At 69.7% G+C, this 112,082-nt stretch carries 101 protein-coding genes and 4 pseudogenes (2 of these 105 cut by a window edge); 53 read left to right on the top strand and 52 right to left on the bottom strand.

Translation table 11 applies throughout. From position 1 onward, the window contains the following. A protein-coding gene (locus ACIBG8_RS09365; RefSeq protein WP_397342147.1) for a BTAD domain-containing putative transcriptional regulator crosses the window boundary here: on the bottom strand, nt 1-1,645 show its 5' portion. The gene continues 1,367 nt to the left of window position 1, outside the view; 1,645 of the gene's 3,012 nt are visible here — the first part of the coding sequence; the start codon lies at nt 1,643-1,645; its stop codon lies off the left edge, out of view. 270 nt (nt 1,646-1,915) lie between these two features. Here ACIBG8_RS09365 and ACIBG8_RS09360 point away from each other — a divergent pair, with 270 nt between their 5' ends. Beyond that, entirely contained in the window at nt 1,916-2,755 is an 840-nt protein-coding gene (locus ACIBG8_RS09360; RefSeq protein ID WP_397342146.1) for an alpha/beta fold hydrolase, read from the top strand. Between the two features lie 86 nt (nt 2,756-2,841). Here ACIBG8_RS09360 and ACIBG8_RS09355 read toward each other — a convergent pair whose 3' ends face one another. Further along, nucleotides 2,842-3,939, bottom strand: a complete 1,098-nt coding sequence (locus tag ACIBG8_RS09355) for an epoxide hydrolase family protein (RefSeq protein WP_397342144.1) — start codon at nt 3,937-3,939, stop codon at nt 2,842-2,844. Nucleotides 3,940-4,528: 589 nt separating this feature from the next. Between ACIBG8_RS09355 and ACIBG8_RS09350 the strand changes: the two genes are divergently transcribed. Both ACIBG8_RS09350 and ACIBG8_RS09345 read left to right on the top strand, forming a co-directional pair. Beyond that, complete coding sequence (locus ACIBG8_RS09350; protein ID WP_397342143.1) at nt 4,529-5,053, top strand: pyridoxamine 5'-phosphate oxidase family protein; 525 nt, start codon at nt 4,529-4,531, stop codon at nt 5,051-5,053. Nucleotides 5,054-5,327: 274 nt separating this feature from the next. Beyond that, a complete protein-coding gene (locus ACIBG8_RS09345) occupies nt 5,328-5,822 on the top strand; it encodes a heme-binding protein (RefSeq protein ID WP_397342142.1) in 495 nt (164 codons plus the stop codon). A 576-nt stretch (nt 5,823-6,398) separates the two neighbouring features. On the opposite strand, the gene ACIBG8_RS09340 is transcribed toward ACIBG8_RS09345, so the two are convergent. Further along, on the bottom strand, nt 6,399-6,818 hold the full coding sequence (locus tag ACIBG8_RS09340) for a DUF3592 domain-containing protein (protein WP_397342141.1): 420 nt from the start codon (nt 6,816-6,818) through the stop codon (nt 6,399-6,401). 586 nt (nt 6,819-7,404) lie between these two features. Here ACIBG8_RS09340 and ACIBG8_RS09335 point away from each other — a divergent pair. Genes ACIBG8_RS09335 through ACIBG8_RS09325 form a run of 3 tightly spaced genes read left to right on the top strand, consistent with a single transcriptional unit; the run spans nt 7,405 to nt 11,517 of the window. Then, entirely contained in the window at nt 7,405-7,959 is a 555-nt protein-coding gene (locus tag ACIBG8_RS09335; protein WP_397342140.1) for a hypothetical protein, read from the top strand. Then, entirely contained in the window at nt 7,943-8,491 is a 549-nt protein-coding gene (locus ACIBG8_RS09330; protein WP_397342139.1) for an OmpA family protein, read from the top strand. Before ACIBG8_RS09335 ends, ACIBG8_RS09330 begins: the two co-directional genes overlap by 17 nt. A 44-nt stretch (nt 8,492-8,535) precedes the next feature. Beyond that, on the top strand, nt 8,536-11,517 hold the full coding sequence (locus tag ACIBG8_RS09325) for a S8 family serine peptidase (RefSeq protein WP_397342138.1): 2,982 nt from the start codon (nt 8,536-8,538) through the stop codon (nt 11,515-11,517). Between the two features lie 12 nt (nt 11,518-11,529). On the opposite strand, the gene ACIBG8_RS09320 is transcribed toward ACIBG8_RS09325, so the two are convergent. After that, nucleotides 11,530-12,765, bottom strand: coding sequence for an HD-GYP domain-containing protein (locus ACIBG8_RS09320; protein ID WP_397342137.1), 1,236 nt, complete (start codon nt 12,763-12,765; stop codon nt 11,530-11,532). Between the two features lie 212 nt (nt 12,766-12,977). Here ACIBG8_RS09320 and ACIBG8_RS09315 point away from each other — a divergent pair, with 212 nt between their 5' ends. After that, the gene (locus tag ACIBG8_RS09315; RefSeq protein ID WP_397342136.1) at nt 12,978-13,340 is read left to right on the top strand and encodes a nuclear transport factor 2 family protein; all 363 of its coding nucleotides are present in this window, start codon (nt 12,978-12,980) and stop codon (nt 13,338-13,340) included. 556 nt (nt 13,341-13,896) lie between these two features. Here the strand turns inward: ACIBG8_RS09315 and ACIBG8_RS09310 are convergent. Both ACIBG8_RS09310 and ACIBG8_RS09305 read right to left on the bottom strand, forming a co-directional pair. Further along, nucleotides 13,897-14,379, bottom strand: a complete 483-nt coding sequence (locus tag ACIBG8_RS09310; RefSeq protein ID WP_397342135.1) for a DUF1877 family protein — start codon at nt 14,377-14,379, stop codon at nt 13,897-13,899. 445 nt (nt 14,380-14,824) lie between these two features. Next, complete coding sequence (locus tag ACIBG8_RS09305) at nt 14,825-15,790, bottom strand: AraC family transcriptional regulator (protein ID WP_397342134.1); 966 nt, start codon at nt 15,788-15,790, stop codon at nt 14,825-14,827. Nucleotides 15,791-15,866: 76 nt separating this feature from the next. On the opposite strand from ACIBG8_RS09305, the gene ACIBG8_RS09300 reads away from it, so the two are divergent. Together ACIBG8_RS09300 and ACIBG8_RS09295 are read left to right on the top strand one after the other, a co-directional pair. Beyond that, nucleotides 15,867-16,439 (top strand): NADPH-dependent FMN reductase, encoded by a 573-nt coding sequence (locus tag ACIBG8_RS09300; protein ID WP_397342132.1) that lies wholly within the window; start codon nt 15,867-15,869, stop codon nt 16,437-16,439. After that, a complete protein-coding gene (locus ACIBG8_RS09295; RefSeq protein WP_397342131.1) occupies nt 16,436-17,737 on the top strand; it encodes a S28 family serine protease in 1,302 nt (433 codons plus the stop codon). The genes ACIBG8_RS09300 and ACIBG8_RS09295 overlap by 4 nt, the downstream gene beginning before the upstream one ends. Nucleotides 17,738-17,962: 225 nt before the next feature. Here ACIBG8_RS09295 and ACIBG8_RS09290 read toward each other — a convergent pair whose 3' ends face one another. After that, entirely contained in the window at nt 17,963-18,298 is a 336-nt protein-coding gene (locus tag ACIBG8_RS09290; RefSeq protein ID WP_397342130.1) for a hypothetical protein, read from the bottom strand. A gap of 280 nt (nt 18,299-18,578) precedes the next feature. Here ACIBG8_RS09290 and ACIBG8_RS09285 point away from each other — a divergent pair, with 280 nt between their 5' ends. Further along, nucleotides 18,579-19,190 carry an AAA family ATPase gene (locus tag ACIBG8_RS09285; RefSeq protein WP_397342129.1) on the top strand — a complete coding sequence of 204 codons (612 nt, stop codon included), beginning with the start codon at nt 18,579-18,581 and terminating at the stop codon, nt 19,188-19,190. Nucleotides 19,191-19,533: 343 nt separating this feature from the next. Here the strand turns inward: ACIBG8_RS09285 and ACIBG8_RS09280 are convergent. After that, a pseudogene (locus ACIBG8_RS09280) lies at nt 19,534-19,677 on the bottom strand (DUF6183 family protein); the annotation flags it as partial. A gap of 13 nt (nt 19,678-19,690) precedes the next feature. After that, nucleotides 19,691-20,671, bottom strand: coding sequence for a DUF6183 family protein (locus ACIBG8_RS09275; protein ID WP_397342128.1), 981 nt, complete (start codon nt 20,669-20,671; stop codon nt 19,691-19,693). A gap of 186 nt (nt 20,672-20,857) precedes the next feature. On the opposite strand from ACIBG8_RS09275, the gene ACIBG8_RS09270 reads away from it, so the two are divergent. Further along, nucleotides 20,858-21,529 carry a class I SAM-dependent methyltransferase gene (locus tag ACIBG8_RS09270; protein WP_397342127.1) on the top strand — a complete coding sequence of 224 codons (672 nt, stop codon included), beginning with the start codon at nt 20,858-20,860 and terminating at the stop codon, nt 21,527-21,529. 227 nt (nt 21,530-21,756) lie between these two features. Beyond that, on the top strand, nt 21,757-22,359 hold the full coding sequence (locus ACIBG8_RS09265; RefSeq protein ID WP_397342126.1) for a hypothetical protein: 603 nt from the start codon (nt 21,757-21,759) through the stop codon (nt 22,357-22,359). Nucleotides 22,360-22,511: 152 nt separating this feature from the next. On the opposite strand, the gene ACIBG8_RS09260 is transcribed toward ACIBG8_RS09265, so the two are convergent. From ACIBG8_RS09260 to ACIBG8_RS09250, 3 genes are read right to left on the bottom strand one after another with little or no spacing between them, the layout of a single operon-like run. Continuing rightward, a complete protein-coding gene (locus ACIBG8_RS09260; protein ID WP_397342125.1) occupies nt 22,512-23,099 on the bottom strand; it encodes a hypothetical protein in 588 nt (195 codons plus the stop codon). Then, complete coding sequence (locus ACIBG8_RS09255; protein ID WP_397342124.1) at nt 23,096-23,476, bottom strand: hypothetical protein; 381 nt, start codon at nt 23,474-23,476, stop codon at nt 23,096-23,098. Before ACIBG8_RS09255 ends, ACIBG8_RS09260 begins: the two co-directional genes overlap by 4 nt. A 17-nt stretch (nt 23,477-23,493) precedes the next feature. After that, on the bottom strand, nt 23,494-23,787 hold the full coding sequence (locus ACIBG8_RS09250) for a hypothetical protein (protein ID WP_397342123.1): 294 nt from the start codon (nt 23,785-23,787) through the stop codon (nt 23,494-23,496). 395 nt (nt 23,788-24,182) lie between these two features. Between ACIBG8_RS09250 and ACIBG8_RS09245 the strand changes: the two genes are divergently transcribed. Continuing rightward, the gene (locus tag ACIBG8_RS09245; protein ID WP_397342122.1) at nt 24,183-25,307 is read left to right on the top strand and encodes a serine hydrolase domain-containing protein; all 1,125 of its coding nucleotides are present in this window, start codon (nt 24,183-24,185) and stop codon (nt 25,305-25,307) included. Nucleotides 25,308-25,684: 377 nt separating this feature from the next. Here ACIBG8_RS09245 and ACIBG8_RS09240 read toward each other — a convergent pair whose 3' ends face one another. The 5 genes from ACIBG8_RS09240 to ACIBG8_RS09220 all read right to left on the bottom strand — a co-directional run bounded on the left by ACIBG8_RS09240 (nt 25,685) and on the right by ACIBG8_RS09220 (nt 31,841). Beyond that, nucleotides 25,685-28,261, bottom strand: coding sequence for a CHAP domain-containing protein (locus ACIBG8_RS09240; protein ID WP_397342121.1), 2,577 nt, complete (start codon nt 28,259-28,261; stop codon nt 25,685-25,687). An 81-nt stretch (nt 28,262-28,342) separates the two neighbouring features. Continuing rightward, nucleotides 28,343-28,474 carry a hypothetical protein gene (locus ACIBG8_RS09235; RefSeq protein ID WP_397342120.1) on the bottom strand — a complete coding sequence of 44 codons (132 nt, stop codon included), beginning with the start codon at nt 28,472-28,474 and terminating at the stop codon, nt 28,343-28,345. Between the two features lie 380 nt (nt 28,475-28,854). After that, nucleotides 28,855-30,144 carry a hypothetical protein gene (locus ACIBG8_RS09230; RefSeq protein ID WP_397342119.1) on the bottom strand — a complete coding sequence of 430 codons (1,290 nt, stop codon included), beginning with the start codon at nt 30,142-30,144 and terminating at the stop codon, nt 28,855-28,857. 97 nt (nt 30,145-30,241) lie between these two features. Beyond that, entirely contained in the window at nt 30,242-31,081 is an 840-nt protein-coding gene (locus tag ACIBG8_RS09225; protein WP_397342118.1) for an aminoglycoside phosphotransferase family protein, read from the bottom strand. Between the two features lie 454 nt (nt 31,082-31,535). Next, on the bottom strand, nt 31,536-31,841 hold the full coding sequence (locus ACIBG8_RS09220) for a hypothetical protein (RefSeq protein WP_397342117.1): 306 nt from the start codon (nt 31,839-31,841) through the stop codon (nt 31,536-31,538). A 535-nt stretch (nt 31,842-32,376) separates the two neighbouring features. On the opposite strand from ACIBG8_RS09220, the gene ACIBG8_RS09215 reads away from it, so the two are divergent. Further along, on the top strand, nt 32,377-32,931 hold the full coding sequence (locus ACIBG8_RS09215; protein WP_397343912.1) for a CGNR zinc finger domain-containing protein: 555 nt from the start codon (nt 32,377-32,379) through the stop codon (nt 32,929-32,931). Further along, nucleotides 32,931-33,479 (top strand): GNAT family N-acetyltransferase, encoded by a 549-nt coding sequence (locus ACIBG8_RS09210; protein WP_397342116.1) that lies wholly within the window; start codon nt 32,931-32,933, stop codon nt 33,477-33,479. The genes ACIBG8_RS09215 and ACIBG8_RS09210 overlap by 1 nt, the downstream gene beginning before the upstream one ends. Nucleotides 33,480-33,956: 477 nt before the next feature. On the opposite strand, the gene ACIBG8_RS09205 is transcribed toward ACIBG8_RS09210, so the two are convergent. Next, entirely contained in the window at nt 33,957-34,163 is a 207-nt protein-coding gene (locus ACIBG8_RS09205) for a TetR family transcriptional regulator (protein WP_397342115.1), read from the bottom strand. 64 nt (nt 34,164-34,227) lie between these two features. Between ACIBG8_RS09205 and ACIBG8_RS09200 the strand changes: the two genes are divergently transcribed. The 3 genes and pseudogenes from ACIBG8_RS09200 to ACIBG8_RS09190 all read left to right on the top strand — a co-directional run bounded on the left by ACIBG8_RS09200 (nt 34,228) and on the right by ACIBG8_RS09190 (nt 35,940). Further along, nucleotides 34,228-35,016 carry an alpha/beta fold hydrolase gene (locus tag ACIBG8_RS09200; RefSeq protein ID WP_397342114.1) on the top strand — a complete coding sequence of 263 codons (789 nt, stop codon included), beginning with the start codon at nt 34,228-34,230 and terminating at the stop codon, nt 35,014-35,016. 220 nt (nt 35,017-35,236) lie between these two features. After that, nucleotides 35,237-35,659, top strand: a pseudogene (locus ACIBG8_RS09195) (dihydrofolate reductase family protein); the annotation flags it as partial. Continuing rightward, nucleotides 35,656-35,940: a hypothetical protein gene (locus tag ACIBG8_RS09190; RefSeq protein ID WP_397342113.1), complete on the top strand. Its 285-nt coding sequence runs from the start codon at nt 35,656-35,658 to the stop codon at nt 35,938-35,940. The pseudogene ACIBG8_RS09195 and the gene ACIBG8_RS09190, both read left to right, overlap by 4 nt. 207 nt (nt 35,941-36,147) lie before the next feature. Here the strand turns inward: ACIBG8_RS09190 and ACIBG8_RS09185 are convergent, their stop codons facing one another. After that, on the bottom strand, nt 36,148-36,876 hold the full coding sequence (locus ACIBG8_RS09185) for a TetR/AcrR family transcriptional regulator (RefSeq protein WP_397342112.1): 729 nt from the start codon (nt 36,874-36,876) through the stop codon (nt 36,148-36,150). 131 nt (nt 36,877-37,007) lie between these two features. Between ACIBG8_RS09185 and ACIBG8_RS09180 the strand changes: the two genes are divergently transcribed. Then, a complete protein-coding gene (locus tag ACIBG8_RS09180; RefSeq protein WP_397342111.1) occupies nt 37,008-37,565 on the top strand; it encodes a dihydrofolate reductase family protein in 558 nt (185 codons plus the stop codon). A 167-nt stretch (nt 37,566-37,732) separates the two neighbouring features. Here ACIBG8_RS09180 and ACIBG8_RS09175 read toward each other — a convergent pair whose 3' ends face one another. Continuing rightward, a complete protein-coding gene (locus ACIBG8_RS09175; protein WP_397342110.1) occupies nt 37,733-38,689 on the bottom strand; it encodes an NAD-dependent epimerase/dehydratase family protein in 957 nt (318 codons plus the stop codon). A 287-nt stretch (nt 38,690-38,976) separates the two neighbouring features. On the opposite strand from ACIBG8_RS09175, the gene ACIBG8_RS09170 reads away from it, so the two are divergent. Continuing rightward, the gene (locus ACIBG8_RS09170; protein ID WP_397342108.1) at nt 38,977-39,165 is read left to right on the top strand and encodes a hypothetical protein; all 189 of its coding nucleotides are present in this window, start codon (nt 38,977-38,979) and stop codon (nt 39,163-39,165) included. Nucleotides 39,166-39,355: 190 nt separating this feature from the next. Here the strand turns inward: ACIBG8_RS09170 and ACIBG8_RS09165 are convergent, their stop codons facing one another. Then, complete coding sequence (locus tag ACIBG8_RS09165) at nt 39,356-40,567, bottom strand: serine hydrolase domain-containing protein (protein ID WP_397342106.1); 1,212 nt, start codon at nt 40,565-40,567, stop codon at nt 39,356-39,358. Between the two features lie 238 nt (nt 40,568-40,805). Here ACIBG8_RS09165 and ACIBG8_RS09160 point away from each other — a divergent pair, with 238 nt between their 5' ends. Next, the gene (locus ACIBG8_RS09160; RefSeq protein ID WP_397342105.1) at nt 40,806-41,555 is read left to right on the top strand and encodes a MarR family transcriptional regulator; all 750 of its coding nucleotides are present in this window, start codon (nt 40,806-40,808) and stop codon (nt 41,553-41,555) included. Nucleotides 41,556-43,075: 1,520 nt separating this feature from the next. Here ACIBG8_RS09160 and ACIBG8_RS09155 read toward each other — a convergent pair. Continuing rightward, complete coding sequence (locus ACIBG8_RS09155) at nt 43,076-43,861, bottom strand: hypothetical protein (protein ID WP_397342104.1); 786 nt, start codon at nt 43,859-43,861, stop codon at nt 43,076-43,078. A 145-nt stretch (nt 43,862-44,006) separates the two neighbouring features. Between ACIBG8_RS09155 and ACIBG8_RS09150 the strand changes: the two genes are divergently transcribed. Beyond that, nucleotides 44,007-46,997, top strand: coding sequence for a tetratricopeptide repeat protein (locus ACIBG8_RS09150; RefSeq protein WP_397342102.1), 2,991 nt, complete (start codon nt 44,007-44,009; stop codon nt 46,995-46,997). A gap of 92 nt (nt 46,998-47,089) precedes the next feature. On the opposite strand, the gene ACIBG8_RS09145 is transcribed toward ACIBG8_RS09150, so the two are convergent. Beyond that, entirely contained in the window at nt 47,090-48,028 is a 939-nt protein-coding gene (locus tag ACIBG8_RS09145) for a zinc-binding alcohol dehydrogenase family protein (RefSeq protein ID WP_397342100.1), read from the bottom strand. Between the two features lie 96 nt (nt 48,029-48,124). Here ACIBG8_RS09145 and ACIBG8_RS09140 point away from each other — a divergent pair, with 96 nt between their 5' ends. Then, the gene (locus tag ACIBG8_RS09140; RefSeq protein ID WP_397342099.1) at nt 48,125-48,985 is read left to right on the top strand and encodes a LysR family transcriptional regulator; all 861 of its coding nucleotides are present in this window, start codon (nt 48,125-48,127) and stop codon (nt 48,983-48,985) included. Between the two features lie 115 nt (nt 48,986-49,100). On the opposite strand, the gene ACIBG8_RS09135 is transcribed toward ACIBG8_RS09140, so the two are convergent. After that, nucleotides 49,101-50,558 (bottom strand): alpha/beta hydrolase, encoded by a 1,458-nt coding sequence (locus tag ACIBG8_RS09135; protein ID WP_397342098.1) that lies wholly within the window; start codon nt 50,556-50,558, stop codon nt 49,101-49,103. Between the two features lie 154 nt (nt 50,559-50,712). Between ACIBG8_RS09135 and ACIBG8_RS09130 the strand changes: the two genes are divergently transcribed. From ACIBG8_RS09130 to ACIBG8_RS09095, 8 genes are all read left to right on the top strand, one after another. After that, complete coding sequence (locus ACIBG8_RS09130; protein ID WP_397342097.1) at nt 50,713-51,888, top strand: sensor histidine kinase; 1,176 nt, start codon at nt 50,713-50,715, stop codon at nt 51,886-51,888. Continuing rightward, nucleotides 51,885-52,565, top strand: a complete 681-nt coding sequence (locus tag ACIBG8_RS09125; RefSeq protein WP_397342096.1) for a response regulator — start codon at nt 51,885-51,887, stop codon at nt 52,563-52,565. Before ACIBG8_RS09130 ends, ACIBG8_RS09125 begins: the two co-directional genes overlap by 4 nt. Before the next feature lie 156 nt (nt 52,566-52,721). Further along, nucleotides 52,722-55,502, top strand: a complete 2,781-nt coding sequence (locus ACIBG8_RS09120; RefSeq protein WP_397342095.1) for a BTAD domain-containing putative transcriptional regulator — start codon at nt 52,722-52,724, stop codon at nt 55,500-55,502. 506 nt (nt 55,503-56,008) lie between these two features. Next, nucleotides 56,009-59,053, top strand: a complete 3,045-nt coding sequence (locus ACIBG8_RS09115; RefSeq protein WP_397342094.1) for a CHAT domain-containing protein — start codon at nt 56,009-56,011, stop codon at nt 59,051-59,053. Further along, on the top strand, nt 59,040-59,453 hold the full coding sequence (locus ACIBG8_RS09110; protein ID WP_397342093.1) for a hypothetical protein: 414 nt from the start codon (nt 59,040-59,042) through the stop codon (nt 59,451-59,453). Before ACIBG8_RS09115 ends, ACIBG8_RS09110 begins: the two co-directional genes overlap by 14 nt. Next, nucleotides 59,450-60,385, top strand: a complete 936-nt coding sequence (locus ACIBG8_RS09105; protein WP_397342092.1) for a hypothetical protein — start codon at nt 59,450-59,452, stop codon at nt 60,383-60,385. Before ACIBG8_RS09110 ends, ACIBG8_RS09105 begins: the two co-directional genes overlap by 4 nt. Before the next feature lie 609 nt (nt 60,386-60,994). Beyond that, nucleotides 60,995-61,633, top strand: a complete 639-nt coding sequence (locus ACIBG8_RS09100; protein WP_397342090.1) for a hypothetical protein — start codon at nt 60,995-60,997, stop codon at nt 61,631-61,633. A 686-nt stretch (nt 61,634-62,319) separates the two neighbouring features. Next, nucleotides 62,320-62,457: a hypothetical protein gene (locus ACIBG8_RS09095; RefSeq protein WP_397342089.1), complete on the top strand. Its 138-nt coding sequence runs from the start codon at nt 62,320-62,322 to the stop codon at nt 62,455-62,457. 300 nt (nt 62,458-62,757) lie between these two features. Here the strand turns inward: ACIBG8_RS09095 and ACIBG8_RS09090 are convergent, their stop codons facing one another. The 3 genes from ACIBG8_RS09090 to ACIBG8_RS09080 form a co-directional block, all read right to left on the bottom strand. Beyond that, entirely contained in the window at nt 62,758-63,294 is a 537-nt protein-coding gene (locus tag ACIBG8_RS09090; RefSeq protein WP_397342088.1) for a TetR/AcrR family transcriptional regulator, read from the bottom strand. A gap of 25 nt (nt 63,295-63,319) precedes the next feature. Then, nucleotides 63,320-63,793, bottom strand: a complete 474-nt coding sequence (locus tag ACIBG8_RS09085) for a nuclear transport factor 2 family protein (RefSeq protein ID WP_397342087.1) — start codon at nt 63,791-63,793, stop codon at nt 63,320-63,322. Between the two features lie 702 nt (nt 63,794-64,495). Continuing rightward, nucleotides 64,496-64,636 (bottom strand): hypothetical protein, encoded by a 141-nt coding sequence (locus ACIBG8_RS09080; protein WP_397342086.1) that lies wholly within the window; start codon nt 64,634-64,636, stop codon nt 64,496-64,498. 722 nt (nt 64,637-65,358) lie between these two features. Between ACIBG8_RS09080 and ACIBG8_RS09075 the strand changes: the two genes are divergently transcribed. The 3 genes from ACIBG8_RS09075 to ACIBG8_RS09065 all read left to right on the top strand — a co-directional run bounded on the left by ACIBG8_RS09075 (nt 65,359) and on the right by ACIBG8_RS09065 (nt 67,217). Beyond that, nucleotides 65,359-65,775, top strand: a complete 417-nt coding sequence (locus ACIBG8_RS09075; protein WP_397342085.1) for a hypothetical protein — start codon at nt 65,359-65,361, stop codon at nt 65,773-65,775. Continuing rightward, entirely contained in the window at nt 65,748-65,900 is a 153-nt protein-coding gene (locus tag ACIBG8_RS09070) for a hypothetical protein (protein WP_397342084.1), read from the top strand. Before ACIBG8_RS09075 ends, ACIBG8_RS09070 begins: the two co-directional genes overlap by 28 nt. A 969-nt stretch (nt 65,901-66,869) precedes the next feature. Then, nucleotides 66,870-67,217 (top strand): hypothetical protein, encoded by a 348-nt coding sequence (locus ACIBG8_RS09065; protein WP_397342082.1) that lies wholly within the window; start codon nt 66,870-66,872, stop codon nt 67,215-67,217. 181 nt (nt 67,218-67,398) lie between these two features. Here ACIBG8_RS09065 and ACIBG8_RS09060 read toward each other — a convergent pair whose 3' ends face one another. The 4 genes from ACIBG8_RS09060 to ACIBG8_RS09045 all read right to left on the bottom strand — a co-directional run bounded on the left by ACIBG8_RS09060 (nt 67,399) and on the right by ACIBG8_RS09045 (nt 74,131). Further along, a complete protein-coding gene (locus ACIBG8_RS09060) occupies nt 67,399-70,728 on the bottom strand; it encodes an AAA family ATPase (protein ID WP_397342081.1) in 3,330 nt (1,109 codons plus the stop codon). A 528-nt stretch (nt 70,729-71,256) separates the two neighbouring features. After that, entirely contained in the window at nt 71,257-71,763 is a 507-nt protein-coding gene (locus ACIBG8_RS09055; protein WP_397342079.1) for a monooxygenase family protein, read from the bottom strand. A gap of 365 nt (nt 71,764-72,128) precedes the next feature. After that, a complete protein-coding gene (locus ACIBG8_RS09050; protein ID WP_397342078.1) occupies nt 72,129-73,322 on the bottom strand; it encodes an MFS transporter in 1,194 nt (397 codons plus the stop codon). An 11-nt stretch (nt 73,323-73,333) separates the two neighbouring features. Then, nucleotides 73,334-74,131, bottom strand: a complete 798-nt coding sequence (locus ACIBG8_RS09045) for an alpha/beta fold hydrolase (RefSeq protein ID WP_397342077.1) — start codon at nt 74,129-74,131, stop codon at nt 73,334-73,336. Between the two features lie 129 nt (nt 74,132-74,260). On the opposite strand from ACIBG8_RS09045, the gene ACIBG8_RS09040 reads away from it, so the two are divergent. The 3 genes from ACIBG8_RS09040 (at nt 74,261) to ACIBG8_RS09030 (ending at nt 76,181) form a co-directional block, all read left to right on the top strand. After that, a complete protein-coding gene (locus ACIBG8_RS09040) occupies nt 74,261-74,437 on the top strand; it encodes a 2TM domain-containing protein (protein WP_397342076.1) in 177 nt (58 codons plus the stop codon). 3 nt (nt 74,438-74,440) lie between these two features. Continuing rightward, nucleotides 74,441-75,025: a class I SAM-dependent methyltransferase gene (locus ACIBG8_RS09035; protein ID WP_397342074.1), complete on the top strand. Its 585-nt coding sequence runs from the start codon at nt 74,441-74,443 to the stop codon at nt 75,023-75,025. 442 nt (nt 75,026-75,467) lie between these two features. Continuing rightward, nucleotides 75,468-76,181: an alpha/beta fold hydrolase gene (locus tag ACIBG8_RS09030; RefSeq protein ID WP_397342073.1), complete on the top strand. Its 714-nt coding sequence runs from the start codon at nt 75,468-75,470 to the stop codon at nt 76,179-76,181. Between the two features lie 729 nt (nt 76,182-76,910). Here the strand turns inward: ACIBG8_RS09030 and ACIBG8_RS09025 are convergent. Together ACIBG8_RS09025 and ACIBG8_RS09020 are read right to left on the bottom strand one after the other, a co-directional pair. Further along, nucleotides 76,911-77,225, bottom strand: coding sequence for a hypothetical protein (locus tag ACIBG8_RS09025; protein ID WP_397342071.1), 315 nt, complete (start codon nt 77,223-77,225; stop codon nt 76,911-76,913). 31 nt (nt 77,226-77,256) lie between these two features. Then, nucleotides 77,257-77,661: a hypothetical protein gene (locus ACIBG8_RS09020; protein ID WP_397342069.1), complete on the bottom strand. Its 405-nt coding sequence runs from the start codon at nt 77,659-77,661 to the stop codon at nt 77,257-77,259. A gap of 248 nt (nt 77,662-77,909) precedes the next feature. Here ACIBG8_RS09020 and ACIBG8_RS09015 point away from each other — a divergent pair, with 248 nt between their 5' ends. Both ACIBG8_RS09015 and ACIBG8_RS09010 read left to right on the top strand, forming a co-directional pair. Continuing rightward, nucleotides 77,910-78,896 carry an ArsR/SmtB family transcription factor gene (locus ACIBG8_RS09015; RefSeq protein ID WP_397342068.1) on the top strand — a complete coding sequence of 329 codons (987 nt, stop codon included), beginning with the start codon at nt 77,910-77,912 and terminating at the stop codon, nt 78,894-78,896. A 182-nt stretch (nt 78,897-79,078) separates the two neighbouring features. Next, a complete protein-coding gene (locus ACIBG8_RS09010) occupies nt 79,079-79,867 on the top strand; it encodes a UvrB/UvrC motif-containing protein (protein ID WP_397342067.1) in 789 nt (262 codons plus the stop codon). A gap of 409 nt (nt 79,868-80,276) precedes the next feature. Here the strand turns inward: ACIBG8_RS09010 and ACIBG8_RS09005 are convergent, their stop codons facing one another. From ACIBG8_RS09005 to ACIBG8_RS08995, 3 genes are read right to left on the bottom strand one after another with little or no spacing between them, the layout of a single operon-like run. Continuing rightward, complete coding sequence (locus ACIBG8_RS09005) at nt 80,277-80,429, bottom strand: hypothetical protein (protein ID WP_397342064.1); 153 nt, start codon at nt 80,427-80,429, stop codon at nt 80,277-80,279. Next, nucleotides 80,426-80,869 carry a flavodoxin gene (locus ACIBG8_RS09000; RefSeq protein ID WP_397342062.1) on the bottom strand — a complete coding sequence of 148 codons (444 nt, stop codon included), beginning with the start codon at nt 80,867-80,869 and terminating at the stop codon, nt 80,426-80,428. Before ACIBG8_RS09000 ends, ACIBG8_RS09005 begins: the two co-directional genes overlap by 4 nt. Further along, nucleotides 80,866-81,546, bottom strand: a complete 681-nt coding sequence (locus ACIBG8_RS08995; RefSeq protein WP_397342060.1) for an aldo/keto reductase — start codon at nt 81,544-81,546, stop codon at nt 80,866-80,868. The genes ACIBG8_RS09000 and ACIBG8_RS08995 overlap by 4 nt, the downstream gene beginning before the upstream one ends. 173 nt (nt 81,547-81,719) lie before the next feature. On the opposite strand from ACIBG8_RS08995, the gene ACIBG8_RS08990 reads away from it, so the two are divergent. Both ACIBG8_RS08990 and ACIBG8_RS08985 read left to right on the top strand, forming a co-directional pair. After that, on the top strand, nt 81,720-82,601 hold the full coding sequence (locus ACIBG8_RS08990; protein ID WP_397342058.1) for a helix-turn-helix transcriptional regulator: 882 nt from the start codon (nt 81,720-81,722) through the stop codon (nt 82,599-82,601). 27 nt (nt 82,602-82,628) lie between these two features. Beyond that, nucleotides 82,629-83,615: an aldo/keto reductase gene (locus ACIBG8_RS08985; protein ID WP_397342057.1), complete on the top strand. Its 987-nt coding sequence runs from the start codon at nt 82,629-82,631 to the stop codon at nt 83,613-83,615. A 5-nt stretch (nt 83,616-83,620) separates the two neighbouring features. Here the strand turns inward: ACIBG8_RS08985 and ACIBG8_RS08980 are convergent, their stop codons facing one another. Beyond that, nucleotides 83,621-84,457, bottom strand: a complete 837-nt coding sequence (locus tag ACIBG8_RS08980) for a helix-turn-helix transcriptional regulator (RefSeq protein WP_397342056.1) — start codon at nt 84,455-84,457, stop codon at nt 83,621-83,623. Between the two features lie 79 nt (nt 84,458-84,536). Between ACIBG8_RS08980 and ACIBG8_RS08975 the strand changes: the two genes are divergently transcribed. Next, on the top strand, nt 84,537-85,427 hold the full coding sequence (locus ACIBG8_RS08975; protein ID WP_397342055.1) for an NmrA/HSCARG family protein: 891 nt from the start codon (nt 84,537-84,539) through the stop codon (nt 85,425-85,427). 108 nt (nt 85,428-85,535) lie between these two features. On the opposite strand, the gene ACIBG8_RS08970 is transcribed toward ACIBG8_RS08975, so the two are convergent. The 6 genes and pseudogenes from ACIBG8_RS08970 to ACIBG8_RS08945 all read right to left on the bottom strand — a co-directional run bounded on the left by ACIBG8_RS08970 (nt 85,536) and on the right by ACIBG8_RS08945 (nt 91,088). Beyond that, nucleotides 85,536-86,324, bottom strand: a complete 789-nt coding sequence (locus ACIBG8_RS08970) for an MBL fold metallo-hydrolase (RefSeq protein ID WP_397342054.1) — start codon at nt 86,322-86,324, stop codon at nt 85,536-85,538. A 23-nt stretch (nt 86,325-86,347) separates the two neighbouring features. Next, nucleotides 86,348-87,142, bottom strand: a complete 795-nt coding sequence (locus ACIBG8_RS08965; protein ID WP_397342053.1) for an alpha/beta hydrolase — start codon at nt 87,140-87,142, stop codon at nt 86,348-86,350. A gap of 10 nt (nt 87,143-87,152) precedes the next feature. Next, nucleotides 87,153-87,827, bottom strand: a pseudogene (locus ACIBG8_RS08960) (alpha/beta hydrolase); the annotation flags it as partial. A gap of 163 nt (nt 87,828-87,990) precedes the next feature. Continuing rightward, nucleotides 87,991-88,812, bottom strand: coding sequence for an alpha/beta fold hydrolase (locus ACIBG8_RS08955; protein ID WP_397342052.1), 822 nt, complete (start codon nt 88,810-88,812; stop codon nt 87,991-87,993). A 66-nt stretch (nt 88,813-88,878) separates the two neighbouring features. Further along, complete coding sequence (locus tag ACIBG8_RS08950; protein ID WP_397342051.1) at nt 88,879-90,171, bottom strand: MFS transporter; 1,293 nt, start codon at nt 90,169-90,171, stop codon at nt 88,879-88,881. Beyond that, nucleotides 90,168-91,088 (bottom strand): alpha/beta hydrolase, encoded by a 921-nt coding sequence (locus tag ACIBG8_RS08945; RefSeq protein WP_397342050.1) that lies wholly within the window; start codon nt 91,086-91,088, stop codon nt 90,168-90,170. Before ACIBG8_RS08945 ends, ACIBG8_RS08950 begins: the two co-directional genes overlap by 4 nt. 121 nt (nt 91,089-91,209) lie before the next feature. Here ACIBG8_RS08945 and ACIBG8_RS08940 point away from each other — a divergent pair, with 121 nt between their 5' ends. Then, nucleotides 91,210-93,930 carry an AAA family ATPase gene (locus ACIBG8_RS08940; RefSeq protein ID WP_397342049.1) on the top strand — a complete coding sequence of 907 codons (2,721 nt, stop codon included), beginning with the start codon at nt 91,210-91,212 and terminating at the stop codon, nt 93,928-93,930. 41 nt (nt 93,931-93,971) lie between these two features. Here ACIBG8_RS08940 and ACIBG8_RS08935 read toward each other — a convergent pair whose 3' ends face one another. Then, entirely contained in the window at nt 93,972-94,721 is a 750-nt protein-coding gene (locus ACIBG8_RS08935; RefSeq protein WP_397342048.1) for an alpha/beta fold hydrolase, read from the bottom strand. A gap of 94 nt (nt 94,722-94,815) precedes the next feature. Here ACIBG8_RS08935 and ACIBG8_RS08930 point away from each other — a divergent pair, with 94 nt between their 5' ends. The 5 genes from ACIBG8_RS08930 to ACIBG8_RS08910 all read left to right on the top strand — a co-directional run bounded on the left by ACIBG8_RS08930 (nt 94,816) and on the right by ACIBG8_RS08910 (nt 102,112). Continuing rightward, nucleotides 94,816-97,440, top strand: coding sequence for an AAA family ATPase (locus tag ACIBG8_RS08930; protein WP_397342046.1), 2,625 nt, complete (start codon nt 94,816-94,818; stop codon nt 97,438-97,440). A gap of 132 nt (nt 97,441-97,572) precedes the next feature. Next, nucleotides 97,573-97,974 (top strand): hypothetical protein, encoded by a 402-nt coding sequence (locus tag ACIBG8_RS08925; RefSeq protein ID WP_397342045.1) that lies wholly within the window; start codon nt 97,573-97,575, stop codon nt 97,972-97,974. 91 nt (nt 97,975-98,065) lie between these two features. After that, nucleotides 98,066-100,528, top strand: coding sequence for a cation-translocating P-type ATPase (locus tag ACIBG8_RS08920; RefSeq protein ID WP_397342044.1), 2,463 nt, complete (start codon nt 98,066-98,068; stop codon nt 100,526-100,528). 1 nt (nt 100,529) lies between these two features. Further along, nucleotides 100,530-101,381, top strand: a complete 852-nt coding sequence (locus ACIBG8_RS08915) for a universal stress protein (protein WP_397342043.1) — start codon at nt 100,530-100,532, stop codon at nt 101,379-101,381. Next, nucleotides 101,378-102,112: a DUF6544 family protein gene (locus ACIBG8_RS08910; protein ID WP_397342042.1), complete on the top strand. Its 735-nt coding sequence runs from the start codon at nt 101,378-101,380 to the stop codon at nt 102,110-102,112. Before ACIBG8_RS08915 ends, ACIBG8_RS08910 begins: the two co-directional genes overlap by 4 nt. Before the next feature lie 16 nt (nt 102,113-102,128). Here ACIBG8_RS08910 and ACIBG8_RS08905 read toward each other — a convergent pair whose 3' ends face one another. From ACIBG8_RS08905 to ACIBG8_RS08890, 4 genes are all read right to left on the bottom strand, one after another. Further along, nucleotides 102,129-103,340: an acetyl-CoA C-acyltransferase gene (locus ACIBG8_RS08905; protein ID WP_397342040.1), complete on the bottom strand. Its 1,212-nt coding sequence runs from the start codon at nt 103,338-103,340 to the stop codon at nt 102,129-102,131. Nucleotides 103,341-103,360: 20 nt separating this feature from the next. Next, nucleotides 103,361-105,172, bottom strand: coding sequence for an asparagine synthase (glutamine-hydrolyzing) (gene asnB / locus ACIBG8_RS08900; RefSeq protein ID WP_397342039.1), 1,812 nt, complete (start codon nt 105,170-105,172; stop codon nt 103,361-103,363). A gap of 270 nt (nt 105,173-105,442) precedes the next feature. After that, complete coding sequence (locus tag ACIBG8_RS08895; RefSeq protein WP_397342038.1) at nt 105,443-105,805, bottom strand: DUF5655 domain-containing protein; 363 nt, start codon at nt 105,803-105,805, stop codon at nt 105,443-105,445. Nucleotides 105,806-105,962: 157 nt separating this feature from the next. Next, on the bottom strand, nt 105,963-106,322 hold the full coding sequence (locus tag ACIBG8_RS08890) for an NAD(P)H-dependent glycerol-3-phosphate dehydrogenase (RefSeq protein ID WP_397342037.1): 360 nt from the start codon (nt 106,320-106,322) through the stop codon (nt 105,963-105,965). A gap of 20 nt (nt 106,323-106,342) precedes the next feature. Here ACIBG8_RS08890 and ACIBG8_RS08885 point away from each other — a divergent pair, with 20 nt between their 5' ends. The 3 genes from ACIBG8_RS08885 to ACIBG8_RS08875 are packed head-to-tail and all read left to right on the top strand — an operon-like array spanning nt 106,343 to nt 107,637. After that, nucleotides 106,343-107,245 carry a hypothetical protein gene (locus ACIBG8_RS08885; protein ID WP_397342036.1) on the top strand — a complete coding sequence of 301 codons (903 nt, stop codon included), beginning with the start codon at nt 106,343-106,345 and terminating at the stop codon, nt 107,243-107,245. Next, the gene (locus ACIBG8_RS08880; protein WP_397342035.1) at nt 107,161-107,385 is read left to right on the top strand and encodes a hypothetical protein; all 225 of its coding nucleotides are present in this window, start codon (nt 107,161-107,163) and stop codon (nt 107,383-107,385) included. The genes ACIBG8_RS08885 and ACIBG8_RS08880 overlap by 85 nt, the downstream gene beginning before the upstream one ends. Continuing rightward, nucleotides 107,386-107,637, top strand: coding sequence for a hypothetical protein (locus ACIBG8_RS08875; protein ID WP_397342034.1), 252 nt, complete (start codon nt 107,386-107,388; stop codon nt 107,635-107,637). Nucleotides 107,638-107,688: 51 nt separating this feature from the next. Here the strand turns inward: ACIBG8_RS08875 and ACIBG8_RS08870 are convergent, their stop codons facing one another. From ACIBG8_RS08870 to ACIBG8_RS08860, 3 genes are all read right to left on the bottom strand, one after another. Further along, nucleotides 107,689-109,443 carry a PxKF domain-containing protein gene (locus ACIBG8_RS08870; RefSeq protein ID WP_397342033.1) on the bottom strand — a complete coding sequence of 585 codons (1,755 nt, stop codon included), beginning with the start codon at nt 109,441-109,443 and terminating at the stop codon, nt 107,689-107,691. 37 nt (nt 109,444-109,480) lie between these two features. Further along, entirely contained in the window at nt 109,481-109,822 is a 342-nt protein-coding gene (locus tag ACIBG8_RS08865) for an STAS domain-containing protein (RefSeq protein WP_397342032.1), read from the bottom strand. A 156-nt stretch (nt 109,823-109,978) separates the two neighbouring features. Further along, the gene (locus ACIBG8_RS08860; protein ID WP_397342031.1) at nt 109,979-110,212 is read right to left on the bottom strand and encodes a DUF3040 domain-containing protein; all 234 of its coding nucleotides are present in this window, start codon (nt 110,210-110,212) and stop codon (nt 109,979-109,981) included. A gap of 590 nt (nt 110,213-110,802) precedes the next feature. Between ACIBG8_RS08860 and ACIBG8_RS08855 the strand changes: the two are divergent. Then, a pseudogene (locus ACIBG8_RS08855) lies at nt 110,803-110,868 on the top strand (hypothetical protein); the annotation flags it as partial. Nucleotides 110,869-110,982: 114 nt separating this feature from the next. On the opposite strand, the gene ACIBG8_RS08850 reads toward ACIBG8_RS08855, so the two are convergent. Further along, nucleotides 110,983-111,414 carry a pyridoxamine 5'-phosphate oxidase family protein gene (locus ACIBG8_RS08850; protein WP_397342030.1) on the bottom strand — a complete coding sequence of 144 codons (432 nt, stop codon included), beginning with the start codon at nt 111,412-111,414 and terminating at the stop codon, nt 110,983-110,985. Nucleotides 111,415-111,565: 151 nt separating this feature from the next. On the opposite strand from ACIBG8_RS08850, the gene ACIBG8_RS08845 reads away from it, so the two are divergent. After that, nucleotides 111,566-112,082 carry the 5' portion of a universal stress protein gene (locus tag ACIBG8_RS08845; RefSeq protein WP_397342029.1) on the top strand. 326 nt of this gene lie beyond the right edge of the window, so 517 of the gene's 843 nt are visible here — the first part of the coding sequence; its start codon is at nt 111,566-111,568; its stop codon lies beyond the right edge, outside the window.

Genomic DNA, 112,082 nt, shown 5'->3' with positions numbered 1-112,082 from the left:
TCTCCAACGCGGCCGCCATGATCCGGGCGGGGAAGTCCGGCAGGCCGAGCAGGCCGGCGCGGCGCAGCGCCACCTTGCCACGCGGGTCGAGCCCGCGATAACTGAGCTCGATGCTGGCCCGCACCTCCTGGTCGCCGACCTTGAGCTCGTCCAGCCTGCGCCGCTCGTCGGCGAGGCGGTCGGCCAGCAACCGCAGCGGCCACCTGCGTCGCGTGGCCAGCCTGGCCCCCGCGATCCGGATGGCCAGCGGCAGGTGACCGCACTGTTCGATGAGCATGCGGGCGGCTTCTGGATCGTCCTCGACCCGCTCCGTTCCCGTGATGCGCCCCAGCATGGTCAGCGCCTCGTCGGGGGAGAGGAGGGCGAGCTCGACCACTGCGGCGCCGGCGAGCCCGGCGAGCCGGTTGCGGGAAGTGATCACCACCGCGGACCGGGGGTCCGCGGGAAGCAGGGGACGGATCTGCGTCTCGGCAGCGGCGTTGTCCAGGACGATCAGCATGCGGCGCCCCACCAGGAGCGAGCGGTACAGCGCTGTCCGCTCCTCCATCGCCGACGGCAGCTCGGCCGGTGCCGTCCCCAGGGCGCGGAGGAACTGCCCCAGCACCTCCTCCGGCTGGGCCGGATTCGCCGTCATGCCCCGCAGATCGACATAGAGCCTGCCGTCCGGGTACCGCTCCGCCAGGCGGTGCGCGATCTGCACCGCCAGGGTCGACTTCCCCATCCCGCCGGGCCCGGTGATGACGCAGGCCCGGCTCTCGTCGGCATCGGCGGACAGCAGGGCTTCGAGTTCGCTGCACTCGCTGCCGCGCCCGGCGAAACCGGCCAGCGCGGGCGGCAACTGCGCCGGGACGATCCGGGGCACCTGCGCCGTCGTGACCGTCACGCTCTCCTTGGGCAGGAGCCTGGAGTCGTCCGAGCGGAGGATCGACTCGTGCACCCCGGCCAGCTCGGGACCCGGCTCGACGCCGAACTCCTCGATCAGCACCTGCCGCGCCTCCCGGTAGGCGGCCAGCGCCTCCGCCTGCCGCCCGGTCCGGTAGAGGGTGACCATCAGGTGGCAGCGGAGCCGTTCCCTGGTCGGGTAGTGGCCGATGAGGGAGGTCAGCTCGCCGACGAGCTGGTCCGCGCCGCCGAGCGCGAGCTCCACGGCGATCCGATCCTCGATCACGGCGACGCGCGACTCCTCCAGTTGCGCGGCCTCCGAGCGGAGGAAGGACTCTCCGATGCCGCCCAGCGCGGGCCCGTGCCAGAGGGCGAGCCCGTCGCGGAACTCCTGGAGCCCCTGGCGGTGCAGTCCCGCGGCGACGGCCCGGCGCCCTTCGGCCACGAGCCGGTCGAAGACGTTGCGGTCGACCGCGGCCGGCGAGACGTTCATGACGTAGCCGGTGGCGTTCGAGGTGATCAGGCCGGGCAGCCCTGCCTGGGCGAGAGTACGGCGGAGCCCCGAGACGTAGGTCTGGATCACCGCGCGGGCGGTCTCCGGGGGGTCCTCGCCCCAGACCGCGTCCACGAGCTTGGCGGCGGTCACCACCCGGCCCTCGCCGAGCAGGAGGGCGGCAAGGACCGCGCGCGGCTTGTGGCCGCCCAGGGACACCTGCCGGTCGTCGGCCCACACCTGCACCGGGCCGAGAAGCCTGAACTCCATCGCTTCCTCCACGACGAAGACCGGTGAAGATCATATCCGGCATGTCGACGTTCGGGGGGCTTGGCGTGAAATCTCGCCCCTGCCCTCGGCGCTGTATATTCGAGATCGGATACTCGAATTCGGGGAGTGCTGATGGCGAACCGCCGGAAGGTCGGCAATCTGATGGCGCTCGCCGTACTGGCCGCGACGAGATCGCCGAGCTGCTGACCAGCCAGACCTTTCCCGACCTCGGCATGTGGCACGACCACCACGTACTGGAGCGAGGACACGATGAGCAACGCCCAGGTGACGTCCGCCGACGGCACCACCATCGGCTACCTGACGCTCGGACACGGTCCGGGTCTGGTGATCTCCCACGGCGGCATGGGATCGAGCCACAACCATCTCGAGCAGGCCAGGGCACTGGCCGACGCTTTCACCGTGCACCTGCCTGACCGGCGGGGGCACGGCATGAGCGGACCCTGGCGCGAGGACGATCATCTTCTGCAGGACGTGCAGGACCTCGACGCCGTTCTCGCGGCGACCGGCGCCACCAACCTGTTCGGGCTGAGCACCGGCGGCCTCATCGCCCTCCAGGCGGCACTCACCTTGCCCGCCGTACGCAAGCTCGCGGTCTACGAGCCCGGCCTGTCGACCGCGCCGACCGGGTGGGTGCCGCGGTTCGAGCGCGAACTCGCCCAGGGCAGGACCTCAGCTGCGCTCACCACCGCCATGCTGGGCGCCCAGATGGGCCCGAGCTTCTTCTCGTACGTTCCCAGACGGCTGCTCGAGCTCCTCACCGACCGGGTGATGCGCAAGGAGGACCGGGACGGTGCGGGCGGCTACATACCTTTGCGCGACCTGGCCCCCACCCTGCGCCACGACGCACGGCTGCTCATCGAGACCCACGACCTGCTGGACGACTTCCGCGGCCTGCGGACCGAGGTGCTCCTGCTCGGCGGTTCCAAGAGCCCCGCCTTCCAGAGGGCCGCCCTCGACGCGCTGGAACGCGTGCTGCCGCGCTCCCGCCGTACGGAACTCGCCGGCCTCGGCCACGCAGGACCCTGGAACGCCGACAAGGGCGGCGACCCGGAACGGGTCGCCGCCGAACTTCGAGGCTTCTTCACCTGACACCGGTGGCGAGCTCGAGTCCTCTCCTGGTTTGGGCCGCCGGACCCCATCCCACCTGCGGATCTGGCCAGGTGCCGGCCCTGGGATCAGGTCAGTGGTCGGAAGAAGGTCTGGAGCTGTTCTGCCAGGTAGTCCGGTTCCTCGTGGGACATGAAGTGTCCGCCGCGCTCCGGGCGGGCGAAGTGCCGCAGGTTGGGGAAGGCGCGTTGGGCCAGGCTTTGGGGGAAGCCCGCCATCAGGGGTTCGTGGCTCAGGGTGATGGCGGTCGGGACCGTGATCGGCGGACGGGGGCCGGAGTGGGGGTGGTCGTAATACGGGCGGAAGGAGGAGCCGATGCTGTCGGTGGTCCAGTAGAGGGTGGCCACGGTGAGGAGGTCGTCGGCCTCCCACCGGGTATTGAGGTTGCCGCCGCAGTCGCTCCAGTCGCGGTACTTGTCGGCGATCCAGGCCAGCAGTCCCGCCGGTGAGTCGGTCAGCGCCGCGGCGATCGTGTCCGGGCGGGTGCTCATGATCGCGCTGTAGCCGCCGTCCCGGGCGTCATAGGCGCGTTCGGCGTCCAGGTAGGCCAGCTCGTCCGGGTTCAGTGCCGAAGGGTCGATGCCGGCGGTGAGGCTGCCGGAGGTCATGTGGATTCCGGCCACGCTGGCCGGATACAGGGCGCCGAGCCACTGGGTGACGCTGCCGCCGATGTCGCCGCCGAACGCACCGTACCGCTGGTAGCCGAGGGTCGTGGTCATCAGGTGCTGCCAGGTCTCAGCGATCCGGCGCCCGGTGAAGGGTTCGTCGGGCGCCTGGGAGTAGGCGAAGCCCGGCAGTGAGGGGATGACCACGTCGAAGTCGGCGGCCAGCCGGTCGGCCACCGCCAGCATCTCCACGAAGCAGCTCGGCCACCCGTGGGTGAGCACCAACGGCAACGCGCCGCGTCGCGCGGACTTGATGTGGACGAAGTGCACGCGCTGGCCGTCGATGTCGGCCAGGTAGTGCGGGTACGCGTTCAACCTGGCCTCGACCCGGCGCCAGTCGAAGCCGTCCGCCCAGTGCTCCACCAGGGCGCGCAGGTCTGTCGGGTCGGTTCCGGCGTTCCACCGGGTGCGGTCCGAGGGCGTGGCGAACCGGGTGCGGGACAGGCGGGCCCGCAGGTCGGCGAGTACGTGCTCCGGCACGTCGATCTGAAAGGGGCGCATGCTCGGCAATCGTCGATGGGGGTGGGCGACTCCACAGCGGAGCCTCCACCTCAGCAGGGTACGCGCTGTGCCCAGTCCAAGATCCGCCCTGCCCTTGGAGGTCCTCGCGTGGAGGTGGGTCACGACGTCGAAGGCCCGGTCTGATGTCCACGAGCCGCCGCTGAGCAAGCGGGCGGTGGCGGGAGTGTCGGGACACCGTACAGGTCATTGTTGTCAGGCGGGCTGCGAGGCGGGCGCTGGGATGGCGGCCTTGAGCCTTGTGCGCCCTGCTGGTCTCGCGGAGGGTCAGCAACCCCGTGACCGCGATCAGCGCCGAGGTCAGGCCGTGAATGCCGAACGCCGCGGCCGCGCCCCCATCGTGGGCAAGGACGCTGACCATGTCGCCGAACGGCCGAGGGGATCTACGCGACGCTGCTCGCGCGCCGCCAGGGTACGGACGCCACGAGCGTCCGTACCCTGGGCGAGCTGGCCGCCTTCCTCTGTCACGACGACGAGGCCGCCGCCCACTTCACCCATGCCGCCGACATCGCCGCCCGGTGGAACGCCGGATTGCGCTTCCCGGGAGGGTCCGGGCAGCTAGGTTCGGAGCATGGAGACCATCAATCTGGGTGAGGCGGAGGGCCTGCCACCGGTGGATTGGGCCGCCGTTGTCGAGAAGCTCGATGCCGGATCGGCGCCGCGACCGGAGGCGCACAACTCCAGGACGACGTGGCTGTGCACCCTCAACGAGGACGGCAGCCCGCATGTGACCGCGGTCGGTGCTCTGTGGGTGGACGGCGCTTTCTGGTTCCAGACGGGCGCGGACACCCGCAAGGGACGCAACGTCGCCCGCGATCCGCGGTGCTCGGTCGCGGTGTCGATCAGCGACGCGGACGTGGTGATCGAGGGTGACGCGGCGCGGGTAACCGAGCCGGGCGCGGTGGCGCGCCTCGCCAAGGCGTGGGCGGACCAGGGATGGCCTGCGGAGCCCGACGAGACCGGCTCAGGCATCACGGCCCCGTTCAACGCACCGGCGCTAGGCCCGCCGCCGTGGAACGTGTACCGCATCGAGCCCCGCTCGGCGACAGTGGCCTGGGCGGCGGAGCCGGGCGGCCTGACCCGCTTCCGCTTCTGACCCGAGGAGCGCATGCTCGGCCTGGGCAGCGCTGAGGACGACACGCGGCCCGCCGTCCCCGTTCCGGGCGACGGTGGGTTGCGTTGCTTCGCCCGCGGTTGGCTGATGCCTAAGGATGCTGCCGACGTGGTCCGGGGCGTCTCGCATCAACCGATCGGTTGACCCGGCGCTCAACCCTTTCTCTCCACGGAGTCGATCGCTCTCCCGATGGCGTGGCCGTTCCCAGACGGCATTGTTGAGGACGTAAGCAACGCCACTGACCTGGAGAAACATCATGAAGCTCCGCCTTGCTACCGCTACCGCCGCCATCGCCGGACTCGCCCTCGTCGGCGGCTTCACCGCCCAGGCCGCTCAGGCCGCCGCCGCTCCCGCCAACACCGTTCAGGCCAACGTGCTGTCGGCCGAGGCCCTGCTGAAGGTCGCCGACGGGGCCCAGAAGGAAGCCGTCAAGCAGAAGCAGCGCGTCACCATCGCCATCGTGGATCGCTCCGGCGCCACCCGCCTGATCGTCAAGGGTGACGGCGCGGGCCCGCAGACGGAGGAGTCGGCCAAGCGCAAGGCGTTCACCGCCGTGTCCTTCGGCCAGGCCACCAGCGCCCTGGCCAAGAACCAGGCCCTGGCCGCCATCCCCGGCACCCTGCTGCTGGCCGGCGGAGTCCCGGTCACCGACGGCACCTCGCCCATCGCCGGCATCGGCGTCGGCGGCGCCTCCAGCGGCGACATCGACGAGGCCATCGCCAACGCCGGCCTCAAGGCCATCGAAGGCTGATCCAGGGATCAGCGTGGCCCGGCTACCGCTGATTCGCGATGAGGCCGGACGCCTCCCGGTTCGATGGGATGAACGTGCTGGTAGGTGATCAGCCCCAGCTCGTGCCGGATGCCCTGTCAGGCGTCGCCCTTCCCCTTCCCCAGCGCGGAGCCCCCAGCACAGCTCGGCTGTCGCCGAGCCCGATGGGCGGCAGAGCATGCCGTACGGCTCGCGCGTGATGTTCCCCTCCCTGCACAGCTCGTTCCCGGGCGAACAATCTCCCTGGAACGTCTGACTCGGCGAGCTGGTTGTCGACCTGCTCGCCGAGCAGCCCCGCCGTCCGCTTCGCTGGAAGGTCAGCTGGCGCGGCGGCGGCGGGGACCTCGACATCCAGCAGGTGGAACACACCGGTCGCTCCGATCGCCGAAACTGACCAAGAAACGACGCACACCGCCTGATCGTCCGCAGCCAGCGGGGCGGAGGCGAGAGCAGCGACAACCGCCTCTGGCTGAGCACGAGCGCCAGGGATGCGACCGCAGCGCGCGTCTGACGCGGACCAATGCCGGGGCGGAGCTTCGCGATCTGAAGAGATCCCTACTAGCCCAAGAGAATCACAAGGGCGCCGACCAGCGCGACGATCGTCAGCGTGACGCCGAGCAAGTAGACGAACTGGCCGCCGCCGATGCCGAGCCCCGGCCAGGAGGCGATGCGCACGTTGCGCGGGTCGGCCCGGTCGTAGATGACCGTAATCTCCACGCCCAGCCGTACGTGCTCGGCCCGCATCAGCACAGGGGACCGTGTCACCCACGCCTGCCCGTCGCGCGTGACGAACTTCAGGGTGACATGGTGGTTGGGTTTGCGTGTGTCGTCCGCAGAGGCCAGGGTCAGGTCGATCGCCGTTCCCAGGACCCGGATCCCGCTCCGCAGCAGGTGCAGCCCGCCCCGAGTCCGCCGCCGCCCCAACACCGCAGCGAACACGCCGAGAACCAGGACAAGGCCGCAATAGACGTAGCCCATAGTGGCGAACGTACAACGGAAAGCACCGAGGTCAACGGTGCTCGAGGCCGCTACGGTCCGGGGCTCGAGGTCGGTACCGGCGCGTCCGCGGCCCCGATCAGCGATGCGGATGTTGGGCCCAATTTGTCGGATGCCACCCTGCTGGGACCATTGGGCGACAACACGGTGATCCGGTTGCCCGAGAAGCGGTTGGTTGCGCGCGCGGCCAGGGGACTGGCCGCTCTCCCTCAGGTCCGGCGCGAGCCGCGGGTCGCTCAATGGCTCGCGAATCAAGGCGTTCCCGCGGTACGGCCCGCCTCGGCCATCGCGCAGCGTCGACGACTACGGCGATTCCGTGCAGCCGGCCCATGTCCTCCGTACTGCGCCACCACCCGAACCCAGGCCATCGACCAGATCCTGGCCAACCCTGCCCGATCATCCACAGCCTCGGGGGTTGAGGACTCGGGCCACCGCCAACTGTGCGCGGTTCCAGTCTTGCCGCTGGCCTGTACAGCGATGGCCAGCAGCGTCATTGCCACGAGTGCGACGTCAGCCAGAAACCGCTAATTCTGGACTAATTGCGCCGTCTAGCTATAATTCCGGACCCATGAGCCCGATGAAGATCGTCGTCGCGGGGGCGGCTCTCCTTCTGGCCACTGGATGCCAGCTCGGCCCATCCCCGGACCCAGTATCCAAGCCCGCCACCACCCAGCCCGCCTCCCAGCCAGCGCCCACGCCGCTGCCCTCGGACCAGATCCTCGCCAGTCGGACGGCGGCTGCCGACCAGTACTACAAGCTCAAGATCGACCTGCTCGCCGCCGACCGTGAGGGGAAGCTGGTGACGGTCAACTACGCGGTCACCGTCACCGAGCACGACCGCGCCTTCGGCTGGACCGTCGGTGACGCCTTCTCCGCCGTGCCCAGCGACACCCCGGACGCCGACGGCGTCTACCTGATCGACCGGAAGAACGCCAAGAAGCACCTGGTCGCCAAGGACAGCCAAGGCGCCTGCGTGTGCACGGGCAACACCGAGAGCATCGCGATCAACACCGGCCAGAAGATCGTCTTCACCGCGTCGTTCGCCGCGCCGCCGGAAGACGTCACGACGGTCGACGTCCACATCCCCCTCGCTGGGACGTTCGCCGGTGTTCCGCTCACTTAGCCTGGCGGCGGTCCTGACCGCCGGACTGCTCGACCCGACGCCGACGCCGCCCGATCCTGCGTCCGTGGCCGGCGCGCCGATCGTCGACCTGGTGGCGCCGATCGTTGATCTCGAACTGCCGGTCGCGGCGCTGGACCTGTCGCTGATCGACGCCGACCGGCGCATCACGCTGGCCGCCGACGTGCTGTTCGCCTTCGACAAGGCGGACCTGACGGCCAAGGCGCGCACCCGCATCGAGCAGGCCGCCGTGCTGCTGAAGGAAAGGGCGGCGGGCAAGCAGGTAGCCATCGACGGCCACACCGACGCCAAGGGCGGCGACGCCTACAACGCCGCACTGTCGCGGCGCCGGGCCGAGGCCGTACGGACCGCGCTGGAACCGTTGCTGGCCGGTAGCGGGATCACGCTCGTGGCGGCCGGGCACGGCGCGGCCAAGCCGGTCGCGCCGAACACGGTGACCCGCGAGGGCAAGGTGGTGGACAACCCCAAGGGCCGGGCACGCAACCGCCGCGTGGAGATCACCATCGCCCGATGACATAACGGTGGGAACCGGATCGCGGTCATCTGCGAATAGAACGTATGCAGACTTTGATCACCGCGCTCTTGGTGGCGGGAACCCTGGCCGTGCCGCAGGGCGCACCGCCGGTGTCCGGCCGCAGCGTCACCCTGATCACCGGCGACACCGTCACCGTCACCTCGGGCGGAGCCGTCGTCAAGGCAGGACCGGGCAGGCAGGACGTCTTCTTCAGCACCGACGAGGGGAGAGGCAGGCTGCGGGTGATCCCCAGCGACGCCTTCCCGCTGCTGCGGGCCGGGCGGCTCGACCCCCGGCTGTTCGACGTCACGACGCTGCTGGAGTTCGGTTACGACGACGCTCACCGCGACACCCTGCCGCTGCTGGTCACCGGGAGCGCCGGGTTCGCGAAGGGTACGGCGCTGCCGGCCATGGGCGGCTCCGCCGTACGGGAGGAAAAGAAGGACGCTGCTGCGTTCTGGAAGGGGATTCAGGCGGGCGGCGGCAAGATCTGGCTGGACGGCTTGCGCAAGCCCCAGCTCGACCGCAGCACCAAGCAGATCGGCGCCCCCGCCGCCTGGCAGCGCGGGCAGACGGGGGCCGGGGTCAAGGTGGCGGTGCTGGACTCCGGCATCGACGCCACCCACCCCGACCTGACCGGCAAGGTCGCGGCCAAGGCCGTCTTCACCGAGGGCGGCGACGGCCGCGACGTCGCGGGACACGGTACGCACGTCGCCGCCACCATCGCGGGCGCGCACGGCGTCGCGCCCGGGGCGACCCTCCTGGACGGCAAGGTCTGCGCGGGCTGGTGCCCGGAGTCCGCCCTGCTGGCCGGGATGCAGTGGGCCGTCGACCAAGGCGCGCGGGTGGTGAACATGAGCGTCAGCGGACCGGACAGTCCCGGGCTCGACCCGCTGGAGCAGGCGATCCAGACCCTCACCGAGCGCCACGGCACGCTCTTCGTGGTGGCCGCGGGCAACATGGGCGAGGAGCGCACCGTCGGCTCGCCCGCCAGCGCCGACGCGGCGCTCGCCGTGGGGGCCGTGGACCGGCAGGACCGCCCCGCAGCCTTCTCCAGCCGTGGCCCCAGGGTCGGCGACTCGGGACTCAAGCCCGAGATCACCGCGCCGGGCGTGCAGATCGTCGCCGCCAGGAGCAAGGACAGCCCTGGCACGGGCACGCACGTGGCCTTCAGCGGCACCTCCATGGCCACCCCGCACGTGGCCGGCGTCGCGGCGCTCGTCGCGGGGATGCACCAGGACTGGACGGCCGAGCGGCTCAAGGCCGTGCTCATGGGCTCGGCCGCGCCCGCCGCCGACGTCAACGTGTTCACCCAGGGCGCCGGGCGCGTGGACGCCGACCGCGCGACCACGCAGCAGCTCACCGCCCAGCCGCCGGTGCTCAGCTTCGGCATGCGCTCGTGGCCGCACCAGGACGACAAGCCGGAGACCAAGACGATCGTCTACACCAACCCGCTGGCCGAGCCGGTCACGCTGGAGCTGACCGGGCCCTTCGAGATCAGCCCGCGCACGCTGCGCGTGCCGGCGGGCGGCCAGGCCGGGGCGAGCGTCACCGTCGACACGCGGACGGGGCCGGACGGCCTGCTCGGCGGCCAGGTCGTCGCCACCGGCCCCGGCGTCCGGGTGGTCACGCCGGTCGGCGTCGACAAGGAGCGGGAAAGCTACGACTTGACCCTCGACCTCGTCGGCCGCGACGGCAAGAAGGCCTCGATGTACTTCTTCTCGCTGTTCCGGCTGGACGCCCACGAGCCGGAGATCTGGTGGGAGGACGCCGAGGGCACCGGCTCGCTCACGCTGCGCCTGCCCAAGGGCCGGTGGATGGTCAGGGCCCACATCGTCGGCGACGACGGGGTCGCGCAGCTGCTGCACCCCGGCCTCGACCTCGACCGCGCGCAGACCCTCACTCTCGACGCTCGTACGGCCAAGCCGATCGACCTCAGACCGCCGCGCGCGGACGCCGTGCAGCTCGCCGGTGAGGTCGCCTTCCGGTTCAAGGCGTCCGACGGGCTCCTCTACAGCTCGGGCTTCGTCGGGTACGCGTTCGAGCGCATGTTCACCGCGCAGGCCGGTCCCGACCGCGCCTATCCCGACACGCTCACCAAGGTCGCGGGGGACTGGTCTGCGCCCGGCGCGGTCTACCGGCTTGCCTACCTGCGGCCGGGCGGCATGGTCACCGGTTTCAGCAGGAACGTGAAGCAGCGGGAGCTGGCCGAGGTACGCGGCGACTACGCGCAGGCCACGCCCGGCCACGAGCTGAAGGCCGCCGCCCACGCCCAGCCGAAGGACGGCTACATGTTCTCGTCGCTGGAGCCCTACACGTTCGCCGCGCCGTACGAGATGAAGGAGTACCTCAACGTCGACGACGGCATCCGCTGGCAACACGTGTTGTGGGACGAGGACATCATGTACACCTCCGGCTACGCCACCTACCGCGCCGGGCGCACCGTCACCGAGCGCTGGAACCGCGGCGTCTTCGCGCCCTCGGGCGCCGGCCTCGAACGTGACGGCGATGTGCTGAGCGCCGACCTGCCGCTCTACACCGACGGCGCGGGCAGGACCGGCTACCCCAGGACCGCGGACGTGCGGATGACGCTGTACCGCGACGGCGGGCAGGTCGGCGAGGCCACGACGCCCCGCGCGGACTTCCTCGTGCCGCAGCAGGGCGCTGACTACCGGCTCGTGGTCGACGCGCGGCGGCCGGGGCCGCTGTCCACCCGGACGCACACGGTCTGGACGTTCCGCTCCGAGCAGGGGCAGGGCGCGGTACGGCTGGCGGACGTGCGCTTCTCGCCCGCGCTGGACGCCACCAACACCGCTCCGGCGGGGCGGCTCTTCCCAGTGCCGGTTTCCGCGTCGAGGCTGGAGAGCGTCGAGGTGTCCTTCGACGACGGCGTGACCTGGCGCAGGGTGCTGGTCGCGGGCGGGAAGGCGCTGGTCGACCATCCCAAGGGCGAGGGGTGGGTCTCGCTGCGCGCCACTGCCGACGGGGTGGAGCAGACGGTGATCCGCGCCTACCGGATCGCCTGATCCGGACTGGGGCTAGCTTGGCCTCGTCTCCAGCCTCTCCAGGAACGCCGCTACGATCCTGGGCTCGAAGTCGGTACCGGCGCGTTTTTGGAGCTCGTTGACGGCCTTCTCTCGTGACCACGCCTGTCGGTAGACGCGATCCGAGGTGACGGCGTCGAAGAAGTCGGCCACGGCTATGATGCGGGCGAACTCGGGGATCTCTTCACCCACCAGGCCGGATGGATAGCCGGTGCCGTCGAGGCGTTCGTGGTGGTGCGTGACGCCGCCCAGGGCCTCCTGCAGGAAGGTGATGTCCTGGATGAGCTGGCGGCCGTGCAGCGGGTGGAGTTGGAGGGCGGTCCACTCTTCGTCGGTGGGAGGGCCGGGCTTCTGGAGCACGGCGGTGGGTACGGCCGTCTTGCCGATGTCGTGCACGAGGCCGGCGTAGCGCAGGGCGTTGACGCGGCTGGGTGCCAGTGCCAGCTGTTCGGCGATCATCACCACGCCGTGGCTGACGCGGACGCAGTGGCCGCGGGTCGAGGGGTCCTTGGTCTCGACGGCCTGGCAGAGGGCCGCGAGGGCGGCTTCGTATGCCGTGCTCTCCGCATGTGCCACGCCCAGAACCCAGTGGGCTGTGATCAAGGGGATGAGTACCAGCAGGGCCGTGTACGGTCCGATGCTGGGCCAGAGGCCGATGAGGAGCAGGCCGAAGGAGCCGTTGCCGAGGGTGGGCAGGGCCAGGTGCCGGACCTCCCGTCGTAGCTGGCGCACCGTGGCCTGGCGGCTGAGGAGGAGGATGCCGCTGACCAGGGCGAGATTGACGGCCACGAAGGCTGCCAGTGCCACGCCGAAGGCCAGATACGTGCGGAGGGTCATGGCCCCGGTCCACCCTGGGTCCAGCTTGTCGAACGCCAGACCGGCGGCGAAGCCCGATAGGGCGAACTGGGTGCCGTTGAATACACGTTTGGTGGGTGGCAGGTCCGGCTGGAGCGATGCCACGGCGCTGAGCCCGATGAGCACCGCGACGCCGGGCCCGAACAGGGCAGCCGCAGCCACGCAGACGGCGTAGCTCATGGAGGTACGGGTGTGCTGGACGGTCAACTGGGCCGAGTTGACCTCGCAGTAGTGGAAGAGCAGGACCCAGATCGTGACGTAACCCCAGTTCACGGCGATGATTTCACCGGAGAGCCAGGCCCAGCCGAGCACGGTCAGCGCGGCGGTGACCACGACGGCCAGATAGAGCCGGGCGGCTACGGACAGGTCGGCCACGGTGCTCCTGAAGAGAGGGAGAGACGGGGCTGGCGGGGTGCCACCACTTCATCACAGGCAGTGAGGCGGTGGGGGCGGTTGGTGCTTTGGGTATGGGAGATCAGTGCTCGGTGGGGTCCACCGAGCACTGATCTCCCACGATCGGGGTGCCAAGATCAGCCGAGCGTGAACGTCCTGGCGCGGCTTCGGCGCCGGCTGGGAGGGTGGGCATCATGATGGAAGACTTGCGGGACGCCGAGCACCGACTCCAGGCCGCGCAGCTGGCCGGGGATGTCGAGGCGCTGGATCGGCTGCTGGACGATCGGCTGATCTTCACCTTCGGCGCGAACGTCGCGACCAAGGCGGACGACCTGGAGTTGCACCGCACCCGGGCGCAGGTGGTGACGAAGGTGGCCGAGGAGGAGTTGACCGTGCTCGCCGATGGGCGCACGGGGGTGACGTGGTTTCTCGGCACCGTCGAAGGGACCATCTCAGGTGCGCCGTTCGCGGCCAGGATGCGCTACACCCGTACGTGGCTGTACGGCGAGGAGTACGGCTGGCGCATCATCGCCGTACACGCCAGCACAACCGATTGACGTAACCGACACGTCGTCCGCTGACCGGCCAGCCGGATGGTCGCCGGAAGCCAGGCTGTCCAAGGACTGGATCTTGCGATCCCAGCTCCGGCCTCAGCCACGTTCCAGGTCCAGTAGCAGAAGAGCCCTTGATCTGCTCATCGGGCCCTGACCTGCGGGCCGTCACCTGCGACGGTGGCCCAAGAAGCCGCCCCTCCCGCGCTGGCGGCCCCTGACCCCCAACGTGCCAGGGTCGCCCTTGGCCACTCGCACGCCGTGGCGCCGATCAGCGATGCGGACGCCGTGGTGGCGCTCGGCGACGGCGGCTTCGACGACTGCATCGGATGCGATGGTTATGGAGGTCGAGGACCCTCGGGGCGTGCTGATCGAAGCGGCGACAGCCGTACCCGAGGCTTGTGGGGTTCTTGGCCACCCTCGCACGCCCACGCGGGTCGCATCCGCCGACGATCAACGCCCGGCTATCGGCAGCACTGCCGCTGTGGCGCGGGCTTGCCGTACGTGCTCGGCTGGCTCGCCCAAACTCGAGCACAATTGGCAGCGGACCCATCCTGACCCCTCAATCCCACCACACGACGACCGCGAGCCCGCGTAGCGCTGCCCCCTCATAGAAGTCCCGAAGAGCGCTGAAATGACCAGCCAGATACTCGCCTGGATCACCGTCGAACCCTGACCCGATCAGTCCACTCGCATCCGCCAGATCATCAGCCAACGCTGCCTGCAACGCCCGCACATCCACGACGCGCAGTCCCCGCACGACATCCGCGACGGCTGTTGCGCTCAGGGCCATCACCGGCTCGTACTCCCCGATACCGATCTGCACCTCACCATCCAGCGCCCGTCTCACCGCGTCCAAGGCGGCGGAGCCAGGATCGAGGTGTTCGCACACCCGCAGCAGCGGCGGCCCCGCCCAGTCCAGATCCAAGTAATCGCCCGGCGCACCCGCCTCGAACGACAGGATCCGCTCCAGCCAATCGGGCAGCGGATGAACCTCGACGAGTTCCCCAGCTGAGACTCGGGCGAGCTGTTGCGTGACGGCCATAACCGGAGTCTGCCGATCCGACCTCCCTATCCCCAAACCAACCGGCCAGGGTGGGGCCAATATCGCCAAGCGTCATACCAGCGACCTCGTGGAACACTCGGCTCAGGTGATCGGGGGAGTAGCCGACCAGCCGGGCCAGGGCGTCGAGCGCGAGGGGGAGCCCGCCGTCCACGAGTGCGGCTCTGGCCTGCGCGACCATCCGCCAGTGGAGCGCTCGAGTCGCCGTGCGATGCAGGACGGCGAAACGGCTGTCGGGCACCAGCCGGAGCAGGGCGTGCAGGCGGTCGGCGACCTCGAACTCGTCGATGCCGCGACGGCACTCCGCCGGCAGCAGGCGGCGGGACTCTGGCAGTTCCACATGGGCGCCGGTGTCGCAGAGCTCTCGGTACGGTGGCCTGTTGCGGGTCGCTCGACAAGTTCGCCGCCTGATCCCGTCAGGCCGTGGCTAGACGGTACGGCTGGCGCGGTTGTGTTGGGTGGCGGTCTCTTCGCAGGTTTGGCGGCGGTATCTGCCTGGGGCTATGCCGTACTCGCGTTTGAAGGCGTTGCCGAAGGCGAACTCGGAGCCGTACCCGATCTTGGAGGCCACCTCGCCCACCGAGGCGTCGGTCTCGCGCAGCATGCGGGCCGCGGTCATCAGGCGCCACCAGGTCACGTAGGCCAGGGGTGGGCGGCCGACGAGGGTGGTGAAGCGGCGGGCGAATCCGGCGCGGGAGAGCCCTGCTGTGGAGGCGAGCGATTCGAGGGTCCAGTGGTCGGCGGGGGCGCGGTGGATGACGTCGAGGGCCCGGCTGATGGCGGGGTCGGCCAGGGCGGCCGCCCATCCGGTCTTGGTGACGGCCGCGGCCTGCTCGGCGTACCAGGCGCGCAGGATGTAGAGCTGGACCATGTCCAGCAGGGATGTGACGAGGGTGTCTGCGCCCAGGCGCGGGTTGTCGATCTCGCCCGCGAGCAGTTCCAGGGTGGCCCTGAGCTCTGGATGGCGGCCGAGTGTGGTGGGCAGGTGGATCACCTCGGGCAGCTGGGCGAGGGTGGGGTGGGTCCTGCCGGGGGCGAGGTAGTAGCCGCAGCACAGGGTGACCGTCTCGGCGCCCGTGCCGCCAAGGGTGGCCGTGGTGAACAGGCCGGGGTCCTCGTGCGGGCCGCAGTCCGATGCCGCGAGGGGTCCGTCGGGGTCGTCGGTCAGGCCGTAGCCGTCGCCGTGCGGGAGGAAGACCACGTCGCCCACGCTCAGGGGGATGGGGGCGCCGCCGGGCGGGATGAGCCAGCAGGATCCGCGAAGCACCACCTGGAAGGTCGCCGACCCGGGCGATGCGGGGAAGACGCGGCCCCACGGGGAGCGCCAGGAGATGCGGGCGGAGATCGGCCGGCCGGTACGCATGAGGGCGACCACATCGCTCAGGACATCCATGGTCGTAGATTCTCGCGTATAAAGACAAGCATTGGGCGCATTGGTTTACTCATATATGGCTTCTACGGTTATTCGCATGAGAACAGAAATGACCAAGGTTGGCATCATTGTCGGCAGCGTCCGCCCGGGGCGTAATGGAGCGGCCGTGGCCCAGTGGGTCCACGACCTGGCGGCCAAGCGCGGGGACGCGGACTACGAACTGGTCGACCTCCAGGACTACGACCTGAGGTACCTGGACGAGCCTCAGCACCCGGCGATGGGCAGCTATGCGCACGCGCACACCAAGCGCTGGTCGGCGAAGATCGGCTCGCTCGACGCGATCATTTTCGTGACGCCCGAGTACAACCGCTCGATCCCGGGCGCGCTCAAGGACGCCATCGACTTCCTGTACGCCGAGTGGAACAACAAGCCGGTCGGGTTCGTGAGCTACGGCATCGACGGCGGGGTGCGGGCGGTCGAGCACCTGCGGCAGATCCTCGCCTCGGTCAGTGCGCTCACCGTGGCCCCCCAGGTCGCACTCTCGATCCACAGCGACTTCGACAACGGCATCACGTTCAGCCCGCAGGACATCCACGAAGGCAAGCTGACGTTCGTCCTGGACCAGGTTCTGGCCTGGAGCGAGGCCACGCGAGAGCTGAGGCAGGCGTGAAGCGCGCCCTGGCAGCGGTGGCGGTCATCGTCCTGCTGGTGACGGGGCAAGCCGCGCAGGCCAGCACACCTGACATCCTTGATCAGCTCAAGGCGGTGCCGGGCATGCACGTGGAGGAGAAGGAGTCGGCCCTCGCCGGGCAGCGGTGGTTCTGGCTCACCTTCCGCCAGCCGATCGATCACCGCGATCCCCGGCAGGGATGGTTCGAGCAGCGCCTGATGGTGCAGCATCGCTCGACCGACCTGCCCATGGTCTTCCACACGACCGGTCACAACGTGCCTGAGACGATGTTCGAAGTGGAACCCACGAAGATCCTGGGCGCCAACCAGATCTCCATGGAGTACCGCTACTACTTCGCCTCCACGCCGGTGCCCACCGACTGGAGCAAGGACACGCTCTGGCAGGGAGCCGCCGACCAGCACCGGATCGTCGAGGCGCTCAAGCGGATCTACGTACGCAAGTGGATCGGGACCGGTGCGAGCAAGGGCGGTCAGGCCGCTGTCGTGCACCGCCGCTACTTCCCGCAGGACGTGGCCGGGACGGTCGCCTACGTTGCCCCGAACAATCTCGACGACAACGAGGACAGCGCCTTCGACCGCTTTCTCGACCACGTCGGGAGCCAATCCCAGCGCGAGCACCTCAGGGCACTGGCCAGACAGTTCCTGGAACGGCGCCCCGCCATGCTGCGATTCCTGCGAGCCGACGCGGCCAGGGAAGGCTGGACCTTCCAGACCGTGGGGAGCATGGACCGTGGCTTCGAGAACGCGGTGATGGAGTACGAGATCCGGTTCTGGATGCACACGCCCGGGGCCGACCAGGTGACGCTGCCACCGGTGGACGCCTCAGACGAGGTGCTCTACCGGCATCTCAGGAGCATCCCCGGGTTCGGGTTCTTCACCGACCAGACGCTGGTGCCGTACGCGCCCGCCTTCTACCAGGCCGAGAGGGAGATCGGCTGGCCCAGCCTGACCTTCCCGCACCTGCGGCCGCTGCTGCGCTACGAGGACAGCTACGACCCCAGGTCGTACCTGTCCCGAGACATCCAGGTCACGCAGGACCAACGGGTGGTGCGGGAGGTCGACGAGTGGGTACGGCGGGGCGGCAACCGACTGATGTTCGTCAACGGGGGCGACGATCCCGCTACGGCTGAGCCGTACAGGCTGGGATCGGGCAGCCGTGACTCGGCCGTCTACACCGCGCCCGGCATCCACCACGACATCCTCGGCGAGATCATCGACAAACTGCCGGAGTGGCAGAAGGGCAAGGCCATCGCCGACCTGAGGCGTTGGGCCCGATGAGGCACCGAGGTGTCAACGGCAGCGGTTTGATCAAGGGCATGACGCTCTGTTTCCGCATCTGGGCTGGAACCACGGTGTCCGAAGAAGACATTCGTTGAACGGGTGCCTGGTCTGACCAGCCCATATGGCCGTCACAGCTCAAGTCTTCCGTCCCCGATGCCCGCCAGCGGGAACGGCCCCGGACCTTGCGGGCCGGGGCCGTTCCGTCTCACGTGGTGCCAGGTGTCACTCGCCGGTGGTCGAGGCGAAGGAGCCCGGGCCCAGGTCCTCGTAGGTGATGTTGTTGGTGTCGACCCAGAGGCTGGAGGTGTAGGAGGACGCGCCGCCGCCCTCGTAGTACTTCTTCGGGCCGTAGCGCCACTCGCAGCCGCTGCCCGAGCAGAACAGCGCCTTGAGGCGGAACATGCCCGTCGTGTGGCCCGCGTCGCAGTCGATCCACGCGGTGTGCAGATCGGCCGACCAGCCCTTGCTGCAGGTGGCCGCCTGGGCTGGGCTGGCCGGCAGGGTGAGCGCGACGCTACACAAGAGCGCTGCTGCGATGGATGCGGTTCTGAACTTCATGCAGGGGTGTTCCCTTCGCCAGATGTCTACTCGCCCCCGTGTTGATCTTGGCGAGTCGAGGCAAGTTTCACCGGAAACAGATCATCCTGACAACCCGTTGACGTGATCTGTCCACATTTGGACAGAACGCGGTTCTATTGCCTTCCTTTGTCGGCGCTCGTCATAGGGGTGGCGGCCGCGAGCGGTCGTCGCGCCGACGATTGAAGCGAGAGTGCGATGCTGACGGACATCGCGTAGGTGACGGTCCAGGACCGGGCTCTGGAGATCTAGCGCAAGGCGGGTGACTGGATTCCTGGCTGGCCACTGGGCCGATGCTCAGGAAGCCAAGATTGGCAAGCAGGCGGGAGACCCTGCAGATGAGTCGCTGGGTGACCATCGTTATGCTGCGGGTGTGGCGGTGATCTTCATAACCGGTATGTCCGGCACCGGGAAGTCGACGGTTCTCGGTGAGCTGGCGCGGCTTGGCTATCGGACTGTGGACACCGACTACGGCGATTGGATGGAAGAGGTGCCAGAGCCTGGTGGGGCTGGCACTGAGCTGCAGTGGTGCGAGGCGCGCATCGCCGAACTGATCGCCCGACACGAGGTCTCAGGCGCTCCACTCTTCATCGCCGGAACGGTCCGGAACCAGGGCAGGTTCTATCCCAGGTTCGACCAGGTCGTCTTGTTCAGCGCGCCCGTTGAGGTGATGCTCGAACGCATCGCCATCCGTGAAGGCAACCCGTTTGGTAAGGCCCGTGACGAACGCGAGCAGATCATCAAAGATACGGCAGAGGTCGAGCCGCTGCTCCGCGCGTCAGCGACGCTGGAAATCGACACACGTCAGCCACTCGCCGACACGGTGAGGCAACTGAGGGATCTCATCAGCCCGGCCAAGACCGGCAAGCCTTAATCGGAGCGCTGAGGTCTCGAAATGGAGCTCGACCTCACCGGCGCCACCCTGCTCAACCTCAATCTGACCCATCGCCAGGCCAGGAACGCCGATTTCGACGGGGCCACCCATCACTGGACAGCTTGATTTTCAGGGGATTTCCTCAGAAGGGCTGAATCGAATTGATTCTGCAGTGCAAGGCTCGCGGGTGGAGCGTCGGCGAACTGCTGGCCGCCTGAGTGGTACGTCGTGGACGACGGCTCCGTCTTCACCCTCGTGTACCGAACATGAACAGGAGCCCGGGACTGTCGATTTCTGAGGTCCTGTGCGCGGATAGGCGAGGGCTCGGATGTCCTGCGCCAGATCAGTCCGTGTCGGTGGCAGCGAGCAAGCGCAAGCGTTGGTCGGGATCCAGGGCTGCGATGCCGATGTCCCAGGCGACCTGCTCGAACCATTTCGTGGTTGCCCCGAAGGTGTACCAGCGGGATTCTTGGACTCGTTGCTCGGCTTCGGCAAAGGTCTCAAGGCCCGACGTTTCCGGTCAGGCCACTGAGCGACCGCCATGCGGCCAGCCGGCCGTACGCGCCGTGAAGGCCTTGGTTGTAGGCGCCTCCCGTGGATGCGGCGGCGAACAACACCTGCCAGGCCCGAGACGGCGCACAGGAAGAAGTCGACAGCGTTTTCTTCCGGCCGAGGCCGACGAGGCAGTTGAGGTTCAGCGCTGCCAGCAGGTCGGTGATCGAACCTGCCGGGCCGTCGAGCTCGAATGACCTGGACTCGATCCGGCCGTTCGATTCCTGAGCCCAATTCGCCACGGCGCTCTCGATGGTCTCGGACGTCTCGGATGTGCTGATCTCCCGGACCGAGGGTGGGGTGGCCGCTCGGTCTGAGACGACTGCCGGCCCGTCGTCCGACGGCCCGAAGGGCAGTGAGTGACTGGAGCCGCGAACGCTGTAGCCGGGAAATTCGTGCCCTTCTTCTACTGGTGAGCGTCTCAGGGGAAGCCACCGCAAAGGGTGGTGGCTCCAGTGCGGAGACGTGGCCCATTTCGCGATGGCCGGCCATTCTTCGAGTACGGTGTCCCGGAGGATCAGCTCGTGAACGAGGCAGGCACGGATTTCCTCTGAGCCGACCTCACTCCGCAGCCCCCCGGCGAAGACCCGTGTCAGATCCTCCGCAGAGTGGTTGGAGGCAAGGAGCGACGCCAGGTATCGCGCGCTCTTACGGTCGCCTTCGCCGACCACCGACACCAGGCGGAGCGTCTGTCCCATGTGCTCAGGCCCGGCTGCGACGGTCAGCAGGCGCAGAACGGAGTCGAACACGCTCCGGTACTGCCAGATCGGATCGGCGGATGCCCCGAACCGCTTGAAGAGGGCGATTCCAAGATCTGCGACGAACGTGGCATCGCCCTGGGTCAGCTTCTGCTCCGCCAGGTCGCGCACGCTGTTCACGTCGTCCATGCCCGACAGGGCTTCAACGGTCTGCTTGATCGAACCGGACATGATCTGAGCGTACGCGGTTCGCGATCAAGCTCAGTAATCCCTCGCAGAGGCCCAGCCCGACGCCGAGCCTGGCCCAGGGGTGTCCGTCCTCGGCGAACGTTGTTGGCCTGCCGATGTAGATCGGCGACTGTGAGGAGATGGGAGCCACCCTCGGCTCCGTGTGCCTGCCGGGAGGTTCGTGTGGGAGTGGCATCCTTCGCTCGGTATGACGGGCTGGCTGACTGGTATGAGGAGTACAACGCGCCTGCGGCTGCGGCCAACGAGGCGGAGATTCGCGAGCTGCTGGGGCCGGGCGAGGGCTTGTGCCTGGACCTGGGTTGCGGCGGCGGCCAGTACTTCGACACGATCCGGTCAACGGGCCGCAGCGTCATCGGATTGGACTACTCTGCCGATCAGTTACGGATCGCCCAGGGCAGAGACGCCGACCTGTTGGTGAGAGCGGACGCCGCCGCGCTGCCGTTCGATGATGCGGTCTTCCCGACCGTCACAGCGCTGTGGGTCTCCAGCGACGTCGACGACTTCACTGCCGTCGTGAAGGAAGCGGCTCGGGTGCTGGCCCCCGGTGGCCTGCTGGCCTACTACGGTGTCCACCCGTGTTTCAACGGTCCTCACACCCAGGCCCGCGACGACGGCGCCCGGATCGTCCATTCCACCTACCGTGCTGTCGGCTGGCATCAGGAAGCGCCGTGGTGGGGCAACAACATCAGACGCCGGGTCGGCATGCGCCACCTGACCCTGCCCGACCTGCTGAACGCCTTCCTCGATGCCGGTCTGGCCATCAGTCGCGTCACCGAGCCCAGAACCGAACCCGTCCCCTGGATCTTGGCCATCAGAGCCCACAGGCCGCGCACGGCCTAAGCGCTTCGGCTACCGGCTGCTTGATTGGCGTCTCAGGCGGGCCAAGTCCAAGTGGGCTGAAAGGGACGGCTGACCCTCAGCTGGTCTTCCTGCCGGTCAAAGGTACGGTCACCGGGCACGCAGGATTTCACGGGGCGGTGATATAGCTGCCGTATAGCCAGCGGCACCACAATGGCCGGCACGAGGAGCATCTCGCTCCGCCACCGCACAGCCTCGAGGGGATCTGCGTGCCAGCCGAGATCGTCGAGCCGGATCCCGACTCGCTCTTCCACCCCGGTCGCGCCCGCGAGGTGGCGCTCCTGCAACACAAACGGCTCAAGGCCTTCGGGTACGCCAAGCTGGCCACGCTGGTCATCCTCGCGATCAGGGGCATGGTGCTTTGGGGATGGTTCGGCCTGGTGTGCCTCGCGGCCATCTGGGCGACTGTCGGCGGCACCGCCGTGGTGTGGGAGAAGCTCCTTGTCGTCCGGCTGCGCGCCGCCCGCGGCGATGCAGGGGCTTTCGTGATCGCGTTCGCTCCGCTCGATCCCTCCGTCTTCAAACGGCTCCGCTACAAGGAGATACGCCGGTACTCCTTCCAGGCGACCCTCCAGATCCACTTCGGCCGGTTGGACATCCGGCCCTGGAAGCGGGATCGGCCGGATCTTTCCGTGCCGGTGGACGACATCCGCGCCGTCGTCATACATCGCTATCGGGCCTTCCCCCGGCGCGTGATGGTCTTCATCGAGGTGGAGGGCGAAGGGGTCCTCCGATTCCAGCTCCTCAGCCGGGACGCCGACCTCGCCACCGCCCTGCGCGCGGCGGGCGTGCCGGGCGTCGAGGACCTCTGACCCTCGCGACAGTTGCTCCAGCGGTAGACCTTGGCCGAGCACGCGCCGCCACAGTGCCGGCCAAGCCAGATGGCGGCGGACGCCGGAACACTATGTGGTGTACGCGCGCCGTGAAGGTCGGCCGGGCCGAGCCACGACCTGAGGATCGGCTCTCACACGCAGACGGCGCGCAGGTCATCGAAGTATGTGGAACCCTGATCCCCGAGGTCGCTGAACCGTTTCTGGGCCGCCTGGGCCTTGTCCATCTCTGCCTGGGAGGACTGCTGCTCGGCCGGAGTCAGGGGTCTGCCCAGCCTCGTGTAGAAGTCGACCTCCCCAAGAGCGTCGAGCAGCTCGGCCTGGGCGTCGGCCCGGTCGCGGAAATGCTTGGCGAAGTTCCGCGCCCAGTCCGCCAGCGGACCCGGAGCATCGACCGCCTCGTCGACAAGGTCGGAGGCGAGCTCGCGATAGAAGGCGGGAAGTTGCTGGGAGTCCTGAGGAGCGATGTCGATCTTGTCAAGGATCTTCAGCATATGAGTGCAGGCGGCCACGAGCGGGTCGGCCGACGCCGTGGCCGGAGTGGAAGGCGCCGGGTTGAAGACGCAGCTCGCGGAAGAGTCGCCGATCGCGTTGCAGTCGCCCTCCACGGCGACCTCCCTGCCGCTGCCTCTCGTGGGCGTGGCCTCCTGCGCAGAGGACTTGCAGGCTGTGACGGTCTTGCATAACAGGGCGAGCACGGCGAGGGGCCGCGGCCACCTCATTCTCCGGCCCTGCCCGCGCAGTCGGAGGTGGAGTTCCCGACCGCGTTGCAGTCACCGATCACGGTGGTGACGCTCTGCTGGGCTGGCGGGGGCTCGTCCCCGGTCGTATAGAGGGTGACCACGATCGCGACCACGGCTAGCAGGGCCGTGCAGCCACGCTTGACGGTTTTGCCCACGTCATATCGGGAGCCGGGTGGGGCGGGTTTGGGTGCTCTGGGCGGTTGAGCCAGCGCGGTGCGGAGGTTCTGGAGCCCGAGGGCGGGGCTTCTCCCAGGGTGGTGCGGGTCTTGGGCGAGGACGCGGGCCAGGCCCAACTGGGAGCGGTCGGCGATGAGTAGCCGGGGGAGCAGTTGGTCGCCGATGAGAATCAGCCTCATCTAAGGGTGTTGTCTGATCAGCCAGTTTCATGTTGGTGAACGGAGCGCGAGCCCCTTGTTTGGTGATCACGTATCCACAGGCATCCGATCACCACGATCACTACGCACCAGGTGATCGCTGTGACGACGGTGCCTGCTGACGGTGTGCCGGTCACCAGGCTGCGCACCGTGTCGATGATCGAGGGAAGCGGCTGGTTCTGAACCAGATGCCGCGCACCGGCGCCCATCTTGCCGGTCGGCGTGGATACGCTGCTCAGCAGGATCGTCTGCGCCTTCCGCCGCCCCGAGGCTGCAATCGCTGATCTGTTCATGTCGGCAACCTTCGCCAACCGCCCTGATGTCAGGCCGTCACTGGCCTGATGCAGCCCCTGACACGACGCAGCGGCAGGGTCGTGTCGCAACTCCTGCGCTTTGGCTCACCGGGCCAGCACGCCATCATGTGCTCGTCCACCATGGGTGTCACAGCGAGGAGACAGCCTGTTTACGTTCTAAGGTGACCGATCCACCAAGGTCTTCAGGACATTCTCGAGGGCATGCCCGGTGGGTCGTGAGCCGATAAGAGCACCCCTAGAAATCAGGGTTTCGGGCAGGCCGTTTCTCGGGGGTGCATCAGGGGTCAGGTCGGGATGATCACGGATGGGCAACGGCGACCGCCCCCCGGCAGGGTTGAGCTTGTCACTAACAACGCTGCTCTGGAGGAGCTCTTTTGCGTACCCACCAAACCCTCACCACCCTCGCCCTGGCCGCCGCTGTCACCGCAGGCGTGATGGCACCGGCGAGCGCCGCCACCAAGCCGGACCCCGTGCGACAGGGACTGCAGACGCTGCTGCGTTCCGACGGCGCGCCAGCCGCGCTGGCCAGTGTGCGTAGCCGTGACGGGCGCGTCCGCACCTATGTCGCGGGTGAAGGAGACCGGGACACGCACACGAAGGTGCCCCGCGACGGGCAGGTGCGCATCGGCAGCATCACCAAGACGTTCACCGCGGTGGTCGTGCTGCAGTTGGTCGGCGAGGGCAAGATCCGGCTCGATGAGCCCGTCGAGACGTACCTGCCGAAACTCGTGCGCGGAAAGGGGATCGACGGGCGCCGTATCACGGTGCGTCAGCTCCTGCAGCACACCAGCGGACTGGCCGACTACGAAGACGCCGTCACCGGCGACATCCTCAAAAGTCGTTACCTGTCCCCGCGCGATGCCCTGCGCGTCGCCCTCGCGCAGAAGACCCTCTTCGCCCCCGGCGCGAAATGGGGATACAGCAGCACCAACTACCTGCTGGCCGGGCTGATCGTCGAGAAGATCACCGGACGGCCCATCGCCCAGGAGATCGACAAGCGCATCGCGAAGCGCATCGGGCTGCGTCACACCTACTTCCCGGCACCCGGCGAGACGACCATCCGGCGGCCCCACCCTCAGGGCTACCGCCAGGAGTCCCCGGGCGCGCCGCTGCGCAACCTCACGAAGATCGATCCCTCCGCGTCCTGGGCGGCAGGCGCGATGGTCTCCACCAACTCCGACCTCAACCGCTTCTTCTCCGCGCTGCTCAGGGCCGACGGCAACCCGCTCCTCAAGAAGGCCCAGTACAAGCAGATGCGCACCACCGTCCCGATGATGAAGGGCAACTCCCGCTACACCATGGGACTGGGGATCATGAGGGTTCAGCAGTCGGACAAGTGCGCCTTCTGGGGCCACAGCGGTGGCATCCCCGGCTTCGGGACCTGGGCTGCGGCCACCGACGGCGGCCGCGCCGCCAGCGTCACGATGACCCTCGAACCGAGGACCGGCCCAGCCGTCCAGCACCTGGAGAAGACCATCGACGCGGCCCTGTGCCGCTGAAGCACACCTCCAGGCCGACAAGGCCTCGCGTTGAAGGTTGCCCGTCCAGGTGTCGTGACATGGGTATCGGCGAGGAGGGGTACGGCAGGCCCTGATCGCGGCGATCCTGCCCTTCATGGAGATCACCGACGACAACCCCGGCGCTGCTGGTGGAGCTGCTCGACCGGGTCCGCACCGACCGGCCCAGGTGGCTGGCGCGGCCTGTCGGCCTCGCCGTACGTCAGCCACGCGACCCAGCTCAATGCCTGACCAGCGCGTCTCTGGTTCAGGATGGCGAGCTCACCAGACCCGCCATCCACGCTGTCGTGAGGGTCTCGCGGCGGGTGCGCACCGCACACCCGGACCGGCCATCGGGGGATGGCCGGTCCGGGCCGGGGTCAGAGGTCTTCGCGGGGCATGACGAAGTGGCGCAGGTCGGGGGCGATGATGGAGCCCGCCTGCCCGGCCGTCATCACCTCGTTGACCGACATGAAGTGGAACTCCGCCGTCTGCGGGTCCCAGACCCGGAAGCGGAGGGTTCCGCCCTGGGTGGCGTAGCCGTGGATGGGCAGCCAGTGCCGCAGAAGGCTGTTGATGTTGCCCACCCACGGCAGGTTCGCCGACTTGGCCAGCAGCATCGTCGGCTGGCCGCGGTCGATGAAGCGCCTGATGCGGTCCATCGTCCTGGCGATGAGGGCGGGGTCGTTGTCGTTGATGTTCACGAGTTCGTTGTTGTTGTACTGATAGCCCGCGATCTTGACGGGGAAGGCCGCCATCTTGTCGGGCAGCGTGCCGTACATGCTCGTGCCGATCAGGCCGTCGAGCGTGCCCTGGGTCGGGACGGGGTCGGCGCCCGTGCTGGCCAGCACCGCCTGCAGGGCCGACGGCCCGCAGTACGTCGCGAAGGCCTGCGCCCATCCGCGGAAGGGCAGGTCGCCCAGGTTGCGCACGACGGTGGCGCCGTCGAAGTTGTAGACCACCTGGGCGGTGGTGCCGCCGATGCCCCGCAACTGCCAGGGCGTCACGCACTTGCGGTAGGTGGACAGGGTCAGCGCCGACTCGCATCGATACCGGTAGGTGGTCGGGGGATCGGGCAGGCCGGCGGTTCTCAGGGTGATGTCGGCCCGGTTGGCGCCGCCCACCGACCTGATCATGGCCACGACCCGGACCCACGCTCCCGGCTCTGCGGACGGGCTGCCGGACGTGCGGCTGTTTTCCAGGCAGGTCTTGAACTCGGGGACGAGCCCGTTGCTCCATTCGGTCTGCGAGCAGATCATCGCGTTCGCGTCCTCGGGGAAGCCGGTCGAGGAGGCCCAGGCCGTGGAGGAGTCCGCGATGGGCGAGACGACGCCGTAGATCGGGTAGTTGTGGCCGCCCGGCCGGCTGAGGGTGGGGTCGAACGGGCCGACGAGGCGGACCTCGTCGTGGAAGTTGCCCTCGATGGTGGTGATCCTGCCGTCGGGGTAGACGTCGACGACCACGCCCACGTGCTCGCTGGAGGAGGCGCCGTAGCCGTACAGGACAACGTCGCCCGGCCTGGCGTCGGACAGGGCACGTACGGTGCCCCGGCTGCGGCCCCAGGAGTAGAACGTCCCGCTGTACGGCAGGAAGACGTCGATGCCCGCCTGCCGCCAGGTCCAGCTCGCGAACATGCTGCACCACGCCCAGCCGCACTTGATCGTGCCGCCCGCGCCGTAAGGATTGCAGTTGTCGCCCCATTCGGACACGCCGAGCTGGCTGTAGGCGGCTTGGACGATCCTGTACCGCATGTCGCCCTGCCCGACCGAGCCCGCGCCGGGCGGCAGCGGGGTGGCCGGGTTGTCGTTGCCACCACCGGCGGGTTTGGGGTCGCTGTCGCAGCGGTTCATGACGATGTCGCTGGAGCCGGTCTTCACGTAGTAGTCGGCCACCCACAGGTCGTCGGTGGTGAGGTCCCAGACCGCCGATCCGCCGTAGTTGAACTGGCCGTAGGCCTGGCACTTGATCGTGACGTAGGTGCCGCCGCGGTACTTGTCCTCTTCCCTGCTGGCGGTGAGGCTCTTGGCGTGGTAGCCGTTCAGGGTGGTGCGTACCAGGTAGCGGTTGCCGCCGCCGGAGCTGGGGCCGTCGCTGTCGCAGCGGTTCATGACCAGGCCGGTCGAGCCGGTGCGCACGTAGTAGTCGGCCACCCACAGGTTGTCGGTCGTGAGGTCCCAGATGGTGGAGCCGCCGTAGTTGGCCTCGCCGTACGCCTGGCACTTGATCGTGACATACGACCCGTCCGCGTACTTGTCCTCCTCCCTGGCGGCCGACAGGCTCTTGGCGCGATAGCCGTTCAGCGTCGTACGCACCAGGAACTGACGGCCGCCCGCGGTGTTCGTGCCGCCGGTCGCGATGCCCAGCGAGGAGCAGGACGGCATGCCCGGGATCCAGCCGTTCGTGCCGGTGGTGATGTAGGCGTCGGGGATCCAGTAGCCCTCGCCGCTGTAGTCCCACAGCGTGCTGCCGCCCGCGGCCAGGCCGTACTCCTGGCACTTGATGAACACCTGGCTGCCGCCCAGGTAGGCGTCGGTGCGCACGCGGTCGTCGGGGTTGGGGCTGCCGCGGCCGTCCACGTCGATCTTGACGGTGTACGGGCCGTGCGGCGAGCCCTTGGGCGCGTTCCCGTCGATACCGATGGACAGGCAGCGCGGCACGCCGGGCAGGAAACCGGTGGTGCCGGTACGGACGTAGACGTCGGGGACCCACAGCAGGTCGGCGGTGTAGTCCCAGATGGTGCTGCCGCCGACGGAGGGGCCGGTGTCCTGGCAGCGGATCATGATGGTGGCGTCGGTGAGGTAGGCGTCGGTGCGGATCCGGTCGTTGGGATCCATGCTGCCGCGACCGTCGATGGCGGTCTTGGCTTTGTAGGGGCCGACGTCGGCGAGCGCGGCTGTGCCGCCGACGGCGACCATGGCTAAACAAAGCAGGACGGTGAGCAGGACCTTGAGTCGCATGGCGGACTCCGGGGGAGGGGGGTGTGAGGAGGACTCATGAACGTTAAGTGCTGTTGTACGGCTGGCAAGCCGCACACCGCCTCAGACGCCGACGGGCATCAACCGGGCGACGAAGGCGTCGACCAGTACGCCGACGGCCAGGGCGAAGCCACCGAACACCGCCGCTGTGATCAGCGCGGCCGCCGTAGAGGTTACGCCCCGACCCAGGGCCATGGCGGCGGGAATGACCCCCGGCGAACCAGAGCTGACAACATGACCACCTCGAATGCTGAAGGGGTGCGTTGCGACCGATGGCCTTTGGAGTGAGGTGGATGGCGCGAGCCAGACGCACACGCGTTCTGGCTGCTTCTTGGGAAGATCTACGCTCTCAGGATGAGAGCGTCCGCGAGTTGACGCTTGTACGAACGTGTCGAACCTGGTGCGGGGGAGGGGGCTTTGACAGAGCCAGGGCGTCACATGGACGGGGATAGGCAACCCAGGCTGACGACCCCGTGACTATGCCAAGTGGGCTCGTACGGCGTCGCGGCACGAAGACTCTTTGGAATCTCCTGCTGCTCGGTCGAGCACGCTGAGGACAGACGACCACGCCCACGTCAGCCCTCCCGGTTCCTGTAGGTGGCGCGCAGGTCGATCAGCTTCTCCCTGGCCACCTCGTCCAAGGCCCGGCGATGATCCTGGTCCTCCTCCCAGGTGGCCTCCGCGCACAGGACCCTGGCCGCCTCGTGCTGCTCGGCGTCGCGCACCACGTACCAGACCGTGTCGCCACAGCCGCGCCTGTCATGGTCGCGGCGCAGCACCGTCACGATGCCGGAGACGAGAATCTGCCTGGTCCACGGATTCCTGGCCAGGACCTGCCGCTCCACCGCCAGCCCCTCGTCCATGAGCTCGCCGCCGAGCAGGTCGTCCTCCCACCGCCACACCCGGCGGCTGACACCCGCCGGTACATAGTGCGCACCGCGCCCTTCAACGGGCACCGAGAACGTCCGCGCGCCACCGCGGCACAACTCCTTGGCGATGCGCTCGCCGTCGGCGCGCTCGCCCATCCCCTCTTTGCCCAGATCCTGCCCGGAGAACGAGCCCCGCCGCGCCTGCTCGGCGTAGTAGCGGTCGATCAGCGGATCCTTGAACCGCCCCGCCCGCGGCGAGCTGCAGGTGGCCGGGGTGAGGTCCACGCCATCCTCGATGTCGAACCCGCGTGCGCGCAGCGCCTCGTGAACGCTGACGCCTGCGCTCTCCGCCCTGCTGCGTACCCTGCGCAGCCAGCCGTCGAAGGTGTCCAGGTCCGGGTCCGCGCGCAGTGACGCCCAGTCCGCCACCGCCGAGACCGGCACCGGTACCTCCCGCCGCGCCGGAGGTTGCACGAGCTGCTCGGGCTCCAGGTCGATCGAGTAGTACAGAACCCCGCGCGCGATGTAGGAGAACGGCGCCGCGTGCGCGATCGGGTCGAACACATCCCGGATCGGCCAGAACCTCAGCAGCCACGCCTCATCGCACTCACCCGTGGCAAATCCGTCGCCCGGCTCGGGCTCGCGCAGATACATGGCCACGCCGTACTCGAAACGCGGCGGCCCGATCAGGAAGTCATGCCCCCGACCATCCATCATCGCCACGATCGCGACCACACCGCTCTCCGCCACGAACGTCGCCGAACTCACTGGAGTCCACGAGGCGTCCGCGGCCTCCGGCTCCGCGTCCCAGGACTCCAGGCGCACGCCTGCGACGAAGTGGTAGATCTCGTCGGTCGGCGAGCCCCACTCCGGCAGGTCGGTGCCGTCCAGCCCGAACGTGTTGTACTCGACGTAGATCTCGTCGTCGAGCCTCCGCAGCAACTGAGCCATGTCGCGCCTCGCCGTGTTGGTGATCATCTTGGTTCGGCGCAGCATGACCCACCGCACTGACAATCCTGCACGCCGCGTTGGCCCTCGCTTCATCAAGGACTACGCGAAATGCCAGTGCCTCGCACGGACCTACTGGAGGGCGCTAACCGCGTTCCTCCAGCCAAGCGAGAACCGAGCTGACGAAACCGTCGACGCGCGGCAGGGGTTCGCCAGTGAACACCGCATGGAGGTGCCCGACCCCCACCGCGCCATTCCAGGCCAAGGCTCGTCGGCGGGTTTCCTCGTCGGTGGCACGCAGGACGTCCCAGCCGTGCCAGGTCGCGATGAGTGCCGCGTCGATCGCCGGGTCGGACAGGATCGCCATGTCCCAGTCCAGGACGCCGATCAGCTTGCCGTCCTCGCCGAAGTGGACGTTGCCGCCGCCGAGGTCGCCGTGAACGAGCCTCGCCGGGACCTCCTCAAGCGCCAGCATCGTGTCCAGCCGCTCCCGGACTCCGTCACGCCACTTCGACGGCAGGCGTGGAATGATCTCCTCGCTCAGGATGTCCGCCCATCCCAGGCCATCGGCGTACCGGCGCGGCGTGTGGAGAACGGCTTTCAGCTGCGGGGAGATCTCCACCTCGCGCAGCGCCTCCAAGAGCGGCCCGAACGCCGCCGGATCCCCGACGCCTTCCGGCATCGGTTTGCCGTCGATCCACGAGAGCGCGACGGCTGCGCGTTCCCCGAACGTGACCACCGCGGTCAACGGTTCCGGCACGGCGAAAGGCAGACCCGCCGCGGCGACGGCCCGAAGAATCTCGACCCGGCGCGGCAACGTGGCGGCGTGACTGGGGCGCTTGCTGATGCGTACCGCGGCAACGCCGGGAAACAGCACGACGTGGTGCATATTTCCGTGCTCGGCAAGGCGTGCGGCGTCGGGTGGAGCGTGGGGGACAAGTGCTTCAGCGATTTCCAGCAGGTCGGCGGGGACGGGTTGAGGCATCTGGCCATCCTGCCGCACGATCGCACAGGGCGATGACCAGGCGTGGCGGCCCGAAAGGACCAACCAGAACGGCGGTGCCCGGCCATAACACTGGGCACGCGTCGTATTCGCTCGCCGGTGAACCCGCGGGGCGCGTCGAGCAAGATATTCCCCGGGGCCTCATGACCCTGAGTGCGGCGGGGGCACAGTGCGGGCAACAGTCGTGTTCGAACGTCGCTGATGACCGTAGCGTCGTTGTCCAGCCGGTCAACGACTCGCCTGGAAGCGTGCATCCTCATCGCATACGAGATCGCGATCATCGCCGTGGGCGGGAACTTCGGCTATGCCCGATAGGTCAGCACCTATCGTGATCGATGACCAGCTCGGCGAACCGGACTGATCGAGACGCTGATGGCCGACACCGACTTCCGACCGCCAAGAGCAGCGCCTGTCGACGGATCGCCGAGGCCGCCACCTAAGAAAGCCCACAGAGGTTGTCGATGCGATGGTGCGTCTCGCGCGGACACCGTGGGAGGAAAGAGCGTTCGATGAGGCGTGGCGGCTGGCAGATGGCCGCTTCCCCCGGCAATTCTGTGACCGCGTTCGCGAGAAAGCCGGAACCTGATGAGGATCCCGTGCCGGTGGGCAAGATCGAGCCGTTTCGGCGGTCGACGAGAATCGGTGCATCGCCCGCCAGTGCCGTGCTCAAGCCCCGCATCTCGTGGCGGATCCTTTTGACCTCTGCCTCGGCGAGCAGTCGGGCTTCTGATTCGGCCAGCATCCATCCATCATGCTGAGTTGCGCTGCGGCGTGCATGTTCCGGCGCATCGCGTCCACATGACCTGCACGCACCTCAGACCTGGCCAAGCACCAGTGGCAACCCGGCAGGCCCAGGCGCTGGGCGAGGCGGGCAAGGTTCAGGTAGACACCGACGAGCATGACCGGTGTGCCAACACCATCACCCTGACCCCGCTCGGCCGCGCCGAACTCGCCAAGCGAGAAGCCGTCGGCCCTCAGTGGTGGATGTTGTTCACCGGCGTCTGGGAGGCCGAGGAAGTTCACACCCTGCACCGCCTGCTGGCCAAACTCCGCACCTCCATCGCCGCCGCCAACCCGGCAGCCCCGCACAGGCCCCCGCAGTCCCACCCGAAGCCCGAACATCCCCGAAGTCTGGTTGTGGCGGGCATGGAGCGGCGCAGATCGTCAAGGAGCGACGTTGTCGGAACTCTTGGATCGTCCGGTTCGAGACCCGCTTCTGCCTGGCGCCGAAAATCAGATGCTGACGGTTAGAGCGATGGGTTACCGTCAGCATTGTGATGGATGTGGAGTTCCCGATCCTGGGGACAGAGCCTCTCGTGGTGGAGTTCGCCAACACCCTGTACGGCCTCGGCGACCAGATGGACTACCTGCACGACCCCCAGTGGATCGATCTGTGGTTCGCGCGCGTCGCCCCCGAGCACACCGCCATGGGCGCGTACGGCGAGCAGGTCCGCACCCTGCGGGACACGATTCACGCTGTCCTGTCAGCCGCGACCGAGGGCCGCGACCCGGACGCCGAGACCGTGCGGCGGCTCAACGCATTCGCGGCCGCGGCCCCCACCTGCCTGCAACTGGACTGGTCGAGCCGGCCCACCGCCCGCTGGCTGGACACCGTCCACGGGCCGGACGCGGCACTCGGACGCATCGCCACCTGCTGCATCGAACTGCTGACCGGCACCCAGGCAGAAAACCTGCGCCGCTGCCAGGGACCGGGCTGCTCACTGTTCTTCGTCAAAAACCATCCACGCCGACGCTGGTGCGACCCCTCCTGCGGTCACCGCGACCGCCAGGCCCGCTACTACCGTCGCCATCTCCCCCGAGGAGGGTACTGATGATCACCTTTCGCCAGCTCGGCGAGGAAGACTTCCCGCTGCTGAAGACCTGGCTGGAGCAGCCGCACGTGGCCCGCTGGTGGAACCACGAAACCTCGATGGAGGCGGTGATCCGCGACTTCGGTCCCGGCACCCGTGGCGAGGAACCCGGCGAGGACCTGCTGGCCTTCCTTGACGGCAAGCCGTTCGGCCTGGTCCAGCGGGCGTGGCTGGCCGACTACCCCGAGGACCTGATCCCGTTGAGCGAAATCGTTCAGGTCCCCGAGGGAGCGGTGGAGATCGACTACCTGATCGGCGACCCCGGGCAGGTGGGCAAGGGCCTGGGGACCTCGATGATCCGCTCCATGCTGGAGCTGACCTGGCAGGAACGACCTCAGGCCACGTGCGTCATCGTGCCGGTCTCGGCGGCCAACATCGCCTCCTGGCGGGCGCTGGAGAAGGCCGGTTTGCAGCGCATCGGCGAGGGCGACCTGTCGCCCGACAACCCGATCGACAACCCCCGCCACTACATCTACCGCCTCGACCGCCCGAACCCCGCGATTGCGTGAGAGCCAGGAACCGATCCACATCCACGCTGTGGTGGTTCGAGCGCCACGCGCCCTTCATCGTCGGATCTCGCTCTCGACCGGCAGGTGACTGCTGGAGGACTGCGGCTCCCGCGGGCCCCGCCCTCGGTGTCGGCGGCATATGGCGGACCTGAGCACCAACAGGCGAGAGGCCCGGCGCTCTTGAGAACGGGTGCCAAATTCCTTCGCCGAACTGATCTCGTACTGGTGCCGAACTTCCCGCAGAAGGTGGCCGGCGGGTGTACTCCCATCAGGGGGCGCTCACCCTCCGGTGCGGGAAGTGCCGGCTATGAGGGTGTGGAGGCCGTGGTCCAAGGCTGCGTGGAGGGCCGTGGTAAGGGGGGCCTGTTCCTGCAGGACGAACCCGGTGCGTAGCGCGAGCACCGAGGTGAAGCCACAGGCGGCCATGGCAGGGCTGAGGGCTGCGGCACCGGCGACGATGCGGGCGCGGTGGGTCAGTCACTCCTGCCAGGTTTCGCCCGCCTGGGGTGGTCCCATGCCTGCGGACTGGACGATGGCGTCGGCCGTACCGTCCAGAAGCTCCTGTTTGGTGCGGATATGCCAGTAGAGCGCGGGGGACTGGACGCCCAGTCCGGTGGCAAGCCTGTGGACCGTAAGGCCGTCCAGCAGGCGAAGGGCGGTGTCGATCAATGTCTTCCGAGTCAATCTCGCCCTTGTCTCCTTAGCATCGCTAAGTTAGATTGGCCCTTAGCGCTGCTAAGGAGACGCCATGCTGACGACAACGGCATCTGACGGGACCGAGGTCCGAGCCATCGACGAAGGAGAGGGGGCAGCCGTACTGATCCTTCATCCGGGGCTGGACGACGGCCGCTCGTGGGCCAAGGTGGCGGCGCTGCTGACGCCGAACCATCGGGTGGTGCGGTTGCATCGACGCCAGTACCGCCAGGACCTGCCCAGCCCGGCGACGATCGCGCAGGAGGTTGAGCATGTGCTCGCTACGGCGCGGAAGATCGGCACGCCGGTGCTGCTGGTGGGCCATTCGTCCGGCGCGGTGGTCGCGCTGGAAGCGCTGGTCGCCGCGCCACAAGCCTTTACCGGGGCCGTCCTCTACGAGCCGCCGGTGGTGATCGGGGCGCCGCTCGGGGGGCCGAACGGCGAGATCAATGCTCGGGCGCGGCAGGCTATCGCTGCCGGCCGACCGGGTAAGGCGCTGCGGATCTTCATCAGGGAGACCGTACGGCTGCCGCAATGGGTGGCCATCCTGAGCGGGGTGTTCGTCGGTCTCAGCCCGCGGCTGCGGGCGCTCGTCTCCCACCAGATCGACGACAACGAGGCGCTGGACCTGCTCGGCGTCCGACTTGACGCCTATGCGGGGATCGAGGCTCCGGTGCTGTTGATCGGGGGTGACCGTAGTCCCGCTCACCTGAAAGAACGGTTGGATGCGCTGGCTCGCGTGCTGCCCAGAGCCACAAGCATGGTCTTGTCCGGGCAGGGGCACAGCGCACATGCCGCCGCCCCGGCCACACTCGCCGACGCCATCAAGTCCTTCGAGGCCTGAACCGGATCGCTGGGATCTGTCGAATGCTTCATTCCCGGCCCGCTTGGGCGCCACCGGGTTCGAAGCGGGCGAGGAAGCCTGGGTTCGGGTCGTTGCCCAGCGACCGGGGTGCTGGGCATGGATCCGGCGGACGGTTTCCCGTTCGGCACGCCGTACGGGATGCCCGCCACGGTGAGCTGGCACGGCACGAGATGGCCGCAGCGGTCATCGCCGCGCAGACACCCTGCTGCTCGGCCGGACCACCTACAAGTCCTTCGCCTCCACCTGGCCCCATCAGAGCGGCGTGATGGCCGACAATCTCAACAACATCCGCAAGATCGTCGTCTCCAGCACGCTGGAGAAGGCCGAGTGGAACAACTCCACCCTCATCAGCGGCGACGTCGCGGCCCAGCTCGCCGAGCTCAAGGAGGAACCGGGCAAGGACATCAGCCTCACCGGCAGTATCACCCTGACCAGGCACCTGCTGCGCGCCGGTCTGGTCGACGAGCTCCACCTGCACGTCCACCCCATCGTCCTGGGGGCGGGCATGCGCCTGTTCGACGAGTCGGTCGGGCGGCTGCCGCTCACCCTCGTGGAGTCCACCACCTTCGCCACCGGCGCCGTTCACCTTCACTACCAGCCCGCGCAGGGAGACCCCCGATGACCGTCACCGAGTACGCAGCAGCCCTGCCCACCCCGCTCCGCGAGATCGGCGAGACCCTCACCACCCTGGTCGACCAGGCGGGACGGCTGCGGCCCGCCTCCCGGCAGATGGCAGCCGTCAAGCTGAGTAGCCTGGACGACATCGACGCCGAGCTGTCCACCACCTGGGTACGGATGACCACGCCGATCAGCCCCGCCACCACGGGCGGCGCACCCGACGCTGGACTCAACCGCAAGGCGTTCATCCGATCCCGGCAGGTCTGCGACATGAGCGGTCGGTAACAGCATCCTTAAGGGATCGTCAGCCCTCTCGTGGATGGACAGAACCCACCGATCGCTCTCCCGCGGGAATCGGCTGTCGCCCCGCTGCCCGCGCCCGCATCGTCGAGACCGGAACTGACTCCTACCGCCGTGCCCAGAGCCGCGCACGCACCGAACACAACGCCAGCTGACCCCGTGCTGTGCGGCCGTGGTGCCGCGCACCTGCACTCATCCGTCGCCGTCGCCGTTGCCGCGGGTGCGTTGGGTGATGGTGTGTTCGAGACCGTCGAGGAGGGCGTGCAGGCCGAACTCCTGGGTGGTGGTGGCCGAGGGGGTGGCCACAGTGGTGGCCAGCAGCGGGAAACGGTCGGCGTGGAGGAGCAGCAGGTCGCGCATGATGGGGGCGGCGCTGCCGTTCGTCCAGGTCTGAGTGCCTTGGGTGGTGGCGGTCGGGTGGGTGGCGCGGATGTGGTGGGACACCAGCGTGACCGCGTCCAGCCGCTCGCGTTCGGTCAGAGGGGTGTCGGCCAGGGCGCTGAGGGCTCGTTCTGGCCATCCGGTCTCACGCGGGCCCATGACGCGGTCGCCCACGGTGATCGACGGCAGCCAGGGGTGGCGCCGCCAGGCGGCGGACAGCTGGCGAGCGTACTCTTCCAGCTTGGCCCGCCAGCCGGTCGCCCCGCTCAGGTCGGGGGGTGTGCCGACAGCCGCCTCGATCATGATGGCCACCAGTTCGGTTTTGCCGTTGACATAGCGGTACAGGGCCATCTTGGTGAGGCCGAGCTCGGCGGCGACCCGCTGCATGGAGACCGCGTCCAGCCCCTCGGCATCGGCGACCTTGACGGCGGTGTCGGCTAGTTGGGCGAGGTCGAAGGCGGGCCTTGGGCCTCTGGTGCGCGGCTTGCGCAGGCCCCACAACAGGTCGGCCAGTGCCTTCGGATCCTCGTTCACCGACATCGCAGCCTCCTGCTTGTCACCCACGACAACTGTATCTACAGTACACAGTATCCAGAGGACGCAGTTATTCTCCGAACTTGGGAGCAGAGGCGCGGCTGAGGAATCGCGCCGTCGACGACAAGGAGCGGGCTATGTCCAGATCAGTACTCGACATGTCGATGTCCCTCGACGGGTACATCGCCGATCCCCACGACTATCTCGGTGGCGACGACGGCGAGCGGCTGCACAAGTGGGCCGACGCGGAGACCGGGCCTGTCCAGCAGTTCCGGGGCGAATGGAAGGCGGCCGGTGCGATCCTGGCGGGACGGCGGACCGCCGAACTCATGGACCACTGGGGCGGCGATCACGACGGCGCCCCGATCTTCGTCCCCAGTCACCGGCCACCCAGCCCGGCCGCCCGCTGGGGCTACCCGCTGGTGACCTACGTGAGCGACGGAATTGAAAGCGCGATGGAGCAGGCGAAGGCCGCGGCAGGGGACCGGGACGTCCAGGTACGTGGCGGCGCGTCCACGGTGCGGCAGGCACTTGAGGCCGGAGTGCTGGATGAGGTGCAGATCCATCACATCCCGGTACTGCTGGGCGCCGGCCACCGGCTGTTCGACGTCCTGCCGTCGGAGATCGAGCTGGAGATCGTTCAGGTGATCGACACTCCGGAGGCCACCCATATCCGTTACCGCGTGCGCCGCTGAGCCGATCTCGCCTCTGGGGCGGCGGTGCCCAGGGATGCCGAGACCGGAATCGATCCCTACCGCCTCGCCCTAAGCCGAGCACGCCCCGAACACTAGTAATCGTCGATACTCCAATGCCGTAGTTAGGAGTCTGGCGGACTCCCATGAGTCCCATGCAGATCGGGTCGCTACCGTCCCTGTTGCGCCAGTAGGGCACGCTCCTCGGTTGGGGAGAAACCGTTCCGCAGGGGTGGCTCGCCGCGCTCGCGGTCCCAGGCCAAGACGTCGGCCGCCGTCACCTCTAGCGGGGTCGCGGGCATGCCCGCCGCGCGAGCCCGGGCCGAGCTGCGCTGCTGCGTTGGCCAGTTCGTCCGCACCAGCGGGAACAGCGGTGGCGCCACGTCGGGTGACACCGGCACGATCTCGACTTCGCTGTCCGCCACCCGAGCGCAGGTCTCGATGAGTGCCCCGAGCGTGGTCGGCTCAGCAGGACCCACCGCGTTGAACGCGCCGGGGCGCTCGTCAATGAGCAACTGCACCACCAGGTGGGCCAGGTCGCGAGAGTCGATGACCTGTATCGGCTGCTCGGGGTCTGCGGGCAGCGCCACCGGCCCGCCGTACGAGGCCCGCCGTACCCAGTATGTGAACATGTCCGATGGGTCGTTCGGCCCGGCCACCTTTCCCGGCCGCACGATCGTCGCCCGCGAGCCGTACCGGGCCAGCACATCGTCTTCACACGCCACCTTGAGTGGACCGTAGGTGTCGTCGTCGAGTTCCTCGGTGTCGCGCACCGGCGGGCGGCGCGGAGCGTCCTCGTCCGAGTCGGGCCCCACGCCAGTGCGCTGATACACCGCGTGGCTCGAGATGAACAGGTATCGGCCAACCCGGTCGCGGAGCGCGTTCATCGACTGCGCGACGTGGCGAGGCACATAGCCGCTGACGTCCACGACCGCGTCCCATGTGTCATCGTGCAGTGCCGCGTAGTCGCTGGTGTCGCGGTCGCCGATGAGCCGGGTCAGCTGGGGGAACAAGTCGGTTCCTGTCTTGCCTCGGCCGAACAGGGTCACCTCGGCATCGGCGCGCAGGGCGTTCTCCACGATGGCGCGCCCCACGAAAGATGTACCGCCAAGAACAAGAATCCGCATGGCCAGGGACAGTACCAAGGGGAACCACGAAGGGCTCTGAGGCACCCGCAGGCGCAGCCAAAGGGCCGTTTCGGCGCGGCGGAGAGTCATCGCTCTTGGTGTGCTGTTGAGCTCAGTGGATCTCTTGCGCTCGTGTCTTTGCGCGGCCCGCAAAGCCCCGAAAGGCATCCGCCTGGCCAACGGCGAACTCCGCATCTACCGCAGCGACTTCAACACTTGGCTGGAATCCCTCAGGAGTGCAGCATGAACACCTCGTTCAAGGTCGAGTTCTGGGACATCCGCACACGGTGCGCTGGACCGTAGGCAACCGCGAGAAGTCCTCTACCTTCAAAACCAATGGCCTGGCCGAAAGCTTCCTGTCCAAGCTGCGGCAGGCGGCACGCGACGGCGAGGCCATGGTCAAGGAAGCCGGACCTGATATGCCTACGTGCACGCCTGGTGGCCGCACGCTGCAGGCAAGTCTCGCGAGGGCATGACCGACGCGCTTGCGAACACCAGGCCCGTACTCACGAATGGCCTCGCTGGCGGTCCCAATGACGAGATGATCCACAAGGCTCTTCGTCCGGTCCGCGGGACGGTGAAGCCGGCGGCCATTATCAGATCCGGCATGGCCTGCGAGGCCGGAAGGGGACGTTTGCGGAGGATTTCACCTCCGACCAGAGGAAGTCAGCGGGATCTGGGGGCGCAGAATTCGGCTTCGAGGACGTTGGTGAAGGCAGCGATGGGGTTGTTCCAGTCGCCGTTGACGTTCTGGACGAGCATGTGCGTGGCGTCGCGGGTGCCGTACGCGTATGACCATGAACCCTGGAGTGCGCCGCCCATGCCCCAGACCGTTGTGCCGCAGGACAGTTTCACCGACGACATGCCGAGGCCGTAGGTGGTGTTGGGTATCCACTTTCCGTCGGGGACCGGGTTGGTGGCGAACATCTGCCGCTGCTGGGCTTCGTGAAGGAGCTGGCCTTTGAGCAGCGCGGTGAAGAACCGGTCGAGGTCGGCGGCGGTGGAGATGATGTTGCCGGCCGCCCAGCCGGCGGAGGGGTTCAGCTCGGTCACGTCGTAGATAGTGGGCTTCGGCTCCTGGGAGTACAGCGTGGAGTAGTGCCGGGCGTGGGGGCCGCGGATCCGTACTTCCTTGCCTCCGGGTACGTGGGTGCCGGTCAGGCCGAGTGGGCGGATGATCCGCTGGGAGACCTGTTCGGCGTAGGTCTTGCCGGTCGCCTTCTCGATGATCATGGCGGCGAGGACGTAGCCGGTGTTGGTGTAGGTCCAGTCCTGGCCCGGCTTGAAGTCGGGTGCGTTGGCCGTGCCGATCTTCACCAGTTGCTGGGGCTGGTAACGGTCATAGCGGTGTTTGAGGAAGCCAGGACCGGCGAGGCGGGCCAGCATCTGCTTGTCGTTGAGGTGGTTGAACAGGCCGCTGGTCATGTTGAGAAGCTGCTTGATGGTGATGAGACGGCCGTCGTTGCCGTTGCCGCGCACCAGGCCGGGCAGCCATTCTTCCACCGTGTCATCCAGGCTGAGCTTGCCTTCGGCCTCCAGTTGCAGCACGACGGTGGCGGTGAAGGTCTTGGTGATGCTGCCGATGCGGAAGCGCTCCTGCGGCAAGCGCTTGCGACCGGTTCGGGTATCGGCCACGCCCGCCGTACCGAACCACTGGTCATCACCCTCGCGGACCGTCGCGAGGATGCCGGGAAGGCCGGTTTCGGTCACGGCCCGATCGAGCGCCTGCTGCACTCCGGGGCGGTCGGAGGTGGGGCCTGAGCCGGCCGCGGCTGCGGGTGCGGCCATGGCAGCGACCGCGACTGCGGTGGTGGCGAGCAGGCCGACGCTCGCCCGGGTCGTGCGGGCGCGGGACGGCTTGGGGTCAATGGTGGTCATCTCAACTCCTTGTAGGGGCGAGTACGCGAGTTCTCGCCTTGCGGATGACGGACACGCTATATCGCGTTTTCTATTCATTCAACGTGAAAGCTCTTTACTCTGAATGGAACTGCAGGTAGAAGCCCATAAATTCTTGCAATGGGGTTACAGTTAATGCACAGCGCTGGCTGTTTTGCAATGAAGTACGAGTTAATGCATACTGTGCGGCGACACCGCGGCAGCGAAGGGAGCCACAGGAATGCCGGGAGACAGGCTGACCTACCAGGATCGCCGGGACATCGCCGCCGGCTTGGCCGCAGGATTCACCTACTCCGTGATCGCCAGGGGCCTGCAACGCCCGGCCTCGACCGTCACCCGCGAGATCATGCGCAACGGAGGGCCCGCCGGATACCGGGCAGACCAGGCCCAGCAGGCCACCAAGCGGCGTGCCCGGCGGCGTACATCGGCCCCGCCGACACCGTCTCCAGCGCCACCGGCCGCCGCCACGCATGGACGGACCGCCGAAGCCATGCATGATTTCCGGGAGCGCTTCGCCGCCGTGCTGGGCAGGGCCGGGCTCCCGTCGATGATGAGCAGAGTGCTGGCCTGTCTGTACGCCACCGACACCGGCAGCCTCACCTCAGCCGAGCTGGTCCAGCAACTGCGGGTCAGTCCAGCCTCGATCTCCAAGGCCATCGGCTACCTCGAAAAACGAGAACTGATCCAGCGCGAACGCGACCCTCAGCGAGGGCGCGAACGCTACATCGTCGACGACGAGGCCTGGTATCAGGCGGTGCTGGACAGCGCCCGCGTGAACGCCGAACTGGCCGACATCGCCGAGCTGGGGGCCAAGGTCCTTGGCGACAGCACGCCCGGCGGCGCCCGGCTGCAGGACGTGAGCCAGTTCCTCGGACACGTCAACCACGACATCGTCCACTCAGCCAACCACTGGCGACGGCAGATCCACGTCCGCCGCACGACAGACGGCGTCGGCGGCGCCTCGTCGTAGAGATCCGGACCCTGCCCCTATGTGGTCCAGGTAGGACGATGTGCGACGCGGCCGCTCTCGGCTCATACGGCACCGCGCCTGCCGATGACTACATCCGCCCAGGTGATTGCTCTGCGAGGCTTCGCCTCAACGTACGCGAGCTCCGGTTGCCCGGGAGACGGGCGCCCGGTACGGCAGGACGATCCGCTGTGCTGCTTCGCCTGGCCTACCTGACCGTCACGGACGCCTTCGCCGCGCTACGGCTGCTGCCCATGAGTGATCGCTGTCCTTGAGCGCCAACACCAGAGTGCGATTCGCGCCTGAGGACCGGGCCCTTCTCGCCGCTCTCCTGACCTCACTGCCGCGTGAGGTTCTGCGCCGGCTGCGACTCCTCGTCCGGCCGGACACCGCCCTGCGCTGGCACCGCGACCTGATGAAAACGTCGTCACGGCCGCATCTGGGTCCACTCACGGTCTGCTCCATCCGCGCTCTCATTCTGCGCCTGGTCCGAGAGAACCCGAGCTGGGGCTACCGGCGGATCCATGGAGAGCTCACCACGCTCGGCATAAAGATCGCGCTGTCCACCATCTGGGAGATCCTCAAACAGGCAGTCCTCGACCCGGCACCCAATCGGGCATCCACCATGTGGGCCGACGCCCTACCGGCCTGCGACTTCATCGAGACCATCACTCTCGGCGGGCGACACCAGCACGTCCTGGCCGCATCGAGCGCGCCACCAGACGCGTCCGCGCGCTCGGCACCACCGCTCACCCGAGCACAAACGGGCCACCCATGCGATCAAGGTGCTCGCCGAGGCCAGCATCAAGGCGGTGCCAGAGCGAATCATCGACCTGAATGTCCGCCGACGAGACCGGCTCGGCGGCGTCCTCCATGAGTACGCACAAGCGGCTTGACCTGAATGGATGAAATTATCGACAGGTGCAGCCTGAAGGGGCTCGCCACCGCTGGCTGGGTGTTCACCCGCGACGACGGCCAGCCCATACGACCGGACTGACTCGCGGGGACGATGTCGGTGCTCGAGGGCTCATCGAGGAGGCGCTGGTGGTCTTCGCCACGCATGGGGCTCGAGAGCACGGCGAGCTTCTGAGCTGACCTGCGCCGCGCCCCCTGCTCCTTCGCGCCAGGAGTTCCGTTCCCGCGACAGAGGCGATGACCTGGTTCACCGTCAGGGCATGGATCGGGTGATGCGTCTTGGCGCCGGACCGGGCGGGCCTGCCGACTCTCGAACCTCGGAGGACCTCGACCGGAGCGATCGGGTGGCGTCGAAGCCCTGTGGACACCTGCGATCTCCAAGGGAACCTGAACCGTGCTGGGATCGACCCCGCCCCGCGCCGTCGACAGGGCGTTCCGCCGCAGGCGCCGACGGTGAATGCGGACTGCGAGAGGATCATTGGCACCCTGCGTCGTGCACTCCTCGACCGAACGCTCCTCTTGCTCGCAGGGCCCCACTGCCGCCAGGACCGTGAAGTCCGTCGTGGCGGTGGGGCCGGTAGCGCTCGCGGTTTCCGGCGGTGGAACCGCTAGCTGGTGAAGCGTCCTTCGCGTGTGTACACGCAGGTACCTCCGCCGCAGTTCGGGTTGGAGTCCCAGCCGTCGTTGTACATCACCTTGCGATGGTTCTTGACGGTTCCCTTCCAGGCCGCTTGGTGGTGCCACGGCGCCACCTTGGAGTCGAAGTGCTTCACCCAGCTCCCCGCGAGCCTGTAGTAGATCCGGTGCTGCGCGTAGAGGTAGCTCGGCGAGCCGGGAGGGGTGCAGTTGGCGACGTAGCTGTCGGCGTAGCGCTCCTTGTATCCACCGAAGTCGTAGGTGGTGTAGCTCTTCGGGGCCAGGCCGGGCACGCCGGTGTCATGCCACATGGTCCAGCCGTACCAGGTGAAGTTGCAGGCCGCGGCGCCGGTGATGGTCGCGCTGCTCGGCGCGGTGAGGCCGTCGACGACGACGGGCGAGGTGGTGATCACGCGAAGCCGTAGCTCCTCGGGTAGATCGGGGCCGTGATCCTCGACCAGCCGCTGCGGGACGGCGACGTTCCTCGGAGTGATCTTCAGATAGGTCTCCAGGTAGCTGTCGTCCCGGTCGCGGGCGAAGAGCGCGGTGCGGCCGATCATGCCCGTCTGGACCAGGCCGATGTCATTGGACGGACGGCTGTCGGTGAGGTCGACGACCAGGCCGCTCGTGTACGTGAGCTGAGCGAGTTGTACGTCGACGTCGGTTTCCTCGGTGGCGGCCGTGGCCGCGGCAGGAGGGAGCAGCAGAACGGCTGCGATCGCGGCCGTCAGGCCCAGGGCGGTCCTCAGGTTTCTCATGGGGGCAACGGTAAAAGTGGATCTTTCAGTTGCCTTAAAGGTGAGCTCGGCGCATACTGCGGCTGTGACGGGGGGCGAGCACTTACTGCCACGGCCCCTGCTCATGCGCTTGCTGGATCAGATAGTCCGGCATCGGCTCACCGTCGTGAGGGCGGGACCAGGCGGCGGGAAGACCTCGGCCCTCCGCGAATGGGCGCGGACGCGGCCTGAGGTCCCGGTGACCTGGCTGGCGCGAGCCGACGACGCGACGCTGGTCGAAGAGCTCTGCCAGGCCCTGGACGCGCCCGCGGGATGGCTCCGCTCGGTGGGTCCCGCCGCGAACGACCCGGCCCGTACGGCTGCGCTCGCCGCCGAACTGGGCGCCGCGCTGAGCCGATCCACGGTCGTCGTGATCGACGAGGCGGAGCGGCTGGCTCCTGAGACGTTCGGCGCGCGACTGCTGGAGGGGTTGTGCCGGCATGGGGGAGACAACCTGCATCTGGTGCTGATCTCGCGATCAGCCGTGCCCTTCCCGATCCAGCGGATGTGCGGTCTGGGTCATGTGCTCCAGGTCTCGGCGGAGCAACTGTCCTTCAGCCCTGAGGAGACGCGTTCGCTGGCCGGAGTCGTGCTGGAGGAGGAGGCCGAGGAGCTGGCGAGGGAGGTCCAGAACCTCACCGCGGGCTGGCCGGTCGCCGTACGGCTGGCGCTGAGCTGGTTGCGCGGCGTGCCCGCCAAGGATCGGCTGGGCCGTCTCGCGGCGGGACCGGTCTTCGACTACCTGGTCGAAGAGGTGCTCAACGGCGGTGACGCGCGCACGCACGAGTTCCTGAGAACGGTCGCGGCCCTGCCCTGGTTCACCCCGGAGCTGTGCACGGCCATCGGCCTGGACATCTCGCGCAACGAGATCGACGCTCTGGCGGCGCAGCACATCCTGATCACCCGAAGAGAAGACCGCTACGGCGTGACGACCCTGGTCCGCGAGTACGTCGGGCAAGCCGATCGGCAGCCGAGGGCGGCTCGTTGGTATGAGGAACGCGGGTTCATCAGGGAGGCCCTGGCCGTCTCGGGCGATCCCGTCCACCTGGTCGCGATGATCGAGCGCTGGTGGGAGGCGCTGCTGGCCGAGGGACACCCGGCCGAGCTGGCGCGGGCCTGCCGTGCCGTACCGAAGAAGTTGAGGTCTTCCGCTGTCGACCTGGCAGAAGGCCAGGCCCGGCAGGTTCAGGGCGACTGGGCAGGGGCGCTGGAGTGCCTGCGCCACGCCGAGGCCACCGATCCCGCCGTGGCGTGGCGGATCGGGATGATCTACTACCATCGCGGCGACTACCGGACCGCGCTCAAGGCCTTCGAACGCGGTGTGCTCACCGAGGAACCCACTCCCGACGAGGCCATGCTGCTGGCCTGGACCGCGAGCGCCCGCTGGCTGCTCGGAGACGTCGCGGACGCGGAGGACCTGGCCAGGCGCGCGCTGACCATGGCAAGCACCTGTGGCGACGAACGGGCGGCCGCCTGCGCGCACATCGCCCTGGCGATGGTCACCCATGATGAGGGCGACCTGGCCGCGAGCGAGCGGCACAGCGCACTCGCGCTGGCCGCCGCGGAGGGCTCGGGTGACCTGCTGCTGGCCGTGCGCGTCCTGGCCAATCGAGCCTCCGGCCGCACAGAGGAGGCGCGATACGCCGAGGCGTTGGAGGACCTGGAGCTGGCGGTACGGCGAGCGGAGCTGGTGGGAGCTCCGGTCAACGCGGCGATCGCCCTGCACAACCGGGCCGAGGCGCTGATGGGACTCGGCAGGCTGGATGAGGCCCTGGCCGATTTCGGGCAGGCGCGGGACATCTTCGGCCGGGTCGGCAGTGACAAGCTGGGCCATCCCCTGGCCGGTCTGGGCCGGGTCCACCTCGAGCTCGGCGACCTGACCCGCGCCAAGGTGAGCTACGAGAACGCGCTGAGGCACGCCGAGCAGCTCCAGAACGTGCAGCTCACCCAGTCGATCCTGGCCGGGCTGGCCCGCATCCAGGTAGTCGACGATCCCTCCGGAGCCCTGAACCTGGCCGAACGCGCGGTCGCCGCGGGCGGCGGCTCCGGCCAGGCAGGGGCGCTGCTGGCCGCCGGGTGGGTCCATGCCGAGATCGGCGACCGGGCCACGGCCGCCGCCTACGCGCGCTCGGCCCGCGCGCTGGCCACGAACCGGCGCGATCGGGCGGGCACGGCTGAGGCGTTGGAGCTGTCGGCCCTGGTGGTGGCCGGTTCGCCCGGGGAGCGCGACGAGCTGTTCGAGGCCGCGGCCCGGATCTGGCGGCAGATCGGCAGCTCGCTCGGTATGGCGCGTAACCGCTTCGCGCGGGCATGCCTGGGTGACGGCCTTGGTGAAGAGGAACTGGAGCTGCGCCGCGGCGGGATCCGCAACCCGCACGACTCCGGCGCTGGGCTGCTGCGGGCGGTCGCCCTCCTGGACCAGAGCGCTGTGCTGTTCTGCGTGCTCGGCGGGGTACGGCTGAGCCGCTACGGGCGGAGTGTCGGCGCTGCGGAATGGCAGTCGCGCAAGGCGCGTGACCTGCTGACCTGGCTCGTCTGCCAGCGCGGGCGGCCTGTCGCGCGGGAGGCGGCGATGGAGGTGCTGTGGCCGGGGGAGGAACCCGCCAAGTGCGCCAACCGGCTGTCGGTGGCGCTGTCGACCGTTCGATCCGTCCTGGATCCGCAGCGGAAGTTCGGCGAGTTCGTCAGGGCGGACAAGTACACCATCCAGTTGACGGGTCTCCGGGTGGACGTCGAGGAGTTCCTCTCCGCCGCAGCCAAGGCGCTGGAGTCGCAGGATGACGACCTGCTCGTGGCGGCGGAGGCGCGATACACCGGCAATGTCTGTGAGGACTCCCCTTACTGCGACTGGCTGGAGCCGTTGCGCGAGGAGGCTCTGGCCGTCTATCAGGCGCTGTTGAGGAAGCTGGCCGTCCGCGCGCAGCAGGTCGACGACCATGACAGGGCGGTTCGCTACCTGCTGCGGCTGCTTGAACGCGATGGCTTCGACGAAGTGGCGCATCTGGATCTGGTCCGGACGCTGACGCGGGCTCGCCGGCATGGCGAGGCACGCAGGCGGTACCGGATCTACGTTGAGGCGATGGGGGAGCTCGGAGTGGAACCGGCGCCGCTTTCCTGAGGGGCGTGAGCAGGCAGGATGGCGGACTGGCCTGGCTGTCCCTGATACCACGCGAAGAAACACCAGATCAGGTTGGCTCGACCCTGAATCGGTCACGGACGCAGGATGACCTTCCCGACAGTACGGCGGGCAGTCAGGTCCGCCAGCGCCAGACCAGCCTCCTCCAGCCCATACTCGGCGCCGGTCACCGGGCGCAGCCGTCCTGCGGCGGTCAGTGCGATCAGGTCCGTCAGCGCCTCGGCGGCCGTGCTGCCCGGTCTGCGCAGATGGGCGCCGACCCAGTAGCCGCCCACCGAGATGCTGCGCTCGCTCAGCAGACCGGGGTCGACGGGCGCCGGCTCCACCCCGCCCGAGGTCCCGTAGGTGATCAGGCGGCCGAACGGCGCCAGCACGTGAACCCCGGCGTCGAAGACCGGCCCGCCCACCGCGTCCAGCACCACGTCGACCGGCTCGCCGCCGTTGGCCGCGAGCACCCTTTCGATGTATCCGTCCGCTGAGCCGTCCACCGCCTCGTCCGCGCCCAGGTCGAGCACCAGCTTGCGCTTGTCCGGGGTCGAGGCCGTGCCGATCACCCGGTTCGCGCCGGACTCCCTGGCGAGCTGGACCGCCAGATGGCCCACGCCTCCGGCTGCGGCGTTGACCAGGACGCTCTCACCCGCTACGAGCCGCGCCGCCGTACGCAGGAGGTGCCAAGCGGTCAGTCCCTGCACCAGGAGGGCCAGCGCGGCCCCGGCGGGCAGGTCCTCCGGGATCTCCACCGGCGTCTTCACCACCGCCTTCGACGCGTAGGCCGCATCGGCGAAGGCCAGCACCCTGCGGCCGTCCTGGGTCCGGCCCACGACCTCGCCGCCGGGGACGAACGGCAGCTCCGGCGGCAGATAGGAGCCACGCAACCGCTCGGCGTCGGCGAAATTGAGCCCGGCCGCCTCCACTTCCACCAGAATCTCACCCGGACCCGGCACCGGGTCAGGGACCTCGGCCAGGGCCAGGACGTCAGGACCGCCGAATCGTTCGGCACGCATCGCTCTCATGTCCGCGACGCTAGGGCCGAGGTGTCGCGCATAGGAGTGGGTGCCTTTCATGCATAAGCCGGAATCCATGAAGGTCGTTCATGTGTTGTCGTCGACGTGACTGATCTCAGTGCCGCCGAGATGCGGGTGCTCGTCGCCGTGGACAGCGAGGGGAGTGTGTCAGGTGCGGGGGTGCGGCTCGGGCTGACCCAGTCGGCGGTCTCCCACGCGCTGCGCGCCGCCGAGCAGAAGATGGGCGCCGTGCTGTTCTCCCGCGGACGCCAAGGGGCGCGAGCCACCTCGGCGGGCGCGGCGGCGGTCGGGCACGCGCGGCGCATCCTGCGGCTCATGGAGGTCATGAAGACCGACACACGCACGGCCGCCCACGGCGAGGCCACGGGAACCATCCGGCTGGCCGCCTTCCGCAGCGCCGCCTTCCACCTGCTGCCGGGCGTGCTGGTGCGGTTCGGTCAGCGCCATCCGCGAGTGACCGTGGACGTGCGTATCGTGCCCGACCTGGGCCGAGGGATCGCGGGAGAGGTGATCGACGGGCGGGCCGACGTGGGTGTCGTCTCGTTGCCGGTGTACGTGGAGGGGCTGGTCAGCAAGGAGCTGTACGCGGAGCCGTACGTGCTGGCCTACCCGCAGGGACACCCGGACCCCCGGTCGCTGCCCATGATCGACTGGCACGAGAACTGCTCGGGCGAGACCCGGCGCTGGCTGGCACGGCAGGAGTGGATCCCGCCCGGTGACATCACGGTCGAGGACGACGGGGTGGTGATGTCGATGGTCGGACACGGACTCGGAGCGGCGATCGTGCCGCGCCTGTCGGCGGTGGACGCCCCGGTCAAGGTGGCCACGGTCGGGCTGGGGGAGGACGCGCCGATGCGGCGGGTGGGGTACGTGACGACGCCGGAGCTTGTGGGATCGGCGGTCGTCCGCGACCTGCTCGGGGAACTGCGCACCCTGAAGGCCTGAGCTACGCGTAAGTGACCCCGGCCCTCGGTTCTTCGGCGGTGTGGTGACCCAGGCGGCTCCCGCCCCGATCTTCGTTGTCCTGCGCGCCACGACCCGCGGCGCAGGCCGTTGAGGCTCAGGTGGCGGGTCGCTCGCAGGTGACGTCCTGGGCGGGCATGACGCCGTCGACCAGGTATCGGGTCACCTTGGTGTCGACGCAGGCGTTGCCGTCGACGAGATAGACGGTGTGCCGGTAGGCGCCCTGGAGAGTGATCATGCGGGAGCCGGTGAGCGCCCGATGCATGGACTGCTGCCCCCGGTAGTTCGTGGCCGGGTCGCCCTCCGCGCCGACGATCAACGCGGGCACCGAGTTGGCGATCGTGGTGACCGGCTCCACCGGCTTGGCGGGCCAGAAGGCGCACGGCGTGATGTTCCTGGTCATCGGCCCGAACAGCGGCTCGGAAGCACGATGACGCTCAATGTCCCGGTAATAGGTGTCGGGGTCGCGAGAGACGCCACGGTCAGCGCACAGCACCGCCGTACCCGCCCGGTCAGAAGCGTCCCCCACCCCCGTGAACAAGGCGGCGAGGCGCTCTCGCAACGAGTCGGGTACGGGCGCCTTGCCCAGCAGCGCCCGCGCCTCAGAAGCCAGGGTGTCGTAGGCCTTCGGGGTGTCGCTGTAGAGGCGTTCGAACAGCCAGAGCGGCACCACGCGGTCGTCCACGCGATGACCCCCGACCCTCACGGAGCCCCGGTTGATCTTCTCCACCCGGGCCAGGACCGCGTCGCGGGTGTCGCCCAGGCCGTACTTCGCCGAGCGCGCGGCGGTCCAGGCGGCCCACCGCCGCAGGGCCGCGTCCATCGCCGGAGCGTTGCGGGAGAGCAGGCCGGGGCCGTACACCTCCGGGTCGGCGGCGCTGTCGAGCACGACGCGATCGGCCCGCGAGCCGAACATCTGCAGGTAGGTCGCGCCCAGGTAGGTGCCGTAGGAGTAGCCGAGGTAGGAGAGTTTCTCCTCGCCGAGCGCGGCTCTGACCGCGTCCATGTCGCGCGCCGTGTTCCTGGTCGTGGCGTACGGCAGGGCCTCGCGATCGCCCTCGGCGCACCCACCCGCCAGCTCCCTGGCCAGCCGTACGCCCTTGTCAAAGGTGGCCCGATCGGATCCCGCCGAGCGCAGGAAGGTGTCGGTACGCCACCGGCACGTGATCGGCGAGCTGCGGCCGACGAAGCGGGGGTCCATGCCGATCAGGTCGTAGCGGGCGGCGACCTCGGGCATCTCCTTGTTCAACAGGACCATGGAGAGGGCGCCGCCACCGGGTCCGCCGGGGTTCATCAGCAGGACGCCGCGCCGCCGCGCCGTGTCGGTGGCCTTGATCCGGGAGATCGCGATGGAAAGGGACCGGCCCTCCGGTTTGCGGTAGTCCATGGGGACCTGGACGGTGGCGCACTGCGCGCCTGCGGCGTCCAGTTGCTTGCCGAGCTGGTCGCCGGATCCGGTCGCGCAGGACTGCCAGCGGACAGGAGGAGTTGGGGCGGCCTGGGCCGCCGGGGCGGCGGTGAGCGCCAGCACGACGGCGGTTCCCAGCTTGATCACAGACATATCTTCCTCGGCTCTCGTTCGGGTGATGACCAGAACCTAGGCCGCTGACCAGCCCCGACACATCGAGCGGAAAGCCGACTCCGAATCCCCTGCTGCGACCGTCGCCCCAGGCGCGACTCATCCGAAAGGAGGACTACCGTCTTTTGTCATGAATGTGGTGCGTTGGTGGCGCGGATTGCCGGTACTGGCCGCTGACGGCGTGCTGGCCTGCGTTTTCGTCGCCTTGGCCGTGACGCAGGCGTTCCTGTCGGCGCGTAGCCCGGTCGCCGTGGCGTACCTGCTGGCGGTGCTCAGCACGGCGCCGCTGGTTCTGCGCAGGCGGTACCCGGTCACGGTCCTCGCGGTGATCACGGCGGCCCAGATCGGTTGCGGGCTGGCCGGCTATCCCGAGGGGTTCCAGACGCTGCCGGTGCTGCTGAGCCTCTACTCCGTCGCGGCCCACCGCCCGCCTGGCTACCGCGACGGGGTCCTGGCCGCGGTGCTGTCGGCGAGCATCGTGCTCCCCGACTTCGCCGGGTCCGCGCTGGGCTTCGCGAGCGTCAAGAGCCTGATCGAGAACGCATTGCAGCTCGGCGGCGCCTGGGCCATCGGGGAGATGGTACGCAGCCGCCGCCTGCGCCACCTGGACATGGTCGAACACGCCCGGCACCTGGAGATCGAGCGCGAGGAGAAGGCCCTGCGGGCGGTCGCGGAGGAGCGGGTGCGGATCGCCGCCGAGCTGCACGACGTGGTGGCCCACCATCTGTCGGTCATCTCGATCCAGGCCGGCGCGGGCGGCCGGCACGTCGCGTCCGAGCCGGACACCGCGCGCGCGGCGTTCGCGACAATCGGCGACACGACCCGCGACGCGCTGGCGGAGCTGCGGAGCATGCTGTCGGTCCTGATGCCCGCGGCCGACGACTCCTACGCGCCGCGTCCGGGACTGGCCCAGCTCGACACGCTGCTGGAACGCTCACGCCGGTCGGGCCTGTCGATCCGGCGGACCACCCATGGTGAAGAACGGCCGCTGCCGCCTGGCGTGGACCGCTGCGTGTACCGCATCGCCCAGGAGTCGCTGACGAACGTGCTCAAACATGCTCCGCAGGCCGAGGTGACGCTCACGCTGACGTACCACCCGGACGCGGTCACGCTGCAGGTCGGCAACAGCGGCCCGGCCGCCGCCCAGCGAGGCGCCGACGGCCACGGACTGATCGGCATGCGCGAACGCGCCGCTCTGCACGGCGGCACCCTGGTCGCCGGGCCGCGCGAGGACGGCGGGTTCTCCGTGTCCGCCCACCTGCCCGCCGTACGCCTGCCGGGCGCCCCTTTGGAGGTGGTCCGATGACCGTCCGCGTCCTGGTCGTCGACGACCAGGCTCTGGTACGCGCGGGGCTGGTGGCGATCATCCGGAGCGATCCAGGTCTGACGGTCGTCGGCGAGGCGGAGGACGGCCATGAGGCCATCGCCCGGGCGGCGGCGATCCCCGCCGATGTCGTCCTGATGGACATCCGGATGCCGGGCCTGGACGGCGTGGCCGCGACCCGCGCCATCCTCGCCCAGTCGGCGGATCCGGCGCCGAAGATCCTCATCCTGACGACGTTCGACCTGGACGAGCACGTCTTCGCGGCCCTGCGCGCCGGCGCGTCCGGGTTCATGCTCAAGGACACTCCCGCCGAGGAGATGCTGAAAGCGATCGCCACGGTCGCGCGCGGTGAGGTCCTGCTGGCGCCCAGCGTCACCCGGCGCCTGGTGCAGCACTTCGTCAGCAAACCCGAGCCCGACCTGCGGACGCCCGAGGAACTGGCCCAGCTCACCGGCCAGGAGACCGCCGTCCTGCGCCTGGTCGGCCAGGGGCTCACCAACCAGCAGATCGCTTCGTCCCTGAACATCGCCCAGGCCACGGTCAAGTCGCATCTGGGACGACTCATGACCAAGCTCAAGCTGTCCAGCCGCGCCCAGGCGGTGGTCACCGCTTACGAGAGCGGCCTGATCGTTGTCGGCGACGGGTCCGTACGTTCATGAGCGCCAAGGTTGTCCATTTGGTCCGTCGCCGCCGGCGAGGCCGCTCAGGTATCGGTAGCTGAAGATGGGGACCATGGGCGGTACTTCGAATGCCGCAATTCGGTTGGGCGTTAGGGTGATCGCTCTGGCCGTTAAGGATGACAGGGGTGGGCGGGCATGGGCGACGACCTGAGGTTTTCGTTGCTTGGCCCGGTGCGGGCCTGGCGCGGTGAGCAGGAGCTGGACCTCGGCTCGCCGCAGCAGCGCTTGGTGCTGGCCGTACTCCTGCTCGCCGAAGGCCGCGCGGTCGGCCTCGACCAGCTGATCGATGCGCTGTGGGAGGAGACGCCCCCGCGTACCGCCGCTCAGGTGCTGCGCACCTATGTCTCGCGACTGCGTGCGGTGCTGGGTGCGGGTGCGGTGGAGTCGGTTGGCGATGGTTATGCGTTGCGTGCCGGCGTGGGTGATGTCGCCGAGCTGCAGAGGCTGTACGGCGAAGGCCGTTACGCCGAGGCGCTGGCCCTGTGGCAGGGCGAGCCGCTGGCCGGACTCAGCGGCGACTACGCCGACGCCCAGCGCGCCCGCCTGACCGAGCAGCGCCTGGCCGCCCTGCAATACCGCCTCGGCCAGGATCTCGACGAAGGCAAGCACGCCGAGGTGATCCCCGAGCTGAACGCCCTGTCCACCGAACACCCGACCAGGGAACGCCTGCGCGGCCTGCTCATGCTGGCCCTCTACCGCGCCGGGCGGCAGGCCGAGGCCATCGGCGTCTACACCGACACCCGCAAGCTGCTGGCCGACGAGCTGGGCGTGGACCCCTCGCCGGAGCTGGCCGAGCTCTACCAGCAGATCATCAGCGCCGACCCGGCGCTCGGCCGGGAACCCGCCAGGCCGGGTGCGGCCGCCCAACCGGCCGCCAGGCACGTGCCGCGGCAGTTGCCCGCCGACGTGGCCGACTTCACCGGCCGTGAGGGCGAGGTGGAGACGATGGTCGAGGCGTTGCGCTCAGGGGAGACCTCGGCGCTGGTGGTCTCGGCGGTGGCGGGCACGGGCGGGGTGGGCAAGACCACGCTGGCCGTACACGTGGCCCACCGGCTGGCCGGGGACTATCCGGACGGGCAGCTGTTCATCGATCTGCGCGGCTCGGGCGCTCAGCCGCTGGATGCCGAGCTGGCGCTCGGTTCGTTCCTGCGCGCGCTGGGCCTGGAGGAGGCGCCGGAGGACCTGGCCGAGCGGGCCGCGCTGTACCGCTCGATGCTCGCCGACCGGCGGATGCTCGTGGTGCTCGACAACGCCGCCGGGCTCGGCCAGGTACGGCCGCTGCTCCCCGGCTCGGCCACCTGCGGCGTGCTCGTCACCAGCCGGGCCCGGCTGATCGGGCTGACCGGCGCCCGCCAGGTGGACCTGGACATGCTCGAGCCGGTGGCGGCGCTGCGGCTGTTCACCACCATCGTGGGTGAGCAGCGGGTGACGGCCGAGCGGGGCGCGGCGATGGACCTGGTCGCGGCCTGCGGGTTCTTGCCGCTGGCGATCAGGATCGCCGCCGCCCGGCTGGCCGCCCGGCCCAACTGGAGCGTGGCCGGCATGCGCGACCGGCTCTCCGACGAGCGGCGACGCCTGGCCGAGTTGCGTGCGGGCGATCTGGCGATCGAGGCGACGTTCGCGCTGAGCTACGACCAGCTGGACGAGGCGCACGCGCGGGCCTTCCGGCTGCTGGCCGTACCGGAGGTCGCGGATGTGTCGCTGCCCGCCGCGGCGGCGCTGCTGGACCTGCCCGAGCAGGAGGCGGAGGCGGTGTGCGAGGCGCTGGTCGACGTCAGCATGCTGGAGTCGCTCTCGCCCGGCCGCTACCGCTTCCACGACCTGCTGCGCGTGTTCGCCAGGAGCCGAGTCGATCCGGGCGCCGACGCGGCGCTCGACCGGCTGCTCGACTACTCCGCCGCTGCCGTCGCCAACCGCTTCCGCTCGCTGTTTCCCGGCGACCGGCGTGCCGAGCTGCTGCCCACCGGCGAGTGGGAGGACGTCTTCGACCCCGCCGAGACCGACGCCCTGCTGTCGGTCGTACGGCAGGCCGCCGCGCGAGAGCACGCCGACCGCTACCGGCTGGCCTGGATCGTGGACATTCTGACGGACGTCGCACCCGAGTCGGTGGCCTTCCGGCACACCCTCGACCTGCTGGTCGCGTCCGCCGCGGACGAGCCGCGGGCCGAGGGCCTGGCCCGCTACCTCCGATCGACCTTGTCCTCGGCCGATCGCGAGGCGCGGCGGTCCGACGCCCTGACGGCCATCGAGCTGGCCCAGGGCGACACCTACGTGACGGCCGTCGCCAGCGCCTCTCTCGGCGTCCAAACCTACGACGACGGCGACTACCAGGCCTCCGTCGAGCTCATCAGGCGGGGCGTGGAGATCTTCGCCGGCAGCGGCGATCGGGGCGCCGAGGCTCTCTGGCTCGGCCTGCTGGCCCGCTCACTCGCCGCGGCGGATGAGCCCGGTCAGGCGGTGGAGGCGGCCCGATCGGCCTACCGCGTTCACGCCGAGCTCGGCGGCGGCACCCCGCGGCACCCGTGGGCGCCCTACCAGCTCGCGTTCACGCTGCAGGCCGTTGGTGCGCTGGAGGAGGCGTTGCGCATGTACGAGAGCGCGGTCACGGGGTTCCGTGAGATCGGCGAGCTCGACTGGATCGGCACGGCCAGCACCCGCATGGCCGACATCCACCTCTCGCTGGGCGACCACGCCCGCGCCCTCTCGCTCGCCGAGCAGGCTTTGGCCGCGCTGAGGGAAGTCGACGACGAGCACTGGCAGGGCAAGGCCCTGATGATCATCGGCCAGGCCCTCACGGCCACGGGCCAGCAGGAACGCGGTCACGCCTGCTACGGCGAAGCGCTGGAGATCTTCGAGCGCCTCTGCCTGCCGGAGGCCGAAGACGCGCGCACCCTGCTGGCCGCGGTGAACACCTAGCCCGCACACATGGACACCCTCACCAGCGCAGTCCACACAGCGGAAGGCCAATTGCCCGCCCTGCTCGCCAGGACCCACACCAGCATGCTGCCCGGCCCGTTCCGAGATGGCAGGCTCCGGCGGCGCTTGGCCTGGACGCGCCACACCTGCCGAGTCCACAGTCGGCAGGGCCGAGCCGTTCGACTCGATGAACCTGTGGATCGCCACCGCGGACGAGCGGTTCGGGACCGCGACTGGCGGACCCACCCGGGCCCGGAGTTCGCTTTGCACCCGGCAGGCGCCGTGGCGCCTGTCCCCGAGGTGGGCCGGATCTTCCCCAAGCGGCACACCCAACTGGTCCTGACCTGGAGCTGACCAACGCCAGCAGCACCCTCGACACGGAGGACCCCGGTGAACAGCGCACGGTGGCAGCCTCCTACGACCCCCGACGGGCGGGGAGATCACAGTGCGGTCCCGGTGGGGTGGCTGGGCTGGCCGGACGGGCGCTTCCACCGGATGCTGGGGGGATGAACGTCGTGGTCGCCTTCGCGTTCTACTTCGCGGCCTTCCAGCTGGTGTACCGGGCGGCCGGGGTCGGGGCGAACGGGTGGACCACGTCGACCTCGGCGATCATGCCTGCCGTACTCACCGCCTCCTACACGCAGATGCGGGACGGGTACGCGAGCGCCGGCGCCGGGGGAGCAGCCGGAGCGGTCGCGGTCGTCCATCTCGTGGTCCTCCCACTGGTCGTCCTGTACGGCACCTATGTGGTGCGGCGCTTCGAGGCCGCGCCGCCCCCGGCCTTTCTGCCCGCCGACGACCTGAGGCTTCTGGCCCGGCGTCCTCGCTTCTGGCGCGGGGCACGCGCCCTGGCCGTCGGTTCCGCCGCGCTGGCCGTCTTCATCGGGATGCCGGGGGACGCGCGGAGGCTGGTGCTCGCCGTCGTGGCCGTCGCGGTGGGTGGCGCGTTCCTGGTTCCCGCCGCCGTGAACGCCTGGCGGCGCTGGGGTTCCGGCCGGCCGTTCTTCTCCCGGATCGATCCGGTCCGCTGGGGCATCGCACAGCTCCGGGTCGCGGAACGGGAGGGCGAGTACGGCAGGCTACTCGTCGACGATCTCATCCAGGACCTGCGGCGGCGCCTCGACGGCAAGCCGCCACGCCACCGCCGTTACGGATCCTTCACCATGCTGCTCCTCACGGCGCTGCTGCTCCGCTACCGGCTGGCCGGGCGGCGCGAGGACCTGGACGAGGCGCTCACGACCGGCCGCCGGCTGATCTCCGCCGAGCCGCCTGGGGAAGCCGCGCGGAAGGGGTACCAGATCCAGTTCGCGTTGGCGCTCCACACCGCCTATCTCGGCACCGGTGACTTCGACCTGGTCGACGAGTCGATCCGCATCCTGCGGGAGGCAGCCGCGACGGCTCGGCCGGCGGTCAGACCGGCGATCCTCGCGAACCTGGCCGTCAACCTCGACGAGCGGAACGTCGCGCTGGGTGACGTCGACGCGTTGCGGGAATCGGTCGAACTGCATCGCGAGGTGGTCGCCGCGACGCCGACGGAGGACTACCAGTCCGTTCTCAAGCGGTCGCTGGTGCCGATACTGTCGCCGTTCACCAGGCCCCGGGTACGCAAGGCGTCCCGCGAGGCGGTCAGTCTCGCCATGGTCAACAGCCACCATCTGCCGCTACGCCTGAGCAACCTCGGTCTCGCCCTCGTCTTCCTGCACGCCGTCGACGAGGACCCCGCGCTGCTGACCGAGGCGATCGCGGCCCTGCGGCGAGCGCTCCTCATCATGCCGGAGACCCATACGCAACGCCTGTGGATCGAGGGCAGGCTCGCCGACGTCCTGCTGGTCAAGCAGAACGAAGAGGGCGGCGACGCCCTGCTGGACGAAGCCGAGCAGCTGATCCGGCGGTCCATGGACAGGCTGCCCGCCGATCACCCCCAGAGGGCGGAGTTCCACTTCCTGCTCGGGACGTCGGCCAGGCGGAGGTTCGACGCCACCGGCGACGACGCGCAGCGGTCGCAGGCGATCGCTCACTGGCGGCGGGCTACGACCATCACGGACGCTCCCCCCGCGATCAAGGGGCAGTCGGCCGAGGCATGGGGCCGCCTGGCGGCGGATGCCGATGACTGGGAATCCGCGCTCGACGCGTTCTCCCTCGCCGTCGAAACGCTCCCGCTGCGCGCGTCCCGGACGCTGAGCCGTACGGGACGAGAGCGCGCGCTGGCCGAACCCATGGGGCTGGCTGCCGAGGCGGCCGCCGCCGCGCTCTCTGCCGGGCGGCCCGCCCGCGCCGTGGAACTCCTCGAACAGGGCAGAGGCATCCTCCTCGGACAGACCCTCGACACCAGGGGCGATCTCGGCCGTCTCACCGCCGAGCACCCGGAGATCGCCGCGGAGTTCGTCCAGATCCGGAACGCCTTCGACCGTCCGGACCTCGAAGGCGAGCCCGACGAGATCATCGAACGGCGGCACGCGCTCGCCCGGCGCTGGGACGAGACCCTCGCTGGAATCCGTGGGTTGGACGGCTACGCCGACTTCCTTCTCCCGAAGACGTCAGCCGAACTGTGCGCCGCCGCGCGGTCCGGCCCGATCGTCTTCGTCACCCAGAACGACCGCCGGTCCGATGCGCTGATCATGTTGCCGGACGGCATCCACCCGGTCCCGCTGCCCGAGGCCACCGCGGCGGCGACCAGGCAGCGGATCATCGCCTTCTACAGCGCGCTGACGGTCGCGATCGCCCCGGGCAGCTCGTTGCGCGAACGCGCGCGGGCGGAGGCTGACCTGCGAGACACCCTCGAATGGCTGGAGCAGGCGATCACCGGCCCGGTGCTCGCGAAGCTCCCCGCGGACGTCTCCAGGCTCTGGTGGGTGCCGACCGGGCTGATGGTGTTCCTGCCGCTGCACGCCACCGAGCACGGCGCGATCATTCCCTCCTACACCCCGACCGTCCGGGTGCTGGAGCACGCCCGCGGCCAGGCCAGGGCCGTCGTCTCCGACGGAGCCCTGGTCGTCTCGGCGGCCGGTGCCGTCGACGGGCTTCCGCTGCCTGGCGCGGCCGGTGACGCCGAGATCCTGGCCGCGCTCCTGCCGGGCGCGCGGCTGCTCGAAGACGCGGACGCGACCCGCGCGAACGTCCTCGCCGCGCTGCCCGGCGCGCCCCTGGTGCATTTCGCCTGCCATGCCGTCAGCGATCTGTCGACGCCCGCGCTCAGCCGCCTCATGCTGTACGACGAACCGCTGACGCTGCTGGACGTCAACGAGCTGGGCATGATCGGCGGCCGACTCGCCTTCCTGGCGGCCTGCACCACGGCGTTGAGTGCGATCGGTCTGCCCGATGAGGCCATCCATCTCACCTCCGCCTTCCAGCTCGCCGGATATGAGCACGTCGTCGGTACGCTGTGGCCCGCTGACGACCGCACGGCGACGGCCGTCACCCGCGGCTTCTACCAGCGGCTCGCCGAAGGACGTTCGGTGCACGACGCGCTGGCCGAGACGGTCGCCGCGGTGCGCTCGGATTCGCCCAGGACGCCATCGCTGTGGGCCTCCTACGTTCATGTCGGCCCCTGATCCCCCCGAGGTACGCATGCCCGACCAAGCCGACCGCCTCTCCGCCCTGTGCCGCGCGCTGGAACTCGGCGAACTCCAGGAGATCGCGGCCGAGGACGGCTTCGAACCGCTGCTGGAGCGGATCGTCTCGACCCTGACGAGCGGAGCGGTCGTAGCCGAAGCCGACCTCGACGCGCTGGACGCCAAGCTGATCGCCTACGGCGTACCTGGAGGACTTCTCCCGCCGACCTGGCGCCGCTACCAGCCGAACCCCGCCGCGGCCGGAGCTCCCGCCCCGGCGATCGAGGTCTGGGTCTGCCCGACCGGCCGCTGCGCGCGCTGGACGCCCCGCACCGACGAGACGCCACCGAGGTGCGCCATCGCCGGCGAGCCTTTGGCCGGACGAAGGCTCGCCCCGTGATCGGGCTCCTCGGGGAGGTCGGCAAGCGCCTGCTCGACAAGTGGCTCACGCTCCTCGTCATCCCGGGGCTCCTCTTCGTCGGGACAGCCGCGGCGGGAATCCAGCTGGGCCACGTGCACGCGCTTGACGCGCCCGCGCTCTCGCGCTGGATCACGACCCGTCTCGAAAGCTCACATCCGGACAACACAGGCGCGGCCCTCCTGGCGATCGTGGCGGTGGGCCTCGCCGCTGCCGGAGCCGGGCTGTGCGCGGCGGCGCTGGGACGCCTCATCTCGGTGCTGTGGGCACTGCCGGCCAGCCGCGGCCCGATCGGGCTCCTCACGCGCCGTCGCCGCGACCGCTGGAACGAAGCCAACGCGGCCGTGACCGCCGCCGTGACGGCCTCGATCACCGGTGCCGCGCCTCAGGCTCTCGCGACCGCGCTTGCCGCCCGCGACAAGATCTCTCTCACCGAGCCGACCCGCCCCTCGTGGACGGGCGACCGGCTGTCGGCTCCTGCGTCCCGCGTGAGGACCGCCTACGGGCTGGATCTCGGCGCTGTCTGGCCCCGTCTCTGGCTCCTCCTGCCGGACGCCACCCGCACCGAACTCCTGGCAGCCCACACCGCCTACACCTCGGCGACCAGGCTCTCCGGCTGGGCCATCATCTACGCTCTCCTCACCCCGTTCTGGTGGCCGGCCGTACCGGTTGCCCTCGTCACCGCGCTTGCCGCCCACCTCCAGACCCGCGCCGCCGCGGAAACCCTCGCCGATCTGACGGAATCCGCCGTCGACCTCTACGCCCCGGACCTGGCCTCGCAGCTGGGCCTCGCGACCGTCAGGCCCTTCCCCTCTGCGGCCGGTTTCGAGGTGACAGCGGCCCTACGCAAGGACCTCCTCCACCCTCCGGCACCCGAGGCCGAGTCTCTACGCAGCAGGCGTCGCCTGCCGTAAGACCAGCCGGAGGAGCATCAAGCCGACAACCTTCTCACGAGTACGGCCGGCGGCGACGTGAGCATGCCTGTCACCTGTACCGCGTCAAAACGCAGCCACGACAGCTCTGAGCTGTCGTGTGACGGGGTCCGTCATGCCGCAGCACCGCCACCGAACGGGCCGTTCTCGCGGCGCTGGCCCAGTGGTTACCAGCAGCGCTGCGCGCTCATCGGCTGGTCAGCCCGGCGACGTTGCGGTCGATCTCGACGACTGCCGCGGGTGGCAGTGTTTGCCCGGGCTGATGCCGAACGGCAGGCAGCGCATACACGGCGGCCCTCGTCATGGCCAGGCCGTACGACCGGCTCATGGCGGGCGAGCACGCGCACGATCCGGACACCCTCGAGCGGCCCCCATCGCGGGAGCGCCGGTGGGGCACCGGCTCGGGCCGCAGCACCAGCTGGCACGCCGTACGGCACGCTGATCGTCGAGAGCGTGAACTCAGCAGCGATCCGGGAGATCATCGTCCGCCCGCCTGCGCACCCCGCCTGCGCGCCCACCTCGATGCTGCTGCCCTATGGCCTGACGCTCTATGGCGCACATCTTGAGCGGGGTTGGTGAGATCATCTGCCTATGGCTGACACGCTGAACGCGGACGTCGTCTTACGGCCCGAACGCCCGGGATGGCTCAAGGCGCTCGCCGCCGCCATACCGCTGCTGATGTTCGGCCTGTTGCTGGTGCTCTTGCGGCTGATCGTCGGCGGCTACGGCAGCCAGGGCCTGGGCTTGTTCGCCTTCCCCGCCCTGATCGTCTTGCTGGCCGTGCCCGCGGTGTGGGCGGCTGTATACCTCACGCGCCGCAGGCGCACCATGCGTCTTACTTTGGACGCCTCCACGCTGCGCCTGACCGCCTGGAACGGCAAGGGCTGGCACATCCCCCGAGCCGAGGTCACCCACGCGCACTACCTCGACGTGGTTTCACCGATGGCAGGCAAGCCGACGTCCTGGGTCGTCGTCACCGGCGCCGACGGCACGGCGAACGTCCTCTGGCAGAGCGACTGGCCCGACACGGGGCTGCCCAGGATGTGGAAGACGATCGGCTGCGCGAGCACTCGCGACACGCTGACGATGCGGGAGGTGCTGCGCCGCTACCCGGCCCTGAACCTGCCCTGGTGGCACCGCCATCCGGTGCTAGGTGGGCTGACCGGAGCAGCGCTGATCCTCATCTACGGGCTACTCGTCATCATGCCCTTCGTCCTGATCACCTCATAAGCCACCACTACCAGGTGAATCCAGTCAAGCCGGGACCGGCGCGACCATGAGCTCGGCGACCTTGACCAGAGCCGGCTCGCACGCGACCTTGACGACGTCGGAAGGGCTCGCCTGGTCCGCCAGGTCCTGAGCATCTCCGGGTCACCTTCCAAATTGTTAATCTACATTGTAAAGGCACCCGCGGGCGATTGCTGACGATGTGGAGAACGGCCCGGCCGAGGCGTCAGGGATGTTGATGACCTGTTTCGGGAATTTCAAGCTCCCAGCACCTCACACTCACGGCGCTACGACTCTTGGTGATCGCGGTCGCACACCAGCGGCGTGCCCACCGGCCCCGGCCGTCAAGGTGGTGATCGCCGTGAGCACGGCAGCGAGGAGACTACCCGGCATCTTCTGGTAGGAGGTGAGCCGCGTCTGACGACCATCGTGCGCCTCATTTGGCCGGCCTGCTGCCTCTGGTCAACGCAGAGGTGGCAAGTGGCCTGGTGAAGCCCATGATCGGCCTGTTTCGATAGGTCGTCACCTTGATGGGCCCGCACAGCGCCCGAGTCGACAGTGTGGAGCGCTACCGCGACCGGGTCGCCGACCTGATCTTCACCTTGGACCTGCTGTGCCATCGGCATACCGGTCGAGCTCAGCCTGGTCGGCGAGGAATGGCGCCTGTACGACACCAACCAGACCGTGCGATGAAGGGCAGCCTCGGGCCGCGCATGCCCATGCTGGCGACCACCGGCCCAGGGCCATGGTTGGTACTCGTCCTGCTGTGGGGCGGCGTAGCCGTCCTCGGGCTGGTCTGGGTCGCCGCGCCGATCACCCTGCACTGAGTGGTGTGCATGGTGAAGTTGCTGGTCACGGATCTGGTGTGAGGGTCGGGAAAGCTACTCGCGCTGGTCGTCGGCCGGTGTCCACGGCGAAGATCGTCTGACATGTCGTTCGGCGTGGTCCTCGGTTTGTGCTGCGCCGCTCTTACGATCTGTCGCTGGGCAGGGCCGGGTCGCCCCGACGCCCGCCAGGGAGGCTGACCCGGACGAGGCTCGCCCGCGGCTGAAGAAGCCGAGTTTCATCGGCCGAGTTGGCCTACGAGGGGGACTCGGGACCGTCGGCGCCGAGTTGCCAGTGTCGGGTCATCGAGCGGTGAGGACGTGCGCCCACGGCTCATCGATGTCGGCCAGACCTAGCACGGCCACCACGTTGTCGAGCATTCCGGCGCCGAACCAGCGCCGCACGGCCTCGTCGTCGCACAGCAACTGCCGAACGGTGTCCACCTGCTTGGCGTAGCACCGGCGCACGGCCTGCTCCACCAGTGGCTCACCGACGGCACAGTTCGCGTGCATGAGGAAACGCAGGATGTTCCGGTCCGCGACGAGCGCGGCGTAGGCGCCGCGCGCCGCGTCCAACGCCCCCTCGGCCCCACCCGACGCTGGCGAGTGAGCGACCAGCGTGTCGGTCATGACAACAGACACATGGTCGACCACCGCCGCGAACAGTGCTTCCTTGTTCGGGTACAGGCGATAGAGATACGGCTGCGAAACGCCGACCCAGTCTGCGATCTCGTGCGTCGTCGTACCGTAGAAGCCCTTTTGCGCGAAGCAGTCGACCGCGGCGGCCACGATGGCCCGACGTCGTTCGTCGCTCTTCGTGCTGGTACCGGCGGCAGGCATGGGCGTCAGTTAAACACGGCTCCGCTCAGACTCCAAAAGCCACGCTGTGGTCGGAGCCGGACGGCACGTCGTGGGGCGTGAGCGCCTCGATCGCCACCAGCGGGTTCCAGTAGTCCAGGTAGTGGGTGATGCGCGCGTCGTCATCGGTCCAGACGACGGAGATGCACGTCTGCTCGTACGGCTTGCCGGTCGGCAGCGCCGTGCCCTTCGAGCGGAATTCGGCGATCACCAGACTCGGATCGACCGTCTCATGGAACACCAGGTCGACGAACTCCACGTCGAAGGTCTCGGGAAAGTGGCTCATGTGCGCGCGCAGTGCGTCTCGCCCAGTTACCCGCTGGGGCACGCCGACTGGCGCGTACGGGAACTCGAGCACCGCGTCCGGGGCGAACAACTTCACCCACTCCTCGGTGTGTCCGGCAGCGGTGAGGCGCAGGTGCTCGGCCACGGCGTGCTGGGCGGCGGCGCGGCGGGCGGCTTCGTCTTCCTTGACTGTCATTTCGCTCCTAAGTTAGTGGTCGACCTATAACTTACCATACCGTGTCCCGTTGCGCGGGTAGTCGAGCAGGAGGCGACGTCAGGGGATCCCGGTCCGGTTCACGCAGAGGATGGCGTACAGAATGCCCCCCTCGGCGGCGGACGGCGGCCCGCGGTTCGTCAGGACCAGCCGAGCCCTCACCAGGGCAGTCGCCCACTTCGGGTCGGTGCGTAACTTGCCGAGTACGCTCCAGTTTCTTCAGGTGGGCGAAGCCGTGCTCGACCCGGGCCCGTACTGCGGCAAGGACCTTGCTGGACGGCTTCTGCCCGCGCGTCAGCGGCCGGTTCCGGGCGGCCTCGTAGTCGGTGATCACCGCCGGATCGGCGTCGGGACCGCGGTCGTCGAGCCCGACGAATCCCAGGTCGGTGATGGCTCCAAGGCTGGCCGCCCGCAGCCTGACGATGAGCCGGTCGTGACGGCAGGCAGTGATCTCCGAGATGCAGTCGGCCCTTGTCGTCAGTGAGTGCGATCACGAGCAGCCATGGTGTGCCAGGTCGTCGGCCGCTGGTCACAGCGCAGCACCGCGAGCACGATGGCGGCGATCTTCCTCGCGGGCAGGGTCTGCCTCCGCGAGCCGATCTTCTTCAGGTGGCCGCGCACCAGACTGGCGAGCCGGTTCAGGGTCGCACTCGACAGCGGCAGGCGTGCGGTGTATCCAGGCGGTCAGGTCCCCTGCAGCCAGCCGCGATCGGCGAGCTTAGTCATCTTCGCCCGCAGCTGCTCCAGCTTGCCGCGCACCGAGGCGTTCAGACCCAGCCGCTCGCCGACCGCCCTGACCTGCACCGGGCCGTCGGCCTCCGGCACGATCGCCAGGATCTTGCGGTGGTCGCCCGGCAGCGCACCCTCCTCGGCCGCGTCGCTGCATCAAGGTGAGCGTTTTCAAGCGTTTTCAGACTGTGGTTGTGAGAGGCCGGCCGTGCCAGCGGATGCGGGCGCGTTCGCGGCGCTGGGCGGCCAGCACATGAGGATGGCGGGCATGCCCGCGAGGGGTCAGGATCCGGCGCGCCAGCGCGGTGTGGCCACCGAACAATTGAGCGGTGTGCATGGTGAAATCGCAGGTCGCGGGTCTGGTGTGAATGACGAGTGGGGGTACTCGGGCCGGTCGGCGGCCGATGGCCTTGGTGGAAATGGTCAGATTCCGGTGGGAGGCCTGGTTCGGCTGCGCTCGTGACTTGCCCCGCCCACGATCCGTCGGCAGGTCGGCACGCCACAAGATCGCGGGAGGGGCCCGGGATGCAGGAGCGGCAGTGGATCACCGCCCGCCGGAGCGAACTGGACGCCCTCGCCGAGGAGCTGACCAAGAGCTTCAGGCGGTCCAGACTGTCGCTCCCGTATCGGCGAAGATGGCCGGGCAGGCAGTCCTGCTCATCCCGCACCGCGGATGCCGTACCTCAGGTTGTCGGTGGTTTTCGGCCCCGGTTCTGTGCGGGTGGAAGCCGGCGACCTTGTGGGGGCGGCCGCGCCGCGACGCTGGTAGGTCGGGCACCGGAGGGATTAGAGCTCTGGGCATGGGTAGGCGTCGTGGAATGTTGATGCGCATCCAGCAGACGCTCGAGCAGTCCAGGGGACGTTTCCCCATGTACGCCGACCCCGTCACCGGAGAGTGGGAGTGGTCGCGGGACGGCGGCTGGTTCGGCGGATTCTGGGCCGGACTGCTGCGCCTGGCAGGGAACCCGGCGCACGCCGAGGTCACCGCCAGGCTCCGCGACCGGCTCCTGGCGCCCACGGTGTTGCGGGGATTCCTGTTCTGGTATTCGGCGGGACTGGCGGGCGACCTCCTGGCCGTCGAGGCGGCCCACGAGCTGGCGGGCAGTTTCGACGCCGGTGCACCTCGGCTTCGGCGATCGCCGCATCGGGACTGGCGCAACTGTCCCGCCTCACCGGCGGACGTTACCGTCAACCGGCGGCGGACACGGTGGCGGTGCTGGTCGAGCGGCATGTGAACAAGGCGGGCGGGTTGGTTGACGGGTGCTACAACCTGCGCAAGGCCATCGCTCCCCGCAACGAGCTCGTCTGGGGAGACTACTTCCTGCTCGAAGCAGAACAACTCCTCGCCGAGCAACATTGACCCCGGTGGGGTCCGGCTGATAAATCCCCACCGATCCGACCCCGGCACCCCCACCTTGGTTCTGGCCTCCGCCCTCCGGCCCGGCTGGCACCGCGACATGTACGGCGTCACCAACGACCTGAGCTGGATCCAGACCCTCGCATTGCCATCGAGGTCGCGCACTACCTCACCCCCGACTACGGGCTGGTAGCGCCGTCGCGGGGAACGCCGGATCGGCCGACTGGATCCGGTGGTGTCGGTACGGCGCGGATGCGGCTCAGGCACTGCGGACTGCAGGTGGGGGAGCCGCCGGTGATCGGGTGTTTCTGCGCAGGCCCGGCCGGGTGGGCTTGGGCCGACCGGTGCCCGGGCTGGGCTGTCTCCTACTGGGATGCCGGGGGAGCCGGGCGGGCGGCGAGGTGGTCCTTGCGCAGCATGACGGTAATCTTCAGGCCGGTCTCCCGAGTGAGTGGACCCTCGATCGCCAGGCCCAGCTGGGTGGGCAGGTCGCGACCGTACAGGTCGATGATCGCCTCCAGCAGGTCGGCGAAGGCGGCCGGTGGTCGCGATCGCGGCGGCGAACGGCGCGGCGGGCCACCACCAGGGAGCCAGCGCCAGATACAGCAGCGCCCAGCCGAACAGCCGGGCCGCGGCGGTCACTCGGTCCCGGGCGCCGGCCAGCTCGGTTCTGGCATCCTGCGGGAGGACCAACCACAGCCGGGGCCAGGCGCTGGTCAGGTCCAGGTCGTTGGCGGCCAGCACGCGCCGGTCGGCCGCGCCCAGCCAGTCGGCGATCCAGGTGGGCCGTTGCGGGGCCAGTGGGCTGATGGCCCCGCGCCGAGCGTGCGCGCGGGTCACCTCGGAAGACTCAGAGGAGGCGCGCGGTGCGGCCTTGGTCGGCTGTTCGACCCGGGCGTCGGCCTTGCTCCAGCGCTGTTGCCGCCAGTGGGTCAGCAGGCGGGCAGGGCCGCGGCCTTCGGCCGTCCAGCCGTGTTCGATTACCCGGCCGAGTGCGGCGGCCGCCAGCCCGGCCGCGGCCGCGGCGGCCAGCCCGGCGACGGCGAGCAGCACGATGCGTCCGGGGCTGGCGGCGGTCGGCTGGGTGGCCAGCCGATCAAGAGCCGTGCGCAGCGCGGGCACGTCGAAGGGGTGCGTGCCGCTCTGGTGCAGGGTCAGCGCCATGGTCAGGCGGGTCAGGTAGACCAGGCCGGGCAGGACCAGAAGGCTCAGCCAGCGTTCGGCGAGCTTCTTGCCCAGTTCGTCCAGGAACCCGCTTACGTGGGTAGCCAGCCCCTCCGCCCGAACGCCCGGATCCGGGCGACCTGCTCGTCGGCGTGATCGAAGAACGCCTCCAGTTCGGGCCGGGTGAACGCTGGTCCGCGCACGGCACATCCGCCCGCTGATCGCCCGCCGCGGCACCGTACACGGCTCAGGCCTGGGCGACACCCACCAAGCCTTCCTCCGCCTTGGTCGCGCACTCATCTGCCGGCGTCGACTCACCTTGTTGCGTCAGGAGCTCCTAGCCGGGATCCGCGGGCAGGCCCAGAACATCGTCGCAACCGCTGCAGGGGAGCTCGGCGAGCAGGCTCTTGGCGCGCGCTACGAAAAGGTGGGCTTCGCGCTCCCGCGAAAGGACGAGTGCTTGATGGGCGGCCCGTACGGCGGACCGGACGTCGCCGGCGGCTCGGAGCGCCTTCGCGCGGATGAGGAGAACCAAGCCCTCCGTGTACCGTTCGCCGTAGGTGTCGATGAACGTCTCGGCCTTGTCCAATGCGGTCATGGCGGCCGGGATCTCGTCGGCGCGAAGCCGTACCTCGGCAAGAAGCGCGTACCAGGTGGCCAGGTTCGATCGAGGTGGGGCGACGAGTGTGGTCTCGATGATGCGCTCCATCTCCATGGCCGACGTGACCGGGTCATCGCCGGACATGGCTCTCGCCCAATGCCTGGCGAGCCGTGGGTAGCTGCCGGAGAACGTGAAGGTGAAGTCCGGATCAGCGTTGATGGCCGTCTCGGCCGCCCGCAGCGCCCAGGCGAAGTCTCCCCCGATGGCAGCCGCGGTGACGGCGAAGGAGCCCCAGATGCTGAGGGCGTAGGGGTCGCCGCCGGCGTCGAACTCCACCAGGTCGAAAAGGTGGCGCGCGGCAACCAGGTCGCCGTGCAGGGCGGTGTTCAGCGCCAACATGACCGGGGTCATCATCTGGAGCCGGTGTCGCAGCGGCTCGGCGTCCCGATGGGCGTGGATGAGTGAATCGGACTGACTCAGGTTCCGATAAGCATCACCGATATTGCCTGAACTCCACTGGTAGACGCCCCACGCGTGATGTCCGGAAGCCTGGACGACAGGGTCCGAGGAGCGCCGACCGTGGTCCAGCAACCGGCGTGCGAGGTGCCCGGCAGCCTCGAGCTGGATGCCCTGGGCGTGGGCCAGAAATCGGGAGAAGAGGAAGCCGGTGGCCTCCCGTTCGCGGCCGAGCGACCGCGCGACCTCCTCGGCGCGGTCCAGATGGTCCATGGTGGCTCCGACGAAACCGGCGTGGATGCCCGCGATGGCGGTCAGCTCGGTGAGCGCGGTCAGTTCAAGGCTGAGGAGTCCGTTGCCGCGTGCGATTCCGGCCGCGGCGTCGAGGTGCTTCTCCGCGGTCTCGTAAGCAGAGCGTCTTGCCGCGATGCGGGCCGCGACGATCAGTGCTTGCGCTGTCGGCTCCGGCTCGGCGAGCGGGCCCGCCGAACACAGGTGGTGGGCGAGTGCCTCGCTGTGACGCTCGGCCGGGTCCTGGGCCTGCGCGAGCGCGGACGCGATGTGCAGGTGGAAGCGGCCTGCGTCTGATCGTGACGTCGAGTGGGCCACTGACTCGCGGACGAGGTCGTGCACGAACCGCCAGTCGCTCAGGGAACCGGAGATCACCTCAACCAGACCGACCGCTTCAAGGGCCTCCAGACGTGTGAGGCACTGCGAAGGGTCGAGACCGGCCGCGCCCGCCAAAAGGCGAGGGTCGATGTCGCGGCCCATCAGGGCCGCGATTTCGATGAGGCGACGGTCACCGTCCTCGAGCTTGCCCGTCCGATCGCGGACGATGTCACGTACGGTGGACGGGACACCGGCTCGGGCTGCCACTTCATCAGCCAGATGGTCCCCTTCGGCCAGAAACCTCGCGAGCTCGCGCACGAACAGAGGGTTGCCCTCGGTGCGGGCCTGGATGTTCCGTGCGACGCCGGGATTCGGAGACCGCCCAGTCTCTTGCTGGACCAACTCGGCGACATCGGAGGGGCCGAGGGGGCCAAGGACGATGCGCCGGTGGCGGTCCTGGCGCACGACCGTCGCCAGCATGCGCCGCAGGTGTGGGCTGGGCGCCGGTGCATGGCCGCGAAGGGTGCCCATCAACACGCTCCTGTCCGGGAGCGACTCGGCCAGATGGGCGAACAGTTGCAGCGAGGCCTGGTCTGCCCAGTGAAGGTCTTCCACGACGACGACCACGGGCCGGTGCGCGGCGGCCGCGCTGAACAGCGTGACGACGTTGCCGTACAAACGGAACTGCGCTCCGGCGTCTGGCCGCGCCATGGCTTCGGCATCGCATGCAGGGTGCTGCAGCAGGCCGTCGAGTTCGGTGGTCCAACGCGCCTGGTCGTTCTCCGGCAGTGCCGCGATCAGGGCACTGACAATCTGGACCCAGGGCCACATCGACGGGGCACCCTCGCCGTCGTGGCACCGCCCCCAGAAGGTGAGAGCGCCGTTCGCGGCGGCCTCGTCGGCGACTTCGGCAAGCAACCGGCTCTTGCCCACTCCCGCCGGACCCTCGACGAGTACGATCTGCGATCGGGCGACAGCGGCCGAGTCGACGGCATGGCGGAGGAGGGCAAGTTCTTCCTGCCGACCCACCAGACGATCGGGCCGGCCGCGGGAAGGATTCCGCGCTTCGCTCCTGGAGTGCGCGCCGGATGCGGATCGGGGCGCGGCTGCCGAGAGAAGGCCGGCGGCACGTGGTAGGAAGACGGCCTCGCCTTGTTGGAGAACGTGCCGGTGCGCCTCGCGGAGCGCTGGACCGGGATCGATGCCCAACTCGTCGGCAAGCCGTACGCGCACCGTCTCGAAAACGGACAGCGCCTCCGCCTGCTGTCCCGACGCTGCCAGGATGGTCATGAGCGCCGCCTGAATGGTCTCGTCGAGGGGCGCGATCCATGCGGCCAGGCGCAGCGGTTGCAGGATGCGTTTGGCATGACCGAGAGGCACGATGGCGTGAGCGGCCTCTACGCAGGCGTCCAGCAACTCGCGGTTGACGGAGGCGAACAGTGGTCTGGCGGTAGTGCTGATGGTCAGCCCGTCGCCCGCCGATCCTCTCCACCGTGACAGAGCCTCTTCGTATGCGTCAGCTCCCTCCTCGAAGCGCTGAGCGTCCATGGCGGCGCGGGCGAGGCCGAGGAAATGCCGGAATTCAGTCAGATCGAGTGCCACGCTGCGGTCATCGAACTGGTAGCCGCTGCTGCGGTAGCGGAGGTAGGAGCCGGGCGCCCGCGCCGGCAGGTCCGGGTCGAGCAGCCGTCGTAACGCCCCGACATATTTTTGAACGATGTTCAATGCCGACGTCGGCATCCTGTCGTCCCAGACGAGGTCGATGAGCTCAGAAGTGCTGACCGGTCGACCCACGTGCATCAGCAACAGGGCTAACAGGTAGGTCTGCTGACGCGGTCCGGTGTCGACCTCGACGCCATCACGCCACACCCGTAACGGGCCGAGGACCTGGACGGTCAGCGAGCCAGCGCCGCCTCCCGGACGCGTCACGGGAGCGAGCGCGGGTACGGCGAGCGTCGGTTCGGTTCCGCCGCTTCGTCGGGAGGGGGAGGCGTCAGCCATCGGGTCTTCCTCGAACGAAATGATGTTGAGGAAAGGCTACGCGCTCGCTCGGGTTGTCCTTATTCGGGTCGGCGATCTTGGGCAGCCGAGGGCCCGGTGCCTGGAGGCGGCGGGCATTTCGGGGTGGGGGTTCCACGAGGCGGCCCAGTTCGCCCGCCCGTCGGTCAGCCTGTGCCAGTACCGGGGACTCCCCAGGCCGCGCTGATCGCGCCACATCGACGGTGTGCCCGCCTCTGCAGGCACTGACCCCGATGACGAGGGCGCCCGGCTGCTCCGCCTAGGTGCAGGACGCCATGAGCAGCCGGGTCTTACCGCGGTGAGCAACAATCGTAGGCACGGCTGGGGAACCGGGACGTCGGCGGCATCGAGGACCGACTGCCGGGGGCGGCACGCGCGCAGCCCCCGCTCGGACACAATTCGTCGCGGTGAACGGGACGTGGCAACCCTCGTGACACGGGTCGCCGACGGGACTTGATGTCGGGGTCCTCGTATTGACGGGCAGGACCTCTCCGTCCGCGGTCCGAGCGGCTAGGAGCCGTAGAGATCCCTTTCGCTCAGGACCGGGCTGCCGTTGTCGGAGCGTCCCAAGCGGGCAGCGGAACCGAACATGGGTCCGCGAGCGCGCTGCACTCCCGCGAACCGGCCGAAGCCGAGCGGCTTGGGAACGTCGTCGTAGACGGCCTCCATGCCGCCCTTGACCGAGTAGGTCTCATGCCAGAAACCGGTGCCGCCCGAGTCTCGCAGGAAGTCCAGCCACCACTCCCGATGTGGCTCGGATCGGGCGAAGGCGAGCAGCGAGGGCAGGTCCCGCCAATACTGGCGCATCCCCATGTTCATCGGGAAGAAGGAGTAGTACACGGGCTCGTGAAGCAGCAGCCCGTCCGGCTTTCCAGCGACCGACTCACTGATCTTCCGGCCAAAGCTGAAGAAGGTCCGGATCCCGTAGAGGTGATTCACTCGCATGCCGAGGTAAAGGACGATGAGGTCTGGATAGCCGGACAGATCGACGGTCTGCCGATTCACTCGAGTGGGCATGGGATGCTCCTTACGGTTCAGGTATGGGGGGACAGATCAGGTGCCTGGGACGTTGCGGCGAGCGCAGAAGTGCCTCATCGGTGCGGGGACGGTGGTCGCGCCCCCGGCCGCCTGCCGTACGGCTTGGCGGGCAGCAGACCGTTCGTGACTACGGAGCCGTCGTCGGGCAGGTCGACTCCGGCCAGCCAGCCCGATACGGGTCGGCTCGGATGAAGCAGCGTTCCGGCCGCTCGCCGTGCCGTCCTCCAGCAGCACGGTGGGCGTCCGAGCGGATGACCAGTCGCCGGGCAGGGACAGGTCCCGACCGGCCTCGCCGTACGCGGCAAGTTGGCGCGATCGCCCGTCGTTCAGGGCCGCACCCTCGTTCACGGAGCCCACTTCGACCTGGCCGCGGTCATGAGGTAGAGGAGAAGCCCGGAGGTGGTGAGGGCGAAGCCGGCCCAGACGGTGGACAGGGTTCCCCAGCCGACGTCGATGGTGATCGCGCCGCCGATGGCGCCGAGCGAGTTGGCCAGGTTGAGTGCGGCCAGGTTGAGCGCGCCCATCAGGGCAGGAGCTTCAGGCGCGAGGCTGGTCAGCCGTACCTGGATGGTGGGGATCGCGAACATCATCGTCCCGCCGACGGCGAACAGGCAGGGCAGCAGGATCAGCAGGTCGTCGCCGGCCACGCCGATCACCGCCAGAAGCGCGAGCGCACCGCCGTACCCATAGGTCAGCCCGCGGTGCTCGTACCGGTCGGCGACGCGTCCGCCGAGATGGTTCCCCGCGGCCATGCCGAGGCCGAAGACGGCGAGGGCGATCGGGATGAGCGACGCGTCCCGCGCCGCCGCGTCGGTGACGAACGGGCCGATGAAGGTGTAGACGGCGAAGATGCTGGAGATGCCGAGCGCCGCGACGGCCACCATCAGCCAGACGTCGACCCGGCGCAGGGCCCCCAGTTCCCCGGCGATGGACCCGCCGTGCAGGGCGTCGGTGCGGGGCAGCCAGGCCACCAGGGCCGCCCCGGCCAGCAGGCCGATGCCCACCACGGCCAAGTACATGGTGCGCCACCCGGCGTTCTGGCCGATGAAGGTGCCGAGCGGCGAGCCGGCGATGGTGGCGAGGGTGAGCCCGCCCATGACGGTGGCGAAGGCCTTGCCGCCCTGGCCGGGGCCGTACACGTAGGCGGCGACGACGGCCCCGGCGCCGAAGAACGCGCCCTGTACGCTGCCGGCCACGAACCGGAAGGCGACGAGCGACGCGAGATCCGGCGCCATCGCGGAGAGCCCGTTGCCGACCACGAACAGGACGATCAGGCCGAGCAGCAGGGTGCGCCGGTTGACCCGGGCGGCGAACAGTGTGATCAGCGGGGAGCCGATCACCACCCCGAGGGCGTACGCGGTGATGGCGTAGGTCGCGACCGGGAGCGACACGCTGAGATCGACCGCGAACAACTGGATGATGCCGTTGCTGCCGAACTCGCCGGTGCCGATCGCGAAGGTGCCCAGCCCCAGCGCGAACAACGTCAGCTTCGGATTGCGGGCGGCCGTGCCCTGGTCCTCGTGGGCACGCTGGTACAAGGTCGTCTCCTCTAGCGCGCGGCGCGCGCGATGAGGTCGAACGTCACGTCAGGCCGCGAGATCATCGCGACGTGGGAGGCTCTGACCTCGGTGATGCGCGCACCGGCGCGCTGCGCCATGAACCGCTGGGCGGCGGCCGGGAGCACCTTGTCGTCGCGGGCCACGAGATACCAGGAGGGGATCTCCTTCCACGCCGGTGCCCCGGACGGCTCCTGAAGCGCCCGCACGTCGCTCGGCCGCTGCCCGGCCCACATCAGGTCGGCCGTAGACCGTGGCAGGTCGCCGGCGAACACCTGGTGGAAGGATTCGTGCTTGACGTACGCGTCGACGAGGCCGGTCCCGTAGGGGCGGAAGTCCAGCGCCGCCTCTCCCAGCTTGCTCCCGGGGTACTTCGTCTGGAGGCCCACCAGCGTGTCGCCCTCGTCGGGGGTGAAGGCCGCGACGTAGACCAGTGCCTTCACGTTGGCGTTGCCGACTGCGGCGTTGGTGATGACCATCCCGCCGTAGGAATGCGCCGCGAGCACCACCGGCCCGCTGAGCGTCGCGAGCACCCCGGCCAGGTAGGCGGCGTCGGCGGCCACACCGCGCAGCGGATTGGCAGGGGCCAGCACCGGGTAGCCGGCGCGCATGAGCCGTCCGGCGACGCCGTTCCAGCTCGAGGCGTCGGCGAAAGCGCCGTGCACCAGAACGATGGTCGGCTTGGGCAGGTCGTCCGGGCGGGTGTGAGCTTGCGCCGAGGTGGCGCCGAGCAGGACGCCGGCGGTGGCCGCGGCCGATCCGGCGAGCAGGGTACGGCGGGTTGTGGTCATGGGTTGCGGAACCTTTCACCAGGGGGGTTGATTGCTGGTCAGCGTAGGTTCGCGGACTTGACGATCTCTGGATGGCCGGGTTCACGAACGGTTCCCAAGCCGTCAAGTGGGCCGATTTAGCCTGTCGCCATGAAATCTGAACCAAGCGCACGGGCGGGCCTGCGGATCCACATCGTCCGCTACGTCGTGGTGTGGTGGCTCTTCACCCCGCGGCACTTCTTCTGGCCGCTGTATTCGCTGCTCGCGTGGGGCATCGGGCTGGCGTTTCACGTCAGGGCGGTCTCGGCCCCCTCCCGGCGGGGTTGAGCGGTGTCGTTCTTCCTGGAGTTCGTGCGCGATCCCATGACGGTCGGTGCGATCGCGCCGAGCGGCGCGGCATTGACCAGGGTGGCGACGGCGGCCGTCCCCAGCACCGGAGCTCCGGTCGTCGTGGAGCTCGGACCGGGTGCCGGCGCGTTCACCGAGGCCATCCAGCGGCGGCTGGCCGGACGCGGCCGGCACATCGCCGTTGAGGTCAACGCCCGGTTCGCACGGAAACTGGCGGCTCTTCACCCGGGCGTGGACGTCGTTCACGCGGACGCCGCCGACCTCGTCGAGGTGCTGGCGGCGCGGGGGCTGCGCCAGGCCGAGGTGGTGGTCAGCGGTCTTCCGTGGGCGGCCTTCCCGGAGGGCCTGCAGCGCGAGGTGTTGTCCTCGGTCGTGGCGGCCTTGCCGCCGGAGGGGGTGTTCACCACCTTCGCCTACGTGCACGCCCGGTGGACGCCGTCGGCACGACGGCTGCTGCGCTCGATGCGGTCAAGCTTCGACGAGGTGGTCGTCGGCCGGACGGTGTGGGCGAACCTCCCGCCCGCCCTGGTCTACTCCTGCCGCCGCCCGGCGGCTGTCACGGTGTGATCGCAGCCCCAGGCGTCCTGCCCGCCTGCGAACGGGCCCTTGGCCGGCGTACGGCGGGCCGTCGTCCCCCCTGGCGGACGCTCAGCCGTGTGGTCGGCGGTAGCTCACTCATCGGCTCGCGCGCAGCTTCCGCGCCCTCGGCTGCGGGCACTGGTCGGTCCGCCTCGGGAAGAGCCGTTCGACTAGGAGCGAGCCCGCTCCCCACCGGACTCGGCAGGGAACCGTACCGCGAAATCGAACCCTGGAAGCGGGACGTCGTAGTCGTCGGGCTACGGCCAGGTAGCCCGTCGGCTTTCTCGTACGAGACCATCCCTGCGCCCGTTTGCGGGTCGACGTGGCCGAGCTGACGTGACGCGTACGGAACGATCTGGGAACAGCGGGCGCCAGTTCCCGTTCAGTGCGCCGCCGTAGCCTGCCACCAACACGACGGAAAGGGCAGGACATGGCACACAGCGAACCGACGATCGTGCTCGTGCACGGAGCCTTCGCGGACGGCAGCGGCTTCACCCCACTCATCGAGCGACTCGCCTCCGACGGCCATCGGGTCGTCGCCGCGCCGAACCCGCTGCGGGGGCTCTCCTCCGATGCGGAGCAGGTCAAGGCGCTGCTGAAGAGCATCGAGGGGCCGATCATCCTGGTCGGTCATTCGTACGGCGGGGCCGTCATCTCCGCCGCCGCCACCGGGAACTCCGCGGTGAAGGCGCTGGTCTACCTGGCGGCGTTCGTGCCGGAGACGGGGGAGAGCGTCCAGGAGCTGGTCGAGAAGTTCCCCGGCAGCACCGTGGGAGTCTCGCTCAAGCCCGTGCCGCTGCCCGGCGAGCAGGTCGACCTCTACATCGACCCGCGAGTGTTCCACCTCAATTTCGCGGGGGACCTGCCCGCGGATCAGGCCGCGCTCCTCGCGATCACCCAGCGTCCCGCCACCGGTGCCGCACTCGGCGAGCCCGCCGAAGGCCCGCAGGCCTGGCACACGATCCCGAGCTACAACCTGATCAGCGGCGACGACCGGATCATCCCGCCCGCGGCGCAGGAGTTCATGGCCCGGCGGTCCGGCGCGCGGATCGAGGTCGTCGAGGGCGCCTCGCACCTGGTGTTCGTCTCCCATCCGGACCTGACTGCTGCCTTCATCGGCAGGGCGGTGAGCGAGAACATCTGAACCAGAGGGCGGTGAGTAGTCGCTCGGCGCACTGGGCGAACAGATGTCATCCGGGTCCGCCTGACCGGTCGCGGGCCGACCCGACGACGTCGGGCGGTTCGCCCAGTGCCCGCACCGGCGTGACCAGTCCTTCGGCGTACCAGCGTCCCGGACGGCCTCCGGCCCGATGCCCGCCGGGCCGATTCCGGCCGGGGAAGGCCCGGTGCCAGAATCTGGCAATGAGGGCCTGACCTGGTCTTCCAGGCTCGTCTCTCGTGTTGTATCTGCTGGTGGTCAGGGTATTCGGCTCACTCGGAGATGGAGCTCTTGGTGTGGCGGCATGAGGTCGCGGTGCCGCGTCGCCAGGTCGTCCGTCCCAGGCCGGACTGGGCCGATCGGGCGCTGTTGGCCGCGCCGGCCAGACTGCTACCCGCTCTGTGCCTGTCAGCATTGTCATGGACCTGCTGGGACAACCTGACGCACGCGATCCCCCAGCCGTACAGCGTGCAGCATGATGATCGTTCGCGCTACCTGACCATCACGAGCGCTTTCGCCGCGCTCGTGACCTCGTTGCCCCAAGCGGTCCACACTCGGCCCTCAAGGAGGCTGGGAGTTCCCCTCGCTTCGATCCCGGCATGTTCGGTCAGCTCACCATCTGGATGGCGTGTCCCACCGGGATACTCCAGGGTGCCGCCGCGAACGCACAACCACGCTGCGTCGCCTCGGGCTTTCCGTCGCCGTAGGCACAACTCAGTACGCGTGCCCGGCGTATGCCCAGCCGTTCCAGCCGCCTCGGCGTGAGTACGTGTACGTCCACGTGCAGCTGTACGTGTAGAGACGGTGGCTCCGAACGAAGGCTTCACCTTCGACGTAGCACTCGGATTCCGCTTCGGCCCTGGATCGCGCGGTGCCTGCCGCGGGATAGAAATATCCGTAGAACCAGATTCGAGCACTGCTGGCGTTTGTAAATGTCGCAGGCGCTTCGGCGAGGGCGGTTGCCGCGCCGCCTGCGAGAACGGCGCTACCAAGCGCAGTGGTGAGGGCGATCTTCTTCAGGATCTGCATCTGTTCTCCTTGGAAGGTTATTGGCGAGCGTTCACCATTTGGCGGATGTGTATCCTTCCTGGCCTGTCGACATGTAGGTCAGCTTGCCTTTGGAGCCCGCGTGCGCGCCGTTCCAATGCCAGGGCGTGTAGCCAGTCGTGTACCTGCCGAAGACCACACCCTCCTGCTCCGACCAGTCGTACATCACGGTTCCATCGGCGTTGTAGCGCTTGCGGAACAGCTGGGCGAAGCAATTGATACCGAGGCTGGTGCTGGTGTTCTCGTATTTGATGCGCACGTAGCCGTCGGTGGAGCGCACCTGCAGGTAAACGGTGCAGTAGCCGATCGACACCCCCGAATAGTTGATCGTGTCGGCGTTGGCGGCGGGCGCGAGCAACGTGAGAAGAAGAGCGGTACCACCGAGGACGACGACGCTACGAATGTGCTTACGAGCCATTGGCATCCTTCATCGTGTGATCGTTGGGAGAATAGAGGCCTGTTGATGGCCGCCTGCGGCGGTTCGGAAAGAGGTAGATCCTGCGGAGTTCAGGACCGTTGCCGAAATTCGTCCGGCCTTCGGTGATGGCGGCTCCGATCGGCGTTCACATCTCAGGATCTCTGCGACACTTGATCATTGATCGCCGCATGCCGGTACACAACGGTCCTGAAGCGAGGGCTTAAACACGCAGGTCAGGGTGAAAGCTGATGCGGATCCACTTCAGTACCGAAGATCTGGGGAAGACGCGTGTCGCCCCGACGTTCGGCCCGCTGGCGGAGGCGTCGGCCGCCCTGATGTTGTTACGCCACCCCTCACCCGGCCTGAGGTTTCATACGTGGTCACAGCGCCTCCGCCAGAACCGGCCGCCCCTTCTGCGCCTGCTCGGTCCGCTGTATCAGGACACCTACCACGGGCTCGACCTGTTCGCCCTTCTGGGCGAAGCGGCCGTGGTCGAGGATGGCCTGGAACGGTTGCACGCCGCGCCGCGGGCGGCGCTGCGCATCGAGGTCGACCCTCTGCTCGCGCGCTTGGCACACAGCCCGCCCACATGGGTGCGCAGCCTGCTCGCTGAGGACAGGACCCCGGTGGTTTCGGCGTTGCGCGAGTTCCACCAGTTCGCCATCGCGCCGGAGTGGACGCGCTTGCGCTCGCAATTGGAGGCGGACCGGGCCATGCGCGGTCGCATCCTCCTGGACGGCGGGCTGGACCAATTGCTCGCCACCCTCCATCCGCCGACGGTCCGGTGGAACCCGCCGGTGCTGGAGGTCAAGACCAAGGGCGGTGCGGTGGCCGACGAATACCTTGAAGGGCGTGGGCTGACCCTGGTCCCCTCGGTTTTCGTCGGGCCCGAACCCATGCTCAGCTTCACGGCGGGCAATCCCGAGGGCCCCCTGCGGCTCGTCTATCCAGCGTCATGGTCCGGGCGGAGCTTCATCGGCGCCGACGCCGGGGACCCCCGGGAGCCGCTGGCCGAGCTCCTCGGCCGCACCCGGAGTCGGATGCTGCGGGTGCTGGCCGACGGCGCCTGCGGAACCACTGAGCTGGCCGTCCGCCTCGGCATCTCACCGGCGGCGGCGAGCCAGCACACCAGAATCCTGCGAAACTCCGGCCTCGTCACGACGAGCAGGATCGCCAACACTGTGCTGCACCTGCTCACCCCCTTGGGGGAAGCGGTAGTGGCCGGCACGCTGTGAGGCGGTGGCAGGCTGACACGTCTACACCCGGTTGACGCGTTCGACGGCGCGGTGTTTGACTCGGCTCGGTGTCCACACGATCTGCGGCAGCACGGCTGCCTCATGAACCTGGTGTCTATCGGTTCCGCGACAGAGGCGGACAGGTTCTCTATCTGGGGCGCGCCACCGACCTTCGGAGCCGGGTGCAGTCCTACTGGGGTGACCTGCGTGATCGCCTGCACCTGACGAGCATGGTCGCCCGAATCGCCCGGGTCGAGGCCGTGGTCTGCGACTCGGTGCACGAGGCCGCATGGCTCGAGCGCAACTTACTGGAAGCCGACATGCCGCCCTGGAATCGTACGCCGGGCGGTGCGGAGGCGGCGATCTACATCCTGGTCGACACGCGCCCGCGAACCGCTGGGGTACGCACGAGCCATCGCGCACAGTTCGAGGGGGTTGTCGGTTTCGGCCCCTATCTCGGCGGAGCGAAAGCACGGCAGGCGATCTCGGGGCTGCACCGGGTGTTTCCCCTGTCCTATACGCGTGATCGGCTCAGCGGTGCCGAGCGCGACATCGCGGCAAGGCGCGGCATCGGCCCACAGCTCAGGGAACGGCTGGGCGCTGCTGTCGTCTCCGCGCTCGACGGGACGAACACCGAGGCCGCGCGTGAAGTGCTGACGGCGGCTCGCGATCGTGCGGCGGCTGCGCTCAACTTCGAGCTGGCCGCCCGGGTCCACGACGAACTAGCGGCGCTCGACTGGGTGACGAGCGTGCAGCGCGTCACGGTCGAGGGCGGCGGCGACCATGGCATATGCGGCTGGGCCGATGGGCTCGCCGTCACCTTCAGCGTCCGCGGCGGCCGTCTGAACCGGTGGGATCAGTACGAGTGCAGTCGCCCGGCCATCGCCCGGGCGAGCGCCGCGACACCGCCTGAATGGGCCGCATTCGCCCAGCGCAGCGCAGAACTGGCCGTAGCGCTCACCCGAGCCTGACGTGCCTCTGAGGGCATCAGACGGTTGCTGGGATCCAGCCGACTTGCCTATGTACGCGTGATGGATATCGATGCTCTTACCATCGCCATTAATGCAGGACTGTGAGCTGGTGAAGGTGTCGACCTGGCTGGCAGCGGGGTCGGCGGTCACCGGCTACCTGATGGTGGGATGGGGGAAGAAGTCCGGGGCTGGGTTGAACGCCATGGCATCCTCGCCTTGGAGCGGAACACCACGTTACGGGTGAAACCGGCACCTGCAGGGCAGGACTTCATCGGGAGCTTACCGGCTCGAATCACGCTTCGCCGGTCGGGCCCGGCCGTACAGCCATCAGATTGACGATCTCCACCCACCCGGCCGTCTGCCCAGATTGCGGCCGCGGTCAGGTGCGTACCAGCGAGCCGGTTCACCATCAGGCGCGGGGCAGGCCGGTACGGCGCAGCCAGGTGTCGATGGTGGCACCGGCGTCGGCGACTTCCTCACCGCGTACGGCCAGGCCCTCGCCGAGGGTGGCGCCGGGGCAGGAGGCGGTGTAGTCGGCTTCTGTGGTGCCCAGGCCGCTCATGGCGTGGGTGGCGAGGGGGTGGACGGTCTTGCCGGTGAAGTCGTCATGGGGGCGCGGGCGTTCCAGATGGGGCTGGCCAGCAGGACGACCTGGTAACGGTCGAGGTCGGGCAGGGTGCCGGCGATGGCGGGGCGGGCGTTGGCGTTCTGCTCGCGGACGTTGCGGGCGACGGTCTGCTCGTAGTCGTGGGGGTACGGGTCGGCGGGCTGGATCCGGTAGACGTCGCAGTCCAGCCGGTCGCCGATCATCTGTGCGAGGACCTGGGTGTTGCCGACCTCGAGGTCGCGACGGCCGCCGTTGTAGTAGTTCCCGCCGGGCCGGGAGAAGTAGGCCAGCAGTACTGTGCGGTTCGCCGACTGCGAGAACGGCCCGGGGCTCGGCTGGCCCGGCGGCTGGACAGCGGGCTGGGGCCCGTCGCCGCAAGCAGTCGCGGTGATCATGGTGCCTCCCAACAGCAGCGCGCCCCGCAGGACCTGGCGGCGGTCGAGGGCCCGGGGGGGAACGGTCCATCGCGGCGGTTGCCGAGCCAGGTGACCATGGCAGGGTCGCGGTGGTCGAAGTACAGGGAGGCGCCGGTGTCCAGAGCGGCGATGCGCTCCATCTCCTCGCCGGTGAGCTCGAAGTCGAACACCTCCAGGTTGGCCTTCATCCGCTCAGGGCTGGCGGACTTGGCGTTGACCGGGATGCCGCGCTGGATCAGCCAGCGCAGCACCACCTGCGCCACGCTCTTGCCGTGCGCCTGCCCGATGCCGGTGAGGACGGGGTCGGTGAACAGGTTGTTCTTGCCCGCGGCGAACGGTCCCCACGACTCGATGACGATGCCGCGCTCGCCGTTGATCTGCTGGTCGGCGGCGCGCTGGAAGAAGGGGTGGACCTCGATCTGGTTGACCGCCGGGGTGATGTCGTTGTGGTCGACGAGGTCGACGACCCGGTCGGGGTGGAAGTTGGAGATCCCGATCGCCCGGCCGACGGCTTCCTCGTTCTCATACGAGGCAGCTGTGTCGAACTTGCGATACCCCTCGGCCTGCTCGGTGTCGTCGGCCGGGATCTGGAAGACCCCGAACCCAGGATCGGCATCTGGACGCCGTTGTTCAAGGCGACGGTCTGCATGGAGCACTCCCTGGTCATGATCGTGCGGCCCGCGCGGCGGCCCGTACCAGGCAAAACGGCGGCCACGGCGAGCTCTTCGTCTTTCCAGCCAACCGCACCCCGGCGACGGGAGACAGTCACCCGCCAGAGGGGTACCAGCAGGGACCCCCTCACCCCGGCCGAGGTGCCTAACCTGGGCATATGGACAACCGCAGCGAGGTCCGGGCGTTCCTCACCTCACGCCGGGCCAAGGTCAGCCCGCAGCAGGCCGGGCTGCCCTCCCACGGCCGCCGCCGCGTCGAGGGCCTGCGCAGGGGAGAGGTCGCCGCGCTGGCTGGGGTCAGCGTCGAGTACTACACCCGGCTGGAACGCGGGAACCTGGCCGGCGCCTCCGACAGCGTCCTGGACGCCATCGCCAGGGCCCTGCGACTGGACGAGGTCGAGGCCGCGCACCTGCACCATCTGGCCCGCGCCGCCGCCACTCCGGCCGTCCGCGCCCGCCGCGTCAAGACTCCCGAGGTGCGTGTGCCGGTCCGGCGGGTGCTGGAGTCGATGAACGGGGTGCCCGCGCTGGTGCGCGACCATCGCTTCGACATCCTGGCCGCCAACCCTCTGGCCATGGCGTTGTATTCGCCGATGTTCGCGGCCGGGGAGGTGCTGCCGGTCAACTCGATGCGTTTCACCTTCCTCAACCCGCACGCCCAGGCCTTCTACCCCGACTGGGCGCAGGTCGCCCGCTCCGCTGTGGCCGCGCTGCGCATCGCCGCCGCGCGCAACCCCCACGACGAGCACCTGGTCAGTCTGATCGGCGAGCTGTCGATGCGCAGCGACCCCTTCCGCACCTGGTGGGCCGCCCAGGACGTCTACGTCCACCAGCACGGCACCAAGCGCTTCCACCACCCCGCCGTCGGCGACCTCGACCTCGACTACGAAGCCTTCGAACTGCCCGGCGACACGCTCCTCACCCTGCTGACCTACTCCGCCGAAGCGGGCACCTCGTCCGGAGACGGCCTGCAACTCCTGGCCGCGTGGGCCACGAGCAGCGCCGACGCGCCCGCTCAGGCCCGGCCCATCATCGAATGACTGTCAGTCCGTCTTACGGAGGCGAACGTGCACATCAGAACTCTGGGGCAGGGACTGCGGGTGTCAGCCCTGGGGCTGGGCTGCATGGGCATGTCCCAAAGCTACGGCCCCAATCCCGGCACCCGGGACGACATGATCGGCGTGATCAGGTCGGCGGTGGAGGCCGGGGTGACCTTCCTCGACACCGCCGAGGTCTACGGCCCCTACGTCAACGAAGAGCTCGTCGGCCAGGCCATCGGCCCGATCCGTGACCAGGTGCAGGTGGCCACCAAGTTCGGCTGGGACATCGCCGGCGGCAAGGCGGCCGGGTTGAACTCCCGGCCTGAACAGATCCGCGCCGTGGCCGAGGCGAGCCTGCGCCGCCTGGGTGTGGAGGCGATCGACCTGTTCTACCAGCACCGGGTCGACCCGGAGGTGCCGATCGAAGACGTCGCCGGCACCGTCGGCGAGCTGGTCAAGGCGGGCAAGGTACGGCACTTCGGGCTGTCCGAGGTCGGCGCCGCCACCCTGCGCAGGGCGCACGCGGTGTATCCGGTCACCGCGGTGCAGTCGGAGTACTCGCTGTGGACCCGTGACCCAGAACCGCACGTGCTGCCCGCCTGCGCGGAACTGGGGATCGGGTTCGTCCCGTTCAGTCCGCTGGGCAAGGGGTTCTTGACCGGCTCCGTGAACGCGCAGGCCACCTTCGCCGAAGGCGACATCCGGGCCGGTATCCCGAGGTTCGACGCCGACAACCTGGCCGCCAACCAGGCGCTGGTGGAGCACCTGCGCGAGCTGGCCGCGGCCAAGCAGGCCAGCCCCGGCCAACTCGCCCTGGCCTGGCTGCTGGCCCAGCAACCCTGGATCGTCCCCATCCCCGGCACCCGCCGCCTGTCCCGCCTGCACGAGAACGCCGGGGCCGCCACGGTGGGACTGTCCGCCGACGAGCGAGCCGATCTGGACGCTCTGGCCGCCCGGGTCGGCGTGAGCGGTGACCGCTACGGCCACGCGCACATGCGCCTGGTCGGCCGCTGAGCCGCTTAGCCGTTCAGGATGGTGGTGATGCGCCTGCGGGTCTCGGCGTCGGCGGGTACCTGCACGACCATCAGCAGGTCGGGATCCTCCACCGGCCGGACCTGGAACATCTCCAGCTTCAGCCGCCCCGCCTCGTGGTGGTCGATCTCGATGATCGAAGGCCGGAAGTAACGTACCTGGTAGTCCGGCCACCACGCGCGGAACTCCGCGCTGGCCTCGCTCAGCTCCTCCACCAGCGCCGCCAGGCGCGGATCGCCGGGACGGCGGCCCACCGCGGCGCGGAACTGGCTGAGGACCGCGCGGGCCGCCGGTTCCCAGCGCACCATCCTGGCCCGGTTGCCGGCGTCGGTGAACAACATCCACAGCAGGTTGCGCCGATCGGGCGGCACCAGCTCCGGGTCGTGGCGGAAGCGGGCGTAGGAGGAGTTCCACACCAGGTAGTCGAAGTGGGCGTCGTAGATCGAGGCCATGTCGGGGGAGGAGGAGTCGACCAGGCGCTGCAGCCGCGGCAGCGCCGCGCCGACCGGTGGGGAGGCGGGCGGGGCCGTCAGGTTGGCCAGGCTGCGCAGGTGGCGGTGCTGGTCGTGGTCCAGCCGCAGCGCCCTGGCCAGCGCGTCGACCACCTGGGCCGAGGCGGTGATGTCGCGGCCCTGTTCCAGCCAGGTGTACCAGGTGAGGCTGACGCCGGAGAGTTTGGCGACCTCCTCGCGCCGCAGCCCGGGGGTGCGGCGGCGGGCCGGGTCACCGTACTCGGTCAGGCCCACGTCGGCCGGGCGCAGCCGTCCCCGCCGCGTGCGCAGGAAAGCTGCCAGCTCGGTACGGCGAGCCGCATCGTCCCTCACGCCGAATCGACCTCCGCGCACGCCGACTGGTACCAGCAGTAACAGGACCGGGTCGGACCTGATCGTTACTCTGCCGAGCATGGAGCCTTCGGGGACGAACCACAAGATTCTAGTCATCGGCGCGACCGGCCAGCAGGGCGGCGCGACCACGCGCCAGCTGCTCGAACGCGGCCACCCGGTCCGCGCCCTGGTCCGCGATCCCGGCGCGCCGGGCGCTCTGGCGCTGGCCGAGCTCGGCGTCGAGCTGAGCACGGGCGACCTCGACGACACCGGCTCGCTGCGCACCGCGATGGAGGGCGTGGACGGCGTGTTCCTGGCGCTGACCATGATGGTCGGCCACCGGATCAGCCCCCAGGGCGTGATCGACGAGGAACGCAGGGGCAAGGCCGTGGCCGAGCTGGCCCGCGAGATGGGTATCGGCCACCTGGTCTACAGCTCGCTGAACGGCGCGGGCGCCGAGTCCGGGATCCCGTACTACGAGAGCAAGGCGGCCATCGAGCGGCACATCCACGCGCTCGGCCAGCCCGCCACGGTGCTGCGGCCGGTCTCGTTCATGGACAACTTCGCCACCTACAACCGTCCCGCCCAGTCGGACGGCGAGCTGACGCTCAACCTGGCGATCCCGGCCGAGCTGCCGATGCAGCTCATCGCCGTCGAGGACATCGGCGCGTTCGCGGCCATCGCCTTCGGCGACCCCGGACGGTACATCGGGCGCACCGTCGAGCTGGTGGGCGACGTGCTCACCCCGCTGGAGATCGCCGAGACCATCGCCTCGTTCACCGGGCAGCCCACCCGCTTCCAGCAGACGCCGATCGAGCGGATCCGCGCGTTCGACGAGCAGCTCGCGCAGATGTTCACCTACTTCAACCAGCACCCCGCCCCCGTGCCCGACCTGGAGGCCCTGCGCGCCGAGCACCCCGGGCTGATGACGCTGCGGACCTGGCTGGAGCACACGGGCTGGAAGCCGTAACGAGTCCATTCCGGGTGTGCACTCCGTGACTTCCCGAAGGGGCGTCTCGAGGTATCGAGCCTGCCTGGCGGCGTTGGTGAGCGCATCCTGTAACGCGGGCCGAATCACTCAGAGCTGAACCTGCTCCGGCGATCCGGTGGCCAGCCAGTGGAAGCGACCGCTGACGTGCTCGGGTGCCCGCCGCAGGTCCCGCTCGATGCCGTCGCGACCCTGCCGGAAGTGCTGCCAGCCCTCGTAGTGGACCGGCAGGATCGTGTGCGGAGCGATGGTTTCGCACAGCCGTACGGCCTGCCGGGCCGTCATGGTGTAGCGCAGCGGTCCGGTGAGGGGGAAGCCGACGCCGCCCAGATGGAGCAGGACCGTTCCGGGCCGGATCCGGGCGGCGGCCCGGCGCAGGGCGCGGTGGTAGACGGTGTCACCGGTGATCCACAGGGGACCGTGGGCCTGGCCGGTCCAGGTGAGGGCGAAGCCGATGACCTGGCCGGTGATGGGCCGGCTCAGCGGCGGACCGTGCCGGCACGGGGTGGCGGTGATCTCGATCGCCGGCCGGCCGGGTGCCTGCAGCCGGGTGGTCTGGCCGGAGGCGAGTCCCCGGGTGGTCCCGCCGAGCCGGCGGGCGCCCGAGGAGGTGGTGATCGTGGCTGTGGTGGACAGGAAGAGGCGGCCGGCGTCGTCGAGGTTGTCGCCGTGATGGTCGTGAGTGAGCAGGACGGCGTCCACGGGCCCGACGTCGGCCGCGGACAGGGCGGGACCGGTGAGCTTGCGGGAGGAGGTCCCCCAGCCGAACGCGTAGGTCCGGCCGGGGGCGTCGAAGGTCGGGTCCGTCAGCAGCCGCCAGCCGTCGAACTCGATGAGGACGGTGGGACCGCCAATGTGGGTGAACCTGACGTCCGACATGGAACGCTCTCCTCGCGTAGGTGTCAGCTGTGGTTGAGTGCCCACGCGAGGGCGCGGTCGGCGACCTCTTCCCAGCCCTGCTGAGCGGGCATCAGGTGGGAACGGCCGGGGAACTCGATGACTTCGGTGATCGTGTTCGGCGCCTTGTAGTGCTTGGCATTGGAGCGCTGGATCTTCGGCGGCATCAGGTTGTCGTTCTCCCCGGAGATGAACAGCAGGGGCTTGCGGTCGTCGTTGTGGTAGTCGACGTAGTTGTCGTCCTTGCCGGGGTGGATGTTGGCCAGCGCGCTGCCCCAGAAGATGTTGCCGGAGGCGGGGACGTGGTAGCGCTCGTAGGTGGCGCGGGCCTGGTCCTCGGGGAAGGTGTTGGTGAAGGCGTAGCGCCAGTGCTCGAAGTCGAGGCCGACGGCCTTGTGCCGGTTGGCGGGGTTCTTGAGCACGGGGAAGGTGGCCTTGAGCTGCGACAGTGGGATGATCTTGACGCCTTCCGTGGGGGCGGAGTTGATCGCCACCCCGGCCGCGCCGTACCCGTGGTCGAGCAGGACCTGGGTGAAGACCCCTCCGGCCGAGTGCCCCATGAGGATCGGCGGGGTGTCCAGGCCGCTGATCAGCTTCTCCAGGGAGTCGATGATCTGGGGTACGGTCACCTGCTCGATGGGGGTGGTGTCGGCGTTGAGCGCTTCGACCTCGACCTCGAACCCGGGATAGGCGGGGGCGAGGACCTTGTAGCCCTTGGCCTGGTAGTGGGTGATCCAGTGTTCCCAGCTGCGGGGGGTGACCCAGAAGCCGTGGATGAGGACGATGGTGTCGGGTTTCATGTCGGTCCCCTTATCGGGTGGCGTAGTACGCGGACAGGACGGTCGCCGTGGCGGCGGCGGGGTGGGAGATCATCACGACGTGCGAGGAGTCGATCTCGCGGATCTTGCTTCCGGCGCGTTCTGCCATGAAGCGCTGGGCGGCGGGCGGGATGACGTTGTCCTTCGTGGGGATCAGGTACCAGGACGGGATGGTTTTCCAGGCGGGTTCGCCGCTGCCGCCCATGAGGCCGTTGACACTGCCGGGACGCTGGGTGGCGGCCATCTGCCGGGTCCTGGCGGCGGGCAGGTCGGCGGCGAAGACCTCGCGGAACTTGTCGGCGGTGATGTAACCGTCGACCCCGTTCATCGTGCCGTCGGGCAGCGGGTAGTGCCGGGTCTGCAGCGCCGTGCCGAGCTTGCTGCCGGGGAACCGGTCGGCCAGCTGGAGGGCGCTTTCGCCCTGGTCGGGTGCGAACGCGGCGAGGTAGACCAGGGCTTTGACGTTGGCGTGGCCGCGGGCGGCGTTGGTGATGACGATGCCGCCATAGGAGTGGCCGACCAGGATGATCGGGCCGGTGATGGTGTCCAGGACGCTGGAGATGTAGGCGGCGTCACCGGCGGCATCGCGAAGCGGGTTGGCCGGCGCGATCACCGGGAAACCGGCCGCCCCCAGCAGGGTGATCATGTCGTTGAACCCGGAGGCGTCGGCGAACGCGCCGTACGAGCACCACGGTCGGTTTGGTGCCGGTGGTGTCGGCCGCGGAGGCGGAAACGGTCGCCCCGCTCAGGCCGAGGATCAGAACGCAGCTGGTGACGAGGGCGCCCAGCAGGCGGCCGAGTCGGCGTAGGGAGGTCATGGGCGATGCTCCTTAGGAGTTCAGGAAGGCGAGGAGGTCGTTGTCGAACTCGCGCTCGAAGGCGCCGGCCAGGCCGTGCGGAGCGCCGGGGTAGACCTTGAGCGTGGCGTCCTTGACCAGTTCGGCGCTCTTGGGAGCCGAGGCGGCGAAGGGCACGATCTGGTCGTCGTCGCCGTGCGCGATCAGGGTCGGGATGTCGATGCGCTTGAGGTCCTCGGTGAAATCGGTCTCGGAGAACGCCTTGACGCAGTCGAGCGCTCCCTTGACGCCGACCTGCATGCTCCACAGCCAGAAGGCGTCGATCACGCCCTGCGAAACCTGTGCGCCGGGCCGGTTGTATCCGTAGAAGGGCACGGCCAGGTCCTTGTAGAACTGCGAACGGTCGGACTCCACACCGGACCTGATGCCGTCGAACACCTCGATCGGCAGGCCCTCGGGGTTGGCGTCGGTCCTGAGCATCAGCGGCGGGACCGCGCCGAGCAGCACCGCCTTGGCCACCCGTGAGGTGCCGTGCCTGCCGATGTATCGGGTCACCTCGCCGCCACCGGTGGAGTGCCCGACGAGGACCGCGTCGCGCAGGCCGAGGGTGTCGATCAAGGTGGCCAGGTCGTCTGCGTAGGTGTCCATCTCGTTGCCGTGCCAAGACTGGCCGGAGCGACCGTGCCCGCGCCGGTCATGGGCGACGGCGCGGAACCCGTGGGCCGCGACCAGCCGCATCTGACCGTCCCAGGCGTCGGCGTTGAGCGGCCAGCCGTGGCTGAAGACGACGGGCTGTCCGCTGCCCCAGTCCTTGTAGAAGATCTGCGTGCCGTCGGCGCTACTCACGTAGGGCATTTCGCAACCTTTCGGATCGGTGTCGATGGGCTCGACGCTAGATCCGGGCGGCTCAGCAGCAATCGGTCAGATGACTGCACCTGCGGGGACCGGCGGTTCGCTTACGGCTTCGGTCAGGTGCCGCGTCTTCGGCGCGAACAGGACGGCGGTGAAGGCGATCGCGGCGCAGACCACCAGCAGGAGCGCGATGGGCCAGGACGCCCCGCCGGCGCCCGCCACCAGAGCGGTCGCCACGAGCGGAGCGGGGCCGCTGGTGAGCGCGGCCGTCCACTCGCGGGCGATCGCGACGCCGCTGTAGCGGTGGCGGGTGTCGAACAGCTCGGTGAGCAGCGAGGCCAGCACGGCGAACATCCCGGCGACGCAGACGCCGTAGCCCAGCGTGACCGCGAGAATCACCAGCTCGGGGCGGCCGGTGTCGACGAGCCAGAACATCGGGAACGCGAACACGGCGAGGACGACCGCGGTACCGAGGAAGATCGGACGGGCGCCGACGCGGTCCGCCAGGTGCCCGAACAGCGGTGTGACCGCGATCGCCATCGCGGAGGAGCACACGTTGGCGATCAGCCCCACCGTGGTGGGCAGGCCGAGCGTCCTGGTCACGTACGACAGCACGAAGACGTTGATGATGTACGCGATCGCGCCGAAGGGGGCGTTGGCCATGAAGGCGATCAGCAGGCTCCGCGGCTGCCTCCTGGCGACCTCCAGCGCCGGGAAGCGGCTCAGGCCCCGCGCGCGTTCACGCTCGAACAGCTCCGACTCCCGCACCCGGGACCTGAGGAACAGGCCCACGCCCACGCCCACGAGACTGAGCAGGAACGGCAGGCGCCAGCCCCAGTTCTCGAACGACGGCAACGTCGTGGCCCCCGCGAAGACCAGCGTGGCGGTCAGGATGCCGATCTGGACGCCCGCGCCGGGAAGCGAGGCCCACATGCCTCGCCGGCGCGGGTCGCTGGTCTCGGCGATCAGGACCAGGGCGCCCGCGTACTCGGCACCCGCGCCGAAGCCCTGCGCCAGCCGGAGCAGGACCAGCAAGGCCGGGGCCGCCAAGCCCGCCTGATCGTAGGTGGGCAGCAGCCCGATGCCTGCCGTCGCCAGCCCCATCAGCAGCAGCGTCACGATCAGTGTGGGCTTGCGCCCGACGCGGTCACCGAAGTGGCCGAACACGACACCGCCGATGGGGCGGGCCAGGAATCCGACCGCGAACGCGGCGAAGGCGCCGAGGGCGCCGGCCAGAGGGGTGTCAGCGGGGAAGAACTGTTTGTTGAGGACGATCGCCGCGGCCAGGCCGAAGAGGGCGTGGTCGTAGAACTCGATCGCGGTGCCGATGACGGCGGCCGTGGTCACCGGTCTGTTGGTCATGAATCCCTCCTGTTGACAGGGCTGAGCACCCGCGTCAGAAAATGTCCGGCCTGGTCGATGGCCGCCTGGGCGGCCTGGGTGCCGCGCAGGGCGTTGAGCATGAGGAATCCGTGGATCACGCCTTGGTACCGCACCGCGGTCACGGGCACGCCCGCCTGGCGCAGGCTGGCGGCGTAGGCCTCGCCCTGGTCCCGCAGCACGTCGGCCTCGGCGGTGATGACCAGGGTCGGCGGCAGCCCGGCCAGTTGGCTCGCCGTGGCGCGCAACGGCGAGGCGGTGATCTCGGCCCGCTGCCGCTCGTCCGCGGTGTACTGGTCCCAGCCCCAGCGCATGCCGTCCGCGCGCAGGAAGTAGCCCTCGGCGAAGTCCCGGTAGGAGCCGGTGTCGAACGACGCGTCTGTGGCCGGGCACAGCAGCAGCTGCCCGGCCAGCCGCCCACGGGCGGCCAGGGCCAGCGCCGCCGCCAGGTTGCCACCCGCCACCGCGATCTTCGAGGGGTCCAGGCCGAAGGCGTCGCCGTCGGCGCGCAGCCAGACCAGCGCCGCCTCGGCTTCGCCGAGCGCGACGGGGTAGCGAGCCTCGGGCGAGAGGCTGTAGTCGACGAACACGGTCGCCGCCCCCGACACGTGGGCGAGCTCGCGGACCAGCCGCTCGTGGGCGAGCTCGCCGCCGAACACCCAGTCGTCGTGGAGGTAGAGCACCACGGGCAGCCGGCCCTCGGCGTTTCCTGGGCGGAAGATGGTGAGCCTCGTCCCGGGGACCCGCTGCCGGGTGATGCCCGGCACGTGGATGTCCGGGCGCTGAACCTCGGCCAGTGCCCGGCGGCCCGCTTCGAGCGACATGCCGTGCAGGTAGGGCGGGTTGGCGGTGGCATCGGCGAAGGCCTGGGCAGCCGGCTCCAGCACGGGTTTGATCATGAATGGCTCCAGGGGCTGATGCGCTGCCGTGCCGATGCTAGGAGAAGTCAAGGAATCAGTCATTCGTCACATGACGTACTTCTGAGAGAATTCGATCAAGAGGCTTCGGGGGAGGTGTCAGGTGGCCGCGCTCATCGGGCGTGAACGTGAGGTGGCGGAGCTCGAAGGGCTCATCGACCGCATGCACGAGCGCGGTGACGCCCTGGTCGTCCGCGGCGTGCCCGGTATCGGCAAGTCCGCGTTGCTGGCGGCGGCCGCCGCGCGGGCCGAGGCGCGCGAGGCGATGGTGGCCGGCGTGTCCGGGGTGCAGAGCGAGACGCACCTGCCCTTCGCCGGGCTCCACCAGTTGTTGCGGCCGATGCTCGGCGCCGCCGACCAGCTGCCCGCTCGCCAGCGGGAGGCTCTGCTCGGGGCCTTCGGTATGGCCGAGGTCACCGACCCGGAGCCCTTCCTGGTGGCACTGGCCGTCCTCAACCTGCTCAGTGACGCGGCGGCTCGCCGGCCCTTGGTGATCGTGGTGGACGACCTGCAGTGGCTGGACCGGCCCACCACCGAGGTCCTGGGGTTCGTGGCCAGGCGCGTGCACCTGGACCCGATCGTGCTGCTGATGGGCCTCCGCGATGGGTACCCCACCAGTCTGGACGGCAGTGACGTGCCCGAACTGAGGCTGGCCGGCCTGGAACCCGCGGCGGCCGAGGCGCTCCTGGACGCCCAGTCCGCCGGGCTGAGCGTCGGCATGCGCTGGCGCGTGCTGAGCGAGGCGGCAGGCAACCCGCTCGCCCTGGTCGAGCTGCCGCTCGCACTTGACGCCGGGACCGTCACCGCCGAGGTGGGCTTACTGCCGCTCACCGCTCGACTGGAACGAGCCTTCGCCGTACGGCTGGCCGAACTCCCCCCGCACACCAGGGGCCTCCTGCTGGTGGCAGCGGCCAACGACGGCCACGACCTCGCCGACGCTCTCGCGGGCGGCAGGATGGTCACGGGCGCCGAGATGACCGCCGATGCGCTGGCCCCGGCCGTGGACGCGGGGCTGGTAGAGCTGCACGAGCAGGCCCTCCGCTTCCGGCATCCGCTGGTGCGCTCCGCCATCTACCACAAGGCCGGCCGTACCGATCGCCTGGCCGCCCACGCCGCGCTGGCTGAGGTGCACGGCCGCGACCCGGACCGCAGGGTCTGGCACCGCGCCGCGGCGATCGCCCACCGCGACGAGTCCGTCGCCGCCGAGCTGGAGGGGGCAGCGGCGCGGGCACGGCAGCGCGGCGCGATCCCGGTGGCGGTGACCGCCCTGCGCCGCGCCGCCGAGGTCAGCGAGGAGCCGTCGGCCGGCGCCCAGCGCCTGCTGGCCGCGGCCGAACTGGCCTTCGAGCTCGGACGCGGCGACGAGGCCGCCGAGCTGCTCGCGCTGGCGGAACCGTCCGTCGGCGGCGAGCTGCCGCGCGCCAGCGCCGTCTGGCTGGGCGAGGTGCTCGGAGAGGGGCGCAACGACGGCCCCGCGCAGATCCAGCGGCTGGTCACGACAGCGGAAGCGGCCGGTGACCGCGACCTCGCACTCAACCTGGTCCGGGCCGCGGCCGTCCGCTCCTGGTGGAACGATCCCGGCTGGGAACAGCGTCGGCGCGTCATCGCCCTGGCCAAACGGCTCGCGTCCGGCGACGACGACCCGGAGCTACTGATCATCCTGGCCACGGCGGGGGCGGTGGAACACGGAGCCGAGGTCATCGACCGCCTGACCAAGGTGCGCCACGCCCGGCTGGACGGGGCCACAGCCCGGCTGCTGGGCGTAGCGGCGAGCACGGTGGGCGCCTTCGACCTGGTCGGGGACTTCATGGACGGCTCGGTCGCCGACCTGCGGAGCCAGGGCAGGCTGGGCCTCGTCGCGCAGGCGCTCAGCACGCAGGTGTGGCGCCAGGTCTTCTGCGGCGACTGGAGCGGGGCGATGCTGACCGGGGAGGAGGCCCTGCGCCTGGCCCGCGAGACGGCGCAGCCGCGCCGCCACGCCTCGGCCCTGGGGATGCTGGGGTTGCTGGCCGGGCTCCGCGGCGAGGAGGCGCGCGGCCTGGCGCTGGCCGCCGAGGGAGAGCGGGTGCTCGGCACCGTCGCCATCAGCTCATCCGTGGCCGTGCTCCACCAGCACGCCAGGGGCGTCATCGCGCTCTGCGCCGGGCGGTACGACGACGCGTTCGCACACCTGTGGCGGCTGTTCGAGCCGGGCGACGTCGCCCACCACCCCATCTGGCGGCAGTGGGTGATCAGCGAGCTGGCCGAGGCGGCGGTCGCGGCTGGGCGGCAGGAGGCCGCCATGAGAGCGATGGCGGAGCTGGAGCAGGTGGCCGCCCGCACCCCGTCGCCGCTCCTGCACGTCGGACTCCGGCTCGCCCGCGCGTTATTGGCCGACGACGCCCACGCCGAGACGCTCTACCAGGACGCGTTGGGCGCCGACCTGTCGTCCTGGCCCACCGCGCGGGCGCGCCTGCTGCTCGCCTACGGCATGTGGCTGCGGCGGCAGCGGCGGATCCAGGAAGCCCGCGTTCCGCTCCGGTCGGCCCGCGACACCTTCGACGTGCTCGGGCTGCTCGCCTGGGGGGAGAAGGCCCGTCAGGAGCTACGGGCCGCCGGCGAGGCCAGCGACCTGCGCGTGCCACCGGCCGCCGAGCGGCTCACAGCGCAGGAGCTGCACATCGTACGGCTGGCCGCCTCCGGGCTGTCGAACCGCGAGATCGGCCAGCAGCTCTACCTCTCGCACCGCACCGTCAGCACCCACCTGTACCGGGCGTTCCCCAAGCTCGGCATCACCTCCCGCGCCCAGTTGCGCGACGCCCTGGGAGATACGTCACGTGACTGATGCCCAGGTCAGCGCGTGGAGCCTACCGTCGCCCCATGCCATCACCTCGCCAGGAACTCCAGGATGAGCTCATTCCACTGCTCGTGGTGGGTGAGCGAGGCCCCGTGCGGCGCGTCGGGAACGGTGACGAGCGAACCGCTCGCGATGGCCCGCGCGACGCGCGCCCCGCTGTCCTCCGGCCGCACGAACGCGTCATCCTCGCCCTGGACGATCAGCGTGGGCACGGTGACCTGGGCCAGGTCCTGGTCGAGGTCGGCGGTGCCCCAGGCCGCCAGCGAGTCGGCGGTTGCCTTGGGGGAAGCGTCCGCGGCCTGCCTCAGCAGGTACTGGCGCGTGGGCTCGTCCAGCGCGCTGTGCCCGTCGACGGCGAAGAACCGGAGCAGCACGTCGTCGAGCATGGGGATGCGGTGCCGCCCCGAGGAGACACGGAGCTCGTGCGCCAGCGGGTCCGGGTACAGCACCGGGCTGCCCAGCACCAGGCGGGCCACCCGTTCGGACGCCGCTGCGTAGCTGACGGCCTCGGCGCAGCCGGTGGAGTAGCCCACCAGCGCCAGCCCGGTCAGATCCAGGCTCTCGACCAGGGCCGCCAGATCGGCGGTGAAGGTGTCGTGGTCATAGCCGTGCCAGGGCCGGCTGGAGCGTCCGAAGCCGCGCCTGTCGTAGCAGACCACCCGGCGGCCGGCCTGGACGAGCGGACCGATCTGCGGCTCCCAGAACCGCTGCGACAGAGGCCAGCCGTGCACCAGGACGACGGGCGGCCCGTCGCCGACGTCCTCGTAGAAGAGGCTCACGTCTGTTCCCACCTGTAGTCGTGGCACCCGCCCACCGTGCCACCCGCACGAAGCGCCGCAATCGGTCAAATGACTGCAGTGAGGAGACGATCACATGGACATCATCGGACGGGCCGAAGAGCTGGGCGCACTGCGGCAGACGGTCGACCGCGCCCCTGGCGTCCTGCCCAATGTCGTGCTGCACGGCGACCCGGGCGTGGGCAAATCCGTGCTGCTGCAGGCCACGATCGCCTACGCCAGGCAACAGGGCGTCAGGGTGGTGGGAGGCTGCGGCTTCGAATCGGAGGCGCAGCTGGCCTTCGCCGGGCTGCATCAGCTGTTCGCGCCGGTGATGGAGTACCTGGACCGGGTGGAGCCCTTCCACCAGGAGACCCTGCGCCGGGTCCTGGGGCTGCGGGACGGTCCGACGCCCGACCGGCTGGCGATCTCGGTGGCGTCCCTGGCGGTGCTGGCGGCCGTGGCCGAGGACGGGCCGGTACTGATCGCCGTGGAGGACGCCCACTGGGTGGACCATCCCACGCGCGAGGTGATGATGTTCATCCTGTTACGGCTGCAGCCGTACGACATGCGGGCCGTCTTCGCCCGCCGGCCGCTGACCGCCACCGAGCGCGTCACGCCCGGCGTTCACATGCTGGAGGTCGGGCCCCTCGACGACGAGGCGGCCGGGCAGCTGCTGGACCTGCTGCACCCCGGCCTGCCGCCGTCAGTGCGCGAACGGGTGCTCGCCGACGCCGCGGGCAACCCCCTGGCGATTACCGAGCTGCCGCACACCTCCGTCGGCGTGGAGCTGCTGCCCACCGGGACGTCCCTGCGCACCCGGCTGGAGACCGGCTTCGCGGGGAGGTTGCTGGAACTGCCGCCGCGCATCCGCACGACGCTGCTGGTGGCAGCCCTCGACGGCGACCGGCTGGAGCATCGCGCCGAGCTGACGCCGTACGAGCTACTGGAGGCCGAGCGGGCGGGCCTGGTCACCCGCGACTCCACTCCGTCAGGCCTGCGTTTCCGCCACCCGCTGGTCAGATCGGCGATCATCAAGACGGCCTCTCCGGAGGAGACCCGCGAGGCGCACACCATCCTGGCCGAGCAGCACAGGGCCGATCCCGAGCTGCGCATGTGGCACCTGGCGGCGGCCACCGTGGAACCGGACGAGGACGTGGCCGCCGAGATCGAGAAGGCCGCCCGCGCGGTGAGCCTGCGGGGCGGCAGCGGGCTGGCGGTCAAGGCGCTGCAGCGGGCGGCCGAGCTCACCCCGGACCGGTCGGCCCGCGCCGCGCGGCTGGAGCTCGCGGCCGAGCTGGCCGGTGAGTCCGGCCAGCTGGGTCTGGCACAGGAGCTGCTGGACGAGGTGCGCAGCCACCTGAGCGACCCGGCCAGGGCGCTGGCGGTGCGGGCGCAGATCCTCATGCTGCGCGACGGCGACCTGGACGCCGCCCGCCGCCTGCTGCGCGGCACACCCGGGGCTGGCCCGCTGGTCAGGGTGATGGCAGCCTCCTACGCCCAGGACCCAGAGGAGTGGGCGGCGGTCACCGACGTGGTCGCCGGGTGCGACGACGAGCATGTGCGCCTGTTGCACGACGTGTTCCTGGGCGTCGGTACGGCGGAGCGCGTGCGGGCGGCGCTGGACGAGCTGCCCGGCGACGCCCCGCCCGGCCAGGTGGCCGCATTGTGCCGGGCGGCGACCTGGATGGACCTGCTCCCCGACTACCGTGCCCACATCCGCGCCCTGACCGACGGCGAGTCCGGTCAGGGAGCGGTCACGCACGCGGCCAGCGGCTACTGGCTGGCCTCCCACGACCACTTCCTGGCCGGACAGTGGGAGGCCGCGGAGAACTCGGCCAACGCCGGGCTGGACCTGTGCGTCCGCCACGACCTGGAACTCCTGGCGCATGACCTGCGGTGCAGCCTGGGCTGGATCGCAGCCGGCCGAGGCGATGCCGACAGCGCCCGGGAGTACAGCAGGACCGTCGAGCAATGGGCGGCGCCACGCGGCAGCGCGCTGCACCTGACGCTGGCCGCTCGCAACCTCGCGCTGGCCGCGATGGCCCACGGCGACTACGAGACGGCCTACGTGCATTGGACGAGCATCAGCCCTCCCGGCGTCATCCCCCTGTACGTGGCGTTCGCGCCGTGGGCGGTCTTCGAGCTGGTCGAGTCCGCGATGCGGACCGGCAGGACGGCCGAGGCCCAGGCGCACGCCGCCGCCGCGGCCGACCTGGCCGACCGGGCTCCCCGGCTGCGCCTGCACGTCATGGCCGCCCAAGCGCTGGTCGCACCGGACGAGGAGGCGGTGCCGCTGTTCAAGGCCGCGCTCGCGCTGCCCAGGACGGAACGCTGGCCGTTCGACCACGCTCGCGTACGGCTGGCGCTGGGCGAACTGCAGCGCCGCCGCCTGCAACCGGGCGAGGCCAGACCAGAGCTGCGCCGGGCCGCCGACCTGTTCGCCGGGATCGGCGCCACCGCCTGGCAGCAGCGGGCAGAACAGGAGTTGCGAGCCACCGGCGTGGCGGTGACACAGCGTCCCAACGCCGCCCACGGACTGACCGCCCAGCAGTTGGAGGTCGCACTCCTGGCCGCCTCGGGCTTGAGCAACAAGGAGATCGGCGAGCGGCTGTTCCTGTCATCCAGGACCGTCAGCGCCCATCTGTACCGGATCTTCCCCAAGCTCGGCATCACCTCCCGAGCCGCCCTGCGTGACGCGTTGGAAGGTGCGGCCAGCTGACTGCTGGGCGCCTACCGCCGCCACTGCTGGAAGAAGTGGGGGCGAAAGCCGTGACATCGGGGACTTTCGCCCCTCCGGCCGCGGACGGTCGGCTGCGAGCCTGGAAGGGAGAGCGGAAGGGAGGTGTGGGCGATGAGGTTGACCTGGAAGGACGGAGTGGCAACAGCGTTCATGGCGGCGATGACCGCCGTCTACGTCATGTTCCTGCAGGGAACCGATTGGCCGATCATCGACAGTGTCCGCGGTGCCGCCGGCACGATCCTGGTGCTCGGCATGGTCGGTGGGTGCGCGATGAGCAGGGGCGATCTGTACGAGAAGCCGATGACCACGGTCAAGCGGTTCTTCGTGGCGATCGCGACGGTGCTCGGGGTCACCGCGCTGGCCGGCGCGGTGATCGCGCTGATCACGGCCAGTGAGGTCGCTCTGGGCGTGTTCTTCTTCGCCACGGCCGCATTGTGGCTGGTCGCGACGTTGAGGCACGCGTTCATCACGACCGACACGCTGACGCGTGACACCCACGAGGTGATCAGGTGAACCGATCGACCCCTCTCCACGGGACCTTGGGCCCGAGGAGAGGGGTCTTTCTGCTCGCGCCACGGACCACTGCCGATGATCAGGTGGAGGCATGGACACCGCCGAACGCGCCGGACTGAGCGCGCACGAAGCCGCACGCCTGCTGGCCGAACACGGCCGGAACACCTTGCCTCAGCCCAGCCCGCCGTCGCTGCCCGCCCGGGTGGTGCGGCACCTGGCCGATCCGCTGTCGATCCTGCTGCTGGTGGCGGGCGTGGTGACCCTCCTGGTGCTGGGCGAGGTGCCGGAGGGCGCGGCGATCCTGGTCATCCTGCTGGTGAACGTGGTCATCGGGGTGAGCCAGGAGGTGCGGGCAGAACAGGCCGTACGCGCGCTGAAGTCGCTGACCGCGCCGATGGCCAAGGTGCGCCGCGACGGCACGCTCCTGCGCATCCCGGCGGCCGAGGTGGTGCCGGGCGACCTGGTGGAACTGGCGGCCGGCGACCGGGTCCCCGCGGACGCCCAGGTCGTCGAGGCCGGGTCACTGGGGGTCGACGAGGCGATGCTGACCGGCGAGTCCGCGTCGGCGAGCAAGCGGCCGGGCGGGGCGCACGAGGGACCTCTGGGCGACCGCGACGGCGAGGTGTTCTCCGGGACGCTCGTGGTGCGCGGCTCCGGCGTGGCGCTGGTCCGGCGGACCGGCGCCGGGACGCAGATGGGGCGCATCGCCACGGCACTGCACGGCGGCGTCAAGGGGCCGCTGGAAGTGGAGCTGGCGCAGGTGTCCCGGCGCATCGGCGCGCTGGCGATCGGCGCCGGCGCGGTGATGGTCGTCCTCGGGTTCAGCCGTGGCGGGATCGCGCCGCTCGACCTGATCCTGGCCGGAGTGGCGCTGGCGATCGCCGCCGTCCCTGAGAGCATGGCGGCGGCGGTGACCACCGCGCTGGCCCTCGGCTCGCAGCGCATGGCCAAGCTGGGCGTCATCGTCCGCAGGTTGTCGGCCATCCAGGCGCTGGGGGCCGTCACGGTCATCGCCTCGGACAAGACCGGGACCTTGACGACCGGCAGGCTCACCGTCCTGGACCAGGTCGAGGTGCCCGGCACGGACCTGTGGCTGGCCTCGCTGCGGTGCAACGACGCGCGTGACGGGCTGGGCGACGGCGTCGACCTGGCGTTGCGCGAGGCCGCCGACCGTCGTGGGGTACGGCTGCCGCCGGGCGAGACACGGCTGGCCACCAGGCCGTTCGACGCCGAGACCCGGTCCATGGCGGTCGTCACCGACGGGCCGAGGCTCACCGTCAAGGGCGCTCCAGAAGTGGTGCTCGCCCGCTGCGTGCCCGGTGAAGCGGCCGATCAGTTGGCGCGAGCCGTACCCGAGCTGGCCGGGAAAGGGCTGCGGGTGCTGGCCCTCGCCGAGAAGGACTGCGGCGACCTGGACGCCGGCGGGCTGACCCCGGTCGGGCTGGTCGGGCTGCGCGACGAGGTGCGCGCATCGGCGGCCCAGGCCGTCGCGGACTGCCGCGCGGCCGGAATCCGCGTGGTCATGGTGACCGGCGACCACGCCGACACGGCCCGCGCGGTCGCGGAGGAGGTCGGAATCGAGCCAGACCCGGTCGTGACCGGCGGCGGGCAGGACGGCGAGCTGCGCACCGCGGGGGTGCTCGCCCGGGTGGACCCGGCTACGAAGCTGGACCTGGTGCGGGCGCTGCGCGACGGCGGCGAGGTCGTCGCCATGACGGGCGACGGGGTCAACGACGCGCCGGCGCTGCGGCACGCCGACGTCGGGGTCGCGATGGCCGGTGACGAGGGCACCGACGTGGCCAGGGAGGCGGCCGCGGTGGTCGTCACGAACGGCGAGCTCGGCACGATCGTCACCGGGATCCGTGAGGGCCGCCGCCTGCACCACAACGTCGCCTCGATGATCGGCTACCTGCTCGCGGGCAACCTCGCCGAGATCTTCCTCGTGCTGGTCGGCATGCTGGCCTGGCCCGACCTGGTCATCCCGCTGCTGCCCGTGCACCTCCTCTGGATCAACCTCGTCCTGGACGGCATCCCGGCCATCGCGCTCGGCGTGGACCGGGCCACGGGAGATCCGCTGGCCACCAGGGCCGAACGCGGGCTGCTGTCCGGCGCGGTCCTGGCGCGGATCTGCGGGCGCGCGCTGGTGGTCGGGGTGCTGGTGTTCGCCGCCGTGGAGGTGGCCAGGCGGCTCGGGTGGAGCGAGGAGCAGGTCAGGACGCAGGCCGTCCTGGCTCTGGTCCTCGCCAGGCTGACCCTGGCCTACGTCGTCAGGGCCCGGCGCTGGGTCTTCGAGCGCGGCTGGTGGAGGGGCAGGGCCGTCGCGGTGGCCGTGCTCGGTACGGCCGCGCTGCAGGCGCTGGTCACGCTGGTGCCTCCGCTCGGCACCCTGCTCGCGCTCACCCCGCTGCCTGCGACCGGGTGGGTGGTGGCGTTCGGGGTGGCCGCGCTCACCGTGGCGCTAACGGGCCGAAAGACCTTCCGCAAGGGGTCGTTCGCCCGCAGCGGCGAGATCGCGGTCCGCGGTGCGATGGAGAAGACCAGAAGGGAGTCGTGAAATGTCGAGATATGTGTTGGTGGCGACCGACGGGTCCGCCCCGGCGACCGAGGCCGTCGCGTGGGCGGCGCGCGACGCGGTCCTCCTGGAGCGCCCGCTGCGTATCGTCCACGTGGCGTGGAGGTGGGCAGCCGACGTCCCGTTGCACACGATGCACGGCACGCTGTCCGAGTACGGCCACGCCGTACTCGAGAAGGCCGAAGAAGTGGCGCGTACGGCGGCGCCGGGCGTGGAGGTGGAGACCGCCCTGCTGTCCAGCGAGGTGATCGAGGCGCTCATGGCCGAGGCCGAGGACGCCGTGGAGATCGTGCTGGGACGGCGCGGCCACACCGGCCTGTCGGCGTTGCACGGCGGGTCGACGGGCACGGCGCTGGCCGGGCACCTCGCGACCCCGGTGATCATCGTGGGGGAGCAGCCGGAGACGGCGCAGTCGGAGATCGTGGTGGGCTTCGACGGCTCCGACCACGCGCAGGCGGCGCTGGAGTACGCCTTCGAGCGGGCCGTCCTGCACGGTGCGCGGGTGCGGGCCGTCTTCGCGTGGCAGGTGCCGATGTTCTCGCCGTACATCATCGGCTACGCCCCGATCTACCACGACATCTTCGGCCTGGAGAAGAAGCGCGCCCTGGAGGCGCTGGAGCCGTGGCGGGAGAAGTACCCGCAGGTGGAGGTCGTGGAGGAGGTCGTCTTCGGCTCGCCGGTGCTGGCCATCACGGAGGCCTCCGCCCACGCGGACCTGGCCGTGGTGGGCTCGCGCGGCCGCGGCGGGCTGCGCTCCGCGCTGCTCGGTTCCGTCAGCCACGGCGTCGTCAACCACGCCCACTGCCCGGTGGCCGTCGTGCGAGCGCGGGCATGAGCACCGTCCTGGCCCCGCCGTACCTGAGCGATCGGGCGCGGCGCGACTGGGCCGTCCTGCAGGAGGAGACCCGCGCACCCGCGGCGTTCGATCCGGCGGACGCCGACCTGCTGCCCGAGCCGGCGCGGCGCTGGGTGCTGCACGCGATCAGGCCGGGCACGCCCCTGCGCAGGACGGCGCTGCTGCGTACGCATGGCACGATCATGCTCGGCGCCTGGCGGAGGTTCACCGCCGACCAGGTGCTGCGCCCGCCGGACGGGTTCGTGTGGGCGGCACGGGTGGCCTGGCCGCCCGTGCACGGCTTCGACCGCTACCGCGCGGGTCAGGGCGAGATGCGCTGGCGGCTGCTCAACCTGGTCTCGGTGATGTCGGGCGACGGGCCGGACATCACCAGGAGCGCGGCGGGCAGGCTGGCGAGCGAGTTCGTGATGACCCCCGCGGCAGCCCTGGACGAGGGCGTGCTGTGGAAGGCGATCGACGAGCGGCACGCCATGGCGCGCATCCCGGTGGACGGCAAGGACCTCGAGGTCACCATCGGCGTCGGGTCCTGCGGGAACCTCGAAGGCGTGAGCGTGCGGCGCTGGCACGACAGCCTCTACGACACCTTCGAGGTCGCCGTCGACCGCGAGGCCACCTTCGACGGGTTCACCATCCCCGCCGAGGTGCGGGCCTCCTGGAAGTCCGGCGGCGAGTTCATCCGCTTCACCGTCGACGACGCCCTGTACCGCTGACCGGCGGCCGATCCCTTCAGACGCGTTCGATGATCATCGCCATGCCGAGCCCGCCGGCCGCCACCACCGAGATCAGCGCGGTCTGCCCGTCGTGGTGGCGCAGCAGTTCGAGCGCGGTGGTGGTGAGCCGGGCGCCGGCCGCGCCGTAGGGTTCGCCGAGCGCGATGGAGCCGCCGGCGGGGTTCATCCGGCCGGGGTCCAGGCCGAGTTCGGCGCAGTAGGCCAGTACCTGGGCGGCGAAGGGCTCGTTGCCGGTGACCAGGTCGAGGTCGCCGAGCGTCATGCCCGCCCGGTCCAGGACCGCCCTGGTCGCCGCCACCGGGGCGGGGCCCTCGATCTCCGGCGACAGCGCGGACACCGCGGTGGCCACGATCCTGGCCTGGGGGCGGATGCCGCGGCGACGCGCCTGCTCGTCGGACATCACGACGACCGCGGCGGCGCCGTCGCTCAGCGGTGCGCTGTTGCCTGCGGTGACGCGCCCGTCGGGGCGGAACCTGGCGGGCAGGGCGGCCAGGCTCTGGACGGTGACCCCGATCCTGGGGCAGTCGTCGACCGTGATCAGCCTGCCGTCGGGGGTCTTGATCGGCAGCGGGGCGTGGAGGCCCGCCTGGAGGGCGTGCTGGGTTCGCTGCTGGGAGCGCGCCGCGTAGGCGTCCATGTCGGCGCGCGTGATGGCGTAGCGGTCGGCGACGTTCTCGGCGGCCAGCCCGACCGCGATGTAGGGGTCGGGCAGCTCGCCGGAGGAGCGGGGGTCGCTCCAGGCGGGGACGCCGCCCGCGGCGTGCTCCGCGCTGCGCCGCATGGCCCGCGCGAAGGCCGGGTTCTCGGTGCCGGGCCAGCTGTCGCTGCTTCCGGCGGCCAGCCGAGACTGCGACTCCACACCTCCGGCCACGACGACCTGCGCGTCCCCGCAGCGTACCGCCTGGGCGGCCATCCTGATCGCCTGCAGTGAGGAGGTGCAGAACCGGTTGACGGTCACCCCGGGCAGGTGGTCCCAGCCCAGCAGGACGGCGGCGATCCTGGCGATGTTGAACCCCTGCTCCCCGCCGGGCAGGGCGCACCCGGCGATGAGGTCGTCCAGGTCGCCGGGACGCAGCTCGGGAACCTGCGACACGGCGGCCTCGACCACGGTCGCCAGCAGGTCGTCGGGACGGACCCCGGCCAGCGATCCCTTGTGCGCGCGTCCGATGGGCGAGCGCACGGCCGAGACGATGACAGCGTCGGGCATGGGTGTTCCTCTCATGGCCATCACAGGCTCAGGCGCGGCCGGTGGGCGCGCATCCAGTGGTCCAGGTCCAGCACGAACTCCAGGCCCGCCCGGGGGAAGCGGTCGGCGACCTCGGGACGCAGCAGCAACGCGCGCAGCGCCCGCACGTCCAGCAGGGCCAGCGCTGGGCTGTCGCCGAGCAACAGGGCCTCGACCTGGCCCGTCAGCGCCCGCCGGTAGGCGGCGTCGCGCACCATCGGGTAGGGGCTCTTGCGCCGCCGCAGGATCTGCTCGGGCACCAGGCCGCCCGCCGCCGCCCGCAGCAGGCTCTTCTCCCGGCCGTCGAAGGTCTTCAGCGGCCAGGGGGTGTTGAAGACGTACTCGACCAGCCGGTGGTCGCAGAACGGCACGCGGACCTCCAGGCCGCAGCTCATGCTGAGCCGGTCGGTGCGCTCCAGCAGCGCGGGCAGGAACCTGGTCAGGTTGAGGTAGCTGCCGGTCCGCAGCTCGCGCTCGCGGGCCGAGGTGCCGGGCAGGTGGTCGAGTTCGGCCACGGCCTGCCGGTAGAGGTCGGCGCGATGCGCGCGCAGGTCGAGCGCCGCGGCCAGACCGGGGTCCAGCAGCCGGGTCAGGTCCGGGCCCACCACCTGGTTCCACGGGAAGTCCGTCGCGCTGTCGGCGCCGTCGCGGAACCAGCGGTAGCCGCCGAACAGTTCGTCGGCGGCCTCGCCTGACAGCGCCACCACATGCTCCTGCCGTACGGCACGCAGAAGCAGCAGCAGCGAGGAGTCGAAATCGCCCATCCCCAGCCCGTCCCTGGCCTCCACCACGGCCGCGCGCAGGGCGGGGTCGGCCAGGTCGGCGGGCGGGATCACGACGCGCCGGTGCCGGGAGCCGAGGTGAGCGGCCATCAGGTCCACGTACGGCGCGTCCCACTCCCGGCGCATCGCGTCGTCGGTCGATTCCTGGCTGGCGCCGAAGTCGACCGACGTGGTGTTCCCGCCGCCGGCGATTGCGGCGATGACGCTGGAGTCCAGGCCGCCCGACAGCAGCGTGCACAGGGGCACGTCGGCCTGCAGGTGACCCTGGACGGACGCGGTCAGCAGGGAACGGACCGTGGCGATCGTGGTGGGCAGGTCATCGGTGTGCTCGCGCGGGGTCAGCGCCCAGTAGCGGCGGGAGCGTACCCCGTGCTCGTCGAGCGTGACCGTGTGCGCGGGCGGGACCTCCGCCATTCCCTTGAACACTGCCCGCCCAGGGGTGTTGACCATGGGGTGTGAGGACAGCAGCAGCTCGCGCAAGCCGTTCAGATCGAGTTCGGTCCGCGAACCCGGGTGGGCCAGGACCGCCTTGGGCTCGGAACCGAAGGCGACGACGTCCCGGGTGTGCCGGAAGTAGAGGGGTTTGACGCCGAGCCTGTCCCTGGCCAGCAGGAGGCGCCGCAGCCGGACGTCCCAGATCGCGAAAGCGAACATGCCCTCCAGGCGGGTCACCGCATCCAGGCCCCAGGCCAGGTAGGCCTTCAGCACGACCTCGCTGTCGGAGCGGGTGGCGAAGGCGAACCCCTCCGCCGCCAGCTCGCGGCGCAGCGCGTGGTGGTTGTAGATCTCGCCGGTGAACACCAGCGCGGCCACCGGGCGGCCGTCATGCTCGTGCACCACCGGCTGGCGCCCGCCCTCCAGGTCGACCACGGCCAGCCGGGTGTGGCCCAGGGCGGCCGGACCGTCGATCCACGACGTTTGCGCGTCGGGGCCGCGGCAGGCGAGCGTCTCCACCATGGGCTTCAACGCCAGCTCCGCATCGCCCTCCGGTCCGTGCCCGCGCAAGTCGACCACGCCCGCCAAGCCACACATGAGGCCCCCGCATCTCAATCCTGTAGTCCGCGGTGCGCAGATCCGGCAGCCGTCAGGGAAATTGTTGCTGCGCGCGGGTAACCCGGTGCCCATGAACAGCACAAACCTCGGCGGCCTGCGCCGTCGCATGGCCAGGGCCGGGCTCGCGCCATGCTCGATCCGCGCACTCTTCGCTTGGATCACTTGATCTTTACAGCGAGCAGGTGGGACAGCCTGGTTTCTCGAGCCCGTACGCGGTAGATGGGCCCCGGCTATGGTCGGCCTTGTTGGTCAGGATCCGGTGGCTTTCTCGGCGCTCTCCTCCAGCCAGCCGAGGACTTCGTCGTCGATGTCGCCCAGCTCTTGAATCTCCAGGTGGTGGATCCAGCGCTTGCCCGAGGAGTGCGTGACCTCCTTGAACCGCGACGACTCGACCTTGTGGTCGAGATCGATGGTGAGCACGACCGCGGCCTGCGGGTTCCGCAGGTACTGCCCAGGCCGCCACAGATAGGCGAACCCTCGACCCCTCCGAAAGGCGACCTGGCTCTTGGTCGTCCTCACCTCCACCGGGCCGAGACTCTCAAGGGCCGTCTGGACCTTCTTGAAGACCTTGATCGCGAACGGATGGCCCTGGAAGAACTCCTCTGGTGTCATCTCATTCCCCTACCCCTGATCAACCGAGCGAGGCGACCCCACTGCCGATGACGCCTAGACCGCCTGCTCGACGACCCAGACCCTGCACCGTTGGGGGATAGCAGCTGCAGTGGCGGGCACGCCATGGCGCGTCGGCGACGCGCTGTGCCGCTGGGCCTCACCAGGGCTCCGCCTCGTGGCCCGCGGGCACGTGACGGAGCCCCGAGTAGGCGTCCTGCGCCGTCGTGGTCCCGGCGATGGTCCGGCAGATCGGCATCTCCAGGCCGTGCAGATCGCCGAGCTCGACGGCCACCGGGGTGGTCCGTACCCCCTCGGCCACCTGGGTCATCTCGCCGAGCACATCCTCAAGCCTGCGCCCCTTGCTCAGCTGTTCGCCCACGTGCCTGTTGCGGCTCTGCAGGTCGCCGAGCCCGGTCAGCCCCGCGAAGGTGGCCGCCTGGCCGCCCATCGCCACGCCGAGCTGGGTGAGCTCGGCCAGCCCCCGCGTGATGACGGCCGCCCTGGTGTTGTCGCCCACGCCGAGCCGGGGCCATCGCCATGGTGAAGATGGGTGGCATCGGCGCCATCTTCGTCGCCGTCCTGGCGATCGTCATGGCCGTCAGGTACACCCGCGCGGAGGAGGAGACCGGACGCCTGGAACTCGTCGGAGCCACGTGGTGGGCCGCCGGGCCCCGCTCACCGCAGCCCCTGCTGGAGGTCACCGGCGCCAGCCTCGTGCTGGCCGCGCTGACCGGGTTCGGGCTGATCGCGGCCGGACTTCCGGCGGCCAGGTCGTTCGCCTTCAGGCTGGCCTGGGCCGGAGTCGGGATCGCCTTCGCGGTGTGCGCCCAGCTGACCAGCAGCGCCAGGACGGCCACCGCCTCGGCGACCGCCGTACTCGGCGTGGTCTACGTGCTGCGGGCCATCGGCGACACCGCTGACCAGACCGGCCCGCAGTGGCTGACCTGGCTGTCGCCGATCGGGTGGGGCCAGCAGTTCCGCCCCTACGCGGGCAACCGGTGGTGGGTGCTGCTGATCACGGTCGGCTTCGCCGTCGCTGGATCGCTGGTCGCCTACGCGCTGGTGGCGCGCCGCGACATGGGCGCGGGCCTGTTCCACGACCGGCCGGGCCCGGCCTCCGCCGCCGCGTCCCTGCGTTCCCCGCTCGCCCTGGCCTGGCGCCTGGACCGGGCGGGACTGCTCGGCTGGACCTCGGCCTTCGTCCTGCTCGGCCTGGTGTTCGGCAACATCGCCTCCAGCATCGGCGGATTCCTGGAGAGCCCCGAGGTCCGCGACATGATCACCAGCCTGGGCGGGGTGAAGGGGATCGCCGACGCCTTCCTGGCCGCGTGTACGGCATGCAGACCGTGCTGCGGGTGCGCGCGGAGGAGAGCAGCCTGCGGGCCGAGCCGATCCTGGCCACCGCGACCAGCAGGACCGGCTGGGCCGCTGGGCACCTGACGACGGCGCTGGCCGGGACGACGGTGCTCATGGCGGGGACCGGGCTCGGAGCCGGGCTCGCGCACGGCGCCAAGGTCGGCGACATGGGACAGGTGGGCCGGGTGCTCACCGGTGCGCTGGTGCAGTTGCCCGCGGTGTAGGTGCTGGTCGGGCTCACCATGGCCGCCTTCGGGCTGGCTCCCCGGCTGAGCGGCGTCGGCTGGGCGGCGCTCGTCGGATTCGTCCTGCTCGGCGAGCTCGGGCGGCTGCTGCGGCTCGACGCGTGGCTGCTGAACCTGTCGCCGTTCGCCCACGTCCCCAAGCTGCCGGGAGCTCCGCTCGCGGCGCTGACGGTCCTGGCCGCACTGCTCATCGCCGCCGGGCTGGCGGGCCTGCGCCGCCGCGACGTCTGACGCCACGCCCGCCCATCAAAGGAGCCCCTTGAGTGGCTCGCGTCCCCGTCGCTATCTGAACCGGAAATGGAAGGCGAGCTGCGCGTTGGCGTAGGACGGGACGTTCTTTCCGAACCTGAGGATGAGTTGTCTGCAGGTGGACGACCAGCTCCTGTCGGTCTTCCACACATAGGTGTACGTGTCACTTCCAGCGTTGTAGGTGAGACCGGCGCGCGTGGAGGTCGTGGACTCGATGGCGTCGGCCGGCTGACCGAGGAACGTCTGGCAGTCGACGTTCCGCGAGGCCGGATAGCCGCTCGCGAGGATGTCGAGGCCGGCGTCGCCAGGCAGGCTGAACGTCAGGGGAACTCCCGATCCAGCGGTGGACACGTTCACTGTCGGCGGCGGGTCGACCGGGCCGGTGAAACCGGCGAGCACGACGTAATGGTGCGTCACCGTGCTGGTGTTGCCCGCGGTGTCCCGTGCGACGACGGAGAACGTGTGACCGCCGGTCGAGGAGGTCGGGAGTGCTGCGCCGTTCCCCACGTTCGCGCCGTCGGCCGTGGCGACGCAGGACGCGAGTCCCGATGCGCCGTGCTCGTCGGTGCAGGTGTAGTCGGCGATGACGGTCTGTCCGACGGTGAAGGTGGCGTCAGCGGCCGGTGTGAGCACGGACACGGACGGAGCGATCGTGTCCGCCTGGCTCGTGGTGGTGGTGAGGAAGAGCTGGGGAACCTGGAGGGTGTAGGGCGAGGTGAAGAAGTTCGGCGAGTTCGTCGACAGCCCCATGAGGGATCCGTCCGCGTTCAGACCCTGGCTGTCGGCATGGTCACCGTTGCCGGTCGTGCCTTGGGCGGTGTGCCCCGCGAGCCTCTGCGTGCCGTGTGACAGATCGTAGATGGTGGTCAGGCGGGGTGATCCGTTCGAGCCCGTGGCGAACGTGTTTCCGTCCCGGGAGCTCCAGTCGCCCGCGCCCGCCCAGATGAACGACACCGTCCCGTCCACCCGGTCCCATCGGTAGCTGCAGACGGGCCCCGGGCAGGGGGTGCCGGGGTCCAGACTCTGGTTCGACCTGATGAAGACGTAGCGACCGTCCCGGGAGATGGTGTCGATGTTGTTCGTCGAGCCGGGCGGGCCCGTCTGGATGTGTCCGAGCATGGAGTCGTAGACGAACACGCCGCTGTCGCCGAAGGCCAGATAGCGGCCGTCACCCGAAAGCGACAGCTGGTATCGGCCGCCGGCCACTCTGGTGGTGACGTTGGTCGTCATGTCGCGCAGGTAGATGCCCGATCCGGTGAACATCGGAGTGAAGGCGACGACGTTGCCGTCGCCTGACATGGCACAGAAGCGGGCGTCGAGGACATGACCGGCCTCATCCCTTGATCCGAGGTGAACGTCTCCCGTGGTCAGGTCCTTGACGAAACAGTGCTGGTTGCCATCGGCAACGCCTGGGTCGAGGTCGGGGTCCGCACTCAACAGCATGAGGCGCCGGCCGTCCGCGCTGATGTTGAAGTCTCCGTTCGCGGTCACGCCGCCCTGGAAGGTGGTCGTGCCGCTCTGCCGGTCCCGGAGGTAGACACCTCGCCCCTGGCCTCCGAGATCGTCTGACGACGCGCGGAAGCCTACATACCGGGCGTCGTCGGAGATGGCGAAGGTGTGGCCGCCAGGGCCGCCTCCATAGGGTTCGAATCCCTGGCCGGCGACGTGGCCGGTCGAGGACACAGAAACGATCTCCGGCCACGACGCGCTCGCCGCGTTCGACCGGGACGGGAGGCTCAGGAGGGCGCAGAGGGTCCAGGTGAGCAGTACGGCCAGCGCGCGCGACATGGGGTTCCACCGTTTCATCGGGGGGCGAATTTGCGGCTCACGCGATCGCCAGCTCGCTCATGCGCATGACGTGGAGCATCTGGGCGGGGATCGCGTCGAGGGCGACGCCGCCGCCGCGGGACGCCGCTTCCTCCACGCAGCCGAGAACCGCTCGCAGGCCGCCCACGTCGCAGAAGGTCACACCGTCCAGGTCCAGCACGAGGCGGGGACCGTGGTGCTCGAGGGTGGCGAACACCAGCTCGCGCAGCGCCATCTCCGTCGCTATGTCCAGCTCGCCGTGAACGGACAGCACGACCGTGCCGTCGGGGCGCGAGGTCGTGGACGACAGCAGGCCTCTCGCGACGGAGCGAGCCGGTCGAATCCGAGGGCACAAGTCCACGCTCACCTCCCTGAGACGCTCCTGTCCGACAACGTCCATGCTGATGAATCACGCGGCACCCCGGTAGGGCACAAAGTCCCTAGACAGCGGGCTTACGGACCACCACGGTGTGAGGACCTGCCGGTGCCGCAGCCGGGCGGCCGTGCCGTACCGTGATCACGGCCAGGCGAGCAGGAGCAGGACGAGCGCCATGACCGCCAGCAGCAGCCCCGCCACGTGACGCTTGGTGATCCATGCGATGAAGTCGTCCGAGGGCCGCCGCCGCAGTGCCGGATGTGGTGCCAGGCCGACGAGTACCGTCACGCGGCGGGCGAAGGCGGGGTCTTCGCGCACCAGCCGTTTTTCGATCCGCGCCCAGCTACGGCGCTCCTGCCGTGTCAGACCTTCCATCGCCCTCACCGCCGTTGCCGGGTCAGTCCCTTCGAGGCCGCCGGCGCGGCGACCACTGCTTCGCACGGTAGGCGAGCCGCACTGGCTCCGGGACGGGCACAAGGTCCGCCACCTGTGGGACCAAGGTCCCCTCTCCGGCCATGCCCCGACACCCCGAAGGGTCGGCAGGAACAACCACGCCTCCTGTCGGCGCCATCGCGTCGGCTCGGTGAGCAGGAACCTCACCGCGAGCGCCGCCTGCCCCGTGGCCGTCCTACGCGGCTCGCCAACCGCGGTGCACGGGGAGATCGCGGTTGGCGTCGACACGGCCGAGCGTTCCCGGGCCGCCATCGAGTTTGACGTCGGTTCACACCTGGTTCGTGGTGCCGTCCAGGTTCGGCACGGGGCCGATGCTCGCCCGGGGGATCATCACGGAGGCGTAGCGCTCCGCGAGAACCTGGCGTCGTGGCGCGAGGCCTACCCCGACGTGCCCCTCACCGAATCCGTGGTGTTCTGGGCACGCGGCCGAGATCCTGTGCCAGGCTTCCGCGTTCGCCCTGGCCGGGCCAGGCGGTGACGGCGATCAACAGGTGCCGCTGTCGATCGCCGGGATGAAGCTGCTGGCGCACTATCCGGTGTCGGTGGTCACCGACGTGAGCGGCGGCCTCAACGTCACCGCGTTCTCCTACGACGGCCGGCTCGAGTTCGGCTTCACGGCCTGCCGCGAGCTGGTGCCCGGACGTGTGGACCCTGCCCGGCCGCCTCCGCGAGGCGCTGGCCGAGCTGGCTCCCTAGAGCACGTGGATGCGGCGGCCGGTGATCCGGGAGGGGATGATCCTGACGTAGAGGTCGCGCTCGCCGCCCGCCCACGGCTGCACGTCGACGTCGGATTCGGCCATGTGGTGGGCCGGTCCCTGGACGAGGACGCTCCTGCCCTCGTGCTTGGCCTCGTCGATCTGGTCCACCTCGAAGGCGATCTTGATCTCCAGCCCTTCGAGACCGGTGCGCAGATCCTCGTCCATCGCCCCGCCGTACCTGGTCCTGAAGACGATCGCGCCGTCCTGCATCCGGTAGTTGACCGGAAGGACCGTCGGGCCGTGCGAGCCGCTGAAGGCGACCCGGCCGATGCCACCGGGGGAGATCAGGCGCAGGCACTCCTTCTCGTCGAGCTCCTCCAGGCCTTCATGGTGTCGGGTCATGGGGTTGCCTGGTGCTTCTGACATGAGCTTCTCCTCGGGTGCTGGGACCGCGCCTTCCACGCTAGGGGTGGTACGGCCGCCCACGACATGGCCGTTGGACCCGGTGACGTGGGACTTACGGCCCTGGGGCCGGGGCGTGGCGCGGGGTGCGATGGAGGTGACACAGGAGGACATCATGATCATTGTTGGAGTCGACGGTTCCGCCGCCGCCCGCGCCGCCGTCGAATGGGCGGCGGACGACGCCGCCCGCACCCGCCAGCCGCTGCGCCTGGTGCACGCGGTCGACCGCCTGCCGTACCAGATCTCCAGGTACCCGGGCCCGGTCCAGTACGACGCGCTGCGCGACGCGGCGCACAAGATGTTGCGAGAGGCCGCCGACCTGGCCCGCGAGCGCCAGCCGGAGGTCGCCGTGAGCACCGCCCTCGTCGAGGGCTCGCCGGTCGTGGCCCTGCAGGACCAGGCCAAGGAGGCGACCGAGATCGTCCTGGGCAGCCGGGGGCTCGGCGGGTTCACCGGAGCGCTCCTCGGCTCCGTCAGCGCGCGCGTGGCCGGGCAGGTGCACTGCCCCGTGGTCGTCGTACGCCCCGAGTACGCCGACCGCCGCGGCGAGATCGTGGTCGGCGTCGACGACTCGCCCGAGTGTGACGCCGCGCTCGCCTACGCCTTCGAGCAGGCCAAGCTCCGCGGCGCCA

Source organism: Nonomuraea sp. NPDC050556 (assembly GCF_044457355.1).
In the GTDB taxonomy this organism is placed as follows: domain Bacteria; phylum Actinomycetota; class Actinomycetes; order Streptosporangiales; family Streptosporangiaceae; genus Nonomuraea.
Note: the sequence above shows the minus strand (reverse complement) of the source record. Positions and strands in the feature narration are given on the sequence as shown.

What these genes read in the sequence shown, in the direction of transcription:
- ACIBG8_RS09360 (WP_397342146.1), top strand. Translation starts at nt 1,916, where the DNA reads ATGAGCAACGCCCAGGTGACGTCCGCCGACGGCACCACCATCGGCTAC.
- ACIBG8_RS09355 (WP_397342144.1), bottom strand. Translation starts at nt 3,939, where the DNA reads ATGCGCCCCTTTCAGATCGACGTGCCGGAGCACGTACTCGCCGACCTG.
- ACIBG8_RS09350 (WP_397342143.1), top strand. Translation starts at nt 4,529, where the DNA reads ATGGAGACCATCAATCTGGGTGAGGCGGAGGGCCTGCCACCGGTGGAT.
- ACIBG8_RS09345 (WP_397342142.1), top strand. Translation starts at nt 5,328, where the DNA reads ATGAAGCTCCGCCTTGCTACCGCTACCGCCGCCATCGCCGGACTCGCC.
- ACIBG8_RS09340 (WP_397342141.1), bottom strand. Translation starts at nt 6,818, where the DNA reads ATGGGCTACGTCTATTGCGGCCTTGTCCTGGTTCTCGGCGTGTTCGCT.
- ACIBG8_RS09335 (WP_397342140.1), top strand. Translation starts at nt 7,405, where the DNA reads ATGAGCCCGATGAAGATCGTCGTCGCGGGGGCGGCTCTCCTTCTGGCC.
- ACIBG8_RS09325 (WP_397342138.1), top strand. Translation starts at nt 8,536, where the DNA reads ATGCAGACTTTGATCACCGCGCTCTTGGTGGCGGGAACCCTGGCCGTG.
- ACIBG8_RS09315 (WP_397342136.1), top strand. Translation starts at nt 12,978, where the DNA reads ATGATGGAAGACTTGCGGGACGCCGAGCACCGACTCCAGGCCGCGCAG.
- ACIBG8_RS09310 (WP_397342135.1), bottom strand. Translation starts at nt 14,379, where the DNA reads ATGGCCGTCACGCAACAGCTCGCCCGAGTCTCAGCTGGGGAACTCGTC.
- ACIBG8_RS09305 (WP_397342134.1), bottom strand. Translation starts at nt 15,790, where the DNA reads ATGGATGTCCTGAGCGATGTGGTCGCCCTCATGCGTACCGGCCGGCCG.
- ACIBG8_RS09300 (WP_397342132.1), top strand. Translation starts at nt 15,867, where the DNA reads ATGAGAACAGAAATGACCAAGGTTGGCATCATTGTCGGCAGCGTCCGC.
- ACIBG8_RS09290 (WP_397342130.1), bottom strand. Translation starts at nt 18,298, where the DNA reads ATGAAGTTCAGAACCGCATCCATCGCAGCAGCGCTCTTGTGTAGCGTC.
- ACIBG8_RS09275 (WP_397342128.1), bottom strand. Translation starts at nt 20,671, where the DNA reads ATGTCCGGTTCGATCAAGCAGACCGTTGAAGCCCTGTCGGGCATGGAC.
- ACIBG8_RS09260 (WP_397342125.1), bottom strand. Translation starts at nt 23,099, where the DNA reads ATGAGGTGGCCGCGGCCCCTCGCCGTGCTCGCCCTGTTATGCAAGACC.
- ACIBG8_RS09255 (WP_397342124.1), bottom strand. Translation starts at nt 23,476, where the DNA reads ATGAGGCTGATTCTCATCGGCGACCAACTGCTCCCCCGGCTACTCATC.
- ACIBG8_RS09250 (WP_397342123.1), bottom strand. Translation starts at nt 23,787, where the DNA reads ATGAACAGATCAGCGATTGCAGCCTCGGGGCGGCGGAAGGCGCAGACG.
- ACIBG8_RS09240 (WP_397342121.1), bottom strand. Translation starts at nt 28,261, where the DNA reads ATGCGACTCAAGGTCCTGCTCACCGTCCTGCTTTGTTTAGCCATGGTC.
- ACIBG8_RS09235 (WP_397342120.1), bottom strand. Translation starts at nt 28,474, where the DNA reads ATGGCCCTGGGTCGGGGCGTAACCTCTACGGCGGCCGCGCTGATCACA.
- ACIBG8_RS09230 (WP_397342119.1), bottom strand. Translation starts at nt 30,144, where the DNA reads ATGCTGCGCCGAACCAAGATGATCACCAACACGGCGAGGCGCGACATG.
- ACIBG8_RS09225 (WP_397342118.1), bottom strand. Translation starts at nt 31,081, where the DNA reads ATGCCTCAACCCGTCCCCGCCGACCTGCTGGAAATCGCTGAAGCACTT.
- ACIBG8_RS09220 (WP_397342117.1), bottom strand. Translation starts at nt 31,841, where the DNA reads ATGCTGGCCGAATCAGAAGCCCGACTGCTCGCCGAGGCAGAGGTCAAA.
- ACIBG8_RS09215 (WP_397343912.1), top strand. Translation starts at nt 32,377, where the DNA reads ATGGATGTGGAGTTCCCGATCCTGGGGACAGAGCCTCTCGTGGTGGAG.
- ACIBG8_RS09210 (WP_397342116.1), top strand. Translation starts at nt 32,931, where the DNA reads ATGATCACCTTTCGCCAGCTCGGCGAGGAAGACTTCCCGCTGCTGAAG.
- ACIBG8_RS09200 (WP_397342114.1), top strand. Translation starts at nt 34,228, where the DNA reads ATGCTGACGACAACGGCATCTGACGGGACCGAGGTCCGAGCCATCGAC.
- ACIBG8_RS09190 (WP_397342113.1), top strand. Translation starts at nt 35,656, where the DNA reads ATGACCGTCACCGAGTACGCAGCAGCCCTGCCCACCCCGCTCCGCGAG.
- ACIBG8_RS09185 (WP_397342112.1), bottom strand. Translation starts at nt 36,876, where the DNA reads ATGTCGGTGAACGAGGATCCGAAGGCACTGGCCGACCTGTTGTGGGGC.
- ACIBG8_RS09180 (WP_397342111.1), top strand. Translation starts at nt 37,008, where the DNA reads ATGTCCAGATCAGTACTCGACATGTCGATGTCCCTCGACGGGTACATC.
- ACIBG8_RS09175 (WP_397342110.1), bottom strand. Translation starts at nt 38,689, where the DNA reads ATGCGGATTCTTGTTCTTGGCGGTACATCTTTCGTGGGGCGCGCCATC.
- ACIBG8_RS09165 (WP_397342106.1), bottom strand. Translation starts at nt 40,567, where the DNA reads ATGACCACCATTGACCCCAAGCCGTCCCGCGCCCGCACGACCCGGGCG.
- ACIBG8_RS09160 (WP_397342105.1), top strand. Translation starts at nt 40,806, where the DNA reads ATGCCGGGAGACAGGCTGACCTACCAGGATCGCCGGGACATCGCCGCC.
- ACIBG8_RS09155 (WP_397342104.1), bottom strand. Translation starts at nt 43,861, where the DNA reads ATGAGAAACCTGAGGACCGCCCTGGGCCTGACGGCCGCGATCGCAGCC.
- ACIBG8_RS09145 (WP_397342100.1), bottom strand. Translation starts at nt 48,028, where the DNA reads ATGAGAGCGATGCGTGCCGAACGATTCGGCGGTCCTGACGTCCTGGCC.
- ACIBG8_RS09130 (WP_397342097.1), top strand. Translation starts at nt 50,713, where the DNA reads ATGAATGTGGTGCGTTGGTGGCGCGGATTGCCGGTACTGGCCGCTGAC.
- ACIBG8_RS09125 (WP_397342096.1), top strand. Translation starts at nt 51,885, where the DNA reads ATGACCGTCCGCGTCCTGGTCGTCGACGACCAGGCTCTGGTACGCGCG.
- ACIBG8_RS09120 (WP_397342095.1), top strand. Translation starts at nt 52,722, where the DNA reads ATGGGCGACGACCTGAGGTTTTCGTTGCTTGGCCCGGTGCGGGCCTGG.
- ACIBG8_RS09115 (WP_397342094.1), top strand. Translation starts at nt 56,009, where the DNA reads ATGAACGTCGTGGTCGCCTTCGCGTTCTACTTCGCGGCCTTCCAGCTG.
- ACIBG8_RS09110 (WP_397342093.1), top strand. Translation starts at nt 59,040, where the DNA reads ATGTCGGCCCCTGATCCCCCCGAGGTACGCATGCCCGACCAAGCCGAC.
- ACIBG8_RS09100 (WP_397342090.1), top strand. Translation starts at nt 60,995, where the DNA reads ATGGCTGACACGCTGAACGCGGACGTCGTCTTACGGCCCGAACGCCCG.
- ACIBG8_RS09095 (WP_397342089.1), top strand. Translation starts at nt 62,320, where the DNA reads ATGAAGGGCAGCCTCGGGCCGCGCATGCCCATGCTGGCGACCACCGGC.
- ACIBG8_RS09090 (WP_397342088.1), bottom strand. Translation starts at nt 63,294, where the DNA reads ATGCCTGCCGCCGGTACCAGCACGAAGAGCGACGAACGACGTCGGGCC.
- ACIBG8_RS09085 (WP_397342087.1), bottom strand. Translation starts at nt 63,793, where the DNA reads ATGACAGTCAAGGAAGACGAAGCCGCCCGCCGCGCCGCCGCCCAGCAC.
- ACIBG8_RS09075 (WP_397342085.1), top strand. Translation starts at nt 65,359, where the DNA reads ATGTTGATGCGCATCCAGCAGACGCTCGAGCAGTCCAGGGGACGTTTC.
- ACIBG8_RS09060 (WP_397342081.1), bottom strand. Translation starts at nt 70,728, where the DNA reads ATGGCTGACGCCTCCCCCTCCCGACGAAGCGGCGGAACCGAACCGACG.
- ACIBG8_RS09055 (WP_397342079.1), bottom strand. Translation starts at nt 71,763, where the DNA reads ATGCCCACTCGAGTGAATCGGCAGACCGTCGATCTGTCCGGCTATCCA.
- ACIBG8_RS09045 (WP_397342077.1), bottom strand. Translation starts at nt 74,131, where the DNA reads ATGACCACAACCCGCCGTACCCTGCTCGCCGGATCGGCCGCGGCCACC.
- ACIBG8_RS09040 (WP_397342076.1), top strand. Translation starts at nt 74,261, where the DNA reads ATGAAATCTGAACCAAGCGCACGGGCGGGCCTGCGGATCCACATCGTC.
- ACIBG8_RS09030 (WP_397342073.1), top strand. Translation starts at nt 75,468, where the DNA reads ATGGCACACAGCGAACCGACGATCGTGCTCGTGCACGGAGCCTTCGCG.
- ACIBG8_RS09025 (WP_397342071.1), bottom strand. Translation starts at nt 77,225, where the DNA reads ATGCAGATCCTGAAGAAGATCGCCCTCACCACTGCGCTTGGTAGCGCC.
- ACIBG8_RS09020 (WP_397342069.1), bottom strand. Translation starts at nt 77,661, where the DNA reads ATGGCTCGTAAGCACATTCGTAGCGTCGTCGTCCTCGGTGGTACCGCT.
- ACIBG8_RS09015 (WP_397342068.1), top strand. Translation starts at nt 77,910, where the DNA reads ATGCGGATCCACTTCAGTACCGAAGATCTGGGGAAGACGCGTGTCGCC.
- ACIBG8_RS09005 (WP_397342064.1), bottom strand. Translation starts at nt 80,429, where the DNA reads ATGAGCGGCCTGGGCACCACAGAAGCCGACTACACCGCCTCCTGCCCC.
- ACIBG8_RS09000 (WP_397342062.1), bottom strand. Translation starts at nt 80,869, where the DNA reads ATGATCACCGCGACTGCTTGCGGCGACGGGCCCCAGCCCGCTGTCCAG.
- ACIBG8_RS08990 (WP_397342058.1), top strand. Translation starts at nt 81,720, where the DNA reads ATGGACAACCGCAGCGAGGTCCGGGCGTTCCTCACCTCACGCCGGGCC.
- ACIBG8_RS08975 (WP_397342055.1), top strand. Translation starts at nt 84,537, where the DNA reads ATGGAGCCTTCGGGGACGAACCACAAGATTCTAGTCATCGGCGCGACC.
- ACIBG8_RS08970 (WP_397342054.1), bottom strand. Translation starts at nt 86,324, where the DNA reads ATGTCGGACGTCAGGTTCACCCACATTGGCGGTCCCACCGTCCTCATC.
- ACIBG8_RS08965 (WP_397342053.1), bottom strand. Translation starts at nt 87,142, where the DNA reads ATGAAACCCGACACCATCGTCCTCATCCACGGCTTCTGGGTCACCCCC.
- ACIBG8_RS08955 (WP_397342052.1), bottom strand. Translation starts at nt 88,812, where the DNA reads ATGCCCTACGTGAGTAGCGCCGACGGCACGCAGATCTTCTACAAGGAC.
- ACIBG8_RS08950 (WP_397342051.1), bottom strand. Translation starts at nt 90,171, where the DNA reads ATGACCAACAGACCGGTGACCACGGCCGCCGTCATCGGCACCGCGATC.
- ACIBG8_RS08945 (WP_397342050.1), bottom strand. Translation starts at nt 91,088, where the DNA reads ATGATCAAACCCGTGCTGGAGCCGGCTGCCCAGGCCTTCGCCGATGCC.
- ACIBG8_RS08930 (WP_397342046.1), top strand. Translation starts at nt 94,816, where the DNA reads ATGGACATCATCGGACGGGCCGAAGAGCTGGGCGCACTGCGGCAGACG.
- ACIBG8_RS08925 (WP_397342045.1), top strand. Translation starts at nt 97,573, where the DNA reads ATGAGGTTGACCTGGAAGGACGGAGTGGCAACAGCGTTCATGGCGGCG.
- ACIBG8_RS08920 (WP_397342044.1), top strand. Translation starts at nt 98,066, where the DNA reads ATGGACACCGCCGAACGCGCCGGACTGAGCGCGCACGAAGCCGCACGC.
- ACIBG8_RS08915 (WP_397342043.1), top strand. Translation starts at nt 100,530, where the DNA reads ATGTCGAGATATGTGTTGGTGGCGACCGACGGGTCCGCCCCGGCGACC.
- ACIBG8_RS08910 (WP_397342042.1), top strand. Translation starts at nt 101,378, where the DNA reads ATGAGCACCGTCCTGGCCCCGCCGTACCTGAGCGATCGGGCGCGGCGC.
- ACIBG8_RS08905 (WP_397342040.1), bottom strand. Translation starts at nt 103,340, where the DNA reads ATGCCCGACGCTGTCATCGTCTCGGCCGTGCGCTCGCCCATCGGACGC.
- asnB (WP_397342039.1), bottom strand. Translation starts at nt 105,172, where the DNA reads ATGTGTGGCTTGGCGGGCGTGGTCGACTTGCGCGGGCACGGACCGGAG.
- ACIBG8_RS08895 (WP_397342038.1), bottom strand. Translation starts at nt 105,805, where the DNA reads ATGACACCAGAGGAGTTCTTCCAGGGCCATCCGTTCGCGATCAAGGTC.
- ACIBG8_RS08885 (WP_397342036.1), top strand. Translation starts at nt 106,343, where the DNA reads ATGGTGAAGATGGGTGGCATCGGCGCCATCTTCGTCGCCGTCCTGGCG.
- ACIBG8_RS08870 (WP_397342033.1), bottom strand. Translation starts at nt 109,443, where the DNA reads ATGTCGCGCGCGCTGGCCGTACTGCTCACCTGGACCCTCTGCGCCCTC.
- ACIBG8_RS08860 (WP_397342031.1), bottom strand. Translation starts at nt 110,212, where the DNA reads ATGGAAGGTCTGACACGGCAGGAGCGCCGTAGCTGGGCGCGGATCGAA.
- ACIBG8_RS08850 (WP_397342030.1), bottom strand. Translation starts at nt 111,414, where the DNA reads ATGTCAGAAGCACCAGGCAACCCCATGACCCGACACCATGAAGGCCTG.